Origin of the sequence: Rhodococcus koreensis (genome assembly GCF_017068375.1) — a bacterium.
Classification (GTDB): Bacteria; Actinomycetota; Actinomycetes; order Mycobacteriales; family Mycobacteriaceae; genus Rhodococcus_F; species Rhodococcus_F koreensis.
This window is the reverse complement of the sequence record NZ_CP070609.1, coordinates 6,716,939-6,830,872: the sequence shown is the minus strand read 5'-3', so window position 1 is coordinate 6,830,872 and position 113,934 is coordinate 6,716,939. Positions and strand designations below refer to the sequence as shown.

The 113,934-nt window shown below is 68.6% G+C and carries 106 protein-coding genes and 1 tRNA gene (2 of these 107 only partly in view); 53 read left to right on the top strand and 54 right to left on the bottom strand.

What is annotated here, in order from left to right:
* Nucleotides 1–181: the 3' portion of a DUF2786 domain-containing protein gene (locus JWS14_RS30995; protein ID WP_072941123.1), read on the top strand. Its footprint begins 1,055 nt before the window's first position; only the last 181 of its 1,236 coding nucleotides appear in the window; its start codon lies beyond the left edge, outside the window; the stop codon is at nt 179–181.
* A 14-nt stretch (nt 182–195) separates the two neighbouring features.
* Here JWS14_RS30995 and rsmI read toward each other — a convergent pair whose 3' ends face one another.
* Nucleotides 196–1,026 (bottom strand): 16S rRNA (cytidine(1402)-2'-O)-methyltransferase, encoded by an 831-nt coding sequence (gene rsmI, locus JWS14_RS30990; protein WP_072941126.1) that lies wholly within the window; start codon nt 1,024–1,026, stop codon nt 196–198.
* A gap of 74 nt (nt 1,027–1,100) precedes the next feature.
* Between rsmI and JWS14_RS30985 the strand changes: the two genes are divergently transcribed.
* Nucleotides 1,101–2,609, top strand: coding sequence for a dolichyl-phosphate-mannose--protein mannosyltransferase (locus JWS14_RS30985; protein WP_095861432.1), 1,509 nt, complete (start codon nt 1,101–1,103; stop codon nt 2,607–2,609).
* Nucleotides 2,610–2,671: 62 nt separating this feature from the next.
* Here the strand turns inward: JWS14_RS30985 and JWS14_RS30980 are convergent, their stop codons facing one another.
* The 4 genes from JWS14_RS30980 to JWS14_RS30965 all read right to left on the bottom strand — a co-directional run bounded on the left by JWS14_RS30980 (nt 2,672) and on the right by JWS14_RS30965 (nt 5,991).
* On the bottom strand, nt 2,672–4,303 hold the full coding sequence (locus JWS14_RS30980) for a BCCT family transporter (protein ID WP_373560134.1): 1,632 nt from the start codon (nt 4,301–4,303) through the stop codon (nt 2,672–2,674).
* A gap of 90 nt (nt 4,304–4,393) precedes the next feature.
* On the bottom strand, nt 4,394–4,825 hold the full coding sequence (locus JWS14_RS30975; protein WP_095861216.1) for a DoxX family protein: 432 nt from the start codon (nt 4,823–4,825) through the stop codon (nt 4,394–4,396).
* 49 nt (nt 4,826–4,874) lie between these two features.
* Entirely contained in the window at nt 4,875–5,249 is a 375-nt protein-coding gene (locus JWS14_RS30970) for a GntR family transcriptional regulator (protein ID WP_005238723.1), read from the bottom strand.
* A gap of 58 nt (nt 5,250–5,307) precedes the next feature.
* The gene (locus JWS14_RS30965) at nt 5,308–5,991 is read right to left on the bottom strand and encodes an NAD(P)H-binding protein (RefSeq protein WP_095861217.1); all 684 of its coding nucleotides are present in this window, start codon (nt 5,989–5,991) and stop codon (nt 5,308–5,310) included.
* 97 nt (nt 5,992–6,088) lie between these two features.
* Between JWS14_RS30965 and arsC the strand changes: the two genes are divergently transcribed.
* Nucleotides 6,089–6,436 (top strand): arsenate reductase (glutaredoxin), encoded by a 348-nt coding sequence (gene arsC / locus JWS14_RS30960; protein WP_476748561.1) that lies wholly within the window; start codon nt 6,089–6,091, stop codon nt 6,434–6,436.
* Nucleotides 6,437–6,504: 68 nt separating this feature from the next.
* Here the strand turns inward: arsC and arcA are convergent, their stop codons facing one another.
* Nucleotides 6,505–7,722, bottom strand: coding sequence for an arginine deiminase (gene arcA / locus JWS14_RS30955; protein WP_095861218.1), 1,218 nt, complete (start codon nt 7,720–7,722; stop codon nt 6,505–6,507).
* Nucleotides 7,723–7,830: 108 nt separating this feature from the next.
* Here arcA and JWS14_RS30950 point away from each other — a divergent pair, with 108 nt between their 5' ends.
* A complete protein-coding gene (locus JWS14_RS30950) occupies nt 7,831–8,361 on the top strand; it encodes a nitrobindin family protein (RefSeq protein WP_072941137.1) in 531 nt (176 codons plus the stop codon).
* A gap of 42 nt (nt 8,362–8,403) precedes the next feature.
* The gene (soxR, locus tag JWS14_RS30945; RefSeq protein ID WP_072941138.1) at nt 8,404–8,883 is read left to right on the top strand and encodes a redox-sensitive transcriptional activator SoxR; all 480 of its coding nucleotides are present in this window, start codon (nt 8,404–8,406) and stop codon (nt 8,881–8,883) included.
* 3 nt (nt 8,884–8,886) lie between these two features.
* Here the strand turns inward: soxR and JWS14_RS30940 are convergent, their stop codons facing one another.
* Entirely contained in the window at nt 8,887–9,381 is a 495-nt protein-coding gene (locus JWS14_RS30940; protein WP_072941141.1) for a DUF2505 domain-containing protein, read from the bottom strand.
* Here JWS14_RS30940 and JWS14_RS30935 point away from each other — a divergent pair.
* The 4 genes from JWS14_RS30935 to JWS14_RS30920 are packed head-to-tail and all read left to right on the top strand — an operon-like array spanning nt 9,380 to nt 14,743.
* A complete protein-coding gene (locus tag JWS14_RS30935) occupies nt 9,380–9,541 on the top strand; it encodes a hypothetical protein (RefSeq protein WP_206015044.1) in 162 nt (53 codons plus the stop codon). The two genes, JWS14_RS30940 and JWS14_RS30935, sit on opposite strands and share 2 nt — an antisense overlap.
* Nucleotides 9,542–9,572: 31 nt before the next feature.
* Nucleotides 9,573–11,027 carry a wax ester/triacylglycerol synthase domain-containing protein gene (locus JWS14_RS30930; RefSeq protein ID WP_095861219.1) on the top strand — a complete coding sequence of 485 codons (1,455 nt, stop codon included), beginning with the start codon at nt 9,573–9,575 and terminating at the stop codon, nt 11,025–11,027.
* A 13-nt stretch (nt 11,028–11,040) separates the two neighbouring features.
* Nucleotides 11,041–13,299 carry a glycerol-3-phosphate 1-O-acyltransferase gene (locus JWS14_RS30925; RefSeq protein ID WP_095861220.1) on the top strand — a complete coding sequence of 753 codons (2,259 nt, stop codon included), beginning with the start codon at nt 11,041–11,043 and terminating at the stop codon, nt 13,297–13,299.
* 4 nt (nt 13,300–13,303) lie between these two features.
* Nucleotides 13,304–14,743, top strand: coding sequence for an HAD-IB family hydrolase (locus JWS14_RS30920; RefSeq protein WP_072941150.1), 1,440 nt, complete (start codon nt 13,304–13,306; stop codon nt 14,741–14,743).
* 7 nt (nt 14,744–14,750) lie between these two features.
* Here the strand turns inward: JWS14_RS30920 and JWS14_RS30915 are convergent, their stop codons facing one another.
* Nucleotides 14,751–15,050 (bottom strand): hypothetical protein, encoded by a 300-nt coding sequence (locus JWS14_RS30915; RefSeq protein ID WP_095861221.1) that lies wholly within the window; start codon nt 15,048–15,050, stop codon nt 14,751–14,753.
* A gap of 221 nt (nt 15,051–15,271) precedes the next feature.
* Between JWS14_RS30915 and JWS14_RS30910 the strand changes: the two genes are divergently transcribed.
* Together JWS14_RS30910 and JWS14_RS30905 are read left to right on the top strand one after the other, a co-directional pair.
* The gene (locus JWS14_RS30910) at nt 15,272–15,901 is read left to right on the top strand and encodes a hypothetical protein (protein ID WP_072941153.1); all 630 of its coding nucleotides are present in this window, start codon (nt 15,272–15,274) and stop codon (nt 15,899–15,901) included.
* A 50-nt stretch (nt 15,902–15,951) separates the two neighbouring features.
* The gene (locus JWS14_RS30905) at nt 15,952–17,967 is read left to right on the top strand and encodes an ABC transporter ATP-binding protein (RefSeq protein ID WP_095861222.1); all 2,016 of its coding nucleotides are present in this window, start codon (nt 15,952–15,954) and stop codon (nt 17,965–17,967) included.
* Nucleotides 17,968–17,970: 3 nt separating this feature from the next.
* Here JWS14_RS30905 and JWS14_RS30900 read toward each other — a convergent pair whose 3' ends face one another.
* Nucleotides 17,971–18,810 (bottom strand): SDR family oxidoreductase, encoded by an 840-nt coding sequence (locus JWS14_RS30900; RefSeq protein WP_072941158.1) that lies wholly within the window; start codon nt 18,808–18,810, stop codon nt 17,971–17,973.
* Between the two features lie 140 nt (nt 18,811–18,950).
* Nucleotides 18,951–19,094 (bottom strand): hypothetical protein, encoded by a 144-nt coding sequence (locus JWS14_RS30895; protein WP_005561362.1) that lies wholly within the window; start codon nt 19,092–19,094, stop codon nt 18,951–18,953.
* Between the two features lie 643 nt (nt 19,095–19,737).
* Between JWS14_RS30895 and JWS14_RS30890 the strand changes: the two genes are divergently transcribed.
* Together JWS14_RS30890 and JWS14_RS30885 are read left to right on the top strand one after the other, a co-directional pair.
* On the top strand, nt 19,738–20,154 hold the full coding sequence (locus JWS14_RS30890; RefSeq protein ID WP_005238699.1) for a helix-turn-helix domain-containing protein: 417 nt from the start codon (nt 19,738–19,740) through the stop codon (nt 20,152–20,154).
* A 132-nt stretch (nt 20,155–20,286) separates the two neighbouring features.
* On the top strand, nt 20,287–21,705 hold the full coding sequence (locus JWS14_RS30885) for a glucose-6-phosphate dehydrogenase (protein WP_072941161.1): 1,419 nt from the start codon (nt 20,287–20,289) through the stop codon (nt 21,703–21,705).
* Between the two features lie 22 nt (nt 21,706–21,727).
* Here the strand turns inward: JWS14_RS30885 and JWS14_RS30880 are convergent, their stop codons facing one another.
* The 8 genes from JWS14_RS30880 to JWS14_RS30845 form a co-directional block, all read right to left on the bottom strand.
* Nucleotides 21,728–22,741, bottom strand: a complete 1,014-nt coding sequence (locus JWS14_RS30880; RefSeq protein WP_095861223.1) for a hypothetical protein — start codon at nt 22,739–22,741, stop codon at nt 21,728–21,730.
* Nucleotides 22,741–23,241 (bottom strand): ImmA/IrrE family metallo-endopeptidase, encoded by a 501-nt coding sequence (locus JWS14_RS30875; RefSeq protein ID WP_095861224.1) that lies wholly within the window; start codon nt 23,239–23,241, stop codon nt 22,741–22,743. Before JWS14_RS30875 ends, JWS14_RS30880 begins: the two co-directional genes overlap by 1 nt.
* A 2-nt stretch (nt 23,242–23,243) precedes the next feature.
* Entirely contained in the window at nt 23,244–23,828 is a 585-nt protein-coding gene (locus JWS14_RS50270; RefSeq protein WP_241031520.1) for a hypothetical protein, read from the bottom strand.
* Between the two features lie 856 nt (nt 23,829–24,684).
* Nucleotides 24,685–24,760, bottom strand: a tRNA-Ala gene (locus tag JWS14_RS30865).
* 97 nt (nt 24,761–24,857) lie between these two features.
* A complete protein-coding gene (gene sepX, locus JWS14_RS30860) occupies nt 24,858–25,598 on the bottom strand; it encodes a divisome protein SepX/GlpR (RefSeq protein WP_095861226.1) in 741 nt (246 codons plus the stop codon).
* A gap of 321 nt (nt 25,599–25,919) precedes the next feature.
* Nucleotides 25,920–26,555 carry a GNAT family N-acetyltransferase gene (locus JWS14_RS30855; protein ID WP_015889441.1) on the bottom strand — a complete coding sequence of 212 codons (636 nt, stop codon included), beginning with the start codon at nt 26,553–26,555 and terminating at the stop codon, nt 25,920–25,922.
* A gap of 45 nt (nt 26,556–26,600) precedes the next feature.
* On the bottom strand, nt 26,601–27,860 hold the full coding sequence (gene glp, locus JWS14_RS30850; protein ID WP_095861227.1) for a molybdotransferase-like divisome protein Glp: 1,260 nt from the start codon (nt 27,858–27,860) through the stop codon (nt 26,601–26,603).
* A 19-nt stretch (nt 27,861–27,879) separates the two neighbouring features.
* Entirely contained in the window at nt 27,880–28,800 is a 921-nt protein-coding gene (locus JWS14_RS30845; protein ID WP_072941172.1) for a UTP--glucose-1-phosphate uridylyltransferase, read from the bottom strand.
* 105 nt (nt 28,801–28,905) lie between these two features.
* Here JWS14_RS30845 and JWS14_RS30840 point away from each other — a divergent pair, with 105 nt between their 5' ends.
* From JWS14_RS30840 to mscL, 4 genes are all read left to right on the top strand, one after another.
* On the top strand, nt 28,906–29,505 hold the full coding sequence (locus JWS14_RS30840; protein ID WP_072941174.1) for a 5-formyltetrahydrofolate cyclo-ligase: 600 nt from the start codon (nt 28,906–28,908) through the stop codon (nt 29,503–29,505).
* Nucleotides 29,506–29,585: 80 nt separating this feature from the next.
* A complete protein-coding gene (locus tag JWS14_RS30835; RefSeq protein ID WP_072941177.1) occupies nt 29,586–29,894 on the top strand; it encodes an FmdB family zinc ribbon protein in 309 nt (102 codons plus the stop codon).
* 97 nt (nt 29,895–29,991) lie between these two features.
* Nucleotides 29,992–30,705: an SAF domain-containing protein gene (locus JWS14_RS30830; protein WP_095861228.1), complete on the top strand. Its 714-nt coding sequence runs from the start codon at nt 29,992–29,994 to the stop codon at nt 30,703–30,705.
* Nucleotides 30,706–30,788: 83 nt separating this feature from the next.
* Nucleotides 30,789–31,256, top strand: coding sequence for a large conductance mechanosensitive channel protein MscL (gene mscL / locus JWS14_RS30825; protein ID WP_072941183.1), 468 nt, complete (start codon nt 30,789–30,791; stop codon nt 31,254–31,256).
* A gap of 68 nt (nt 31,257–31,324) precedes the next feature.
* Here mscL and JWS14_RS30820 read toward each other — a convergent pair whose 3' ends face one another.
* The 11 genes from JWS14_RS30820 to mrf all read right to left on the bottom strand — a co-directional run bounded on the left by JWS14_RS30820 (nt 31,325) and on the right by mrf (nt 41,763).
* Nucleotides 31,325–32,008, bottom strand: coding sequence for an MspA family porin (locus JWS14_RS30820; RefSeq protein WP_095861229.1), 684 nt, complete (start codon nt 32,006–32,008; stop codon nt 31,325–31,327).
* 72 nt (nt 32,009–32,080) lie between these two features.
* Complete coding sequence (locus JWS14_RS30815; protein WP_095861230.1) at nt 32,081–32,764, bottom strand: MspA family porin; 684 nt, start codon at nt 32,762–32,764, stop codon at nt 32,081–32,083.
* Nucleotides 32,765–33,010: 246 nt separating this feature from the next.
* Nucleotides 33,011–33,694 carry an MspA family porin gene (locus JWS14_RS30810; protein ID WP_095861231.1) on the bottom strand — a complete coding sequence of 228 codons (684 nt, stop codon included), beginning with the start codon at nt 33,692–33,694 and terminating at the stop codon, nt 33,011–33,013.
* 72 nt (nt 33,695–33,766) lie between these two features.
* Complete coding sequence (locus JWS14_RS30805) at nt 33,767–34,450, bottom strand: MspA family porin (protein WP_095861230.1); 684 nt, start codon at nt 34,448–34,450, stop codon at nt 33,767–33,769.
* 663 nt (nt 34,451–35,113) lie between these two features.
* Nucleotides 35,114–35,674 carry a MogA/MoaB family molybdenum cofactor biosynthesis protein gene (locus JWS14_RS30800; RefSeq protein ID WP_072937287.1) on the bottom strand — a complete coding sequence of 187 codons (561 nt, stop codon included), beginning with the start codon at nt 35,672–35,674 and terminating at the stop codon, nt 35,114–35,116.
* The gene (locus tag JWS14_RS30795; RefSeq protein WP_095861232.1) at nt 35,674–37,167 is read right to left on the bottom strand and encodes a S1C family serine protease; all 1,494 of its coding nucleotides are present in this window, start codon (nt 37,165–37,167) and stop codon (nt 35,674–35,676) included. Before JWS14_RS30795 ends, JWS14_RS30800 begins: the two co-directional genes overlap by 1 nt.
* A gap of 129 nt (nt 37,168–37,296) precedes the next feature.
* Entirely contained in the window at nt 37,297–38,775 is a 1,479-nt protein-coding gene (locus JWS14_RS30790) for a sensor histidine kinase (protein ID WP_095861233.1), read from the bottom strand.
* Nucleotides 38,775–39,461 carry a response regulator transcription factor gene (locus JWS14_RS30785; RefSeq protein ID WP_095861234.1) on the bottom strand — a complete coding sequence of 229 codons (687 nt, stop codon included), beginning with the start codon at nt 39,459–39,461 and terminating at the stop codon, nt 38,775–38,777. The genes JWS14_RS30790 and JWS14_RS30785 overlap by 1 nt, the downstream gene beginning before the upstream one ends.
* Before the next feature lie 68 nt (nt 39,462–39,529).
* Entirely contained in the window at nt 39,530–40,138 is a 609-nt protein-coding gene (locus JWS14_RS30780) for a trimeric intracellular cation channel family protein (protein WP_072937291.1), read from the bottom strand.
* A 108-nt stretch (nt 40,139–40,246) separates the two neighbouring features.
* The gene (locus tag JWS14_RS30775; protein WP_095861235.1) at nt 40,247–40,501 is read right to left on the bottom strand and encodes a type B 50S ribosomal protein L31; all 255 of its coding nucleotides are present in this window, start codon (nt 40,499–40,501) and stop codon (nt 40,247–40,249) included.
* Nucleotides 40,498–41,763, bottom strand: a complete 1,266-nt coding sequence (mrf, locus tag JWS14_RS30770) for a ribosome hibernation factor-recruiting GTPase MRF (RefSeq protein WP_095861236.1) — start codon at nt 41,761–41,763, stop codon at nt 40,498–40,500. The genes JWS14_RS30775 and mrf overlap by 4 nt, the downstream gene beginning before the upstream one ends.
* A gap of 97 nt (nt 41,764–41,860) precedes the next feature.
* Between mrf and rpmB the strand changes: the two genes are divergently transcribed.
* The 4 genes from rpmB to rpsR are packed head-to-tail and all read left to right on the top strand — an operon-like array spanning nt 41,861 to nt 42,846.
* Nucleotides 41,861–42,097, top strand: coding sequence for a 50S ribosomal protein L28 (rpmB, locus tag JWS14_RS30765; RefSeq protein WP_072937293.1), 237 nt, complete (start codon nt 41,861–41,863; stop codon nt 42,095–42,097).
* On the top strand, nt 42,097–42,264 hold the full coding sequence (rpmG, locus tag JWS14_RS30760; RefSeq protein WP_005238642.1) for a 50S ribosomal protein L33: 168 nt from the start codon (nt 42,097–42,099) through the stop codon (nt 42,262–42,264). The genes rpmB and rpmG overlap by 1 nt, the downstream gene beginning before the upstream one ends.
* Before the next feature lie 12 nt (nt 42,265–42,276).
* Nucleotides 42,277–42,582 carry a 30S ribosomal protein S14 gene (rpsN, locus tag JWS14_RS30755; RefSeq protein ID WP_005259913.1) on the top strand — a complete coding sequence of 102 codons (306 nt, stop codon included), beginning with the start codon at nt 42,277–42,279 and terminating at the stop codon, nt 42,580–42,582.
* Nucleotides 42,583–42,591: 9 nt separating this feature from the next.
* Nucleotides 42,592–42,846: a 30S ribosomal protein S18 gene (rpsR, locus tag JWS14_RS30750; protein ID WP_005238639.1), complete on the top strand. Its 255-nt coding sequence runs from the start codon at nt 42,592–42,594 to the stop codon at nt 42,844–42,846.
* Between the two features lie 60 nt (nt 42,847–42,906).
* Here the strand turns inward: rpsR and JWS14_RS30745 are convergent, their stop codons facing one another.
* The 3 genes from JWS14_RS30745 to JWS14_RS30735 form a co-directional block, all read right to left on the bottom strand.
* On the bottom strand, nt 42,907–43,500 hold the full coding sequence (locus tag JWS14_RS30745) for a DUF305 domain-containing protein (RefSeq protein ID WP_095861435.1): 594 nt from the start codon (nt 43,498–43,500) through the stop codon (nt 42,907–42,909).
* Between the two features lie 71 nt (nt 43,501–43,571).
* The gene (locus tag JWS14_RS30740) at nt 43,572–43,961 is read right to left on the bottom strand and encodes a DUF6153 family protein (protein ID WP_241031519.1); all 390 of its coding nucleotides are present in this window, start codon (nt 43,959–43,961) and stop codon (nt 43,572–43,574) included.
* Nucleotides 43,962–44,095: 134 nt separating this feature from the next.
* The gene (locus tag JWS14_RS30735) at nt 44,096–45,148 is read right to left on the bottom strand and encodes a serine hydrolase domain-containing protein (RefSeq protein ID WP_072937297.1); all 1,053 of its coding nucleotides are present in this window, start codon (nt 45,146–45,148) and stop codon (nt 44,096–44,098) included.
* Between the two features lie 141 nt (nt 45,149–45,289).
* Between JWS14_RS30735 and JWS14_RS30730 the strand changes: the two genes are divergently transcribed.
* The 5 genes from JWS14_RS30730 (at nt 45,290) to JWS14_RS30710 (ending at nt 52,610) form a co-directional block, all read left to right on the top strand.
* On the top strand, nt 45,290–46,219 hold the full coding sequence (locus JWS14_RS30730) for an AEC family transporter (RefSeq protein WP_072937418.1): 930 nt from the start codon (nt 45,290–45,292) through the stop codon (nt 46,217–46,219).
* A 14-nt stretch (nt 46,220–46,233) separates the two neighbouring features.
* On the top strand, nt 46,234–46,698 hold the full coding sequence (locus tag JWS14_RS30725) for a hypothetical protein (RefSeq protein ID WP_072937298.1): 465 nt from the start codon (nt 46,234–46,236) through the stop codon (nt 46,696–46,698).
* A 1-nt stretch (nt 46,699) separates the two neighbouring features.
* Nucleotides 46,700–47,863, top strand: coding sequence for an MFS transporter (locus JWS14_RS30720; protein WP_072937299.1), 1,164 nt, complete (start codon nt 46,700–46,702; stop codon nt 47,861–47,863).
* Between the two features lie 149 nt (nt 47,864–48,012).
* A complete protein-coding gene (locus JWS14_RS30715) occupies nt 48,013–51,195 on the top strand; it encodes an NAD-glutamate dehydrogenase domain-containing protein (RefSeq protein ID WP_095861238.1) in 3,183 nt (1,060 codons plus the stop codon).
* A 53-nt stretch (nt 51,196–51,248) separates the two neighbouring features.
* Entirely contained in the window at nt 51,249–52,610 is a 1,362-nt protein-coding gene (locus JWS14_RS30710) for a flavin monoamine oxidase family protein (RefSeq protein ID WP_095861239.1), read from the top strand.
* Nucleotides 52,611–52,634: 24 nt separating this feature from the next.
* On the opposite strand, the gene JWS14_RS30705 is transcribed toward JWS14_RS30710, so the two are convergent.
* Nucleotides 52,635–54,161 carry a PucR family transcriptional regulator gene (locus JWS14_RS30705; protein ID WP_095861240.1) on the bottom strand — a complete coding sequence of 509 codons (1,527 nt, stop codon included), beginning with the start codon at nt 54,159–54,161 and terminating at the stop codon, nt 52,635–52,637.
* A 289-nt stretch (nt 54,162–54,450) separates the two neighbouring features.
* Here JWS14_RS30705 and JWS14_RS30700 point away from each other — a divergent pair, with 289 nt between their 5' ends.
* On the top strand, nt 54,451–55,689 hold the full coding sequence (locus JWS14_RS30700) for an MFS transporter (protein ID WP_095861241.1): 1,239 nt from the start codon (nt 54,451–54,453) through the stop codon (nt 55,687–55,689).
* Between the two features lie 17 nt (nt 55,690–55,706).
* A complete protein-coding gene (locus JWS14_RS30695; RefSeq protein ID WP_095861242.1) occupies nt 55,707–57,353 on the top strand; it encodes an amidohydrolase in 1,647 nt (548 codons plus the stop codon).
* Nucleotides 57,354–57,362: 9 nt separating this feature from the next.
* Here the strand turns inward: JWS14_RS30695 and JWS14_RS30690 are convergent, their stop codons facing one another.
* A complete protein-coding gene (locus JWS14_RS30690) occupies nt 57,363–57,986 on the bottom strand; it encodes a TetR/AcrR family transcriptional regulator (protein ID WP_174705441.1) in 624 nt (207 codons plus the stop codon).
* 103 nt (nt 57,987–58,089) lie between these two features.
* Here JWS14_RS30690 and JWS14_RS30685 point away from each other — a divergent pair, with 103 nt between their 5' ends.
* The 8 genes from JWS14_RS30685 to JWS14_RS30650 all read left to right on the top strand — a co-directional run bounded on the left by JWS14_RS30685 (nt 58,090) and on the right by JWS14_RS30650 (nt 70,250).
* A complete protein-coding gene (locus tag JWS14_RS30685; RefSeq protein ID WP_072937305.1) occupies nt 58,090–59,520 on the top strand; it encodes an APC family permease in 1,431 nt (476 codons plus the stop codon).
* Entirely contained in the window at nt 59,520–61,193 is a 1,674-nt protein-coding gene (locus JWS14_RS30680; protein WP_095861243.1) for an amidohydrolase, read from the top strand. Before JWS14_RS30685 ends, JWS14_RS30680 begins: the two co-directional genes overlap by 1 nt.
* Before the next feature lie 186 nt (nt 61,194–61,379).
* Entirely contained in the window at nt 61,380–62,810 is a 1,431-nt protein-coding gene (locus JWS14_RS30675; RefSeq protein WP_095861244.1) for a gamma-aminobutyraldehyde dehydrogenase, read from the top strand.
* A gap of 51 nt (nt 62,811–62,861) precedes the next feature.
* Nucleotides 62,862–64,202, top strand: coding sequence for a 4-aminobutyrate--2-oxoglutarate transaminase (gabT, locus tag JWS14_RS30670; protein WP_095861245.1), 1,341 nt, complete (start codon nt 62,862–62,864; stop codon nt 64,200–64,202).
* An 81-nt stretch (nt 64,203–64,283) separates the two neighbouring features.
* Nucleotides 64,284–66,242, top strand: a complete 1,959-nt coding sequence (locus JWS14_RS30665; protein WP_095861246.1) for a primary-amine oxidase — start codon at nt 64,284–64,286, stop codon at nt 66,240–66,242.
* Nucleotides 66,235–67,689: an NAD-dependent succinate-semialdehyde dehydrogenase gene (locus JWS14_RS30660; protein ID WP_095861247.1), complete on the top strand. Its 1,455-nt coding sequence runs from the start codon at nt 66,235–66,237 to the stop codon at nt 67,687–67,689. Before JWS14_RS30665 ends, JWS14_RS30660 begins: the two co-directional genes overlap by 8 nt.
* Nucleotides 67,690–67,723: 34 nt before the next feature.
* On the top strand, nt 67,724–68,614 hold the full coding sequence (locus tag JWS14_RS30655) for a universal stress protein (RefSeq protein WP_072937310.1): 891 nt from the start codon (nt 67,724–67,726) through the stop codon (nt 68,612–68,614).
* Nucleotides 68,615–68,669: 55 nt separating this feature from the next.
* Complete coding sequence (locus JWS14_RS30650; protein ID WP_072937311.1) at nt 68,670–70,250, top strand: APC family permease; 1,581 nt, start codon at nt 68,670–68,672, stop codon at nt 70,248–70,250.
* On the opposite strand, the gene JWS14_RS30645 is transcribed toward JWS14_RS30650, so the two are convergent.
* The gene (locus JWS14_RS30645) at nt 70,210–70,821 is read right to left on the bottom strand and encodes a TetR/AcrR family transcriptional regulator (protein ID WP_072937312.1); all 612 of its coding nucleotides are present in this window, start codon (nt 70,819–70,821) and stop codon (nt 70,210–70,212) included. The two genes, JWS14_RS30650 and JWS14_RS30645, sit on opposite strands and share 41 nt — an antisense overlap.
* A 162-nt stretch (nt 70,822–70,983) precedes the next feature.
* Here JWS14_RS30645 and JWS14_RS30640 point away from each other — a divergent pair, with 162 nt between their 5' ends.
* Together JWS14_RS30640 and JWS14_RS30635 are read left to right on the top strand one after the other, a co-directional pair.
* A complete protein-coding gene (locus JWS14_RS30640; protein WP_095861248.1) occupies nt 70,984–71,964 on the top strand; it encodes a nitrilase-related carbon-nitrogen hydrolase in 981 nt (326 codons plus the stop codon).
* The gene (locus JWS14_RS30635; protein ID WP_072937314.1) at nt 71,964–72,986 is read left to right on the top strand and encodes an agmatine deiminase family protein; all 1,023 of its coding nucleotides are present in this window, start codon (nt 71,964–71,966) and stop codon (nt 72,984–72,986) included. Before JWS14_RS30640 ends, JWS14_RS30635 begins: the two co-directional genes overlap by 1 nt.
* 50 nt (nt 72,987–73,036) lie before the next feature.
* Here the strand turns inward: JWS14_RS30635 and JWS14_RS30630 are convergent, their stop codons facing one another.
* The 3 genes from JWS14_RS30630 to JWS14_RS30620 form a co-directional block, all read right to left on the bottom strand.
* Complete coding sequence (locus JWS14_RS30630) at nt 73,037–75,010, bottom strand: vWA domain-containing protein (protein ID WP_095861249.1); 1,974 nt, start codon at nt 75,008–75,010, stop codon at nt 73,037–73,039.
* On the bottom strand, nt 75,010–76,395 hold the full coding sequence (locus tag JWS14_RS30625; protein ID WP_015889399.1) for an ATP-binding protein: 1,386 nt from the start codon (nt 76,393–76,395) through the stop codon (nt 75,010–75,012). Before JWS14_RS30625 ends, JWS14_RS30630 begins: the two co-directional genes overlap by 1 nt.
* Nucleotides 76,396–76,468: 73 nt before the next feature.
* Nucleotides 76,469–76,780 carry a hypothetical protein gene (locus JWS14_RS30620; protein ID WP_095861250.1) on the bottom strand — a complete coding sequence of 104 codons (312 nt, stop codon included), beginning with the start codon at nt 76,778–76,780 and terminating at the stop codon, nt 76,469–76,471.
* A 165-nt stretch (nt 76,781–76,945) separates the two neighbouring features.
* On the opposite strand from JWS14_RS30620, the gene JWS14_RS30615 reads away from it, so the two are divergent.
* Together JWS14_RS30615 and JWS14_RS30610 are read left to right on the top strand one after the other, a co-directional pair.
* Nucleotides 76,946–77,518 carry a DUF4126 domain-containing protein gene (locus JWS14_RS30615; protein WP_072937317.1) on the top strand — a complete coding sequence of 191 codons (573 nt, stop codon included), beginning with the start codon at nt 76,946–76,948 and terminating at the stop codon, nt 77,516–77,518.
* 17 nt (nt 77,519–77,535) lie between these two features.
* Entirely contained in the window at nt 77,536–78,501 is a 966-nt protein-coding gene (locus tag JWS14_RS30610) for an alpha/beta hydrolase family protein (RefSeq protein WP_072937318.1), read from the top strand.
* Here the strand turns inward: JWS14_RS30610 and JWS14_RS30605 are convergent, their stop codons facing one another.
* Nucleotides 78,502–79,596 (bottom strand): N-acetylmuramoyl-L-alanine amidase, encoded by a 1,095-nt coding sequence (locus tag JWS14_RS30605; protein ID WP_095861251.1) that lies wholly within the window; start codon nt 79,594–79,596, stop codon nt 78,502–78,504. It lies immediately after the preceding gene.
* A gap of 546 nt (nt 79,597–80,142) precedes the next feature.
* Between JWS14_RS30605 and JWS14_RS30600 the strand changes: the two genes are divergently transcribed.
* Nucleotides 80,143–80,376 carry a hypothetical protein gene (locus tag JWS14_RS30600; protein ID WP_072937320.1) on the top strand — a complete coding sequence of 78 codons (234 nt, stop codon included), beginning with the start codon at nt 80,143–80,145 and terminating at the stop codon, nt 80,374–80,376.
* A gap of 55 nt (nt 80,377–80,431) precedes the next feature.
* On the opposite strand, the gene purH is transcribed toward JWS14_RS30600, so the two are convergent.
* The 5 genes from purH to JWS14_RS30575 form a co-directional block, all read right to left on the bottom strand.
* The gene (gene purH, locus JWS14_RS30595) at nt 80,432–81,988 is read right to left on the bottom strand and encodes a bifunctional phosphoribosylaminoimidazolecarboxamide formyltransferase/IMP cyclohydrolase (RefSeq protein WP_072937321.1); all 1,557 of its coding nucleotides are present in this window, start codon (nt 81,986–81,988) and stop codon (nt 80,432–80,434) included.
* On the bottom strand, nt 81,981–82,661 hold the full coding sequence (gene purN, locus JWS14_RS30590) for a phosphoribosylglycinamide formyltransferase (protein WP_083395586.1): 681 nt from the start codon (nt 82,659–82,661) through the stop codon (nt 81,981–81,983). The genes purH and purN overlap by 8 nt, the downstream gene beginning before the upstream one ends.
* 55 nt (nt 82,662–82,716) lie before the next feature.
* On the bottom strand, nt 82,717–84,255 hold the full coding sequence (locus tag JWS14_RS30585; protein WP_072937322.1) for a cell division protein PerM: 1,539 nt from the start codon (nt 84,253–84,255) through the stop codon (nt 82,717–82,719).
* A gap of 111 nt (nt 84,256–84,366) precedes the next feature.
* The gene (locus tag JWS14_RS30580; protein ID WP_072937323.1) at nt 84,367–85,428 is read right to left on the bottom strand and encodes a DUF5336 domain-containing protein; all 1,062 of its coding nucleotides are present in this window, start codon (nt 85,426–85,428) and stop codon (nt 84,367–84,369) included.
* A 51-nt stretch (nt 85,429–85,479) separates the two neighbouring features.
* On the bottom strand, nt 85,480–87,285 hold the full coding sequence (locus JWS14_RS30575) for a zinc ribbon domain-containing protein (RefSeq protein WP_095861252.1): 1,806 nt from the start codon (nt 87,283–87,285) through the stop codon (nt 85,480–85,482).
* Nucleotides 87,286–87,921: 636 nt separating this feature from the next.
* Here JWS14_RS30575 and JWS14_RS30570 point away from each other — a divergent pair.
* Nucleotides 87,922–88,548: an IMPACT family protein gene (locus JWS14_RS30570; RefSeq protein WP_072937325.1), complete on the top strand. Its 627-nt coding sequence runs from the start codon at nt 87,922–87,924 to the stop codon at nt 88,546–88,548.
* Between the two features lie 60 nt (nt 88,549–88,608).
* On the opposite strand, the gene sucD is transcribed toward JWS14_RS30570, so the two are convergent.
* The 3 genes from sucD to JWS14_RS30555 form a co-directional block, all read right to left on the bottom strand.
* A complete protein-coding gene (sucD, locus tag JWS14_RS30565; RefSeq protein ID WP_005238543.1) occupies nt 88,609–89,511 on the bottom strand; it encodes a succinate--CoA ligase subunit alpha in 903 nt (300 codons plus the stop codon).
* Between the two features lie 15 nt (nt 89,512–89,526).
* On the bottom strand, nt 89,527–90,696 hold the full coding sequence (gene sucC, locus JWS14_RS30560; protein ID WP_072937326.1) for an ADP-forming succinate--CoA ligase subunit beta: 1,170 nt from the start codon (nt 90,694–90,696) through the stop codon (nt 89,527–89,529).
* A gap of 169 nt (nt 90,697–90,865) precedes the next feature.
* Nucleotides 90,866–92,815, bottom strand: a complete 1,950-nt coding sequence (locus JWS14_RS30555; protein ID WP_095861253.1) for a hypothetical protein — start codon at nt 92,813–92,815, stop codon at nt 90,866–90,868.
* A gap of 231 nt (nt 92,816–93,046) precedes the next feature.
* On the opposite strand from JWS14_RS30555, the gene JWS14_RS30550 reads away from it, so the two are divergent.
* Nucleotides 93,047–94,108, top strand: coding sequence for a M23 family metallopeptidase (locus JWS14_RS30550; RefSeq protein WP_072937328.1), 1,062 nt, complete (start codon nt 93,047–93,049; stop codon nt 94,106–94,108).
* A 75-nt stretch (nt 94,109–94,183) separates the two neighbouring features.
* On the opposite strand, the gene pcrA is transcribed toward JWS14_RS30550, so the two are convergent.
* Nucleotides 94,184–96,667 carry a DNA helicase PcrA gene (pcrA, locus tag JWS14_RS30545; protein ID WP_095861254.1) on the bottom strand — a complete coding sequence of 828 codons (2,484 nt, stop codon included), beginning with the start codon at nt 96,665–96,667 and terminating at the stop codon, nt 94,184–94,186.
* A gap of 273 nt (nt 96,668–96,940) precedes the next feature.
* Between pcrA and JWS14_RS30540 the strand changes: the two genes are divergently transcribed.
* Nucleotides 96,941–97,237 carry a chorismate mutase gene (locus JWS14_RS30540; protein ID WP_005238528.1) on the top strand — a complete coding sequence of 99 codons (297 nt, stop codon included), beginning with the start codon at nt 96,941–96,943 and terminating at the stop codon, nt 97,235–97,237.
* Between the two features lie 30 nt (nt 97,238–97,267).
* Here the strand turns inward: JWS14_RS30540 and JWS14_RS30535 are convergent, their stop codons facing one another.
* A complete protein-coding gene (locus JWS14_RS30535) occupies nt 97,268–98,722 on the bottom strand; it encodes an NAD-dependent succinate-semialdehyde dehydrogenase (protein WP_179377546.1) in 1,455 nt (484 codons plus the stop codon).
* Between the two features lie 69 nt (nt 98,723–98,791).
* On the opposite strand from JWS14_RS30535, the gene pgi reads away from it, so the two are divergent.
* A complete protein-coding gene (pgi, locus tag JWS14_RS30530) occupies nt 98,792–100,444 on the top strand; it encodes a glucose-6-phosphate isomerase (RefSeq protein ID WP_095861256.1) in 1,653 nt (550 codons plus the stop codon).
* Between the two features lies 1 nt (nt 100,445).
* Here pgi and JWS14_RS30525 read toward each other — a convergent pair whose 3' ends face one another.
* Nucleotides 100,446–101,225, bottom strand: coding sequence for an FAD:protein FMN transferase (locus JWS14_RS30525; RefSeq protein ID WP_072937332.1), 780 nt, complete (start codon nt 101,223–101,225; stop codon nt 100,446–100,448).
* 104 nt (nt 101,226–101,329) lie between these two features.
* Here JWS14_RS30525 and JWS14_RS30520 point away from each other — a divergent pair, with 104 nt between their 5' ends.
* Nucleotides 101,330–102,589 (top strand): hypothetical protein, encoded by a 1,260-nt coding sequence (locus tag JWS14_RS30520; protein ID WP_095861257.1) that lies wholly within the window; start codon nt 101,330–101,332, stop codon nt 102,587–102,589.
* A gap of 3 nt (nt 102,590–102,592) precedes the next feature.
* Here the strand turns inward: JWS14_RS30520 and JWS14_RS30515 are convergent, their stop codons facing one another.
* Nucleotides 102,593–103,957, bottom strand: coding sequence for an NAD(P)/FAD-dependent oxidoreductase (locus JWS14_RS30515; protein ID WP_072937333.1), 1,365 nt, complete (start codon nt 103,955–103,957; stop codon nt 102,593–102,595).
* A 9-nt stretch (nt 103,958–103,966) separates the two neighbouring features.
* Nucleotides 103,967–104,719 (bottom strand): SDR family oxidoreductase, encoded by a 753-nt coding sequence (locus JWS14_RS30510; RefSeq protein ID WP_072937334.1) that lies wholly within the window; start codon nt 104,717–104,719, stop codon nt 103,967–103,969.
* Between the two features lie 88 nt (nt 104,720–104,807).
* Between JWS14_RS30510 and JWS14_RS30505 the strand changes: the two genes are divergently transcribed.
* The 4 genes from JWS14_RS30505 (at nt 104,808) to JWS14_RS30490 (ending at nt 110,266) form a co-directional block, all read left to right on the top strand.
* Complete coding sequence (locus JWS14_RS30505) at nt 104,808–106,241, top strand: dihydrolipoyl dehydrogenase family protein (protein ID WP_072937335.1); 1,434 nt, start codon at nt 104,808–104,810, stop codon at nt 106,239–106,241.
* Between the two features lie 63 nt (nt 106,242–106,304).
* Nucleotides 106,305–107,834 (top strand): carboxylesterase/lipase family protein, encoded by a 1,530-nt coding sequence (locus JWS14_RS30500; protein ID WP_095861258.1) that lies wholly within the window; start codon nt 106,305–106,307, stop codon nt 107,832–107,834.
* The gene (locus JWS14_RS30495) at nt 107,795–109,294 is read left to right on the top strand and encodes a carboxylesterase/lipase family protein (RefSeq protein ID WP_241031517.1); all 1,500 of its coding nucleotides are present in this window, start codon (nt 107,795–107,797) and stop codon (nt 109,292–109,294) included. The genes JWS14_RS30500 and JWS14_RS30495 overlap by 40 nt, the downstream gene beginning before the upstream one ends.
* A 78-nt stretch (nt 109,295–109,372) precedes the next feature.
* Nucleotides 109,373–110,266 carry an SDR family oxidoreductase gene (locus tag JWS14_RS30490; RefSeq protein ID WP_072937338.1) on the top strand — a complete coding sequence of 298 codons (894 nt, stop codon included), beginning with the start codon at nt 109,373–109,375 and terminating at the stop codon, nt 110,264–110,266.
* A gap of 6 nt (nt 110,267–110,272) precedes the next feature.
* Here the strand turns inward: JWS14_RS30490 and JWS14_RS30485 are convergent, their stop codons facing one another.
* Nucleotides 110,273–110,650 carry a VOC family protein gene (locus JWS14_RS30485; protein WP_072937339.1) on the bottom strand — a complete coding sequence of 126 codons (378 nt, stop codon included), beginning with the start codon at nt 110,648–110,650 and terminating at the stop codon, nt 110,273–110,275.
* Between the two features lie 145 nt (nt 110,651–110,795).
* On the opposite strand from JWS14_RS30485, the gene JWS14_RS30480 reads away from it, so the two are divergent.
* Complete coding sequence (locus JWS14_RS30480; protein ID WP_072937340.1) at nt 110,796–111,893, top strand: CaiB/BaiF CoA transferase family protein; 1,098 nt, start codon at nt 110,796–110,798, stop codon at nt 111,891–111,893.
* 51 nt (nt 111,894–111,944) lie between these two features.
* On the opposite strand, the gene yczR is transcribed toward JWS14_RS30480, so the two are convergent.
* The gene (gene yczR, locus JWS14_RS30475) at nt 111,945–113,429 is read right to left on the bottom strand and encodes a MocR-like transcription factor YczR (protein ID WP_095861260.1); all 1,485 of its coding nucleotides are present in this window, start codon (nt 113,427–113,429) and stop codon (nt 111,945–111,947) included.
* A 62-nt stretch (nt 113,430–113,491) separates the two neighbouring features.
* Between yczR and JWS14_RS30470 the strand changes: the two genes are divergently transcribed.
* Both JWS14_RS30470 and JWS14_RS30465 read left to right on the top strand, forming a co-directional pair.
* Nucleotides 113,492–113,704, top strand: coding sequence for a hypothetical protein (locus tag JWS14_RS30470; RefSeq protein WP_241031516.1), 213 nt, complete (start codon nt 113,492–113,494; stop codon nt 113,702–113,704).
* 64 nt (nt 113,705–113,768) lie between these two features.
* Nucleotides 113,769–113,934, top strand: partial view of a methylated-DNA--[protein]-cysteine S-methyltransferase gene (locus JWS14_RS30465; RefSeq protein WP_095861261.1) — the beginning only. It continues 371 nt past the right edge of the window; only the first 166 of its 537 coding nucleotides appear in the window; its start codon is at nt 113,769–113,771; the stop codon falls past the right edge of the window.

Here is a 113,934-nt window from a genome sequence, read left to right as displayed (position 1 = left end):
CGCCGATCTGCTGCCGATCCTGGCCACCAAGTCGGAGGCCGTGGACGCCGAGTTCGACCGCCTGTTTCCGCGGACCAAGAAGGCGCGCGGCCGGGCCGTCGACGCCAACGGCTGGTACGCCGGACAGGCGGCCGCCGACGACGCGTCGCTGGCGCCCGGGGAGCGTGCCCTCCGGCGGTAGCGCCCGCCTGCCGCCTAGTCCTTCCGGGACGCCAGCACCGTTTCGTAGAGTTCCCGCTTCGACACGCCGGTGGTGGCGACGAGCGCGCACGCGTCCTTGAGCCGGGTGCCGTCGGCGACCAGTCGCTCCACCTCGTCGACGAGGTCGGCGGGGTCGGACGCGACGAGGGTGGCACCCTCCACCACGACTGTGATCTCGCCGCGGACGCCCTCGGCGGCCCACTCGGCGAGTTCGGCGAGGGTGCCGCGGCGCACCTCCTCGTAGGTCTTGGTCAGCTCCCGGCAGACGGCGGCGCGGCGGGTGCCGCCGAGCACGTCGGCGGCGTCCGCGAGGCAGTCGGCGAGCCTGTGCGGCGCCTCGAAGAACACGCAGGCGCGTTGCTCGGTGACCAGGGCCTGCAACCACGTCTTGCGCTGACCCTGCTTGCGGGGCGGGAAGCCGTCGAAGCAGAACCGTTCGACGGGCAGCCCGGACAGCGCGAGTGCCGTCGTCACCGCCGACGGTCCGGGCAGGCACGTCACCGCCAGATCCTCGGCCACGCACGCCGACACCAGCCGGTACCCGGGATCGCTGACGGAGGGCATGCCGGCATCGGTGACGAGGAGAACGGTCTTGCCGGACGCGACGTCGGCGACGAGGGCGGGCAGCCGGGCCGTCTCGACCTGGTCGTAGAAGCTGACGACCTTGCCGGTGATTGTCACCTCGAGCGCGGAGGCGAGGGCTTTGGTGCGGCGGGTGTCCTCGGCGGCGACGACATCTGCCGTCCCGAGCGCCGTACGCAGCCTCGGCGAGGCGTCACCCACGTCCCCCATCGGTGTTGCGGCGAGCACTAGGCGACCAGTCATGACCCACAGCCTACGATTGCGGCGTGACGATGCTGACGGACGAGCGACCGACGCCCTCCGCACGACAGCCGTCCATGGTCGGACCGGCGCCGCTCGTGCCGCCCCCCGACTTCGGTCCCGTCGACCGTGCCCGCGGCTGGGTGGTGACGCTGTTCGTCACGGCGATCGCGGCGATCACCCGGTTCACGATGCTCGGGTACCCGACCGACGCGGGCACTCCCGTGTTCGACGAGAAGCACTACGCGCCGCAGGGCTGGCAGGTGCTCACCGGCGGCTGGCTCGAGGACAACCCCGGCTACGGGCTGGTGGTGCATCCGCCGATCGGGAAACAGCTGATCGCGATGGGCGAGGCGATCTTCGGCTACAACGGCTGGGGCTGGCGGTTCGCCTCCGCCGTGGCGGGCACGATCATGGTTCTGCTGGTGATCCGGATCGTCCGCCGGCTCACGCGGTCCACTCTGATCGGCGGTCTCGCCGGGATACTGCTGGTCGCGGACGGGGTGACGTTCGTCTCGTCCCGGCTCGGCATGCTCGACATCTTCCTTGCCCTGTTCGGGGTGGCGGCGCTCGGCTGCCTGATCGTGGACCGCGACCAGGTCCGCGAGCGGATGGCCCGGGTGTACGCCGAGGGCCGGATCGGCGACAGCGAGTGGGGTCCGCGGCTCGGTGTGCGCTGGTGGCGGTTCGGCGCCGGGATCATGCTGGGTCTGGCGTGCGGCACCAAGTGGTCGGGCGTCTACTTCATCGTGTTCTTCGGGCTGCTCAGCATCGCCTTCGATGTGGCGGCCCGGCGCGCCTACGGGGTGCGCCGCCCGTGGTTCGGGGCCGGCGTCCGCGACATCGGCCCCGCGCTGTACGCGCTCGTCGTCGTCCCGCTGTTCGTGTATCTGGCCAGTTACTGGGCGTGGTTCGCCAGCGAGACCGGTGTGGACCGGCATGCCGTGGGCAACGAGATCGGGACGGGCGGCACCTGGTCGTTCGTGCCGGCAGCGCTGCGGTCGCTGTGGTACTACAGCGGCAACGTCCTCCAGTTCCACGCGGGCCTCACCAATTCGGCGGGCAATCATCACCCGTGGGAGTCGAAGCCGTGGACGTGGCCGATGGGTCTGCGCCCGATGCTGTACTACTTCGCCGAGGGCGATCACGTCACCGGTTGCGGGGCGTCGAGTTGCGTCAAGGCGGTCATGCTCATCGGGACGCCCGCCATGTGGTGGCTGGCACTGCCGATGCTCGCGTGGGCCCTGTGGCAGTCCGTGGTGCGGAAGGACTGGCGGTACGCCACCGTCCTCACCGGCTACGGGGCCGCGTTCCTGCCGTGGCTGACCACCCTGGACCGCCAGATGTACTACTTCTACGCGGTGGCGCTGGCGCCGTTCATGGTGATGGGAATCGCGCTGGTGCTGGGCGACGTCCTCGGCAGCGCGCGGGCGTCGTTCGAGCGCCGCACCACCGGCCTGCTCGCCGTCTGCCTCTATGTGGGGCTCGTGGTCGCCAACTTCATCTGGTTGTGGCCGATCCTCACGGCCGTCCCGATCACCCCGGAGACGTGGCAGCACCAACTATGGCTGCCCAGCTGGCGCTGACACCGTGAACGAGTCGAGCCGCCCGGGTCCCGTGGGACCCGGGCGGCTCGCAGACTGTTTCTCTAGCGGGACGAGATCCGGTCGCGACGACGCTTCGCCGCCACTCTCCGCATCTCCCTCCGCATTTCCCGGCCGTCGACGATCATCTGGTCACGGGACAGATCCTTGTACAGCGAGAAGCACAACCCGATCATCACGATGACGAACGGCGCCGCAGCGATGATCGTCATCGTCTGCAGTCCGTCGAGTGCGGTGTCGCCACCGGTCCACAGGATGAGCGCGGCCACACCACCGGTGAGCACACCCCAGAAGACGACCACCCATCGCTGCGGTTCCAGCGACCCGCGCTGCGACAGGGTGCCCATCACCATCGAGGCGGCGTCGGCGCCGGAGACGAAGAAGATCGCCACGAGGATCATCACCAGGATGGTGGTGATGCCGGTGAGCGGCAGGTGGTTGAGCATGCCGAACAGCTGACCCTCCTGGGTGTCCTGCCCGGCGAGGTCGATTCCGTCACGCTGCTCGCTGATTCCCGCACCGCCGAAGATCGCGAACCACACGAGGCTCACGGCGCTCGGCACCACGATCACGCCGACCACGAACTGCCGGATGGTGCGGCCTCGGCTGATGCGGGCCAGGAACATGCCCACGAAGGGGGTCCAGGAGATCCACCATGCCCAGTAGAAGATGGTCCACGACGACAACCATTCGCCGGTCGCCGGATCGGAGGACGCGCCGGTGCGGGCCGACATCTGCGCGAGCTGCGCGGCGTAGGCGCCGATCGTGGTGGGCAGCAGGTTGAGGATCAGGACCGTCGGTCCGACGACGAACACGAACAGCGCCAGGATGATGGCGAGCACCATGTTGGTGTTGGAGAGCCACTGGATTCCCTTGGCGACACCCGACACCGCCGAGGCCACGAACGCGAGGGTCAGCAGGGCGACGATGGCGACCAGCAGGAACGTGCTGACCTGCGACATCCACCCGACGACCTGGAAGCCGGACCCGATCTGCAGTGCGCCGAGACCCAGCGAGGCGGCGGTCCCGAACAGCGTCGCGAAGATCGCGAGGACGTCGATGAACTTGCCGATCGGCCCCTCGGCGCGGCGGCCGAGCAGCGGGATGAATGCGGAGCTGAACAGCTGCTTGCGACCCTTGCGGTACGAGCCGTACGCGATCGACAGTCCGACCACCGCGTACATCGCCCAGGGGTGCAGGCTCCAGTGGAACATGGTGGTGGCCATCGCAGTTCCGATGCCACCGCTGGAACCCGGAGGGGGTGTCACGTAGTGCGCGAGCGGTTCGGCGACACCGAAGAACATCAGTCCGATGCCCATTCCGGCGCTGAACATCATCGCGATCCAGCTGACGGTCCGGAACTCGGGCTTCTCGCCGTCCTTGCCGAGCGGAATCTGCCCGAACTTGCTGAACGCGAGCCACAGTGAGAAGAGGACGAACCCGGACGCCGACAGGACGAACAACCAGCCCATGTCGGTGACCAGCCAGTCGAGCGCCTTACCGGTCGTGGTGTCGAGATTGTCGGGGGCCACGAGCCCCCAGACGACGATTGCCGAGACCGCGGCGGCGGCGGCCGAGAACACGACGTGATCGGTGCGAACACCGACCCGTTTGAGCCCTCCGCCGACGGCCGCGTCAGCGGTGTCGGAACCTTGATCAGGCAGATCAGTATTCATTGCCATGAACAACTACGTTGGTCATTTTCGATGGTAAAAGCAAGCTAGCCCACCGCTTCACACCGAATCGAGACCCGCCGAACGGTATCGTTACGCTGCGGTTTTGCCCCATCCCGAGCCTCTTCCGAGGAGCCCGTCGATGCTGAGGCGTCCGGCACCGATCACAGCGAGTAACAGTGACCCGACGCCGAGTGCGACGACGAGTTCGTACCCGCCGTTCGCGACGAAGACGCCCTTGTCCGCGTGCACCAGAATCAGCGCCCCGAGCATGTCGAGGAACAGCAGGATTCCGGCGATCGGTGTGGCGATGCCCACGATGAGAGCAAATCCACCCGCGAGTTCGACAGTGGCGGCCGCAACAGCCGAGATGTCGGGCCGCGGGACGCCCATGTCGGCGAACGACGCCTGGGTGGCCGTCACTCCGTAGTCGAAGAACTTCTGCCAGCCGTGCGCGACGAAGATCACGCCGAGCCCGATCCGGGCGATCAACAGTGCGAGGTCACGGAAGAGTGCGGAGGCCATACCGAGCGTCTACCTTTCTGTGGTCACACTTCTGGATGTGACGCCGTCCTCATTCGGCGCCGCGGAGAGCGGACTGCACGAAGCCGAGTATCTCCTCGTCGGACACCCCCAGCTTCCGCAGTTCCTGCACATACCCTGTTGCGGCCTTCTCGGCTCCGGCGCGAATGGGGTCACCGCCGCTCGCGATGAATGTGCCCTGCTTGCCTCGGGTTTCGATGACACCCTGCTCGCCGAGTTCCCGGTACGCCTTGGCGACCGTGTTCGGTGCGAGGCCGACCTCGACGGCGAGCGCACGGACCGTGGGAATCTTCGTTCCCGCAATCAGTTGCCCGCTGCGGACCTGCTCGATGATCTGCAATCGCAACTGGTCGAACGGGGCGGTCGACGAATCGGGGTCGATGTCGATGTCCACGGCCGGCGCCACCTCCGTTGTTCCACGCGTTGTATCAGACCGTAGTTGCGCGGTTGCGGCGCCGCAATGGTTACAGCGCGGCGACGGCGTCCTCGATCGACGTCGGACCGGACGTCAGCATCAGCGTCTTCTTCGCCGTGTTCGGGTGGTCCAGGAGCGCCGCGACCACCGCAGCGACGTCGGCGCGCGTGACGGTGCCCCGTTCGAGGGGAGGCGCGGTGAGCGTGACGTGACCTGTCGGGTCGTCGTCGAGCAGACCGCCCGGACGGAGAATCGTCCAGTCCAGGTGGGTGCGGGCGCGCAGATCTTCCTCGGCTGCCGTCTTCGCGACCAGGTAGGCGGCGAACACGTCGTCGGTGCCTTCGGGGATCGGCTCACCCGCCCCGAACGAACCGACCTGAACGAATCGCCGCGTCCCCGCCTTTTCGGCGGCGTCGGCGAGCAGCACCGCGGCCCCGCGGTCGACGGTGTCCTTGCGGGCGATTCCGCTGCCCGGACCGGCACCGGCCGCGAACACCGCGGCGTCCGCACCGGCGAGGGTCTTCGCGACGTCGTCCGCGGTCGCCGTCTCCAGATCGATCACCACCGGTTCGGCGCCGAGTGCCGCGACCTCGTGCTCGTGGTCGGGGTTGCGGATCAGCGCGACCGCACGGTCACCGCGGGCGGTGAGGATCTTGATGAGGTGACGGGCGATCTTCCCGTGTCCACCCGCGATGACGATGCGCTGCGGAGCCGCGTCCCGGTACTCGGCCATGATCGATCTCCCTCTTTCGTCGACTGGTTACGAGTTACTACCCATGGTTCAGCGCTCGGTGCGGGCGCATTTGTTCCCCGGGTGCAGAATGTCGGATATGGCGAACACCGCGACCATCTACCACAACCAGCGCTGCAGCACGTCCCGCACGGTCCTCGGACTGATCCGGGACGCGGGCATCGAGCCGACCGTCGTGAAGTACCTCGAGACCCCGCCCTCGCGGGACGGATTGCGCAAACTTCTCGACGACGCCGGCCTGAAACCGAGCGAGGCGATCCGCAAGAAGGAGGCCGTCTTCAAGGAACTCGGGCTCGCCGACGCGTCCGAGGACGAACTGCTGGAAGCGATGGTGGACAACCCCATCCTCATCGAGCGACCGATCGTCGTGACGGACAGGGGCACCGTCCTCGCCCGCCCGGCCGCGAAGGTCAGCGACATCCTCTAGGCCCTCCGGGCCCGTGCGTGGTTGACGAGTCCCTGCACTCCCTAACCACGCACGGGCGGCGGAGCCGCCTACAGCGGGTCGCGGGCGACCGGGCAGGACATGCAGCGGGGGCCGCCGCGGCCCGAACCGAGTTCGGAACCGGCGATCCGCAGTACCTCGATGCCCGACGCCTCGAGCCGGGCGTTGGTCTCGACGTTCCGTTCGTAGGCGACGACGACGCCGGGGGCGAGTGCGAGCGTGTTGTTTCCGTCGTCCCACTGTTCGCGTTCGGCGGTGACGTTGTCGAGTCCGGTGTCGATGACGCGCAGTTTGCCGATGCCCATGGCCTCGGCGGCGGCGCTCAGGAACGGGTCGGCGCCGCGGATCGACACGCCGTTGTCCTCGCGGTGAATGGTGAACGCCGACAGTGTGTCCTGGATGATCGGGTACATCACGACGGCGTCGTGGTCGACCATCGTGCACACGGTGTCGAGGTGCATCGACGCCCGGGCCTGCGCGATGGGCACCACCAGCACGGTGTGCGCCAGTTCGTCCTCGAAGACGCTGCGCGCCAACGCCTCGGCTCCGGCCGGTGTGGTGCGCTCCCCCACTCCGACGGCGACGACGCCGGGTGCCAGGAGCAGGACATCGCCGCCTTCGACGGGCGCCGTGTGGGATTCGTAGGCGCGCCGCGCGCCCCGGAAACGCGGGTGGTGGGCGTAGATGATGTCGGTGAGGGACGTTTCGCGGACGCGGGCGGGCAGTGCCAGCGAGGTGATCGCGACGCGCGGTCCGATCCAGAACGACGAGTCGCGGGTGAACAGCAGGTTGGGCAGCGGGTCGATGACGAAGTCGCCGCCGTGGTGCATGCGACGGACCAGCGACGCCGTGTTCGCGGCGACGGGCAGTTCGTCGAACGTCATGCCTGCGGTGAGGATGGTCGAGAGTTCGGGCGCCGGGACGCCGCGGAGGTGCGCGGCGAGTTCCTGCGCCAGGGTGTGGCCCAGCTTCCGGGGGTCGACGGCCGCGCCGATGCCGTGGATGCGGGCGGCTCCACTGGCGCCGAGTGTCTCGCTGAGCAGGTCGGACAGCAGCAGGACCTCGACGCCGCGGCTGCGCAGGAGGTCCGCGAACGCGTCGTGCTCCTCCTGTGCGCGGTCGACCCAGGGCAGTCCGTCGAACAGCAGTTGGTCGTTGTTGCGGGGTGTCAGCCGCTTCAGTTCGTCCCCGGGCCGGTGCAGGAGGACGGCACGCAGCTGCCCGACTTCGGAGTTGGCCCCCAGCGGTGCAGAACCCGACGCGTTCATGTCTAGACGGTAATGCCGGCGGGCCCGGCAGGCACGCTCAAACGCTCCCGCCGCCGACCGTGTCCCTCGGCCCCGCAGGCGAGTACCGTGAAGCGGCGGAGGTATCTCATGGACGAGAACTCGACTCTCTCGCCGGCGCACACGGATGCGACGGCGAGTTCGTCTGCGACCACACCACCGGTTCCGTCCGTACCGCCCGCCCTGGCGCCGTTCGCCGGTCTGTGGCGCGGCGAGGGCGAGGGTGCGTACCCGACGATCGACGACTTTGCGTACACCGAGGAGATCGAATTCGCTCCCAGCGGTAAACCGTTCCTGGCGTACCGGTCTCGGACGTGGGAGGCGGGCACCGGGCGGCCGTTGCACTCGGAGTCCGGGTATCTGCGGCTCGTCGCCGAGGACGAGGCGGAACTGCTCGTCGCCCAGCCGACCGGATTCACCGAGATCCACCGCGGTCAGATCCGGGAGGGGATCATCGAGTTGTCGATGGTGGCGCTGAGCGCGTCCCCGGACGCCAAACCGGTGCACAGCATCCGGCGGCAGTTGTCGGTGCGCGGCGGCGACCTCACATACGACCTGTGGATGGCGCACGACCTGACTCCGCTCACACACCATCTCCACGGTCATCTCCGCCGCGACTGACCTCGAGTATTGTTCAGGTAACCCGGTGAAAGGTTGCCTGTCGTGGAGATGCCCGAGTGGAGAGCGAAGGAACTGACGCCGGGACAGCTGTCGGAGCGCAGTGGCGTCGCGGTGTCGGCGTTGCATTTCTACGAGCGCGAGGGGCTGATCACCAGCAGGCGGACGTCCGGCAATCAGCGTCGCTATCGCCGGGACACGCTGCGGCGGGTCGCGTTCATCCGCATCGCCCAGCGGGTCGGGATTCCGCTGGCCGAGATCCGGGACGCCCTCGCGACCCTCCCCGAGGGCCGCACCCCGAACCGGAAGGACTGGGAGAAGCTGTCGACGCGGTGGCACGCCGATCTGGATCAGCGGATCGAGCAGCTGATCCGTCTCCGCGACAACCTGACCGGCTGCATCGGCTGCGGGTGCCTGTCGCTCGGGAGTTGCGCGATCGTCAACAGCCACGACCGGCTGGGCACTGCGGGGCCGGGTGCCCGCACGCTGGACGTCGAATTGGACGGCCCCGCGCCGGGGGCGTGAGCGTCAGCTGTCGCCGAGCCACTTCTCGATCGCGTCGCGGTCCTGCCCGACCATGTCGCCGACCAGCTTCCTGACGAGGGATTCGATCTGTCCTCCGACGAGCGGGATCTTGACCTGCACCGATCCGGAGACGTCGAGGACGGTGACGTCGCCCGACGCGCGGAGCACCGACGTGCAGTCGATCTTCACGGGGATCCCGGTGGAGCTGCCGCTGATCCGGCCGTCGGCGTGGTCGCCGTCGAGTGCGCCCCATTCGTCGGCCCGCTCGACCTTCAGTTCACCGGAGACGACCTTGCGCACCAGCCCGGGGAGGGAGGACGCGCCGATGGTGTCGCGCATCGTCGCCGTCAGCGTGCCGGGGCCGCGGCTGTCGTCGAGGGTGAGCTTCTCCGGCGCCTCCTCGAACCGGTGCTGCCAGAACGCCCGGTCCGTCACCGTCGCGTGCACGCGGTCGATCGGGTACGCGATCTGTTCGGAGTAGTCGAAGCTTTTCGCCATGACGGCAGCCTACGACAACTCCGTGAGCGGCGAAGGAGTCCAGGGACTCGTCAACCGCGCACGGGCGCGGAGCGCCTCGGGCGGAAAGTCCGCCGCGCAATCCGCCGGAACCAGGGACGCGATCTGCGGGGCGGGTCCACACTGGAAAAGCAGCAGCTGAGGGCAACTCGAGCAACCGAATGAGGGTGGGCATGGCCGACGGCGAACCTCTGATACCACCGAGTGCCGTCGACGTGGACTTCTCCGACGTCGCCTGGGGAGCGGACCGCACGATGTCCGACTTCGAGACCGGGATGTGGCGGATGGAGGAGGTGCAGCCGAAGCTGCGCTCACCGATCGTCGCGGTCGACGTCCTCGACAAACCGCCGGACTGGGAGCGGCTCGTGCGTGCCCACGAATGGGCGTCGCACATGGTGCCGCGCATCCGGATGCGGGTGGTGGAGCCGACGCTGCGGCTGGGCAACCCGATGTGGTCGGTCGACCCCGAGTTCGATCTCGACTATCACCTGTCGCGGGTGCGGCTGCCGGAGCCCGCGACGTTCGACCATGCGCTGCGGATGTGCAGGCACATGGCGACGGAGCCGTTCGACCGCGCCCGGCCGCCGTGGAGCGCGATGCTCATCGAGGGGCTCGACGACGGCCGCGCCGTCTACGTCGTGAAGACGCACCACAGCATCACGGACGGTCTCGGCGGCATCCAGTTGATGACGCTGCTGCACAGCAGGCGTCCCGAACCGTCGCCGGACAAACCGGATCGGCCTGCGCCGTTGCCGGAGCAGATGTCGGGCGGCGGCGCCCTGCTCGAGCAGGCACTCGGCAACGTGCGCAGCGCCCCCAGCCGTCTCGGCGGCCTGATCCGCGGCGCGGTGCGGACGGCGATGACGATCGTCGGCGACCCGGTGGGCAGTGTCACGGAGGTCGCCGGTTACGCGAACTCGATCCGCCGGGTGGTGACTCCTCCCCCGACCACGGGTTCGGACCTGCTGCGCGACCGGGGGCTCGGACGCTGGTTCGGTGTGCTCGAGGTGAGTGTCGACGAACTGCGCTCCGCCGCCCACGTCGCGGGCGGGTCGTTGAACGACGCGTATGTGGCGGCACTGCTGGGCGGTTTCCGCCGCTATCACGAATCGTTCGGCCACGACCTCGAGACGATTCCGGTGGGGATGCCGGTGAGTATGCGTTCGGCGTCGGACCCGACCGGGGGCAACCGGTTCGCGGCGGCCCGGTTCGCCGGACCGGTCGGTGAACGCGACCCGATCGCACGGATCAAGAAGGTACGCACGATCATTCTCGGGTTGCGCCAGGAACCGGCACTCGGTCTGCTCGATTCCGCCGCCCCGATCCTGGTCCGGATCCCGACGGTGGTCCTGGCCAACTGGTACCTCTCGCAGTCGACGGGCCTCGACCTGCAGGCCAGCAACGTCGCGGGCGTGCCCGTGCCCGTGTATCTGGCGGGCGCCCGGATCGAGCGGATGTTCCCGTTCGGCCCCGCTCCCGGCTGCGCGGTCATGGCAACTCTGGTCTCCCACGTCGGCACGTGTTGCATCGGTGTCAATCTCGACACCGCCGCCGTGACCGAACCGGCGCGGTTCATGTCGTGCCTGCAGGAGAGTCTCGACGAGATCGTCGAACTCGGCCGCGGGTGAAAGGAAAGGCGCGATGGACGAGCAGACGACACGGCCACGGGTCTATCTCATCGAGACGATGAGCGAGATGGAGGACGACGTTCTCCGCACGTGGCTGGAGCGGCAGGCGAACGACTCCGGCCAGCCACCACCGACCGTCCGCGTCACCGATCAGGCCCTCGCCGATCTGGCACGGCGGAAGGACGATCCGCTGCTCACCCCACTCCGGGTGGTGTGGCTGCCGAAGGAGACGCATCCGGACGGCGCGCAGCGATTGCGGGAGACGCTGTCGCTGCGCGATCCGCTGCACCCCGGTCAGAACATGCAGCGCCGGGTGATGCGCGACGACCCGGCGCGGTGCCAGGTTCTGGAGGGCGACCCGGCCCCGCTCAGCGACCTCGAACGCCGGCTCGCCGAGAACGGGGGTGGATCCCTTCCGGATTTCATCCGCCGCCAGGCGGCGCTGACCCTCGAGCGGGCCGAGCGCACGGTGCTGGGCACGCAATACAAGGTGTCGAGGTTCGTCGTCGACGAGATCACCGACGCCAGCCGGTACCACGACGGCACCCACGAACTGTCGGCCCAATTGAATCTCCCCGTCGCCGAGGTGGATCGCCGGGCTCGCGGCGCGCTGGACGAGATGGTCGCCGCCCAGAGCCGGCGGGCCATCGCACTGTGGGATCAGTTGGGCCGCTACTTCTCCCGCGCGTATCGCCTCGACGTCGACACCACCCGGCTCGACGACCTGCGGGAGCTGAACAAGGAACATTCCCTGGTGTTCCTGCCCAGCCACCGCTCGTACCTGGACCCACTGGTGCTGCGGCCGGCGCTGCTCGCGAACGACCTTCCGCTCAACCACGTGATGGGCGGGCTGAACATCAACTTCTGGCCGATCGGACCGATCGGCAAGCGCAGCGGCACCGTGTTCATCCGCCGGAAGATCGAGGGCGACGAGATCTACAAGTGGACGCTCCGCGAGTACATGCGTTACCTGCTCACGAAACGGTTCAACCTCGAGTGGTACATCGAGGGCGGGCGAAGCCGCACGGGGAAGCTGCGGCCGCCGCGGTTCGGCCTGCTCAACTACCTCGCGAAAGCGTTCCGGGACAGCGGGATGTCCGACGTGTATCTGGTCCCGGTGTCGCTGACCTACGACCAGCTGTACGAGGTCGGGGCGATGGCGGCGGAGGCGCACGGCCAGGCGAAGAGCAAGGAGAGTCTGCGCTGGCTCTTCGGATACGTTCGGGCGCAGGGTCAACGGCACGGTGTCGCGCACGTCAACGTCGGCAGGCCGATGTCGCTGGCCGACTACCTCGGCCAGGAGGACGATCTGCGGCTGGCGGTGCAGAAGACGGCGTTCGAGGTATGCCACCGCATCAACGAGGTCACCCCTGTCACGGCGTCATCGCTCGTCATGCTCGCGTTCCTCGGCATCGAGGACCGGGCGCTCACCGTCGCCGAGGTCGGCGGCATCCTCGGGCCGCTCGTCGACTACATCACGGCGCGCTCGCTGCCGACCGCGGGCGACGTGGATCTGACGGATCCGCAGGTGATCCGCAAGGCCGTGCGCACCCATCTCGACTCCGGGGTCCTGAAAAGTTTCGACCAGGGCAGCGAGCGGGTGTTCTACCTCGGGCGCGATCAGCATCTCGTGGCAGCGTTCTACCGCAACAACACCATTCACTTTTTGGTGATGCGGGCGATCGCGGAGATGGTACTGCGCGCCGCGGTCGATCAGCAGTTCACCGACCCGCTCGAGGACGGATGGAATGCGGCGCTCCGCATCCGCGACCTCCTCAAGTTCGAATTCTTCTTCAGCGAGAAGGACAGCTTCCGGAAGGAACTGCGGGCCGAACTGGACCTGATCGACCCGGCGTGGGAGTCGAATCTGGGCGACCCTCAACATGCGGCGAACCTGTTGTCCGGGATGCGCATTCACCTGGCGCATCGGGTTCTGCAGCCGTTCCTGGAGGCGTACGCGGTGGTCGCGAGTCAGCTGCTGCGCACTCCCGTGGACCGGAAGTTCGACGAGAAGGCATTCATGACGGCGTGCCTCGCGCTCGCCGAGCAGCGACGGCTCCGGCAGCAGATCGGGAGCAGCGAGTCCATTTCGGCCGAACTCTTCACGACCGCGCTCAAGCTGGCGCGGAACCGGGGACTGGTCGAACCGAACGCCGAGAACATGGCGGCCCGGCGGGTCGAATTCGAGGCCGAACTCCAGACCTTGATCGACCAGGTGCTCCGCATCCGGGCCATCGCGCACGAGAATCTGGACCAGATGGGTGGTAGGTGAGTAGATGAGCGATCTCCGCAGTCTCCACGACGACATCGCGGCCGCCGTTCCGGGTCCGGCCACCCTCGCGGCGTTCGACCTGGACGGCACGTTGATCAGCGGGTACTCCGCAAGTGTCGTCTACCGGGACCGCCTGCGGCGCTTCGATATCAGCGTCGCCGAGCTTCTCCGCACCACGAACGCCGCGGTGGAGACCCGATTCCGAGGCGCCGATGTCGGCAACCTGATGCGCATCGGCGTGCAGAGCCTGGCCGGGCGCATGGAGGACGAGATGCAGGAGTGGGGGCAGCGGCTGTTCCGGCAGGAGATCGCGAGGATGATCTTCTCGGAGGTCCGCGGCCTGCTCGCCGCGCACCGGCACGCCGGCCACCGGGTGGTGATGGCCACGTCCGCCACCCCGTATCAGGCGCTGTCGGTGGCCGCCGACCTCGACATCGAACCCGAGGACGTGCTGTGCACCCGGCCCGCGATCCTGGACGGGATGCTCACCGGAAAGCTCGACTCGGCGCCGCTGTGGGGGCCGGCCAAGGCCGAGGCACTGCGCGAGTACGCCGACAAGCACGGCGCCGATCTGGGTGACAGCTTCGCGTACTCCAACGGCGCGGAGGATGTTCCGATGCTGAAGTCGGTGGGACATCCCGTGGCGCTGAATCCCGACCGCAAACTGGCGGCCACCGCGCGGCAGAACGGTTGGCCGTCGGTGAATCTGCGACCTCCCGAGAGCGGTGCCGACCCGATGTCCATCGCCCGCACCACCACCGCGATCGGCGCGCTGATGGGCGCCGCGGCGTTCGGCGTCTCCGCGGGCCTGCTCACCCAGAACCGGCAGACCGGAGCCAACCTGGTCGGCAGCTTCGGACCGGATCTCGCCCTCACGATCTGCGGCATCAACGTTCGTATCAAGGGCAAGGAGAACGCGTGGTCGGCCAGGCCCGCGGTCTTCATGTTCAACCACCAGAGTTCGCTCGACCTGCTGGTGATCGGCAGCGTCATCCGGCGCGACGTCACCGGCGTCGCGAAGAAGGAGGCCGCGCGCGACCCCCGGTTCATTCCCGTGGGTGCCCTCCTCGACGTCGCCTACATCGACCGGTCGGACAGCACCAAGGCGCGGGCGGCGCTCCGCCCGGCCGTGGACAAACTGCAGTCCGGCATCTCGATCGCGATCGCCCCCGAGGGCACCCGCTCACCGTCCCCGCGTCTCGGCAAGTTCAAGAAGGGCGGATTCCATCTGGCGATGCAGGCAGGAGTGCCGATCGTGCCGATCGTCATCCACAACGCCGGCGAACGGATGTGGCGGAACTCGCTCGTCGCGCACCCCGGCACCGTCGACGTCGACGTCCTCGCGCCCGTGTCGACCGACGGCTGGGACCTCGCGGATCTCGACCGGCACGTCGACGAGGTGCGCACGCTGTTCGAGGACTGCCTGCACGGCGGGCACCGCTGAAGAAGTTCTACGTTCCGGCCCTCACACTGCCGGTGAAGAAGAACGGCGCCGTGGTGCCGAAGCAGAACACGGTCACGTTGGATCCCTTCGCGAAACCACCGACTGCCCCTACACCGGCCTTGAGTCCGAAATTCGAATCCAGCGCGAAGCAGTTCCAGCTTTCCTTGTCCGGCACGTTGACGACGATCCCGCCACTGACGCTTCCTGTACTGAGTGTCGGTGATGCCGTCGCCGGGCCTGCTCCGACGAGCATCACCGGAGCGATGACGGCTGAAGCGATTGCCGTGCGGAGTGCGATCTTGTTCATTGTGCTCACCTTCGTTTGACGAGTCCCGACTCTTCGGCGAACGGTGATGCTCGCGACTGCGGGTGCAGCCACGAGTGCGGTCGTCGATCGCCGCTTACTACGCATATCGCTCCGACACCCTCGAAAAGTTTCACAATCCGCGTAGTCGACTACGCGCGACGGGTCTCGGGCCGTACGGGAGAGTCGACGTACACCGGTGGAGCGTCGATGGGAGTGAAACCATGAGCGAGACCAAGAGCGCCGAACCTCTCGACCGAATGGCTGTGCGGCGCCACCAATTTCGGCTCAGCATGCTGGTCGCCGCGATGGCCGTCGCCGGGACCCTGATCGGTTCCGTGTCCGGAGGGGCGTTCACACTGCTGAACACGTCGAATCAGGTGGAGGCGACGGTGAACCAGTCCTCGAACGAATTCCTGCGAACACAGCGGCAGCAGATCTACACGGAGTTCCTCACCGCGGCCAACGAGGTGTGCACCACCGCAGGTTCCGTGTCGGTGGCATTCGACCACTTCGAGGGCCCCGACCTCTCGGGCGTGATGCTCGAAATCCTCGGGCCGCTACCGCGGCAAAATATCGTGCTCGGCTCGAAGTTCGCGGCGGTGGAGTTGATCGGATCCGGGGCGGTAGTGGAATCGGCACGGCGAATGGTGGTCGAGTATCTGGCCGGCGCCGAGACGATCGGCTGGCTGAGCAACGACTTCGCGGCAGATGATGTCGTGTCAGCGGACGCCCTGTCCACCCGCCAGCAACAGTTCGCCGACCACTTTCAGTCCGGCAAGAGCGCCCAGGAAGACTTCCTCACCGCGGTGCGAGGCGAACTCGGCATCCCCGAGCGCGGTGACCGGCCGTAACCGGACCGAATCGGCTCGCCAGGACTCCGCTCGGTGGGCACGATGGGGAGATGTCCGCGACCGGTTCCGCATCCACCCAGCAGGCGCCCGAGCCTTCGCTGCTCCCCCGCATTTGGGCGCTCCTGCGCCCCTACCGCGGGTGGCTGGTGCTCGTCGCGGCCGCGATCGTCGTCTCCTCGCTGCTCGGCATCGTGAATCCGTTCCTCACGAAGGCCGTATTCGACCGCGCTCTGTTTCCCACCGACGGCAGCGGCGTGCACCTGACGCTGCTGCTGTGGCTGGTGGTGGCCATGATCGTGGTGACGCTGGCGGGTTCGGTGATCGGCGTCGGACAGAGTTACCTCACCACCAAAGTCGGCAACCTGTCGATGGCGGATCTCCGGGAACGCCTGTTCGCCCATCTCGAAAAGATGGAGCTGGCCTTCTTCACCTCCACCAAGACCGGCTCGATCCAATCGCGTCTGGCCAACGACGTCGGAGGCGTGCGGTCGGTCCTCACGTCCACGGCGTCGAGCATCCTCTCGAACGTCGTCACCGTCACGGCGTCGCTCGTCGCGATGCTGCTGCTGTCGTGGCAGCTGACGCTGCTCGCGGTCGCGTTGCTGCCCGGTTTCGTCTATCTGCAGCGGCGGGTCGGCGCCCGGCGGCGGGTTCTGGCGCGCAAGACGCAGGAGTCGTTGTCGGACATGACCGCGATCACCGAGGAAGCACTGAGCGTGTCGGGTGTGCTGCTGACGAAGGTGTTCAACCAGGCCGACACCGAACTGGACCGGTATCGGACCGAGAACGCCCGGCAGACGGAACTTCAGGTGCGCCAAGCCATGACGGGGCAGGGCTTCTTCGCCGTCGTGAGCTCGTTCATGGCGATCACGCCCGCTCTGGTGTACCTGCTGGCCGGGTATCTCGTCAGCGGCGGTTCCGCGGCCCTCTCCGCGGGCACGCTCGTCGCGTTCTCGACGCTGCAGGCCAGATTGCTGCAACCGCTGGTTTCGCTGATGCGGGTCACCCTCGACGTCCAGACGTCGATGGCGTTGTTCCGCCGCATCTTCGAGTACCTCGACCTGCAACCCGCGATCGTGAACCGGCCGGACGCCGTCGAACTGCCCGCGGACTCACCCGGGCGGGTGGAACTGGACGACGTGTACTTCGCGTATCCCGCGCCCGTCCGCCTGGCCACCGCGGATCCCGACCCGGTGGCTCTGCGCAGCCTGGGCCGCGGCGGTGGGGGCGGCATGCGCGGCGTCGCGACCGTCGCGCCGCGACTCCCGGCCTCGGCGGCACCCGAAGCCGCACCGGCGGAACGTCGCAGCAGGCGCTGGGCGGTCGCGGGCACGTCGCTGGAGATCGAACCCGGTCAACTCGCGGCATTCGTCGGACCGTCCGGCGCAGGCAAGACCACGCTCTGTTACCTCGTGCCGCGCCTCTACGAGGTGGACAGCGGCGCCGTCCGGGTCGACGGCCACGACGTGCGCGACCTGACCATGAGTTCACTCGCCGACGCGGTCGGAATGGTGACCCAGGACCCGTATCTGTTCCACGCCTCGATCGCCGACAACCTTCGGTACGCCAAGCCGGACGCGACGGATTCCGAATTGCAGGCGGCTGCCGCGGCCGCCAACATCCACGACCGCATCCTCGGATTCGACGACGGCTACGACACCCTGGTCGGCGAAAGAGGATTCCGCCTGTCCGGCGGCGAGAAGCAACGCCTGGCCATCGCCAGGGTGCTGCTGAAGAATCCCCGCGTACTGATCCTCGACGAGGCGACGTCCGCGCTCGACACGGTCTCCGAGCGACTCGTCCAGCGTGCCCTCGGCGAGGTGATGCGCGGACGCACCACGCTCGCGATCGCCCACCGGCTGTCCACAATTCAGCACGCCGACGTGATCTTCGTGATCGATGAGGGAACACTCGTCGAACGCGGCACGCACACCGAACTCCTTGCGCGACACGGGTTGTACGCGCGCCTCCACGCCGAGCAGTTCGGGGCCGGGCAGGTCGAGTGCCGGTGCACCGACGGCGTCCGGTTCACCGACGGCACCGTACTCCGGGCCGGCGAGGCCTAGCCGTTACAGGAACTTGCTGAACTGGTCGTTCGCCCGTTGCATCACGAAGTCGTACGGCGGCGAGAACTTGCGGGCCCACCAGTAGCCGAACCGGATGTCCGGCGACGTGTACACCAGGTACCGGTCCTTCTTGATGCCGGCGATGATGCAGGACGCCACCTTTTCGGGCGTGACAGCGCGCTTCTCGAAGCGGTGGATCGCCTTCTGGATGCGCGGATCGTCGCGGTCGACGCCTGCGATCTCGACGGTGCCCACCAGCGGCGTCTTGACCGCGCCGGGAACCACGAGGCTCACGCCGATCCCGTGCCGTTTGAGGTCGAACCGCAGGACCTCGGACACTCCGCGGAGACCGAATTTGCTTGCGCTGTAAGCCGCATGCCACGGGAGCGCCAGGAGTCCGGCGGCGGAAGAGACGTTGACCAGGTGACCGCCGCGTCCCGCCCGCACCATCGGGGGCACGAAACTCTCGATGATGTGGATCGGGCCCATCAGATTGACGTCCACCATGGACTTCCAGTGACGGTGTTCGAGATTCTCGACCGTCCCCCACGCAGAGATGCCTGCGACATTCATCACGACGTCGAGGCTGCCGAACTGTTCGTGGACATCGGCGGCGAATGCGGCAACCACGTCGTAATCGGACACGTCGAGCGCACGCGAGAAACTGACGGTGCCCCCACCGCTGCCGACTTGCTCGACCGTCTGCGCCAGGCCGACCTCGTTGATGTCGGTGAGGAACAGTTCGGCGCCCTCGGCCGCGGCCGCCAGGGCTGTTGCCTGCCCGATTCCGCTACCTGCACCCGTGATCAGGCACTTCTTGCCGTCCAGCGTCTTGATCGCCATAGCCGTGTGCGCCCCCGTCGTCACCGATCCGTGTCGGCTGGAAGTCTACGCACGCAATCTGATTGCGCGCACGCAACTGCGGCGGCACATTTGCCCGGAAATGACGCGAACCGGCCCTCGCCGGGCCGGTTCGTGACGGTTCACAACCGCTGGGTCATTTCTTCCTGATAAGTACGAATCGTCCTCTCGATCCCGTTGGCATCGTCGTCGTTTCCTCGGTGCCGGGCGTCGTCGGCGCGCTCGCGCAGAACTCGAATCGCCTTCCGAAGCTCGGCGTCACTCATTCTGTGTTCCATATCACAATCATCCCTGACGGCTTCGGTTTTGACCAGACTCGGAGGTCCGCCGCCGCTACAGAACCCCACCTGAGCTGGACAATCGTCCAGCTCGCCGAGGCGGACGGGCACCCGACCCGCAGCGGCCGTGGAACGAAACGGCGGCGCGCGGCCCGCCGCCCGTGCAGAAGGCTCTGCTTCACAGTAGTGTTCACCAAGCCCCGCGGGCCGCGAGCGACCTCTCGACGTTGCGATGCGCAACGCAACACATTGGCCCTGAACAGGGACGATAGCCACGTCGACCTCGCGGTGCACACCCCTGCGACGTTGCCAGCAAACTCTCAGTGATTGAAACGGCAACCATGCGGCCACACCCTCGGCCGCGGATTCCGATGCGAGCACATCGTCGACCGCACCGGCGCCCCCCTTGAACTTTCAACGGTAGACCGTGCGTGACGAGCACAGAGGGCGCCCGAAAGGCCGAGGATTCCCGAGCGGGCGGCGCCCGGTGATTGAAACATATATGAGATAAGCCATGCTCGAGCGAACGGCGTTTTGCCTCTATGTCCGTGAGTTATCAATCGGTTATCATCGTGGTACGGTGTCGTTCACACGACTGACGCGCGCACGAGAGAGGACCCGGCGGCTCACAATGGCAGATTTTGCTGCGCGGTTGAACAAGCTTTTCGACACGGTCCACCCTCCGGGACGTAAACCGCATACCAACGCTGAGGTCGCTGCGGCGCTGATCGCAGACGGACATCAGATCTCGAAGCCCTACATCTCTCAGCTCCGATCGGGACAGCGCACCAATCCCTCCGACGAGACGGTCGCGGCATTCGCCCGCTTTTTCAAGGTGAAGCCCGACTACTTCTTCAACGACATCTACGCCGCGAAGATCGACCACGATCTCGAGCTTCTCTCGCAACTCCAGGGATACGGACTCCGCAAGCTCTCCAGCCGCGCGTTCGACCTTTCCGAAGAGTCGCAGAATCTGCTCACCACGATGGCCGAGAAACTCCGCGCCAGCGAGGGATTGCCGGAGGTTCCGCCGGACGCGTCCCGCTGATCACGAGAGTCATTGGACGGCAACGAGTTCGACGGAGATTGTTCCGGAGATCCGCGTAGGACTCGCAACGCCGGCCTTACGACACCACCGGATTGTCCTGCCCGGCGTGTCTTCGTGGCGCATGATGGAGCAATGGTTGACAGACCGCAGCTCGGTCCCACGATCTTCGTCCTCTTCGGTGCCACCGGAGACCTGTCCAAACGCATGGTCCTCCCCGCGTTCTTCCAGCTCGCCCTGTCCGGACTCCTGAACTCCGAGTGGATGCTGATCGGCACCGGGCGGGGCAACGTCTCCGACGATCAGTTCCGCGACCACGTGCGCGACGTCGTGAACCAGTTCGGAGTGCCGCACGACGACGCCGACTGGGAACCGTTCTCCCGGCGGCTGAGATTCGCCGGCGGCGGCTTCACCCCCGACAACCCGGGAACGCTCCCCGCGGCCGTGCAGCAGGCGCGGCAGGACCTCGGCGCGGCAGATGCGCAGTTGGTCCACTACCTGGCGCTGCCACCGAGCACATTCGCCGAGACCACCCGTGCGCTCGGCGCCCACGATCTGGCCCGCGGCGCACGCGTCGTGTACGAGAAGCCGTTCGGGACTTCCCAGGAGGCGTTCACCGAACTCGACGAAGCCGTGCACCACGTCCTCGACGAGAAGCAGATCTATCGGATCGACCACTTCCTCGGCAAGGAGAGCACCCAGAACCTGCACATCCTGCGCTTCGCCAACGGGATGATCGAGGGCGTCTGGAACCGGGAACACGTCGAGCAGATTCAGATCGACGTGCCCGAGACACTCGACATCGACGACCGCGCCCGGTTCTACGACGCCACCGGCGCCGTCCTGGACATGCTCGTGACGCACCTGTTCCAGGTCGCCGCCGAGATCGCGATGGAACCGCCGGAGACGTTGGGCGCCGACGATCTCCAATCCGCACGGGAATCCGTGATCGGGGCGTTCCGTCCCCTCGATACCGCCGACGTGGTGCTCGGCCAGTACGAGGGGTACCGCGACGTCGACGGTGTCGCGGACGATTCGACGACGGAGACGTTCGTCGCCGCCCGGTTGTGGGTCGATACGGACCGCTGGCACGGGGTGCCGTTCCTCCTCCGCACCGGAAAGATGCTGGGCGTCAGCAAGCAACGGGTGAGCCTGGTCTTCCGCAGTCCCCAGGGCCCGCTCACCGACATTCCGCCGGACGGCGCAGTCCTCACCTTCGATCTGAAGGGCGACGGCGAGATCGACATCTCGATGGTCGTCAAGGAACCCGGGCCCGACGACAGCCTGTCGGTGGGCCACCTGGGGCTGCCCCTCGATACGGTGCCGCTCGGCCACGCCCTGGCACCCTATTCGCGGCTCATCCTCGACGTCCTGCACGGCGACCGGTCGCTGTTCACGCGCCCCGACGGCCTGGCCCACGTCTGGACCGTCGCCGACGCGCTTCTGCGGGACCCTCCCCCAGCCAAGCCGTATCCCGCCGGATCCATGGGCCCGCCCGAGGCCGAGGACCTCGCCGCACCCTGCGGATGGCTCGTCACCGGATCGCCGGACTGACCGGTATCACCGGTCGCTCCGGCTAGTCCGCAGCCGAGTCGGCGGTATCCGCCTGCGCGGGAGCCGGGGCCGACGTGCCGAACTCGGTGTACGCGTCCGCGAGTTCGAGCACCCATCGGCGCGGCGACATACCCTGGGGCAGCGCGATCCATTCGGTGTCGAGGACGTCCGAGGCGACCGGGTCGTCGATCCAGCGCGCGAGAATCCTGGCGCGCTCGGCCGTCGATTCCGGAAGGTCCTGTTCGTCCGTGTCGAGCATGCCCGCACCCGCCTGCAGGTACAGCGCGTCCATGACGTGGGCGACCGCGTCGGAGGCGCGGAGAACGGCCGTGCTGCCCTTGCCGTCGCCCTCCACCACTTCGGGGAACCTGGTGACGAGCACCGAATGCAGAGTGTCCATGCGGCGCAGGTCCTGCCGTGCGCGCAGCCAGGTTTCGACGAGCACCCACACGGTGCCGACCGACACGATCACGGCCGCGACGGTGTACGCCGGCGAGGAGCCGACGGTCCACGTCTGCCCGGACACCTCGCGCACCAGTCCCACGCCGGCCGCCGCCAGGACCGTCGCGGATCCGACGACGATCAGCGAGATTCCCCGGCCGAGCGGGGTCCACGCGACGTGCCGGACCCCGGTCACGACCACCGCGGTCAGCGCGATCACGATGAACACCAGCGCGGGGACGGGATATCCACCGGCAAGCCCGATTCCGACCACGACGGCGACCGTGTAGACGACGACGGCCACGGCGCGCAACGCCGCACGCGGGAGTATCGGCCACACGGAGACCGCGCCGACCGCGCTCGCGGCGGCGAACAGCGTCCATGCCAGTTCGAGGACGATCTGCGACAGCCCGGGCGCCGGGGCCACGGTGTCGAGGCGACCTGCGACGTCCGGGACGGCCAGCGTCGACGCGATTGCCGCACTGGACACGGCCACCACCATCGCCACCCGCAAAGGCGTCGGCTGACGCGCGGCGACTCGGCCGATCCGGGCACCCGCCGCCGTCCAGACGACCAGCGCAACCAGCCAGCCCATCAGCCGATCGCCTCGTCGTACCGGAGCACGGACACGGGAGTACCGCGCCCCTGCATCGTCTTCAAACGGATGAGCAGCATCGACGCGAACGTCTCGGCCTCCCACTCGGCCACCTCGTCGGACGGCTGTTCGTCTCCCCGCCGCCGCGACCGCTGGCTGAGCATGTAGGCGATCAGATCGTCGCCGGCTTCGAGGGTCGCGGCCACGATCTCCGCTCCTTCGTGTCGAAACACGATGTGACCCAACTCGTGCGCGAGCGTGCGGTCGAGGTCCGGCAGACCCGGCGCCAGCACGATCACGTCCCGGTCCGGGTACGCGCGCCGCTGGCCGCAGACCCCGGGTGCCATCGGCTTCGTGAAATCGAGTTCGATGGCACGCTGCCGTTCGCGGGCCACCGCGTCCACCACGTGCCGAAGCGTCACTGCCTCGGCTCGGGCCGCGGCGTCACACACCGCGTCCACGGCCGCCGCCACCCGACGATGAGATCTGTTCGCCCCCACGACTACACCCCTCCATTCGAAGCGGGCGGGAAGAATTCCGCCCGCGCGGCCGCGATGCGCGCCTGTTGTGCGCGAGCGCCCTTGAAGGTCAGCGCACCCGCTCCGCCTGCGCAGCACAGCAGCACGCCGACCCCACCGAGAACGGTGATCGCAGGCAACGGCTCACTGTGGACCACCGGCACCATTCCCGGCGGCGCGGCATCCGGATCGCCGTCGTCGGGCGCCTGTGCGCCGGGCGACTGTGCGTCGCTGCCCGGGGTTTCCCCGGCGGGCCGGTCCTGGGGCGCGGAATCCGTGGAACCGCTCACACCCGGGCCTGCCGCGGCGGCGCCGGGACCGGACCCGGAACCTCCTGCCGGTGCTCCCCCGGACGCCGGTGGCGCACCGGCAGGACTCCCGGGGGCCGGGGCGGCCGCAGCGTCGGAACCCGCGTCGCCGGATCCCACGTCTCCGGAATCGTCGCCTCCGGACGCGTCCGGGCGCACGACCTTCGGTTCCGCGACGGGTGGCAACACGATGGGGTTGGGCGGAACGACGACGACACGTGACGTCGAGGGAGTCGACGTCCCGGTGGGCTCAGCGGACACGGTGGGTTCCGTGGTCCCGGACGGCTCCGTGGTCCCGGACGGTTCCTGGGTCCCGGACGGCTCCGCCGTCTTGGTCGGCTCGGCCGTGTGACTGGGTTCCCGTGTCTCGCTGGGCTCTCCGCCACCGCATCCGCGCCGGCTCTCGCACGGTGGGTCGGGATCTCTGGGCTTGCCACCGCCGGGAGACCCGGCGGAACCGCCTTCGCAGCGGCCGCCGTCGCATTCGTGGTACTGAGGGCCGGCGACGGCGTCGGACGGGAACGCCGAAACAGTGATCCAGGCGAGCCCGGACAAGAAGGCCACAGCCAGCCCGACCACGGCCAGCCTTCGAAAGACACGACGCGCGCTCACCATGCACCCCCCTCGTATTCACGACACCACGTTCACGGCGACGTCGCCGCTGTCATGGTAACGAGCGAATCGAGCGGAGGTGCTGGTGGTGCCGGTGTCGGGGAACCGGCACCACCAGCGATGCCCGAGCCAGGTGGGACTCGAGCAGCTTCGGAGAACCCCTACGGGCTCGGCGTTACCGCCTGGCGGTGCGGATCGGTCGGGGCCGTCGCGATGTCGATTGGCCGGCCGGAGTTCACAGAACGTTCACCAGCAACATCGTCGCGGTGATGGTCGCGACCACCGTCGCCGGCTCCAGGAACTTCGAGATCTTGCGCATTGCCTGCATGTATTTCCACCCCGTGCGATCGACCCCTTGATGACCTACGGACAGTACACAGCATTCAGTTACCTTTTGGCAAATTGTGGTTCGGAGAGTCGCGGTCCCGCACACCGGACGACGGCACTCACCTGGGCCGGAACGCAGAAGAGGCACTCTCTCCGGACGGAGTGAGTGCCTCTTCTGTGGTGGAGCTGAGGGGAATCGAACCCCTGACCTCTTCGATGCGAACGAAGCGCGCTACCAACTGCGCCACAGCCCCGCGCGGATCCTGCGATCCGCTCGGCAAACTCTAGCAGGCAACCCGCGGAAGGAGCGAATCGCCTGCACCGACGTGGCTTTCGGCCCGGATCGGAGGGCTACTCACCGGCGGCCCGGCGCATGGTCGCCTGCTGCATCGGCTCGTCGTCGAAGTGCTCGAGATGATCGAATTCGGGGTCCTCGTCGTCCACCTCGAGGACGACGGCCCCCGGACGCCGCAACCGGGCGGGGATGAGCCGGAGTTCGTCGTCGCTCCGGGATTCGACGCCCAGCCGCGAGCGATTGAGACGCGCGGTTCGGCGACGGCGGATCTCCTGCTCGATCTGGACCTGCCGGCGCAGGTACGCCATGTAGGCGACGAGACCGGCCACGCCCGCCGCGAACGCCCACCACATCAGCGGCGAGATGATCAGCCCGAGCGCCGCCGACATGATCGTCGCGAACACCAGCCCGAGAAGCGATCGCTGCCTGAACCCGTAGCGGGCCTCGCGCGCGATCGCGTCGGCCTCGGGATCGAAGCCGCCACGCCCGCGGCGCACCGGCACGTACTCACCGACCGGTGCCCGCTCACCGTCGAAATCGTCTTCCTCTGCGTGAGTGTCCACAAGGTCCTCCGCGTCGTAGCCGTAGTGGTCCGGTTCCGGTTGCCAGTACGGGTCGCTGCGGTGCCCTGCCGCGGGTCCACGCTGCACGGGACGTTCGTCGCCGCGGTGCAGCACGCGCGTCGCGAGTGCTGCGTCACTGGTTTGCCGAATCCGGGGGCGGTTGTTCACCAGCATCGGGACCAGGACGAAGAGCCACACGACGACGAGCCCGATCCAGAGAAACGAGTTCGGCATTCGGCGACCTCCTCCCAATCGTCTACCAGCATGGATACCGCTGTTGACCCATCCAGGCTAACCGCATGAACACGCACATCTTCGCAGACGCGCCGATCCCACCATACTCAGGTGTCACATGCGTAACGCGAAAATGTGGTGCTCGACATGCGCCGAGCGGGCGAAGGAAACGATCGGGCAAAGACTCGCCGAAAGCGGAGTCCCGGCCGGGGAGCTTTTGATACCGTGAAGTAACTGCCGCATAGCTGGACGTTTGTCCATGTCCGATTCGGCGGGCAAACAAGGGTGGATTTGCCGGTCACGCGCTGACGGCGTCGGCGGTCACGCCCAGGTGGCTTTGCCACTCCGCACGAGCGAGTCCGCGACAGTGCCGGGCACGTCCTCGACGGTCATGCCGACCAGAATGTGGTCACGCCACTGCCCGTCGACGTCCAGATAGCGCGCGAGCAGACCTTCCTCGCGGAAGCCGACGTTGCGGAGCACCGCCTGGCTCGCCAGGTTCTCCGGGCGCACGGTGGCCTCCACGCGGTGCAGACCCACGGGGCCGAAGGCATGATCGAGCCCCAGTGCGAGCGCGCCCGTGGCCACGCCGAGCCCGTTGACGTCGCTGGCCACCCAATAACCGATCCACGCGGAGCGCAGAGCACCCCGCACCACGTTGCCGATCGTGATCTGGCCGCAGAAATTGCCGTCGAGTTCGATGGCCATCGGCAGCATCCGGCCCTTCCGCGCCTCCGAACGCAGACTGCTGCACAGCCCCGGCCATCCCGAAATATGATGGCGCGCTTCCCAGGGCGCCTCCCCCGTCGGCTCCCATGGTTCGAGGTGCGCGCGGTCGCGGGTGCGCAGACGGCTCCACGCGGCCGCATCACGCAACCTGATGGCGCGCACTGTGACGACGCCACCCTTCACCCGCAGAGGCCCGAGATGCGGCGGCCAACCCGGATGCTGCGTCATCCCGTCTCACACCGATGCTGTGTCATGCCGTCTCACACCGTGTCATCAGCCACGCTGCGCCAGGAACGCCACGTCCACCTGGTCACCCGTCCGCACCTCGGTGATCTCGGGTTCGATGAGGACGAGGCAGTTGGCCTCGGCCAGGGTGGCGAGCAAGTGTGAGGACGCGCCCGGCGCCCCGCCGAGAGCTTGGACGAGGTACTCCCCCGTGGCCTCGTCGCGCATGAGCTGACCGCGGAGAAAGCCCTTGCGGTTCTCGATGGACGTGATGGGCGCGACGGTGCGGGCGGTGACGATGCGGCGCATCGGCTGCCTGCGACCCAGTGCAATGCGGATCAGCGGGCGCACCATCACCTCGAACACCACCAGGGCGCTCACCGGATTGGACGGGAGCAGGAACGTCGGAACCTCGTCCCGGCCGAGCTGGCCGAAACCCTGGACCGATCCCGGGTGCATCGCGACCCGGTCGACCTCGAGGTTGCCGAGATCGGCGAGTGCGTCCCGCACGTCCTCGGACGCGCCACCGCCGACCGCACCCGCGATGACGACGATCTCGGACCGGATCAGCTGACCCTCGACCACCTCGCGCAGACGACGCGCGTCGGCGTTCGCGATACCGACCCGGTTCACGTCGGCGCCTGCGTCGCGGGCGGCGGCGGCCAGCGCGTAGGAGTTGACGTCGTAGACCTGACCGGGCCCCGGGGTCCGGTCGACGTCGACGAGTTCGCCACCGACCGAGATGACGGACAGCCGGGGCCGGGGATGCACGAGCACCTTGTCGCGTCCCACCGCGGCCAGCAACCCCACCTGGGCGGCGCCGATGATGGTGCCTGCCCGGACGGCGACGTCGCCGGGCTGCACGTCGTCGCCGGCGCGGCGCACGTAGTCGCCGGAGCGGACCGGTTTGTAGATCTTGACGCGGGCGCGGCCGCCGTCGGTGCGGTCGAGCGGGAGGACGGCGTCGGCGAGCGTCGGGAGCGGGGCGCCCGTGTCGACCTTGACCGCCTGACGGGGCTGCAGCCGGATCGGCTGCCGCGAACCCGCCGTGACCTCCCCGACCACGGGAAGGGACAGTTCCACGGGAGCACCGTCGTCGTCCCGGATGTCGGTTCCGGCAGCCTGAACGTCGACGCTACGGACGGCGTAACCGTCGATCGCGGCCTGGTCGAACCCGGGAAGCGGCCGCTCGGTGACCACTTCTTCGGCACACAGCAGCCCCTGGGCTTCGGAGATCGCCACACGGACCGGCCGCGGCGCCACCGCGGCCGCGGTCACGATCGTCTGTTGCTCCTCGACCGACCGCAAGTTCTTGCCTCCCGAGCTTCTAGGATTCCGTCCGCTTCAATCGGTCGATCAACCATTCGCGCAACGACGGGCCGTACTCTTCCATGTCCAACGCAAAGTCAACCGCAGCGCGGAGGTAGCCGCCGGGATTTCCGAGATCGTGTCTCGTGCCCCGGTGCACGACGACGTGAACGGGGTGGCCTTCCTTGATGAGGAGGGCGATGGCGTCGGTGAGCTGGAGCTCGCCACCGGCGCCGGGTTCGATTCGCCGCAGCGCGTCGAAGATCGCGCGGTCGAGGAGGTAGCGACCTGCGGCCGCGAACGTGGACGGGGCGTCCTCGATGGCCGGCTTCTCGACCATGCCGGTGACCTTGAGGACGTCGGGGTTGACGGCGTCGGGCACCGTCTCGACCTCGAAGACGCCGTACGCGCTCACCTGGTCCTTGGGGACGTCGATGGCGCAGAGCACGGTGCCGCCGCGCTTGCGGCGGACCCGGGACATCGTCTCGAGCACGCCGCGCGGCATCACGAGGTCGTCCGGGAGAAGCACCGCGATGGCGTCCTCGTCGTCGTCGAGGACCGACTCCGCGCAGCCGACCGCGTGGCCGAGGCCGAGGGGCTGGTCCTGGACGACGGACTCCACCTCGAGCAAGCCGGGAGCCTTGCGCACCTTTTCGAGCAGGTGGTACTTGCCGCTGGCCTTTAGCTTGCTCTCGAGGACGAGGTCCTCGACGAAGTGGGCGACCACCCCGTCCTTACCGGGCGACGTGACGATCACGAGCCGGCCGGCACCCGAATCGGCGGCTTCTCCGGCCACGAGTTCGATACCCGGGGTATCCACGACCGGGAGCAGCTCTTTCGGCACGGTCTTGGTCGCGGGAAGGAATCGCGTCCCCATTCCCGCTGCGGGCACGACAGCCGTGCGAAAGGCGCTGGCGGTGTGCGGGGCGGCGTCTGTCATGCCCACACCTTAACTGTGCGGACCTACCAGTCAGTCACCAAGATCCTGTCAGCTACCTCCCGGAACCCGCCGGAGACGCTGCCGGGCCGGCTCTAAGGTTGGGGCATGCACGCACGAACGAAGGACGAGTGGCGGCGCCTGGTGCTCACCGGGCGGCGTGCGCTGACCCCGGAACGCCGCACCGCCGAGGACCAGGCAATTGTCGCGCTCGTCACACGTGAAGTCACCGGCGGATCGACCGTCTGCGCCTACGTCCCCACCGCGCTCGAGCCCGGGTCACTGGACTTTCTCGAAGCCCTCAGGCGGGTCGCCGGGCGCGTCCTCGTGCCGGTCACCCGCGGTCCCGGCCCGCTCCACTGGTCCGAGTTCACGGGCGCGGACGGTCTCGCCGCCGCGAGTTACGGCCTGCGCGAACCCACCGGACCGGTGCAGGAACCCAGCGAGATCCGTTCGGCCGACACCATTTTCGTTCCCGCCCTGGCCGTCGATCGACGGGGCGTGCGACTCGGCCGCGGCGCGGGCTTCTACGACCGGACCCTCGGGCTCGCCGCCCCCGGCGCGCGGCTGATCACGGTGGTCCGCGACGAGGAACTGGTGTCCGAACTGCCGGAGGATCCTCACGACGTACGTATGGGATGGGCTCTCACCCCCGGCTCGGGCCTCGTCGCGCTCGGTGGACAAGGGGGAACGTGCGCTCCGGAATAGTTCCCTGATTAGCGTTGTTGGCACTGTCGACTGTAGAGTGCTAAAACCTGCGGTTTGACTACACAGTGCGGAGGAACCCAGTGCCCACTTATTCATATGCGTGCACGGAATGCGACAACCGTTTCGACATCGTCCAGTCGTTCAGCGATAACTCCCTGACCGTCTGCCCCGCATGCTCGGGCAAGCTTCGCAAGCTGTTCAACTCCGTCGGCATCGTCTTCAAGGGCAGCGGTTTCTACCGCACCGACAGCCGTGGCACGTCCGGAGCGGCCAGCGAGCCGGCCAAGACCGATTCCGCTCCCGCTGCCAAGTCGGACAGTTCGTCGAAGGCCTCGTCCAGCTCGTCGAGCACCGCGACCGCCGCACCGGCCAAGGCTGCTGCCAGCTAGTTCTCGCGCGTCCGCGGGTTATCCACAACTTCTCGTCCATCCACAGGCGGGCCCGTTCGGCGTACCTACGGGCCTGCCGGTCTCCTAGCGTCGAACCATGTCGTTCGACCCTGCCCAGACCGGCCACAACCGGTCGAACCGCGCACACCGAAGCCTGAGCCCGTCGTGGGCCGACCGGCTGTCGGATCTCGCTCATCCAGGTTGGGCCCGCACCCTCGCCGCCAGGCGCGTCCTTGCCGCCGCACTCGTCTGCCTCGCGCTGGCCCTTCTCGCCCGCGGGGACCCCGGCTCCGCCCGCTCCGCGGTCGTGGTGGCGGCACGGGATCTGCCACCCGGTGTCGTCCTCACGGACGCCGACGTGGAACTGGTCGAGTTCGAGGCCGGGAGCCTGCCCGACGGAGCCGTCACCGCCGTTGCCGATGTCGACGGACGCACCCTCGCCGGACCGACCCGCGCCGGTGAAGCCCTCACCGACGTCCGGGTACTGGGACCGCGTCTGGCCGCTGCCGCAGCCGGGATCGACGACGCGCGGATCGTTCCCGTCCGGCTCGCCGACCCGGCCGTCACGGAACTCCTGCGTGAGGGTGATCGCGTCGACGTGCTCACGGTCGATCCCGGCACACCATCGGATCCGGACCGGCGGTCCGGCGCCACCGTCCTGGCGTCCCGCGCCGTCGTCGTGCTGGTGACACCGTCCGAGAACGGGCGTGACCAGCGCGAACGAGTGGTGATGCTGGCGCTTCCGGCCTCCGACGCCACCACGGTGGCCGCGGCATCCCTCACGAACGCGATCACCGTGACCTTTCAGTGACCCGCCACGCGGCGCCGCGCTGATCTAGGCTTTTCCGGGAGACAGTGCTGGATGACTTGCCACCCACTCGAGGAGACGTCGACATGCTCAAGGGATTCAAGGACTTCCTGCTCCGGGGAAACGTCCTCGACCTCGCCGTCGCGGTCGTAGTCGGAGCCGCGTTCACCGCCATCGTCACATCGTTCACCAACAACGTGATCAATCCGTTGATCGCCGTTGCGGGCGGCGCCAACGACCTGGGCTGGGGCTATCAGATCCTCGCCGACAACCCGGCCACCTTCATCAACATCGGTGCCGTCATCACGGCCGTGATCAACTTCGTGATCATCGCCGCGGTCGTGTACTTCATTCTCATTGTCCCGGCCAACGCCGCGAAGAAGCGTTTCATCACCGAACCCGCAGACAAGAAGGCAAGCGAGGCCGACCTGCTGATCCAGATCCGCGACATCCTCGAAGCGAGCCTCCAAACCGACGGGGCGGCAACGAGTTCCGACGGAGCGCACGCCATGCCCGCGGAGAAGGCTGCGAAGCTCGAGCAGACCCGCGAATAGCGTTTCGACGACTCCGGGCCCGTGCAGCAGGTGCTTGCACGGGCCCGGAGTCATGGGTGGAACGAATATCAGCCGATGCTGAAGGGCTGTCCCCACAGCGTGACGGTGCTGCTCACGTTGTCCGTCTCCACGGACACGTTCACGTACGACCGCGCCTGCGCGTAGCCGGCGCAGCCGCTCACGCCGAGGGTCGATTCGGCCCAGGTGACCGAGCCGTCGGTACCCTCGAAGCTGTTGTATGCCGAGTGCGACTCTCCGCCGTAGGCGTCGGCCGCCTCGAGGTCGAGGATGTCGACGCTGACCGCCTCACCGGGGCCGAGGGTTACGGCACCACTGCCGCTGGGCGTAACGGGAATGGACGTGGCGGCCCCGGTCACGAGGTCCGCGAGGTTCCCCGAGTCGACGCCCGCGCCGGCTTCTGCACCGAAGTCGACCTGGCACGCAAGCACGTAGCCGGGCTGGATGTCCGCACCGGTCGCTCCGGCGCCTTCCAGGTGAACTGCGGCCTTGCCGTTGACCCAGACGTTGCGGTGCAACGGCGTCGAACCCATCGACGGCGAAATGTTCGCACTCTCGTCCGTCAGGTTCACCGTCACCACGGTGCCGTCAGCCAACGTCTGCGTGATCGAACCACCGGGCAGCGGAATGAACGTATCGGCATTCGCCGCACCGACGGAGAAGAAGCCCATGGTCGCGGCAGCAGCGGCACCGACTGCCGCCAGACGCACACCGTTCTTACGGTTGATGATCATTGTTCCCTCTCAGGGATAGAAACCTCGCACACGCGAGAAAGTGGGTGGGAAGAACTGCGAAAGAGACCGAAATCAGCCGATGCTGAACGGCGCACCGTACAGAACGGTCTTCGAGTAGTCGTTACCCACGATCTCCACGACCGAGTACGACCGAGCCTGCGCGAATCCACCGCACTTCTGAACCTGCAGCTCCGCATCCTGGTACTGCAGCGCGTACACGCCGTCCTTCTTGATGTCCTTCGCCGCGATCGGCACGTACTTGACCTCACCCGAGTTCAACGGAACCGACAGCCCGAGGCTCGGCGTCAACGAAGACAGATCCGCAGAGAACGACGGGCTCGCCGACAGACCGGTGATGTCCACCTGGCAACCCACGATGTACCCGGTCGACACCCGCGAAACACCATGCGTCGTCGACGCATTCGTACCGTTGTAGGTACCCGCATTGTTCGTCGTGGCATTCGCGTCCGGAACCTCGGTGACCTCCTTGATGCCCTTGACATCAGCAGTCACAGTTCCCGACACCCACGCCACACGACCGGCGCCATTGGCAGCCAACGACGGCGACGACAGAGCGCTCTCCGCGGTACGCGTCACCGTCACATTCGGGCCGGCCTTCGAACCATCGGGCAGCGGGATGAAAGTATCCGCGCTCGCCGCACCAGTAGACATCAAACCGAGTGCAACAGCCGCAGCAGCACCCAGGCCTGCAATACGGGCGCCACGGCGCAGGCCGGACTTGCGGTTCTCGCTCATTCGTTCCCCTCATCAGGCGTAGCTGCTCCGACCTTCGGAGAAAGCCCAACCACCTAGTGACGGTCCAAAGTTAGAGCATTCGAGTCCGAAACGTAATATCCAGAAGGGCGCATTTACGTAAGCGTTACCGTACATAAAGGAGCGTTATTTGCGTGTAATAGCGCATCTTGAACGCCAAAAATCGGGGCGCGGGTATTCCCGCGCCCCGATTCCGGGGTATTTCCTACTTGTTTATGGAGAAGGCAATCAGCCGATGCTGAAAGGCTGTCCCCACAGGGTGACGTTGCTGCTCACGTTGTCGGTGCTGACCGCGACCTTGACGTAGCTGCGCGCCTGGGCGTAGCCGGCGCAGCCGCTCACGCCGAGGGTCGAGTCGGCCCAGGTGACCGAACCGGTCTTACCCGTGAACTTGTTGCCGCCGGAGTGCGACTCTCCGCCGTAGGCGTCCTTCTTCTCGAGGTCGAGAATGGTGACGTTCTTGGCCTGGCCGGGGCCCAGGGTGATGGCACCGTTGCTCTTGCCGGCCAACGGGCCGGACACAAGGTTGCCGCTCTCGTCATCGATGGTCATCTTGCTGCTGGCGCCGGCGTCACCCTTGGCGCCGAAGTCGACCTGGCAGGCGAGGATGTAACCGGGGGTGATGGTGGCACCCTTGGCGCCGGCACCGTCCAGCGTGACTGCGGCCTTGCCGTTGACCCAGACGTTGCGGTGCAACGGCGTCGAACCCATCGACGGCGAAATGTTCGCACTCTCGTCCGTCAGGTTCACCGTCACCACGGTGCCGTCAGCCAACGTCTGCGTGATCGAACCACCGGGCAGCGGAATGAACGTATCGGCATTCGCCGCACCGACGGAGAAGAAGCCCATGGTCGCGGCAGCAGCGGCACCGACTGCCGCCAGACGCACACCGTTCTTACGGTTGATGATCATTGTTCCCTCTCAGGGATAGAAACCTCGCACACGCGAGAAAGTGGGTGGGAAGAACTGCGAAAGAGACCGAAATCAGCCGATGCTGAACGGCGCACCGTACAGAACGGTCTTCGAGTAGTCGTTACCCACGATCTCCACGACCGAGTACGACCGAGCCTGCGCGAATCCACCGCACTTCTGAACCTGCAGCTCCGCATCCTGGTACTGCAGCGCGTACACGCCGTCCTTCTTGATGTCCTTCGCCGCGATCGGCACGTACTTGACCTCACCCGAGTTCAACGGAACCGACAGCCCGAGGCTCGGCGTCAACGAAGACAGATCCGCAGAGAACGACGGGCTCGCCGACAGACCGGTGATGTCCACCTGGCAACCCACGATGTACCCGGTCGACACCCGCGAAACACCATGCGTCGTCGACGCATTCGTACCGTTGTAGGTACCCGCATTGTTCGTCGTGGCATTCGCGTCCGGAACCTCGGTGACCTCCTTGATGCCCTTGACATCAGCAGTCACAGTTCCCGACACCCACGCCACACGACCGGCGCCATTGGCAGCCAACGACGGCGACGACAGAGCGCTCTCCGCGGTACGCGTCACCGTCACATTCGGGCCGGCCTTCGAACCATCGGGCAGCGGGATGAAAGTATCCGCGCTCGCCGCACCAGTAGACATCAAACCGAGTGCAACAGCCGCAGCAGCACCCAGGCCTGCAATACGGGCGCCACGGCGCAGGCCGGACTTGCGGTTCTCGCTCATTCGTTCCCCTCATCAGGATTCGTGCAGGTTCCCAGCCCCGACGATCGAAGCTGAGGAGTGGTCCATTTCGGGCCCAGCGCAGTATTCGGAGCAAAGGTGTCCGCAGCGTTAACTACAGAAGTCCAGTTGCCCGAATTTCGACGCTAGAGACACACCTCACAAGGAGGCCGTCCGGGCGACGACGTGGCACCACGCCCCGCCCTCCATCTTCGTACTGACTCGTCAGGGACATTAACCTGCGCTAAGAACCTGAGCAACGTGATCAGCTCGTGACGCAATTGTGATGTGCCTCACAAAGTTGAAAACGAAACGTTACCTACGGGTAGCCCCGCTTTGGAATCGCGTGAATGAAAGCGGTCGTACCAGTGACTTTCCGAGCGCGAGTTTTTCCGTTACTGCAGACAACACTTAGATTCATCCAGATTTCAATCACGCATTCACCCATGGTGGGGAGGAACCTGACGCCGAAGCCACTCCTCGGACTCGTGGCGTCTGTCCACATACTGAGACGCCTCGTCGGGTTCGCGTTCGTCCGCGGTGGTGTCGGGGAAGACGTCCCCGAAGATGCGCTCGAGCCGGGCCCTGTCGATCGGGGCCCGGCTCGGAACTGCCTGCTCGTCGGGCTCGCTGTGCGAACCCGGCTCGTCGGAACGAGAAATCGTCTCAGCCTTCCAGACCGGACAATTCGGAAATCACGTGTGTCGCGAGCGGCGTCAGGGTGGCCATGCCGTCCCGGACCGCGGCGCGGGAGGACGCGAGGTTGACCACGAGTGTGCTGCCGGACACACCGGCGAGCCCGCGGGAGAGGCCGGCATCCAGTGAACCGGCGGCGAGACCCGAAGACCGGAGGGCCTCCGAAATTCCCGGAATCTCGCGGTCGAGGACCTCGGCGGTGACGTCGGGGGCGACGTCGCGCGGCGACACCCCGGTGCCGCCCACGGAGACGACGAGGTCGACGCCGCCGATGACGGCGGTGTTGAGCGCGTTGCGGATCTCCACCTCGTCGGCCGCCACCGCGACGATGGCGTCGACGATGAAGCCGGCCTCGTTCAGCAGTTCCGTCACGAGAGGCCCGATGGAGTCCTTGCCGTCACCGTGAGCGGTGCGGTCGTCGACGATTACCACCAGCGCGCGGCCGGCCAGCGAGGCTTCGATGTCCATGGTCCCTACCGTAGTGGCCCCGTTCAGAACGGACTCGACCTGCCCGAGAATCCCGGTGTTCATCAGCGGCCGCCCTGTTCGGCGGTTCCGAGCGTGACGTCGACGGTCTTGGAATTCGATCCGTTCCCGTCGGTGTAAGTGATGGACACGTTGTCTCCCGGTGCGTGTGAACGGATGGCGGCGATGAGCGCGTCGCCGCTGGTGATGACCCGGTCGTCGACCTTGGTGATCACCGACCCCTTCGGAATTCCCGCCTTCTCCGCCGGACTGCCCGACGTGACCTCGACGACGGTGGCACCGTTGGCGGCGTCCTGCGACGGGACCTGGATCCCGATGACGGCCTGGGTGGCCGTGCCCGTCTTGACCAACTCGTCCGCGATGCGCCGGGCCTGGTCGACCGGGATCGCGAAGCCGAGACCGATGGAGCCGCTCTGCTCGCCCCCGCCGGAACCGCCGATGCTCGCGATGGCGGTGTTGATGCCGATCAGCTGACCGTCCATGTTGACGAGGGCGCCGCCGGAGTTGCCCGGGTTGATCGCCGCATCCGTCTGCAGGGCGTCGATGACGGTGTTCTGGTTGCCGGACTCACCGCTGGTGGATACCGGGCGGTTGAGCGCCGAGATGATGCCCTCGGTGACGGTGCCGGCGAGACCGAGAGGCGAACCGATCGCGACGACCTGCTGTCCGACCTGCACGTTGCCCGAAGTGCCCAGCTCGATCGGCGTGAGGTCCGTCTTGCCGTCCACCTTGATGACCGCGAGGTCGGATACCGGGTCGGCGCCGACCAGCTTGGCGTCGGTCCTACTGCCGTCCGAGAAGGCGACCGTCAGCTTGCCGCCCTTGGCGGCCGCGCCCGCGACGTGATTGTTGGTGAGGATCATGCCGTCGGACGAGATGACGATGCCGGATCCCTCGCCACCCGAACCGCCTGCCGTCGCCACCTCGATCTGCACGACGCTCGGGACCACCTTGTTCGCGACCGCCTGCACCGACCCCGCCGGTGCATTCGCGGCCGGGGTCGCGGTGTTGTTCTTGGGGGCGTCGAGGGAGTTGGTCACCGCGGCGCCGCCGCCGTTTCGATCCGTTGCCAGGGAGCCCACGACGCCGCCGATGCCGCCGCTCACGAGAGCGAGCGCCACAGCGCCCACCACGATCGCCGTGCGCGCGGGACGCTTGGTCACCGTCGCCGTCGATCCCGCCCCTGCCTGGCCGGGCCCCTGCAGGCCGGGGAACGGCCCCTGAGGCGCCCCGGGCTGCCCGGCCGCGTGCTGGGCACCCGGATGCCCCGGAGCGCCGTGCTGGGGCTGCCCGAACTGCTGGGTGGGCTGGTGCGGCGCACCGTACGGGTTGCCCTGGGGGTACCCGGCGCCGTAGGCCTGCTGACCCGCCGGACCGCCCGCCGGGTTGTGCGGAGTGGTCGGGAACTGCTCGGTCGGGTGGTACCCCGGCGTCGGCGGCTGCGGCTGCGGGTGGGCCGGCTGGTCGGGGCGCCCGCCCCGGTCGCCACCGGCGTTCTCGCGGCTGTCGCCGTCGTGGCTGTTTCGATCCTCGGTCATCGCATCACTTCCATCTCCCGCGACCACCCGCAGGGGCAGTCGCACCGTCTCTGTCTACGAGAGTGCCCGGTGGGACTGAGAAGGTCCTGAGACCGGCCTTTGAGTTAGCCGAGACCTCGAGCTTCGAGCCTATTCCGCTTCGGGTTCACCCGGAAGGACGATGCGGATGAGCGCACCGCCCCGTTCGGAGACGTCCACCGCGATCGTGCCGCCGTGCTTGACCACCACCTGCCGGACGATCGCCAGCCCCAGCCCGGAGCCGGGCATCGAGCGCGACGCCGTGGACCGGTAGAAGCGGTCGAACACCAGCTCCCGATCCTCCTCCGGAATACCCGGGCCCGCGTCGTCGACCGTCAGCTCGAGAAGTCCGTCGCCTGCCGGTCGCATCGCCACCCGTACCTGCTCACCGGTGGGACTCCACTTCGCCGCGTTGTCGAGCACGTTGAGCACCGCCCGCGACAATCCCGCGTGGTCGCCGTAGACGAACCAGGGAACGGTGACGGCGGTGAAGTCGATCTCGTTACGCCGGCGGCGTGCCCGCTCGAGGCTCCGCTCCACCACTTCGCTGAGATCGACTCTCTCGAAGATGGTTTCCGGTGCGTCCTCACGGGCGAGGTCGACGAGGTCGCCCACCAGCTGCGAGAGTTCCTCGATCTGCGCCACCACGTCGGTGCGCAGTTCGGCCATGTCCTCGTCCGGAATATGCGGCGCGCCAGGACGACTCGACGCGATCAGCAACTCCATGTTGGTGCGCAACGAGGTGAGCGGCGTCCGCAGTTCGTGTCCGGCGTCGGCGACGAGCCGGCTCTGCCGCTCCCGCGATTCCGCGAGCGCCCTCAGCATCGTGTTGAAACTCTCGGTGAGCCGGGCGAGTTCGTCGTTGCCCGTCACCGGCATCGGCGTCAGATCGTCGGTCCGGGCCACCCGTTCCGTGGCGGCGGTGAGCCGGGCGATCGGACGCAGACCGGTGCGCCCCACCGTCGTTCCGGCGGCGGCCGCGAGGACCACCCCGCACCCGCCGACGATGAACAGGACCCAGGCCAGCCGGTCGAGCACCGCCCCCGTCGGCGCCAGCCGCTGGGCGATCACCAGCGTGCTGCCGTCCTGGGTGCGCTCGGCCAGCACCCGCTGGTTGTCCGCGGTGCGCAGGGACGTTTCCTGCTCGCCGCGCGCCACCGACAACTCCGGCTCGCCGATCGGCACATTGGAACCCGGTGGCGTGTACGTGTCGAGGTCCGGAAAGACCAGCGCCACACTGATGTCCGTCGTGTACAGCGTCGCGCCCGCGATGTAGCGCGGATCGAACGTCACGAGGTTGCTGTCGATCAGCGCCGACGCGCGGTTGCGCAACTGGTTGTCGACATCGGCGTACAGGGCCCGCGACACCACTGCGTACGCTGCGATCGCCATCACCGCCACCGCGATGGCCACCACGGACGCGGCGAGCAGCGTCACCCGCCACCGCAACGAGACCGACCGCGTCAACGGCATCGGAGGCCGCATCTCGGGCGGTAACGGGATCGGTCCTGTGGGGTGCCGCGAAATAGGGTGCGTGTCGTGCTTCGCCGACCCCGACTTGGGGGCAGTTCTGTGGAACGGAACAGCCATCACGGAGGAGTCTCCCGCAGCACGTAGCCGACCCCGCGGACGGTGTGCAGCAGGCGGGCTTCTCCGTCCGCCTCCGTCTTGCGGCGCAGATACCCGACGTAGACCTCGAGCGCGTTGCCGGACGTCGGGAAGTCGTAACCCCACACCTCCTCGAGGATGCGGCCACGGGTCAGCACCCGGCGTGGGTTTGCCATCAGCATCTCGAGGAGCGAGAACTCGGTGCGGGTGAGGCTGATGGACCGCTCGCCACGCGTCACCTCGCGGGTGACCGGATCGAGCGTGAGGTCCTCGAACGTCATCTTCTCCGAATCGATGCCCGGCTCCGGCGCGGCGCGGCGCAGCAGCGCACGCAACCGGGCCAGCAACTCCTCGAGGGCGAACGGTTTCGGCAGGTAGTCGTCGGCTCCGGCGTCCAGGCCCGACACCCGCTCCGACACGGAGTCGCGCGCGGTCAAGACGAGAATCGGCAGGTCGTCGCCGGTGCTCCGCAACCGGCGGCACACCTCGAGACCGTCCAGACGCGGCATCATCACATCGAGCACGAGCGCGTCGGGGCGCGCGTTCGCGACCTTCTCGAGAGCATCGATACCGTCGACGGCCAGTTCCACCGAGTACCCGTTGAAGCTGAGAGACCGCCGTAAGGACTCCCTCACGGCGCGATCGTCGTCGACCACCAGAATGCGCATACCCGACAGTTTGGCCCGATCAACTGAGATATGTCTGAGAAGGGGACCTCGACACGAGATGGCGCCCGTCACTCGAGGACGCGCGGACCCGGCAGCCCCCAGTTCCGCCACAACGCCACCAACCGCAGCGCGGATGCGAACACCGTCCCCACCACCAGCGCCACATCGGTACCCGAACCCCACTCGCTGACCGCGACGACCAGCGCCGAACCGAGCAGCGCCGGCACCGCGTAGAAGTCCCGCTGCAGCAGCAACGGGACCTCGTTCACCAGCACGTCGCGCAGGATGCCGCCGCCGATCGCCGCGGTGCCGCCGATGAGGCACGACGCCAGCGGACTCGCCCCGTGGTCGAGGGCGATCACCGCGCCCGTGCTCGCGAACAGCCCCATCCCCAGGGCGTCCAGCACCAGGATCTCCCGGCGGAGCCGCCCGACAGTCGAATGCAGGAAGAACACCAGCAACGACATCACGAACGACGTGCCGAGGTTCGGCCAGCTACCCAGCGACGTCGGCGGATGGATGCCCAGCAGGACGTCGCGGACGATGCCGCCACCGAGAGCGGTGAACACACCGACCACGCAGACACCGAAGATGTCGAGGCGCTTCGTCACCCCCACCAGGGCGCCCGACGCCGCGAACACCGCGATGCCCACCAGTTCCAGGATGTACAGCAGCACCCGCCAAGGTTCGCATGTGGCGTGTCACTTCCCGGCCGGGTCCACCAATCCCAGCTTCACGGCCTTCGACCCGTGAGTACTTGTTAACCGCGGGCGGTTAACAAGTACTCACGGGCGCTTGCGCACTCCGTACCGGCGCTCGAACTTCTCGACGCGGCCCGCGGTGTCCATCACGCGCTGCGCACCGGTCCAGAACGGGTGCGATTCGCTGGTCACGTCCACGACCACCAGTGGATGGGAATTACCGTCCTCCCACACGGCGGTGCGGTCGCTGGTCAGCGTCGACCGCGTGAGGAACGTGGTTCCGGTGCTCGCGTCCTGGAACACCACGGGGTGGTAGTCGGGATGGATTCCTGGTTTCATTCGTGTCCCTCTCTCGATTCGGGTTCTGCATAGGGTGATTCGCTGCTCTCGCAGGGATCTTCGTGGAACTGCCCGAACGGGTCGGGCCACGACTGCCATCCGGCTTCGTCCGCGAGTTCGTCGTCGGTGACGAGCGCCCACTGCAGGGTGCGGTCGATCTCGGTGGGGTCGGCGGCATGCACCAGCACCACCATCGACGTGTGCCGGTCGCCGAAGCGTTCGTCCCAGCACAGCGCTGCCATCGCACGACGCGCGACCCCGACCTGTTCCTGTTCCTCCGGGGTCATGGCGGCCAGCCAGCGGTCGGCGCTCGCCACCCGCAGTCCCCCACCGGCCGACTCGAGCCACAGCGCCTCGTCCGGCTGCGTCGCGACCCACACGCGTCCGCGCGAGGTGACGACGCCGTCGAGGAGCACGTCGACGGCCTCGTGCAGCCGCTCCGGATGGAACGGCCGGGTAGCGGTGAACTCGACGAGCATCACGCCGCAGTCGTGGGACAGCGGCGGCTGTCCGCGCAGCAGCGGTGAGTGGGCGTGGGACGGCTCACCGCGTCGCGCGCCGGCCGGGATGTCGAGGAGCAGTCGCTCGACGTCGAGGGTGTCCCCGCCCCAGCTGATCGGTGCGCCCGGTGCGAGCCGGGCCAGGACGGCGTGGAGCCGCGCCTGCTGCCAGCCGTCGCCGGCGCTGCCCGCCACCACGAGGGCGTCGGCGAAGTCCACCTGCCCGACCGCGACCTGCGCCACGGTGCGGTCGTCGTCCAGCGCGTCGTCGCCGGTTGCATCGGCCAGCCACGATCCCGCGTCGAGGCAGGTGACGACGCCGTCGACGCGCACGTCCCGCGACGCCGGACCGTCGATCTGCCCGACCACACCGGACACCGACACGTGCTCGACCGCCCAGCAGACGGCCTCGGGTTCGAGCCTGCGGTCGAGGTGCAGCACGATGCGCTGCACCGAACTGCGGGTGTGCAGGCGGCGGATCAGCGGCAGGAGGTCCTGACGCAGCGTGCAGGAGATGCAGCCGTGTGCCAGTTCGAGGATGTGGAGGCGCTCGCGCGGCGCCCCTGACTCCAGCGTGGTGACGGTGCGGCGCACGACGCCTTCGTGCAGGAGGTCGAGGTCGTGATGCACGACGACGGTGCCGTCGCGGAGCAGCGAGCGCGCCGCGTCCTCGGTGGGGCCGTTCCAGCCGGATACCAGGATCAGTGGCGTCCGGCCGTCGAGTATCTCGTTCACGAGCACCCTTTCGATAACGATTGTCATTACGTTGACGGAACGCTACATTGGAAACCCGCCGTTGTCGAAAATGATTGTCATCACCCTCTCGTCGAGTTGTCGCGAGAGGCAGAGAGGAACGCCCATGTCGGCGCACTGCCAGGTGACCGGACGCCAGCCAGGATTCGGCAAGTCCGTGTCGCACTCCCACAAGCGCACCAACCGGCGCTGGGATCCGAACATCCAGAAGAAGACGTATCTCCTACCCAGCGAGGGCAGGCGGATCACCCTCACGCTCTCCGCGAAGGGCATCAAGACCATCGACCGGGACGGCATCGACGCCGTCGTCGCCCGGATCCGGGCCCGCGGGGAGAAGATCTGATGGCCGCCCGCAACGAGATCCGCCCGATCGTGAAACTGAAGTCGACGGCGGGCACCGGATACACGTACGTGACCCGCAAGAACCGCCGCAACGACCCGGACCGTCTGGTGATGAAGAAGTACGACCCGGTCGTGCGGAAGCACGTCGATTTCCGAGAAGAGAAGTAGAAGACACCGCCCATGGCAAAGAAGTCGAAGATCGCGAAGAACGAGCAGCGCAAGATCGTCGTGGCGCGCTGGGCCGAGCGCCGCGCGGAGCTGAAGGAGACCATCCGCCGCCCGTCGAGCAGCGAAGACGAGCGCGCGGAGGCCCGGGCGGCACTGCAGCGTCTGCCCCGCGACGCGAGTCCGGTACGATTGCGCAATCGAGACGCTGCGGATGGACGTCCGCGCGGCCACCTGAGGAAGTTCGGGCTCTCTCGCGTGCGTGTTCGCGAGATGGCGCACCGCGGGGAGCTGCCAGGCGTCCACAAGTCGAGCTGGTAAAGGAAGAAGATGGCAGTCAAGAGAGCACCGTCGAAGAAGCCGCGTCCCGTCGAGGGCCGCAAGCCCAAGAAGAACCCGTTGTTCGCGGCCAAGATCGAGTACGTCGATTACAAGGACATCAACCTTCTGCGCACGTTCATCTCGGACCGCGGCAAGATCCGTAGCCGCCGCGTCACGGGCCTGACCCCGCAGCAGCAGCGTCAGGTTGCCGTCGCCGTGAAGAACGCTCGCGAGATGGCTCTGCTGCCCTTCACGAGCCGGTAACTCGCAAGGCACCGAAAAGGCCGCGTAATCCTCGGATTACGCGGCCTTTCGTCATTTCGGTCAGCCGAGCGCGGCCTGCATGTCGGTGATCTCCTTCTGCTGCGCGGTCACGATGTCGGCGGCCATCTGCTTCGCCTCCGGGTTCTCACCGTCGGCGAGTTCGGCATTCGCCATCTCGATCGCGCCCTTGTGGTGCTCGATCATCATGACCAGCCATTGCCGGTCGAATTCGGTGCCCGACAGTGCCGTCAGGGCACCCATCCGATCGGCCGACATCACGCCGTCGCCGTGGTCCGTGCTGCTGTGGTCCATGCCGGACATGTCGGACGCCGGAACCGGTTGTCCCCACTGCTGGAGCCAGTCGGTCATCCGGTCCATCTCCGGTTGCTGCGCCGCCTCGATCGCGGCGGCGAGAGTGACCACATCGGTGTTCTCGGTGCGGCCGACGACCAGGTCGGCCATCTCCACCGCCTGCGCGTGGTGCGGGTACATCCCGTTCAGGAACGCGATGTCGGCGTCGTTGAACCGTGCCTGCGAGTGGGCCACCGACGTCGTGGTCGTCGTCGAGGTGCCGGCCGAGTCGGTGCCGCACCCGGTCAGGACCAGAGCGGCGGCCGCCGCGGCGGAGATCAGGGCTGTGGTGGTGGTACGCATGAGGAACTCCTCGGGATCAATTCGGAAGTTTGACAGTCGGATCCGCCGGGGCACACGCCCCGGGCCCCCTGTCACACCCGCAGAATCGAGAGTTCCGCCAACGACAACACCGTCCACGGCGGTGGGCCACGACCCGACTGCACACGGTCGGCGCTCACCCGCGACCGTCGCGCCGCGGGATCCGCGGAGTGCCTCCACAGCAGCATCGCCGACGTCAGCGCGGCGATCACTACGATCACACCGGCACACTGGTGGCCGGTGAGATGGACTTGCCCGCAACCGTCCCCGCCGCATCCGTGGGGGTCCTCGTCGTGAGTCGCGGTGGCCGAGGGTTGTTCATGCACCGCGGCGATCGCGGTCGGCGCGATCAGGCTGTGCATGAGGAGCACCCCGGCGGCGACGGCGATCAGCAGCGCGGCACGCGCCACGACTGTGCGCCTCCGCCCGGTTGCCGTCTCCACAGCCCCACTGTAACCGGACATACCCGGCGGGGGTACCCAGGTGAGTGGCGATGCGTGCCCGAGGACACTGTGCCACTCACGTGCCCGGCGTCCCTCAGGTGAGCGGCAAAGTGTGCCCCGGCACGCTTTCGCACTCACATGGGGGTGTGCGCGAGGATCTCCAGGCCCTGCTGCTCGAGTCCGCCGATCGTGTCGGTGAGGATGACGAGCCCGCGGTCGTTCGCCCGGTCGAGCACGACGGTGCACTGGAAGCCGCCCGTCGCGCCGCCGTGCAGGGTGTAGTCCCGGCCTTCGAACGGGACGATCGACCACGTCAGCGCCCGGTAGCTGTCGCCGACCCACCGCGGGTCCATGGCCGTGCCGCCCGGGACCGTTCCGTCGAGCAGAGCCCGGACGTACGTCGACATGTCGTTCGCCGTGGACCGCAATCCACCGGCCGGCGCGTACGCGTCCAGCGGCCACGGGTCCTGCGACCGGTGCAGGACGTCGAATCCGCGAGTGACGTTCGCGGGCAGGTCGGCGGCGGTGAGCGGCATCCACGACTGCGACAGTCCGAGCGGGACGAGCATGCGATCGCGGAGCAGCGACGGGTAGTCGGTGTGCGCGGCCGCGGCCAGCGCCTGGCCGAGCAGCGCGAAGCCGACGGTCGAGTAGGAGTAGCTGCCGCGGGTCGTGAGCGGCGCCGACCGCAGTTGCTGCAGCAAGGTGTCCCGGTCGTAGGTGAACGGATTGGACGCGACAACCCAGTGCCCCACGGCGACCACGGTGTCGGTGCTCATCGGGAACTGCGCCAGCCCGGACGTGTGGGACGCCAACTCGAGTAGTGTCACGTCGCCGACCGGCGAGCCCTGTAGCGGCAGCACGTCCGCGACCTTCGTGTCCTCCCGCACCTCACCCCGGGCGACGGCGTCGACGAACAGTGCCGCGGTGAACGTCTTGGTGACGGAACCGATCTCGTAGTCGGTGTCCTCGGTGGCCCCGAAGTTCGCGAATCGGGTGCCGGAGGCATCGATGTACGCGACGCTCGCGTTCTCGCGGTAGCTGCGTCCGAGGACCTGCCCGGCGAGCGCGATCAGAGCCGGATCCCCGCTCGACGGCGGGGCCAGCGCCGACGCCACGGGAGCGGCGCCCCAGGCGAGGGTCCACGCACAGAACAGCGCGCAGAGAACGGTCGTACGACGCAGCATTTCGACTCCTCGGGCGCGACGGAACGCGCACACAGACGATGCCCCCGACCGGAGGCTATTGTCACCCACCCGAACGCCTGGCACTAGACTTCGGAAGGTTTGCCGACAGGAGGCTTACCTGTCGAGGAGGTGCCCCGCAGCGTGTCGGGAGTGGTTGCGGGATTCACCGTCATATTCGTGATCATCGCGATCGGCTACATTCTCGGCCGACGCGGGACGCTGGGTGCGGAGGGCGAATCCGTCCTGGGCAGGCTGGTGTTCTTCGTCGCCACACCGGCGCTGCTGTTCGATTCGCTCGCATCGTCCGACCTCTCCGTGATCTTCTCGCCCACTCTGGCCGTCGCGGCTGCCACTGCATTGACGGTCGGCGCACTGTACATGGTCGTCGCGAAGCTGTGGCTACACAGGTCCCTTCCGGAACTAACGATCGGCGCGCTGTCGTCGTCGTATGTGAACTCCGCGAATCTGGGCATTCCCATCGCGGTCTTCGTCCTCGGCGACGCCTCGTTCGTGGCGCCGCTGCTGCTGTTCCAGATCATCGCGTACTCCCCCATCGCGCTCACCATCCTCGACGTCACCACGCTCCGGCGGGGCGCGTCGCGACTCGATACGATCACCGCGCCGTTCAAGAACCCGATCGTCGTCGCGGGCGCGGCGGGACTGTTGATCGCCCTACTCGGCTGGACACCGCCGGAAGCCCTGATGCAGCCGTTCCGGCTCATCGGTGGCGCGTCCGTACCGGGTGCGCTGCTCGCGTTCGGCATCTCGCTGTACGGGGTGCGGGTGCTGGAGAAGGGGACGAGTCCGCGTCGCGACGTCGCACTGGCGTCGGTACTCAAGATCGTCGTGCAACCGGTGCTGGCCTATGTGATGGCGCGCTATCTGCTCGGGCTGGGCGGCCACGAACTGTTCGCCATCGTGGTGGTGGCAACGCTGCCGACGGCGCAGAACGTCTTCGTCTACGCCAGCCGGTACGGGGTGGGAACGGTGATGGCCCGGGACACCGCATTCGTCACGACTCTGGCGGCGATTCCGGGGATTGCGCTGGTCTCCGGCCTGCTCGCGGGATGAGGTTACCGTGGCTTATGCGCGTAATCGCCCTCGCAGTGCTGGCCTGCCTCGCCGTCGCCGGATGCGGGTCCGGTTCGAGCACCGACGAACCGACGATTCCCCCGGAGATCGCGTCCGCAGTGGATCCCAGCCCGACCAATCCGTCGTCGGGGATGCCCATTCCCTCCGAAGTGCCCGGGGAGGACTTCGGCACCGTCTTCGAACCGCGTCCCGACATCGTCCGGGCGAATCCGACCCCGTTCGAGTCGTGGTCCCGCGCGGACGGAAACAAGGTGGCGATCCACTTCGTCACCGGAACCCCGGAGTGTTACGGCGCCGACGCGACGGTCACCGAGACCGACACCACCGTCACGATCTCGCTGCGCACCGGCACGCTCCCGGAGGCGGCCGACAAGATGTGCATCCTCGTCGCCGTGTTCGGCACCCTCGAGGTCCAGTTGCAGGGGCCGCTCGGAAATCGTCAGGTGATCAACGGTTGACCTGGTGAAGCACTGGTTCCTCAACGTCTGCATCGCCACTGCTCTCCTCCAGGCCGTCTATCACGCTGTCCGCGTTCTCGTCTCCTACCGCGTCCTCGCTCTCGGCGGCGACGCCGTGACGATCGGTGTCGTCACCGCGCTGTTCTCGCTGGCGCCGCTGCTCGTGGCCGTCCGGATCGGACGCGCCGTGGACCGCCGGCATGCGGCCGCGGTTCTGCGGACGGGTGTGCTGCTGACTTCCCTCGGCGTCCTGGTGATCGCCGTCAGCGGCGACCTGATCGTCCTCGGACTCGGGAACGTGATCCTCGGTTTCGGGCAGATCCTCGTGACCGTCGCCGGGCAGGGCTTCATCACGCTCCTCTCCCCGCCGGGTGAACTGGACCGCGGTTTCGCCGGATTGACGCTGGGCGTGTCGATCGGCCAGGCCGTCGGGGTACCGCTGGTCGGCGTGATCGCGGCCGGAAGCTCGGACGGCGGCGTCGTCGAGACCACCCTGGCGTTGACGGTGATGGGTGTGGTGGCGCTGGCCGCGGTCCCGTTCGCCTGGCCGATTCGCGAACGCCCGCAGCCGGCGGGACCACCGACGCCCGGCGACCGTCAGTCCGTGTTCAGCATGATCTCGACGACGGGGATGCGACCGGCCGTGTTCAGCAGCCTGATCGTGCTGGCGTCGGTCGACGTCGTCGTCGCGTACCTCCCCGTCCTCGGGCACGAGTTCGGTTTCAGCGTTCTCCTGGTGACGTTGCTGCTGACCGCGCGCACCGCGGCGTCGATCGTGTCGCGCGCCTTCCTGCCGTGGCTGCTCACTTGGGTGCCGCGGTCGAAACTGCTGGTCTCCGCGACGCTGTGCTCGGCGCTGCCCACCGCCCTGCTGCCGTTCGTCCCCCACCCCGCTGTGATGGCGCTGCTGCTCGTCGTCGCCGGATTCTTCTGGGGCATCGGCCAACCCCTGACCATGACGTGGGTGGCCGGGCTCGTCACCGCCGCCAACCGGGCCGCCGCGTTGTCGCTGCGACTGACCGGCAACCGACTCGGGCAGGTGCTGATTCCGCTGGCCGCGGGCGCCGCGGCAGGCGTCGCGGGGACGTCGTCGATCTTCGTGATCACCGGCGGTCTCCTCGGCACCGCGGCGGTGTCGACGTGGCGAGCTGTGAGTACTTCTTAACCGCCGGCGGTTAACAAGTACTCACGGGTGCCGAAACGTCGCGTCCACCGACACACGACGCTCCACTTCGTCGGATGTGGCGTGCGTCTCTCATCGACACACTGGTTCCCAGTCACGCGTTTGTCAGATCAGGGGTCAGGAGCCACACGATGAGCTATACCGGTGTCATTCCGAGCACGACCGACACACCCCGTCCACGCCCGGACGAGGCCGCCGTGTCGAGCGCGGTCCTGGCGTCCGGAGGTACCACCCCGCGGCTGCGTTTCGTCGACTCCGCGGACGCACAGCCCGAGCCGGCCGCCGTCATGGTGTGGCCGCAGGGCACCCCGCTGCTCGCGGAACTGGTCGCGTTGTTCGCCGACCTCGGGTTGCAGGTGGCGTCCCACGAACAGCTGCCCGAAGGCGAGCCCGGCGGCCCGCTGGTCCACCGTTTCGACTTCAGCACCGGCGACTTCGCCTGGGATGCCGCAACTCCCGGACTGCTCTCCGACGCGTTCGAGGCCGCGGCCGCCGGACATCTGGAGGTCGACGGTTTCACCCGCCTCGTCGCCGCCGCGAACCTGACGTGGACGGATGCCGTCCTGGTCCGGGCGGCGTGCCGGTACCTCCGGCAGGTGGGACTGGGGCTGTCGGAACCCAACATCGTCGCGATCCTGTTGCGGCACAGCGATTTCGTGCGCGGATTCCGCAACCTGTTCACCGCCCGCTTCGATCCCGCCCTCGCCGGCTCCGATCGTGAGAGCGCCGCGACGGACGCCGAGCGGGTGCTGCTCGCCGCGATCGACCGGACCGCGACGATGGACGAGGACCGGCTGCTCCGCGGACTGCTGTCGTTCACCTCGGCGGTGTTGCGCACCAACTGGTTCCGCCACGACCGCACGATCAGCGCCGCCCCCGCGGCCTTCAAGATCGACCCGTCGCTGTTGTCACTGTCCGCGGTCGTGACGCCGTACCGTGAGATCTTCGTGCACTCGCCGATCGTCGAGGGCAGCCACGTCCGCAGCGGCCCGGTGTCCCGCGGCGGCCTGCGCTGGTCGGACCGCAAGGACGACTTCCGCACCGAGGTCCTGGGTCTGATGAAGACGCAGCACGTGAAGAACTCGCTGATCGTCCCGATGGGCGCGAAGGGCGCGTTCGTGGTGCGCACCGAGACGACCCCGGACGCGGTCCGCGCGGCGTACACGAGTTTCATCGACGGACTGCTCGACGTCACCGACGACATCGTCGACGGCGAGGTCGTGCATCCCCGCGACACGGTGATCTACGACGAGTCCGACCCGTATCTGGTGGTGGCGGCCGACAAGGGCACGGCCCGGTTCTCGGATCTGGCCAACAGCATCGCGACGCGACGCGGGTTCTGGCTGGGTGACGCGTTCGCGTCCGGCGGGTCCGCCGGCTACGACCACAAGGCGATGGGCATCACGGCGCGCGGCGGATGGGTGTCGGTGCGCAGGCATTTCGCGGAGATGGGCAAGAACGTCGACACGGACGCGTTCACCGTGGTTGGCATCGGCGACATGTCCGGGGACGTGTTCGGCAACGGCATGCTGCTCAGCCGTGCCATCCGGTTGGTCGGCGCGTTCGACCACCGGCACATCTTCCTCGATCCCGAACCCGATTCGGAGGCGTCCTACCGCGAGCGCGAGCGCCTCGCAGCGGTGCCCGGCAGCAGCTGGGACGATTACGACCGCAGCCTCGTCTCGGCGGGTGGCGGTGTGTGGCCGCGGACGGCGAAGAAGATCCCGCTGTCGCCGCAGGTGCGTGAACGTCTCGGCGTGACCGCGACCGAACTCCCCCCGCACGAGGTGGTGAAGGCCCTGCTCACCGCGGACGTAGACCTGTTGTGGAACGGCGGAATCGGCACGTACGTGAAGGCGTCTGCCGAAGTCCACGCGGACGCCGCCGACCCGGCCAACGACGCCGTCCGGGTGGAGGCAAGCGACGTGCGCGCCGCGGTGATCGGCGAGGGCGGCAATCTCGGTCTCACCCAGCGCGCCCGCATCGAGTACGCGCTGAACGGCGGCCGGATCAACGCCGACTTCATCGACAACGCCACCGGCGTCGCGACGTCGGATCGGGAGGTGAACCTGAAGGTCGCGTTGGACGCCGCCGTCGCGGCGGGTGAGCTCCCCGCGGCGGAACGGAACACGCTGCTCGCCCGGGTTCAGGACGAGATCGGCGAATCGGTGCTCGCCGACGCCGCCGCCCAGACCCTCGCCATCAGCCTCGCCGAGGTCCACGCCCCGTTCCTGCTCGGACGCCACGAGCGGCTGATCGAGAACCTCGAGCGGGACGCCGGGATCAGCCGGGCGGCGGAGGTCCTGCCGTCGGCGGCGGAACTGTCGGCGCGCCACCGCGCGGGCCAGGGACTGGTGCGGCCGGAGATCGCCGTTCTGCTCGCGCAGTCGAAGAACCTCGTCGTCACCGAACTGCTCGCCTCCCCCGTGCTCGACTTCGCGGTGTTCGACGGTGTGCTCGCCGACTACTTCCCGGCCCCCATCCGCGAACGCGTCCCCCGTCAGATCAGCGGTCACCGGCTCGCCAGGGAGATCGTGGCAGTCATCGTGGCGGGCGACATGATCGACCGTGTCGGACCGGGCCTGATCCACCGACTGGAGGAGCGGCTCGGCGTCGGCACCCCCGAGATCACCGTCGCGTACGCGGTGGTGCGGCAGGTGTTCGACATCGATCGGCTGTGGAACGAGGTCCTCACGCTGCCCGGCGCATCGCACCGGACCCGGCTGAACCTGCACTTCGGCATCCAGGACCTGATCGAGCGCACCACGTCGTGGCTGCTGCGGCACCGCACCACGGGCACGGATGCGCAGGAGTTGATCGAGCGTTTCGCGAAGCCGGTCCAGGAACTCGCGGCCGCGCTGCCCCACCTCACCGGCGCACCGGCCCAGGACCTGGGCACGCTGCGGATCCTGGCGCAGGCCTTCGCCCTGGAGACCACCGCGCAGTCGCTGGACGTGCCGATCACCCAGGTGGCCGAGGCGTACCGCGAGTTCGGCCGCGTGGTGGGCCTCGACTGGCTGTCGGAACGGTTCTCCGTCGGCGAGACCGGGACCACCTACTGGGAGGCGATGGCGGGAGCCGTCCTCGTCGACAACCTCCAGGAGCACTGGCACGGCCTGATCGGGCTCGTCCTGCGCGGCGCCTCGCCCGCGACGACCGCCGCCGACGCCGTCACCCACTGGCTCACCGAACACACCACCGCCGCGGACCGCCTGGCACAGATGCTCGGCGAACTGCGCAGCCTCGACCGCGTGGACAACTCGAGCATCTGCGTCATCGACGCCGAACTGTCGCTCGCGCTGACCCGCTGCTGAACCCGAACCACCTTTCACGAACCGATCAGCACTTCAACCAAAGGAGCTCGAAAGTGCCTACTCTCCAACGTGATGTCGCCATCGTCGGCGCAGGCCCGTCCGGCCTGGCCGCAGCGACGGCGCTGCGTAAGGCGGGGTTGTCCGTCGCCGTCCTGGAGGCGCGCGACCGCGTCGGAGGCCGCACCTGGACCGACACCATCGACGGCGCGATGCTGGAGATCGGCGGTCAGTGGGTCTCCCCCGACCAGACGGCGCTGATCTCGCTGCTCGACGAACTCGGCCTGGAGACGTTCGACCGGTACCGCGAGGGCGAATCCGTCTACATCTCGGCCGCGGGCGACCGCACCCGCTACACCGGTGAGTCGTTCCCCGTCGACGAGACCACCCGCAAGGAGATGGACCGCCTGGTCCAGATCCTCGACGATCTCGCCGCGCAGATCGGGGCCGAGGAGCCGTGGGCGCATCCGCTGGCCCGTGAACTGGACACGATCTCGTTCAAGCACTGGCTGATCGAGCAGTCCGACGACGCCGAGGCTCGCGACAACATCGGCCTGTTCATCGCCGGCGGCATGCTGACCAAGCCCGCGCACTCGTTCTCCGCGCTGCAGGCGGTGCTGATGGCCGCGTCCGCCGGATCGTTCTCGCACCTGGTGGACGAGGACTTCATCCTCGACAAGCGGGTCATCGGCGGCATGCAGCAGGTGTCGATCCGGATGGCGGCCGCCCTCGGCGACGACGTCGTCCTGAACGCCCCCGTGCGTACCGTCCGGTGGAGCGAGGACGGCGCAGTCGTGCTGGCGGACGGGGACATTCGCGTGGAAGCGTCCCGCGTGATCCTCGCCGTCCCGCCGAACCTGTACTCCCGCATCTCGTACGACCCGCCGCTGCCGCGCCGCCAGCACCAGATGCACCAGCACCAGTCGCTGGGACTCGTCATCAAGGTGCACGCCGTGTACGAGACCCCGTTCTGGCGTGCGGACGGCCTGTCCGGCACCGGATTCGGCGCCTCCGAGGTCGTGCAGGAGGTGTACGACAACACCAACCACGAGGACACCCGCGGCACCCTTGTCGCGTTCGTGTCGGACGAGAAGGCCGACGCGATGTTCGCACTGAGCGAGGAAGAGCGCCGCGCCACCATCCTCGGCTCCCTCGCCCGCTACCTCGGGCCGAAGGCCGCCGAGCCGGTGGTGTACTACGAGTCCGACTGGGGCTCCGAGGAATGGACCCGGGGCGCGTACGCCGCGAGCTTCGACCTCGGTGGCCTGCACCGGTACGGCAAGGACACGCGGACGCCGGTCGGACCGTTCCACTTCTCCTGCTCGGACATCGCCGCCGAGGGCTACCAGCACGTGGACGGCGCCGTCCGGATGGGTCAGCGCACCGCCGCGGACATCGTCGCCCGCCTCGGAAAGTAGTCCCGTCCGGTCATCGCCCGGCAGTCACGACTGCCGGGCGATGATCGCGAGCAGCAGTTCGGCGCGCACGCGCGCCACGTCCAGCCGACAGTCGATCAGCGATTCGATCCGCGCCATGCGGCTGCGCAGGGTGTGCCGGTGCACGCCCATCACCGCCGCCGCCGACTCCCAGTGCCCGTTCGCCTCGAGGAACGCCCGCAGCGACCCCAGCAATTCGGTGCCGTTGCTGCGGTCGTAGTCGTCGATCGGCGAGATCATCGTGTCCGCCAGCGAGTTCAGCACCTCCCGCGTCGAACTGAACGCGAGCAGCGCGCTGCCGGTCAGCGCCGCGAATTCCAACGGATCCGCCCCCGCCTCGGCGGCCGACGCGGCGAGTTGGGACTGTTCGATGGCCGCCACGAGACCGGCGATCTCCCGCCGCCCGCTCAGCCCGGCCCGGATCGCCTTCCGCTCCGGGGCGGACAGACTGCGCAGCATCGCCCGCGCGAAGTCGACGTCGTCGGTTCCCCGCAGCAGGACGGTGACCCGCGCATCGTGCCTGCGTGAGAACAGTTGCCGTCCGGCCTTGTTCATGGCCACCGCGACCGCCGACTCGGCCCGTTCCGCGAGCGCGGGCGTCTCGGCCACGACCGTGAGTCCGCGGACCATGCCGTCCGCGTCCGCGGCGTGCCGGATCTGCGACCACGCGGGCGCGAGGTCGCGGTCCTCGGTGAGCAGCAGGCCGAGGGCGTGCGAATTGAGCCGGTTCTGTGCCGTCCTGAGTCGCACCGGCTTCTCGAAATCCAACGCGAGCAACGAGTTCGCGTGACCGAGCAGGATCTGGTCCACGTGACTGAGCGCGATGGGACTGATCACGGCGAGGTGGCCGTGCGGGGTGCTACCGACGCTGATCTGCTGCACCGTGATCGACGCGCCCGAGCGCGCGAGCGACACGCTGCTCGACGCCCCGCCGGTGCCCGCCTCCAGCACGTCCCGCAGTTCCCCGAGCACGTCCTCCGCGGGCTGCGCCGGATGCGCCTCCAGCACCCGGCCGGACAGGTCGAGGAGCAGGACGGTGGACGACGTGGCGACGGCGAGTTCGCGGACGGTGGCGCCGGTGCCGCCCTGGATGACGGCGCGGGTCATCCGCGGTTGCGCCCGGGACGCGCGCAGCACCGCCTCGTACTCCTGCTCTGCCAGACGGTTCATGACCCTCTTGACCACCGCCGCGAACGGCGTGGGCAGCGGTATCTTGAGCAGCGGCAGTCCGATCTCGTCGGCGACGACCACCAGGTCCTCGGGCACCTCGGGATGGGAGAGTCCGGTGCCGAACCCGACCGCCGCCACGCCGGCCTCGCCGAGTCCGCGCAGGTACCGCGCCCGGTCGGCGGCCGTCAGCGGAAGCCGGATACCGGTGGTGAGGAGCAATTCGCCGCCGGAGAGCCAGCGGACGGGGTCCTGCAATTCGGTGGCGTGGGCGAACGTGATCTCGTTGCCGAGACCGGCGGCGCCACCCTTCAGTTCGAGAGCCAGGTCCGGCTGGGACAACATCCAGCGAACGGGAACGGTCATGTCGGCTCCTGCGCAGTGTGCGGTCGGGTCCGTGTCACCCTGACCGGTCGGAATGGGGATAGCGCTGGACAAGTTGGCCAGCTGAGCACGGACGACTACTCCATTGTGTCAGACGCCGACCTCGAACAACGCCGAAACGCAACATTAACGAATCAAGTTCGTTTGCCCCCTTGCGCGCGGGACGCACCCTCCGCATACTTAACGAATCCCATTCGCTAAGTGACCCACGTCTCACGCGGGCCGCCACCCGAGACCCGGAGTTGTCGTTGACCCACCCCAGGAATCCCACGTGACCGCCGCCGTCCGCGTCCCCCTGACCCTCGGCCGCGGTATCGCCACCTTCAGCGTCTTCGTCGTCGGCTACATCACGGCCAATCTCATCCCGCTCATGATCATCGCGATGGTCGACGACCTCGGCGTCACCCAGACCGTCGCCGGCGCCGTCCTCACCGGTTCACTGCTGGCCACCGCGCTCGTCTGCCTCGCGACCACCCGATGGGCGGCCGGCCGCTCACGCCACCTGCTCGGCCGCGTCAGCCTCGTCGTGATGGCCACCGGTTTCGGCGTCGCCGCCCTCGTCCACTCCGCGCCCATCGCGTGCGCCGCCATCATCGTCGGCGGGATCGGCGCCGGCGGCGCGGTCGCGGTCGGCGGGGCCGCCCTGGCCGCGCTGAACAATCCGAACCGGGTGTCCGGGATCAACGGTCTCGTCAACCGCACCGCGGTCACCGGGGTTCTCGCGCTCATCCCGATCCTCGGCCTGCACATGACCAATGCGTTCGGGATCGTCGCGGTGCTGGCGCTGGCGACGGTGTTCACGATCGCCTGGCTGCCGTCCGCCCCCGCCGTCGACGAGGGCGAGCCGAGCGCGGCGCACACCCGAACCCCGTTGCCCGAGGGCGTCACCGAGAAGAAGCTGGCCGTCGCCGGCTTCTCCCTCCTCGTGCTCTTCGCGATCTGGGCGATCGGCGAGGACTCGCTGTGGGCGGTGTCCGGCATCATGGGCGCCGAACACGCCTCCCTGACCGAACAGCAGATGGGTCTGGCGCTCAGCCTGTCCACCGCGGGCGGCATCGCCGCCGCCCTCGTCCTCACCGCGCTCGGTTCGCGCCTCGGCCGCACCGTCCCCACCGCCGTCCTCCTCGGACTCGGCGCCGCCCTGAAACTGGGCTCGTGCCTGGCCACCGATTCGACGACGTATCTGGTGCTTATCATCGCCTGGAACACGGTGTACGCCGCGGCCTTCATCTACGTGGTGGCCATCGCCGCCGCGCTGGACTCGTCCGGCCGCTGGTCCGCCCCGCTCCTGGGCACATATCTGGTGGGGTCGGCGTTCGCCCCGCTCTTCGGCACGCTCGTGACCGGCGCCGTCGGGTACGTCGCGTTCGGCTTCGTCCTGGCGGGCATCAGCCTCGCCCTGCTCGTGCCGATCGTCTGGATCGCCCGCCTGTCGACGCGCACCGAGCAGGCCTCCGCGTTACCCGGACAGGATCCCGCTGCCCGGTACACCACCTCGGTCGTCGTCTGACGGAAAGAGAGAACATCATGAACACGGACACGACCCACTACCGCGGCGGCCGGATCTTCACCGCCGCCGAACCGGCCTGGGCCGAGTCGATGATCGTCCGGGGCGACCGCCTCACGTACGTCGGCGACACCGCGACCGCCGACACGCTGTCCGGCGACGCCCGCGTCGTCGACCTCGGCGGGGCATTCGTCCTGCCCGGCTTCATCGACGCCCACACCCACCTGCTGATGATGGGACAGGCCCTGCAGAAGGTGGACCTGCAGAGCGCCGCCGACCTGACCGACATCCAGGACCGCATCCGCCGGTTCGCCGCCGAGAACCCGGACGCACCCCGGCTCCTCGGCCGCAGCTGGCTGTTCTCCGCACTCGACGGGCACCCGCCGACGCGTCAGATGATCGACGCCGCCGAAGCCGACCGACCCGTCTACCTCGATTCCAACGACGTGCACTCGGCGTGGGTGAACACCGCCGCGCTGCGCGAACTCGGCATCGACGCGGACACCCCGGACCCGATCGGCGGCCGGATCGAGCGCGATCCCGTCACCGGCGAGGCCACCGGCATGCTGTTCGAGACGGCGGTGACCCAGATCGTGTGGCCCGCCCTCGCGAAGGTGATCAGCAACGACGAACGGGACACCGCGCTCGCGGCCGCCTTCGAGCAGTATCTCGCCGACGGCGTCACCGGCGCGGTCGACATGGCGCTCGGCGCGGACGAGGTCGCCGCGCTCGAACGCGCACTGGCCGCAGGCGGCGGCACGCTGCCGCTGCGGGTGGCCGGGCACTGGCTGATCGAACGAACCGATTCGGAAGAGGACAACGTCCGCCAGGTGCACGAGGCGGCGGAGTACCAGCAGCGCCTGCAGGGCCCCTGGCTGCGGATGGCCGGGATCAAGGTCATCATCGACGGTGTCATCGACAGCTGCACCGCCGCCATGACAGAGCCGTACTCGGACGGCACGAACGCCGAACCGATCTGGGACCTCGCCGCGCTGGCACCGGTCGTCGCTGCGGCCGACGCCGCCGGACTCCAGGTGGCGATGCACGCCATCGGTGACGAGGCGTCGGAGATCGCGCTCGACGCGCTCGAACACGCCGTCGCCACCAACGGAATTCGCCCGCGACGGCACCGGATGGAGCACCTGGAGACGATCACGGAGGACAACGTGCAGCGGCTCGCCCGGCTCGGCGTCGTCGCCTCGATGCAGCCGGTGCACGCCGACCCGGCGATCCAGGAGAACTGGCGGTCGATGCTGGGCGACCATCGGGTCGAGCGGGCGTTCCCGTGGCCCGAGATGACGGCGGCGGGCGCTGTCCTCGCGCTGGGCTCCGACGCCCCCACCGCACCGCATCCCCCGCTGCCCAACATGTACATCGCGACGACGCGCAAGTCCGCGATCGATCCGGCGCTCGCGCCCAACCTGCCCGAGTACGCACTGCCGATGGCGGACGCGCTCGCGCACGCCACCCGCGACGCCGCCTACTCGTGCCGCTGGGACGACCTCACCGGTCAACTCGTCGCGGGCAAGGCCGCCGACTTCGTGGTCCTCGACGGGGATCCGTTCACCGCCGGCGCCGATTCCCTCCTCACCGCGCGGGTGCAGCTCACCGTGGTGGCCGGCTCGGTGCGCCACGAGGCGGAGGTGGCAGGCAGCCACCCGAGGTAGCCGACCCGCTCAGTCCCGTTCGGCTGCGGCGTCTTCCGTGACGCCGCAGCCGATCTGCTCACAGAACCCCAGCATCGCCGTGCGCGCGGCATCGACGGTGATGAGACTGTTTCCGCCGACGATGTGCAGACCGTACGCGTCTTCGAGGGCCACCAGATTCATTGCCGCCTGGTCGATGTCGCCGCGCACGGCGAACTCCCCCGACGCGTGCCCGTCGCCGAGGATCGCGCGGTACGTCGCGAGTTGCCGCAGATACATCTTCCGGACCAGTTCGTCGTGCAGCGCCGAAGTGCCCGACATGAAGTCGAATTCGTAGAGCAGCCGCATCAGGGTGTCGTCGGGCCCGCTCGGCAGCCCCGCGTCGACGGCCGTCCTCAGCTTGGCGGCGTACGACGCCTGGGCGGCCACCGCCTCGTCGCGCTGATCGCAGTAGCGTTCGGTGCCCGCCCGGTGCGCCTCGACGAGAAGCGCATCCAGGTCGTCGAAATAGTAGAGCAGCGCACCGCGCGTCAGGCCCGCCCGCTTCGCCACGTCGGTCAGGGACAGGGACCGCAGTCCGTGCACGGATCCGGCCTGCAGCGTGGCCTCGATGAGTTCGGAACGCCGCTGCTTCTGAGTGTTCGGTCGCGCCATGCCGTTGACAGTAGCCGACGTGATCTGTGACACTCGGCCCAGTTGTTTGACGGATGTGTCAAAAAACTATTCGACCCCCTCACCCTCCCCGAACGGACAGCTCATGGACCAGACCGCCCGGCCGCCCACCGCCACTCCCCCCGCCGCCGCGGGCGCCTACGAGGCCTCGCTCTCGCGGAGCATCGGCGTCGGCGGGAACATCCTGATCACCCTGTCGTCGATCTCACCGGCGTCGAGCGTCTTCATCCTCGGCGGCTCGGCCCTCGCCCTGTTCGGCACCGGCGTCTTCTGGGCGTTCCTCATCGCCGGCGTCGTCAGCATCCTCATCGCCTTCTGCTACGCCGAACTCGCCTCCGCGTATCCCGTCGCAGGCGGCGACTATTCGCTGGTGTCGCGGGCACTCGGACCGGCCTTCGGCGTCGCCACGTTCTTCATCAGCCTCATCTCCCTGCCGCTGATCATCGCGGTCTTCGCCCTCGGCGTCGCCGACTATCTGGGCGTCGCGATCCACGGACTGTCGCCGCAGCAGACCGCCCTGGTCGTGGTCGTGATCACCACCGTGACCGCGTGTTTCGACATCCGGACGAACGCGTGGCTCACCGGGGTCTTCCTGGGTGTCGAGATGGCGGCGCTGGTCCTGCTCACCGTCCTGGGTTTCGTCCACATGGAACGGCCGCTGTCGAGCCTGCTCAGCCCGGAGGTCCTCGACCCGGCCACCGGCCAGCTCGCACCGCTGGCGATCTCCGGACTGATGCTGGCCGTCACCCAGGGCATCTTCGCGTACAACGGGTACGGCGGCGCCGTGTACTTCGCCGAGGAGACCAAGAATGCCGCCCGCTCGATCGCGAAGGCCGTGATCTGGAGCGCCGTCATCACCGTCGCCACCGAACTCGTCCCGCTGATCGCCATCATGGTCGGCGCCCGCTCGCAGACCGAACTCTTCGGTTCCAGCCTCCCCGTCGAGGCCTTCCTCACCGAACGCGCCGGTCACGCCGTCGCCATGGTGGTCATGCTCTCGATCGCCCTCGCCGTGATCAACGCGATCATCGCGATCACGCTGCAGGCCGGCAGGCTCCTCTACGCCGCCGCTCGCGATCGCGCCCTCCCCGGGACCGTCGCGGCGCCGCTGCAGGCCGTCAGCACCAAGGGCCGCGTCCCCGTCCTCGCCACCGTCGTGATGGGCGCCATCGCATTCGCCGCGTGCTTCGTCCCGCTGGACGTCCTGCTCACCGCCACCGGGTCGACCCTGACGTTCACCTACCTGTTCATCGCGCTGGCCGCGATCAACCACCGCCGCGGCGGGACCGCCCGACCCGGCTACCGGATGCCGTTGTGGCCGCTGGCCCCGGGAATCTGCATCGCCGCACTCGGTCTCGTCTTCGTCGTCACCCTGCTCGACCCGGAGCAGTGGCTCAGCCTCGGCATCTCCCTCGGGCTCGTCGCCGCCGGCTTCGTCTACTTCGCCCTGTACCTGCGACCGCGCAAGAACACCCACCTGCTGCTGCTCGACGCCGCCCCCGAGGAGACCTGCTGATGCTCGACCTGCTGCTGAACAACGGCGTCGTCCGCACGTTCGACGCTCCCGGCCGGGCCGAGGCCGTCGGCATCGCGGACGGCCGGATCCGATACGTCGGGACCACCGAGGACGCCCCGCCTGCCCGGCGGACCATCGACCTGCGCGGCCGGCTGGTCACCCCCGGCATCATCGACAGCCACAACCATCTGCTCCTCGGATTCGACCCCGACGCGGTGAGTCTCGAAGGCGCACACGACCTCACGGAGGTCCGGCGGCGGATCGGCGCGCACGCGGCCGCTCGCCCCGACCTCGACTGGATCTGCGCCGAGAACGCCGTCTACTCCGTGGTGACCGGGCGCAGGCCGAACGCCGGCGACCTCCGCGGCCTCACCGACCGCCCGGTCTTCATCACCACCTACGACCAGCACTCGGTGTGGCTGAACGAGGCCGCGCTGCGGAAGCTCGGGATCGACCGCGGCACGCAGATCCCCTGGGGACGGCCGGAATTCGACGGCCACGGCGCACCCACCGGCTGGGTCACGGACTTCTACACCAGCGCGATGACGCGGGCCGGTCTGGCCGGGCTGCAGCGCGACATCCCGATGTACTCCCCCGACCGCCGGTACCGGCGCATCACGTCCAGCCTGGAGATGGCGACCGCGAGCGGCATCACCACCGTCGTCGAACCGCAGGTCCCGCTGGCCGAACTCGACCTGATGTACCGGGCGCGCGCCGAGGGGCGGATGCACTCGCGGGTGATCACCGCCCTGTTCCACCCGGTCGGCGCCGACGCCGCGTTCCGCCGGGACCTGCGGGAGGCCGTCGACGGCGCGCCGGTCGACGACATGCTGCGGCTCGGGCCGGTGAAGTTGTACGCCGACGACGTGATCGAGCCGCACACCGCCGCCATGCTCGCCGACTACGCGAACCGGCCGGGACACCGCGGCGCGCCGAGCCTGCCACCGCAGGAGTTCACCGCGATGCTCACCGAACTCGACCGCCTCGGCTTCCAGACGCACACGCACGCGACCGGCGACTGGGGCATCCGCCTCGCGCTCGACTCCATCGAGCACGCCGCCCGCGTGAACCGCACCACCGACCGGCGGCACGGCATCGTCCACGTCGAGTGCCTGCATCCCGAGGACCTTCCCCGGTTCCGGGAACTCGGCGTCGTCGCGGCGATGCAGCCGCGGCACTGCTCGCCCGACCTCGTCGCGGGGACGTGGATGGAGAACGTCGGCGAGGACCGGTGGGACCGGGCGTGGCGGTTCCGTTCGCTCGCCGAGTCCGGCGCGGTGCTGGCGTTCTCCAGCGACTGGCAGGTCGGGGAGATGGATCCGCTCGTCGGCCTGTACTCCGCCCTCACCCGCTCGGGTCTGGACGGCCGCGCCGACTGGACCCCGCGTGAACGGATGGACCTGGATTCGGCGTTGCGGGCGTACACCCGCGGCGGCGCGTGGGCCTGGCACGCCGAGGACGACCTCGGCGTGATCCGTCCCGGTGCCCACGCCGACCTGGTCGTCTGGTCGGCGGACCTGTACGCGCTCGAACCCGGAGAACTGCTGGACCAGCGGGCCGATCTCACTCTGGTCGGCGGCGAGGTCGTGCACGACGCCACCGTCGCGAGCGTCCCCGCGGACGTGCCGTTCGCCGGTTCCGGCGCGGCCGGGCACACCTGCTCGCACGGATGACGTCCGGATTGGACAACTCGGCGCGGCGGGGGGCGCGTCTTTCACCATTTTGTCAGCTGCCTCTGGCTTGTGAGACAGCGCACACTTGTTTTCAGATGTTCTGCAACTCCGGGCCCCGGTCGGACCGTTCCACCGACGGCCCGCCGCGGACCACGAGTTTCGACCCCACGAGAGGAACCGGTACCGATGTCGATCGACGTACTCGAGAACTACATCAACGGTGAGTTCGTCGCCTCATCCGCGACGGAAACGCTGGACTTGATCAACCCTGTAGACGAGAGCGTCGTCGGGCGGGCGCCCGTCTCCACCAAGGCCGACGTCGACGCGGCCGTCGAGGCCGCCGAGCAGGCGTTCGTCTCGTGGGGCAAGACCACTCCGAGCGTGCGGCAGGCCGCGTTGCTGAAGCTCGCCGACGCGATCGAGGCGCACAGCGACGAACTCGTCGAGGCCGAGTGCCGCAACACCGGGCAGCCGAAGCAGGTCATCGCCGACGAAGAGATCAAGGTGGGCGCCGACCAGCTCCGCTTCTTCGCGGGCGCCGCCCGCATGCTCGAAGGCAAGGCCGCCGGCGAGTACATGGACGGCTTCACCTCCTACGTGCGCCGCGAGCCGATCGGCGTGGTCGGTCAGGTCACCCCGTGGAACTACCCGTTCATGATGGCCCTGTGGAAGATCGGTCCCGCGCTCGCGGCGGGCAACACGATCGTGCTCAAGCCGAGCGACACCACCCCGAACAGCACGCTCGTCCTGGCCCGGCTGACCAAGGGGATCCTGCCGGACGGCGTCTTCAACGTCGTCCTCGGCAACGGCGAGACCGGCGCCACCCTCGTGGAGAACCCGGCCCTCGGTCTGGTGTCGATCACCGGATCCGTGCGGGCGGGCATCGCCGTCGCCGTCTCCGCCGCACGCCAGCTCAAGCGCGCCCACCTCGAGCTCGGCGGCAAGGCCCCCGCGATCGTCTTCGGCGACGTCGACATCGAGAAGACCGCGAGCGGCATCGCCGAGGCCGCCTTCTTCAACGGCGGCCAGGACTGCACCGCCGCCACCCGCGTCCTCGTCCACGAGTCCATCCACGACCAGCTCGTCGACGCCCTCGTCCGCAAGGCCGAGACCCTCAAGCCCGGCCTGCCGGACGACCCGGACACGTTCTACGGCCCGCTCAACAACGTCAACCACTTCGACGCGGTCAGTTCCAAGATCGCCGCGCTCCCCACCTCCGCCAAGATCGTCACCGGCGGAAAGCGTTCGGGAGAGCAGGGATTCTTCTTCGAACCCACCGTGATCACCGGCGTCGACCAGCGCGACGACATCGTGCAGGAGGAGACGTTCGGTCCCATCCTCACCGTGCAGAGCTTCTCCGACGAGAAGGAGGCCGTCACCCTCGCCAACGACGTCCGGTACGGCCTGGCGTCGAGCGTGTGGACCAACGACCACGGCGTCACGCAACGGCTCTCGGCCGCACTCGATTTCGGTGCCGTCTGGATCAACTGCCACATCCCGCTGGTCGCCGAGATGCCGCACGGCGGCTTCAAGTACTCCGGATACGGCAAGGACCTCTCCGGCTACGGCGTCGAGGACTACACCCGCATCAAGCACGTCATGAGTTCCAACGACTGACGTCGCTCCCACCCATCCCATCCACGTCACGACCCTGAGGACTGCACCATCATGAACGACATCCAGTACCGGCTGCCGCAGAAGCGCGCCCTGGTCACCGAGCTCCCCGGCCCGAAGTCGGCGGCCCTCACCGCACGTCGCCGCGCCACCGTGGCCGCGGGCGTCGGCTCCAGCGTCCCCGTGTACGCGGCGGATGCCGACGGTGGTGTGGTCGTCGACGTCGACGGCAACTCGCTGATCGACCTCGGCTCGGGCATCGCCGTCACCAGCGTGGGCGCGTCCGATCCGGCCGTCGCCGAGGCGGTCCGCGAGCAGGTCGGGCACTTCACCCACACCTGTTTCATGGTCACCCCGTACGAGGGCTACGTCCGCGTGGCGGAGGAACTCGCCGACCTCACCCCCGGCGACCACGAGAAGCGCACCGTCCTGTTCAACTCGGGCGCCGAGGCGGTGGAGAACGCCATCAAGGTTGCCCGCCTCGCCACCGGCCGCGACGCCGTCGTCGCATTCGACCACGCCTACCACGGTCGCACGAACCTGACGATGGCCCTCACCGCCAAGTCGATGCCCTACAAGGCCCACTTCGGCCCGTTCGCGCCCGAGGTGTACCGGCTCCCGATGTCCTACCCGTACCGGGACCAGGACGGACTGACCGGCGAGCAGGCCGCTCAGCGCGCCATCAGCCAGATGGAGAAGCAGATCGGCGCCGATTCGCTCGCGGCGATCATCATCGAGCCGATCCAGGGCGAGGGCGGATTCATCGTTCCCGCCGAGGGATTCCTCCCCACCCTGGTGAACTGGGCCCGCGCCAACGGCGTCGTGTTCATCGCCGACGAGGTACAGACCGGATTCTCCCGCACCGGCGCCTGGTTCGCGTGCGAGCACGAGGAGATCGTCCCGGACATCATCACGATGGCCAAGGGCATGGCCGGCGGCATGCCGCTGTCCGCGATCACGGGCCGCGCCGAACTCCTCGACAAGGTGCACCCCGGCGGACTGGGTGGCACGTACGGCGGCAACCCCGTCGCGTGTGCCGCCGCGCTCGCCGCGATCGACAGCATGCGGAAGTTCGACCTGCCCGCTCGCGCACAGCACATCGGCGACCTGGCCCTGCCGCGGCTGCAGGCCCTCGCCGCCGACGTCGGGGTCATCGGTGAGGTGCGTGGACGCGGCGCGATGCTCGCGATGGAGTTCGTCAAGCCCGGCACGACCGAGCCGGATGCGGAACTGACGAAGGCGATTGCCGCCCGTGCGCTCGAACAAGGTGTCATTCTGCTGACATGCGGTACGTACGGAAACGTCATCCGGCTGCTTCCGCCGCTGGTGATCGGCGACGACCTGCTCGACGACGCCCTGACCGTGATCGAGCAGATCGTGCGCTCGCTCGTCTGACCCGTGCGCCTTTTCGGTAGCCACCACGACCGAAAAGGCGCACGAGCACGAACCGCCCACCCATCGACCAGAGGAGACATCATGACCCGGACGACCACCGGCACGTTCCATCCTCTGGACCCGTTGGGGGCGGACGAATTCGCGAAGGCCGCGGCCGTCCTCGCCCGGGAACACGGGGTCGGGGACGGCTGGCGGTTCGCGTCGATCGAACTCGCCGAGCCGGACAAGGCGGCGGTGTCGGCGTTCGACGCGTCGGGCACCGTCCCGGACCGCCGGGCGATCGTCGTGTGCTTCGACCGCGGCAGCGGAGACACCTACAAGGCGCTCGTCTCGCTGACCGGAGACAACGTGGTCTCCTGGCAGCACATCCCGGACGTCCAGGCGAATTTCACGGTCGACGAATGGGAAGAGGCGGACGCCTTCCTCCGCGGGCACCCCGACGTGATCGCGGCGCTCGCGAAGCGCGGGGTCACGGACATGAGCCTGGTGTTCATGGACGTGTGGACGTACGGCGACGTGGTGACCCCGGAGAAGTACAAGGGCCGCCGGCTCGGCTGGTCGGACACCTGGGTGCGGGCGTCCGAGGGCACCAACCCGTATGCGGGGCCGGTCAACGGTTTCCACTGTGTGATCGACGTCAACAAGATGGAACTGCTCGAGATCGAGGACACGTTCAGCGTCGAACGCCCCGAGGTCATGGGCGAGTACGTGCCCCGGCACATTCCGGAACGGATCCGGAACGCGAGCACGCGCCCGCCGTTGAAGCCGTTGGACATCGTCCAGCCGGAGGGACCGTCGTTCACACTCGAGGGCAACAAACTCGAATGGCAGAACTGGTCGCTGCGGGTGGGGTTCAACTACCGCGAGGGCATGACCCTGCACGCGGTGACCTACAACGACAACGGCCGGGTGCGTTCGATCGCGAACCGGATGTCGTTCGCGGAGATGGCGGTGCCGTACCGCGACACCAGCACCGATCACTACCGCCGCACCGCCTTCGACATCGGCGAGTGGGGCATCGGGTTCATGACCACCTCACTCACCCTGGGCTGCGACTGCCTCGGCGAGATCCGGTACCTCGACGCCGTCCTCCACGACAGCCACGGTGTGCCGTTCACGATCGAGAACGCGATCTGTATCCACGAGGAGGACAACGCCGTCCTCTGGAAGCACGTCGACCACGACGGCTCCGAGGTGCGCCGCATGCGGCGGCTGACGGTGTCGACGCACGTGACGGTCGCGAATTACGAATACCTCGTCTACTGGCGGTTCTACCAGGACGGCAACATCGAGTGCGAGGTCCGTGCCACCGGGATCATGGTGGTCAGCCACTTCCCCGAAGGCGGTGAGCACCCGAGCGGCACCCTGGTCGACACCCGCACGTACGCGCCGTTCCACCAGCACTTCCTGGTCGCGCGGCTCGATCTCGACATCGACGGCACCGAGAACACGGTGTACGCGACCGAGACCGAGATCGTGCCGATGGGCCCGGACAATCCCCTCGGGCTCGCGCTACGCCAGAAGAACACCCCGCTGCGCACCGAACACGAGGGCAGGCAGGACTTCGACTGGCAGAGCCAGCGCGCGTGGAAAGTCGTCAACGACAACACGACCACCGGACTCGGCACCGCCCCCGCCTACAAACTCGTTCCCGGCGGCGCGATCCCGTCGATGTTCGACCCGGCGTCACCGATCTTCCAGCGCACCGGCGCGATCGGCCACACCGTCTGGGTGACGCCCAACTCCCCCGACGAACGCTGGCCCGCCGGCGAATTCGTGAACCAGAGCAAGGTCGATCACGGACTTCCCGCCTGGACCGCGGCCGACCGCCCGATCGAGAACACCGACGTGGTGCTCTGGTACACGTTCGGGATCCACCACATTCCGCGGCCGGAGGACTGGCCGATCATGCCTGCGGACACCGTGTCCTTCTGGCTGAAGCCGGCCGGATTCTTCGACCGCAACCCCGCCCTCGACGTCGCCCCCACCCCGGAGGCGTGCGATCACCACCATCCCCACCACGAGGACTCCGATGACTGATTTCGAACGGCTCCGCGCCACCCTGCCCACCGGTCTGTGGATCGACGGCGCCCAGACCGACCCGATCGACGGCGGCACCTTCCCGGTGTACGACCCGGCAACGGGAACCCTCATCGCCGACGTCGCGGATGCGGGTGGCAAGGACGCGATGCGCGCACTGGACTCCGCCGCGGCGGTCCAGGAGGAATGGGCGGCCACCGCACCCCGGCAGCGGTCGATCATCCTGCGGTCGGCGTGGGAGAAGGTCATCGAGCGCACCGACGACCTCGCGCTGCTCATGACGATGGAGATGGGCAAGGCCCTGCCGGAGAGCCGCGGCGAGGTGAACTACGGCGCCGAGTTCCTGCGCTGGTTCAGTGAGGAAGCCGTCCGCATCCAGGGCCGCTACACCACGTCGCCGTCGGGCAGCGGACGGATCATGGTCACCAAGGTGCCCGTCGGACCCACCCTGGCCGTCACGCCGTGGAACTTCCCGCTCGCGATGGGCACCCGCAAGATCGGCCCCGCGCTCGCCGCAGGCTGCACGATCATCGTCAAGCCCGCCGAGGACACCCCGCTCACCATGCTGCTGCTCGCCGAGATCTTCGCCGAGGCAGGCCTGCCGGCCGGTGTGCTGTCGGTGCTGCCCGCGTCGAACGCCGCCGCCGTCACCGAACCGCTGCTCGCCGACCCGCGGCTGCGGAAGGTGACGTTCACCGGATCCACCCGCGTCGGCAAGATCCTCATCGAGCAGTCCGCCCAGCAGGTTCTGCGCACGTCGATGGAACTCGGCGGCAACGCGCCGTTCGTGGTGTTCGACGACGCCGACATCGACGCCGCGGTCGAGGGCGCGATGGCCGCGAAGATGCGCAACGGCGGCGAGGCGTGCACCGCCGCCAACCGCCTGATCGTCGCGAACTCGGTGCGCGAGGAATTCACCACCAAGCTCACCGACCGGATCGCCGCGCTCACCGTCGGACCGGGCAGCGAGGACGGCACCAACGTCGGCCCCCTCGTCAACGAGAAGCAGCGCCGCAACGTGGCGTCCCTCGTCGACGACGCCGTCGCCGCGGGCGCCCGGGTCCGCACCGGCGGCAAGTCCGTCGCCGGTCCCGGCTACTTCTTCCAGCCCACCGTCCTCGACGAGGTACCCGCGAACGCGCGCATCGTCCGCGAGGAGATCTTCGGACCCGTCGCCGCGATCACCGGATTCGACACCGAGGCCGAGGGCGTCGCCGCCGCCAACGACACCGAATACGGTCTCGCCGCATACATCTACACGCAGAACGTCGACCGCGCGTTCCGCGTCGCCGACAAGCTCGAGAGCGGCATGGTCGGCGTCAACCGCGGAGTGATCTCCGACGTCGCCGCGCCGTTCGGCGGAGTCAAGCAGTCCGGACTCGGCAGCGAAGGCGGCACCGAAGGCATCGAGGAGTACCTCGAGACCAAGTACGTCGGCTTCGCGTAACCCACCCGCCCCGAGACAGATCGGAACCGTCACCATGCGATTGGTCGTTGGATATCTCGCCACTCCCAGCGGGGAGGACGGTCTGGCCCTCGGGGCGCAGCTCGCCCGAAGTCTCGGCGCACAGCTCGACATCTGCATGGTTCTCCCGCCGGACCGCACGGTCCCGGCGAGAGTTCCGGCAGAGACCGGCTTCGACGACATCCTCGCCTCCCGCGCACAGCGCTGGCTGAACGAGGCGAAGTCGTCGGTGCCGAGCGACATCGACGTGGACGTCCACCTGAGCTTCCACGAATCGTTCGCACAGGGCATCCTCGACGAGGTCACCCGCCTCGACGCGCACGCGATCGTCGTCGGCGCCGCGGGTGACGGCCTGCTCGGCAGGCACTCGGTCGGTTCCGTGTCGACGGAATTGCTGCACTCCGCGCACGTGCCGCTCTGCCTCGCGCCCCGCGGCCATCGGCATTCCTCCGCGAAGAAGATCCGAGAGGTCACGTGCGCACTCGGGACGCGCGTCGGTGCGGACGTGCTGCTGCGAACCGCCGTGCGGACCAGCAAGCGGATGGAGACCCCGCTGCGTCTGGTGTCCCTCGTCGAACTGGACCCGCACCACCACCTTCGCGATCATCGGGACACCTCCGAGAGCGTCCGCGAGCGCGCGGTCGCCCATGCACAGTCCACCCTGGACGAGGCGAAGTCCGCACTACCCGAAGACTTCCCCGTCTCCGTGATGATCGCCGACGGATCCTCCGTGGAATCGGCGGTCCGCAAACTCGACTGGCAGGACGGCGACCTCGTCATGGTCGGCTCCAGCCGCCTCGCCCAACCTCGTCGACTGTTCCTGGGATCCACCGCGGCCAAGATGCTCCGCGTCCTGCCGGTGCCCATGGTCGTCGTCCCCAAGCAGGAGTTCCCCAACAGTGAGTAAACCGTCCGCGACACCCGCCCCGGATCCACGATCGCACCCGACCGGAGGTTCAGACATGACGAACAGCGAAGGCGCACCGGCGTCGGCCGGCGTTGCCGTGAGCACCAAAGGGCTGGCCACCGGTGCGGTCGGGACCTTTGCAGGGGCGGTCCTCGGGATCTCCTCCGTGGCACCGGGTTACACGCTGACGGCCAGCATCGGACTGATCGTCGCGGCGGTCGGGCTGAAGATGCCCGCCATCTTCATCGCCGGCTTCATTCCCATGTTCCTCACGGCGTACGCCTACCGTGAGCTCAACTCCGAATCACCCGACTGCGGTGCGTCGTTCACGTGGTCGACGAAGGCGTTCGGTCCGTACGTCGGCTGGATGTGCGGCTGGGGCATGGTGATCGCCACGATCATCGTGCTCTCGAACCTCGCGGCGATCGCGGTCCAGTTCTTCTATCTGTTCATCGCGAAACTGTTCGACGCACCGAGCATCGCGGACCTGCCCGGCAACAAGTTCGTGAATGTGGGCACCACCCTGCTCTTCATCGCACTCGCCACGTGGATCGCCAGTCGCGGCATCACCACCAGCGAGAAGCTGCAGTTCGCGCTGGTCGGCTTCCAGATGGTCCTGCTCATCGCGTTCGCGGTGGTGGCACTGGTCCACGTCGGTAACGGGGACGCCCCCGCCGGGCTGTCGTTCGACCTGAGCTGGTTCAACCCGTTCACGGGACTGGCCGTCGGCGCGTTCGTGATCGGCCTGACGGGTTCGATCTTCGCGTTCTGGGGCTGGGACACGTGCCTGACGCTGGGCGAGGAGTCGAAGAACCCGAAGAAGACCCCCGGTCGCGCCGGACTGCTGTGCGTGATCACGATTCTGCTGACGTACCTGCTCGTGTCGGTCGCGGCGATGATGTACGCCGGCGTCGGCGAAGACGGCCTCGGCCTGGGCAACCCGGACAACTCCGAGAACGTCTTCGGCGCCCTCGCCGATCCGGTTCTCGGGAACTGGGGCGGCATGTTGCTGTTCCTCGCCGTGTTCGTCTCCTCGGTCGCGAGCCTGCAGACCACGTTCCTGCCCGCGGCCCGCACCATGCTCGCGATGGGCGCGTACGGCGCTTTCCCGAAGAAACTCGCCGACGTGTCCCCCCGGTTCCTGGTCCCGTCGTACGCCACGGTCGTCGCCGGCGTCATCACCGCGGTGTTCTACACGGTGGTGACGTTCCTGTCCGAACGCACGCTGCTCGACACCATCGCCGCACTGGGCATCATGATCTGCTGGTACTACGGCATCACGGCGTTCGCGTGTGTCTGGTACTTCCGGGACAGCCTGTTCACGAGTTTCCGCAACATCGTCTTCCGGTTCGCGTTCCCGCTCCTCGGCGGCCTCATGCTGCTCGCGGTGTTCGTGATCTCGATCGAGGAGAGCATGGACCCGGACAACGCGAGTGGCGCGTCGATCGGCGGCATCGGCCTGGTCTTCTTCCTCGGCTTCGGGATCCTGCTGCTCGGGGCGATCCTCATGGTGGTCATGCGGTTCCGCAGTCCCGCCTTCTTCCGCGGCGAGACCCTCAACCGCGAGACGTCCGCTCTGCGCGACGAGGGCGATCTCACGGCTCGATCGGAGCCTGCGCCACCAAGCCAGCGATAAGCGTCCGCAGCCCGAACTCGAATGCTGCATCCGCCCGTCCGGGGTTCGGCCCGGACGTGGCCAGGGCGGCTCGCATGGACTCGTTCGCCTCCGGCGCGGTCGCCCAGACCACTTCGGGTGCGGCGAGGTCCAGCGCCGACCCCAGCACGAAACTGTCGACCGTCGTGATGGCGTGCAGAATCTCCTCGGGCGTGAAGCCGCCGTCCGAGAATGCCTGCGCCAGCGCGTTGTACAGAGCGAAAGCCACACCGGACTGCACTGTGTGCGCGGTGAACAGAGGAATCAGCCGAGGATGCTCGGCGTAGTTGCGCCGATATTCTCGCGCCAGGCCGGCCACCGTCTCGCTCCACTTGCCGTCGGGGTCCGCCACCACGATGCCCGCCATCATGCGGGCACGCATCAGTTCGATGATCTCCGCCCTCCCGGACACGTGGTTGTACAGCGAGGAGGGCCGCACCTTCAGCCGTTCGGCGAGACCCGGCATCGTGAAATCACCCGTGAGGTCCACCATGCGCATGGCAGCTTCGGTGATGATCTCCGGCGACAGCAGTCGCTGTGATGGCCGTGGCATGGGTGCCCTCCTGGTCGGTGTGTGTCACCGGCGACCAGGGTGGATACCGAAGGAATCGAAATCGTGTCTCCCCGCCCCTTGATCGCCGAGCATTTACCCACCATACTTAACGAATCCAATTCGTTTTAGGCGCTCGCCGAACCGAACATCCGAGGAATCACAATGTTGACGATCACCGCCCTCACCCCTCCCGAGTCCCTGTCGAGGACGCGCGAGACCGGACGCACCCCGCTCCGCGTCGGACTCGTCCAGCACCGCTGGCACGAGAACGAGCAGGATCTGCGGGCCGAACTCGACGAGGGCATCGCCGCGGCAGCCAAGCTCGGGGCGCGCGTGGTGTTCCTCCCCGAACTCACGCTGAGCCGGTACCCCGCCTTCGTCGAAGGCGGTGACAACCCCGGCCGCCAGGCCGAGGACCTCCTCACGGGGCCGACGTTCACGTTCGCCGCCAAGGCCGCCGCCGAACACGGCGTCCTCGTCCACGCGTCCCTGTACGAGCGGAACGACTCCGAGAACGGCGTGCAGTACGAGGACGGACTCGGTTTCAACACCGCCATCCTCGTCGCCCCGTCCGGGGAACTGCTCGCGCACACCCGCAAGCTGCACATTCCCGTCACCGCCGGCTACTACGAGGACACCTACTTCCGCGGCGGCCCCGCCGACAACCCGTACCCCGTCCACACCGCCGAGGCACTGGGCGGCGTCAAGCTCGGACTCCCCACCTGCTGGGACGAATGGTTCCCCGAGGTCGCCCGCGCCTACTCGCTCGGCGGCGCCGAAATCCTGGTGTACCCCACCGCGATCGGCTCGGAACCCGACCACCCGCAGTTCGACACCCAGCCGCTGTGGCAGCAGGTGATCGTCGGCAACGGCATCGCGAACGGCACGTTCATGGTGGTGCCCAACCGCCACGGCGGCGAAGGCCTCATCACGTTCTACGGCTCGTCGTTCATCTCCGACCCCTACGGCCGCATCCTCGCTCAGGCACCGCGCGACGAATCCGCGGTGCTGGTCGCCGACCTCGACCTCCAGCAGCGCGAGGACTGGCTGGCCCTGTTCCCGTTCCTGGCCACCCGTCGCCCCGACACGTACGGCGCCCTCACCGAGCCCGTCGATCACGCCTCCCCGTTCGGGAGGGCGTGATGACCTGGCGCATGCCCGCGGAAGGCGAACTGCACGAACGCACCTGGATGGCCTACCCCAGTGCGGGCTACTCCCTGGGCGACACTCCGGAGGAGCAGCACGAGGCGCGCACCACGTGGGCCGAGGTGGCACACGCCGTCGCCCGGTTCGAACCGGTCACCGTCGTCGTCGACCCTGGTGAGGTGCCGGCGGCTAAGAAGTACCTGTCCGCCGACATCGACATCGCCCCGGCGCCGCTGAACGACGCCTGGATGCGCGACATCGGACCCACGTTCGTGCTGTCCGAGGACGGACGCCTCGGCGGCGTCGACTGGATCTTCAACGGCTGGGGCGGCCAGGACTGGGCCCAGTGGGACAAGGACTCGAAGATCGGCGCCCTGGTGGTCGAGCGGTCCGGTGCCGAACTCGTCGACTCGCCGATCGTCAACGAGGGCGGCGGCATCCAGGTCGACGGCCTCGGCACCGTGCTGGTCACCGAGACCGTGCAACTCGACCCCGGCCGCAACCCGGACCTGTCGAAGGCCGACATCGAGGCGGAACTCGCCCGCACGATCGGTGCCACCAAGGTGATCTGGCTGCCGCGCGGCCTGACCCGCGACTCCGACACCTACGGCACCCGCGGGCACGTCGACATCGTCGCCGCCATCCCGTCGCCCGGCGTCGTCCTCGTGCACGATCAGCGCAACCCCGAGCACCCCGACTTCGAGGTCAGCAAGGCCGTCATCGACGCGCTGAAGCAGACCACGGACGCCCGCGGCGAGTCGTGGGAGATCATCACCGTCCCCGCGCCGCAGGTCCTGCGCGACGAGGAGGGCTTCGTCGACTACAGCTACATCAACCATTTCGTCGTCAACGGCGGCGTCATCGCGTGCAGCTTCGACGATCCCGCGGACGAGGAAGCGGTCGCGATCCTGTCGGCCGCCTACCCGGGACGCACGGTCGTCTCCGTCGACGCCCGCCCGCTCTTCGCGCGCGGCGGCGGCATCCACTGCATCACCCAGCACCAGCCCGCCGTGCGCTGACGCACCCGTGAGTACTTGTCAACCGCCGGCGGTTGACAAGTACTCACGGGTCAGCGCCTGCGACGCATGTAGTCGCTGACGACGGCGGCACCGAGACCGTCCAGACCGGGCGCCACGACGCGTCCGCCGACCCGTTCCGCCATCCGGTCCACCACCCGCGCGAGACCGGGATCCTCACCGAGCCGGAAGAACGTGACGTGGGCGCCGAGCCGGGCGAGGGTGTCGAGTTCCCGGACCGTCAGACCAAGGGTCCGGGCGCTCGGCGGGTAGTCGAAATACGCGAAGCCGTCCGGCTCGAGGTGCGCGGTCGGCTCACCGTCGGTGACGATCAGGACCACCGGCTGCGCGTTGGGGTGCCTGCGCAGATGCCGGGCGGCCAGCAGCAGCGCGTGGTGCAGGTTGGTGCCCTGGTCCCAGGCGCCGTCCAGGCCTGCCAGCTCCGACGGCGTCAGCACCTGCGCGTGCCTGCCGAACGAGATGAGCTGCAGTTCGTCGCTGCGGAACCGGGTGCTCACCAGGTGGTTCAGCGCAAGTGCGGTGCGTTTCATCGGCACCCACCGCCCCTCCATCACCATCGAGAACGACGTGTCGACCAGCAACGCGACCGCCGCCTGCGACCGCTGCTCGGTCTCCATCACCTCCACGTCCGCGACGGACAGCCGGACCGGAACACGACCGCGTTCGACCGGATCGGACGCCGCCCGCAGCACCGCGTTGGTGATGGTGCGCGTGACGTCCCACGGCTCGGTGTCGCCGAACGCCCACTCGCGGGACGCCCCCGTCGGCTCCCCCATCGCCCCGGCGCGCCGCGTCTCCCGTTGCCCGCCACGCGAAGACAGTTGCTGCGCGACATCCCGCAGGGCCGTCTGACCGAGTTGGCGCATCGCCTTCGGCGACAGCCGCCATTGACCGTCCGCCCCGCGGTCGAAGAAACCCTGGTCCCGCAGCGCCTTCTCCAGTTCGGCGAGGGTCTGCGCATCCGCCGCCGCCTCGTCGCCCAGTTGCCGGGCCAGGGCCTCCGCGTCGATGTCGTCGAGTTGTGCGCCCGCGTACTGCTGCGACAGTTGCTCCGCGAGCGACTCGAGTTCCGCGATGTCCTGCAACGCGCCGGTGCCCTCGCCCAGGCCCATGCCGTCGTCCCCGCGAAACCGCTGCGCGCCCTGCCAGTCCTCGCCGGGACGCGCAGCCTGCAGGTGCTGGTCGAGGCGGTCCAGCTGTCCGATCAGCGACGGATCACCGAACGCCTGCTGCGCCAGCGCGTCGAGTTCGTCGCGCTGCTCCTGCGACAGCGAGTTCCGCAGCCGCTGCGCCGCCGCCGCCCGCTGCGCCAGCGAGTCGAGCAGTTCCTCGACGTTGCGCGGGTTCTCGGGGAAATACTCCCCGTGTTTGTCCATGAACTCGTCGAACTGCTCCTGGGTGTCCTCACCGCGGGAATGCTTGTCGAGCAGGTCGTTGAGATCGGCGAGCATCTCCCGGATGCGTTCGCGATCTTCCTCCGTGGCACCCTCGAGCGCCTGCTTCATCCCGGCGAACCGCTGGTCCAGCACCTCGCGGCCCAGCAGGTCGCGGATCTTCTCGTAGTCGGCACGGGCTTCCGAACTGCGCCAGTCGTAGTCGGCGAGTTCCTGCACGGCCTGCGCGGTGGACGGCGACAGTTCCTCGAGGCGCATCTCGGAGAAGCGGGCGTCGTCGTCGAGCGCGCGGGCCAGCGTCTTGCGTTCCTCGAGTACCGCGCGGTCGAGGAGTTCCCGGACCTCTTCGAGGGTGCCGTTCAGGTTGTTCCGCTTCAGCAGCTCGCGGCGGCGCCGATTGGCCTCGGCCGCAAGCTCGTCCAGCCCGCGCATGTCGCGGTTGCCGCGGCGCAGCATCTCGCGCAGCGCCTGCCGCGGCGAACTGCCCGCGAACACGTCGTCGCCGATCGCGGCGAGCGCCTCGCGCAGGTCCACCGGCGCCGCCAGCGGATCACCGCCCTCGTACGGCCCGTACCGCGCATTGTGCGGCCCGCGTTCCGCCTTGCGGGACATTACGAATACACCGTCTGCCCGTTGATGTCCGGGTTCTTGGAGATCCGCCGGGCCAGGTACAGCCCTTCGAGGGCGAACTCGGCCGCCGCGGCCCGCTCCCCGTCCGACTCCGCGCCCAGACGCTCGGCGAGCACGTCGAGGACCTCCAGCTCGGGCAGCTCGTTCAGCAGTGCCTTCGCCGTGATCCGCTCACCGGTCACCACCGGGTCGCCCTGTTCGACCGCGTCCACGAGTTCCGCCAGGTCGATGCCGCCGAGCCGGGTGCGGACCGTGTCGGCCGTCGCCCGCCGGAGCAGGTGCTCCAGGACCTCGATCTCGCGCCCCTCCTCACCGGATTCGAATTCCACCTTGCCCCGCAGGACGTCGACGACGGTCTCGAGGTCGACGGGCCGCGCGACCGGGTCGGCCTCACCGAGCACGGCGCCGCGATGCACCGCAGCTGCGCTGACGGTTTCGGCGCCCGCCACCGCGAACCGGGCGGACACACCCGACCGCTGATCGACCGACGTCGACTCGCGGAGCAGGCGGGTGAACCGGGCCAGGATCTCGAGGAGGTACTCGGGCACCTCGGCGGTGAGATGCGCTTCCTGGAGGATGACCGCGACCTCGTCGTCGAGCCGGGTCGGGTAGTGCGTCCGGATCTCGGCGCCGAACCGGTCTTTCAGCGGGGTGATGATGCGACCGCGGTTCGTGTAGTCCTCCGGGTTCGCGCTGGCCACCATCAGGACGTCCAGCGGGAGCCGGAGGGTGTACCCGCGGACCTGGATGTCGCGTTCCTCCATGACGTTGAGTAGCGACACCTGGATGCGTTCGGCGAGGTCGGGCAGTTCGTTGATGGCGACGATGCCCCGGTGCGCGCGGGGAACGAGCCCGAAGTGAATGGTTTCCGGGTCCCCGAGACTCCGGCCTTCCGCGACCTTCACCGGATCCACGTCCCCGACGAGGTCCGCCACCGACGTGTCGGGCGTCGCGAGCTTCTCCGAGTACCGCTCACTGCGGTGGCGCCACGCGACGGGGAGGCTGTCGCCCAGTTCCTGCGCCCTGCGGATCGACGCCGGAGTGATGGGCTCATAGGGATGCTCCCCGAGTTCGGAACCGGCGATCACCGGGGTCCATTCGTCGAGGAGCAGGTTGAGGGTGCGGAGGAGGCGGGTCTTGCCCTGACCTCGTTCGCCGAGCAACACCACGTCGTGACCTGCGATGAGTGCCCGTTCGAGTTGCGGTTCCACCGTCTCCTCGAAACCGACGATGCCGGGCCACGGATCACGACCGTCGCGTAGGGCCGCGAGCAGATTCTCGCGGATCTCTTCCTTGACGGTGCGTTGAACGTGGCCCGACTCGCGGAGCTCGCCGACGGTGGAAGGTCTGTGTTCCGATGACGTCACCACTCCACGCTACGAGGGTTCGGGCGAATCGGCACGCGGTTAATGCGCGGCGGCCCTCCTGAGCACTGCGCGCCTACGCGGCAACCGTGTACGAGGACGCGGCGTCCAACTTGCCCCAGGCGGCGCGGTAGTGCTCGGCCGTCACCGGATCGGCCTCCGTCAGAAGCGAGTCCAGCAGGATGTGCGGATCGGATCGCCACGCCCGGACCACGTTCGCGACCGCACGGTTGGAGAACAGACCCGACCCGGTCAGCGCAGACACCCACTCGTCGATCGCGCCCCGGTGAATCCGCTCGACGGCCTCCCGGCGGAACCCGCCGTCGACGAAGTCGAGGGAGAACATGGCGGCGACGAAATCACCGGTGGTCAACTGTACGACGTTCATGATGCGGCACCTTCCTGGAGTCGGGAGCTGTTCTCGGACGTAATCCATTGGAACAACTGGTGATGCAGACGCTAATCGCCGAATGTGTGAGTTCTGTGATGCTTCTCTGAGATCTCGGCCGCGATGCCCTCCTGCAGTCGTCACCGGGCCCCTACACTGCCGTGCATGGAGACCTGGGTTCTGCCCGGACTGCTCGGCCTCGGCCTCGCCGCCGCGTCGGGACTGCGCACGTTCCTGCCGTTGCTGATGCTCAGCGCCGCAGTGCACGTCGAGGTGCTCGGGGTGACCCTGAACGAGTCGATGCGGTGGCTCGGTTCCACCGGGGCGCTGGTGGCGCTGTCGATCGCGACGGTCGTGGAACTGACCGCCGATCTCATCCCGTTCGTCGACAACGCGCTGTCGGTGATCGGCAACGTCACCGGTCCCCTTGCCGGGGTCGTCGCGACCTGGGCGGCCTTCGCCGACGTGGACCCGTCGACGGCCGCGATCGCCGGGATCGTCATCGGCGCACCCACCGCTCTGGCGTTCAGCACCGCGCAGACCGGCACCCGCGCGGTGAGCACGGCCTCCACCGGCGGATTGGCCAATCCGGTGGTGTCGGTGATCGAGGACGTGGTCTCGTTCGGCACGTCGCTGATCGCCCTGCTGCTTCCGCTTCTCGTCATCCCGCTGCTCGCGTTCCTGCTGTGGTTCGCGTGGCGGGGAGCGCAACGGGTGCGGCGACTGCGCGCGACGTGAACTGGTAGACAGTCCCCATGCCTGACACCGAGATCACCTTCGCCAGCGGTGCCGTCACCTACTACGGCAGCCTCCGCACGTCCGTCGACGCGAACGGGTCGGCGCCCGCCGCACTGCTGCTCGCCGGCAGCGGCCCGACCGACCGCAACGGCGACAGCGCCCTGCTCCCCGGTGACATCGGAACCCTCCGCCACCTCGCCGACGTGCTCGAACAGCACGGCTTCGCGAGCCTGCGCTACGACAAGATCGGCAGCGGCGAAACCGCCCTCGGCCCCTACGAGGTGGAAGAGGTCGGCGGTCTCGGCTTCACCACCTTCGTCGACGCCGCGTCGGCGGGCCTCGACTTCCTGGCCGCCCAACCCGGGGTCGACCCGTCGCAGCTGATCGTCATCGGACACAGCGACGGCGGTCTCGTCGCCCTCGCGCTCGCCACTGCGGAAAGCGAGTCGCGGGTACGCGCCGTCGGACTGCTCGAACCGCTCAGCGTCCGGCTCCTCGACCTGCTCACCACGCAGATCCACGGACAGCTCGACGCCGTCGTCGGCGCCGGACAGCTGCCGGTGGAGCTGGCCGACGAACTGCGGCTCGCGCTCGCGGACACCGTCGAATCGCTCCGCACATCGGGCACGATCCCCGACGACCTTCCGGAACCCCTGCAGAACGCCGGGCTGGTGCACGCCAACGCCAAGGCCCTCGCGGAGGAGGACGCCCTCGACCCCCGCGCGCTGGCCGGCAGGCTGCCCGCCGGTTTCCCGGTTCTCACGAGCTGCTCCGCCAAGGACATCCAGGTGCAACTCGCGGACGTCGACGGCCTGAACGACGCCCTCGCGCACACCGCGCTGACGCCGGTGCGGATGACGAACGCCAATCACGTCCTCAAGGACGTCGGCGACCGTCCGTCCACCGGACCGGATTACGTGGAACCGCTGCCCTACTCGGCGGAGTTCACCGAACCGTTCGGCAGGTGGATCGCGTCACTGTGATCAGTTGCCCCCACCGGCCCCGGTGATCACGGCCAGCAACGTGCTCGCCAGATCGGACACGAGCCCGAGGTTCTTGTCGTTGACGAGGTCCTGCAGCCCGTCCAGCCCCTGAACCTCGAGCAGCGGCGCGAGCATCTCCATCAGCTCGGACAGCTGCGCCGAGTCCGGCGCCGTCGACTTCGGTGCCGCCTTGGGTGTGGTCGCCTTCGGGGTCGTGGTGGTGGTCGACGACGCGCTGTCCTCGCTCGCATTCGGTGCCGTCGTCGCGGCCGGAGCGGCCGCCAGCTCCTGCGCAGGCGCGGCCTCCGACCCCGTCAGCAGGTAGGTGACGATGCCCGTCGTGATGGTGATGGCGTGCTTCAACTGGCCGTCGGAGCTCTCCAGCTGCGCGGAGTCCTCCTTGTTCGAACCGTTGCCCATCTCGACGAACACCAGCGGAACCTGGGTCAGTGCAGGACCCGCCACATCGGCGCGGGTTTGGAGGCCGTCGTTCACGCCGGCGTAGTTGGCGGGAACGAAGCCGTCGGACTTGTAGGCGTCGCGCATCATCTTCGACGCCTTGAGCCCGCCACCGGACTGCGCGGCGTCCGCCTTCTCGTCGGGGATGGGCAGCGACGGGATGATCATGTGGAACCCGTGCTTGCCCGCGTCCTCACCCTGCGCCGTGGAGTCCGCGTGAATGCTCACAGCCAAATCGGCGTTCGATTCGCTTGCCGCACGGGCCCTTTCGTCGATGCACCCGCCCCAGCCGGTGTCGTCCTGACGACTCAGGACGACCTTCGCGCCGAGGCTCTCGAGGCTGCTCTTCACCAGCTGGGTGACGTTCCAGTTGATGGTGTGCTCGGGCACCCCGCCCAGCGACGTCATGCCGCTCGTCTGGCAGTCCTTGGTGTTGCCCCGGCCGTCGTTCACCTGCTGCGCGAGGTCGTGGCCCTCGCTGGAACCCTGATGTCCGGGGTCGAGGAACACCGTCATCCCGGACAGTTCGGTGCCGGTCGCCGTCGCAGCGGGTTCCGCCGACACCTGAGCAGGGATGAGCACGGACGCACCCAGGACGCAGGCGCCAAGGCCGGCCTTGATTGCAAAACGGTTCATAACGGGGATGGGCGCACCGTCGCAGTCCGGGCGCCACTCTCCTTCCACAGGTGCCACTCGAGTCACATCAGCCCCGAGTGAATCAGCTGCACCGCGCGCTCGTGCTGCTCGAGTCCGGATCGAAAGCAACCTGTAACCAAAGTGGTGGGATTCGACGGACGCGCACCGATTCGCCGAATTCCCACGCAATTGCCCGCGCATCCGGCGAATCGATGAGCGGATGTGAACAGGACGGCAACTCTGGGCCAAGAGTGGCTGCTCAACCGCGCATTCCTGCGCGGTGGCCGGATAATGGAAGTGCAAACCCTCAACCGGTGCTGTACGGTCATCTACCAACCAGCAACGACACGCAGAAAGGTACGGCCATGATGCAGCTTCACGCGCTCTTCGCGTCCGTACCCGCATGGCGTCGATGCTCCGCCGACAAGCACATCACCAAGTTCGGCGCACCCCGAGAATGTTGAGACTCAACCAAGTCATTCTCGGGCACCCAGGGCAAACCCCTCGGGTGCCTTTTCTTTTACCTTTCACTTTCAGGAGCACCACATGAAACTTCGCATCAACCAACTGTCCACCTCTCCCCCGTATCTGGACCTGCCGGACGACCTCACCGGTTACGCCGTCACCCTCGACCTGTCGCACTGCGACGCCGCCCACGAGGCCGGACTGGGCGAATTGATCAGCGAGGTCCGCAGTCGCGGTGCCGCCCGCGTGGTCATCACCGGTTCGCCGCGTGAACTCGAGGGCACCGGCCGCGCGCACGGGGCCGCAGCCGCCTGACAACGCAGAACGGGCCCCGGCGCGATGCCGAAACCCGTTCGAGAGGTGCCGAACGCTAGTGCGCGAAGTGCCGCGCACCCGTCAGGTACATGGTGATACCGGCTTCCTTGGCCGCATCGATCACCTCGTTGTCGCGGACGGAACCACCCGGCTGCACGACTGCCTTGACGCCAGCGTTCGCGAGGACCTGCAGTCCGTCGGGGAACGGGAAGAACGCGTCCGACGCGCCCACCGACCCGACCACCCGGTCACCGGCCCGCTGCACCGCGAGGTGCGCGGAGTCGACGCGGTTGACCTGGCCCATGCCGACGCCGACCGACGCACCGTCGGAGGCGAGCAGGATGGCGTTGGACTTCACCGAACGGCACGCGCGCCACGCGAATTCGAGGTCCTTCAAGGTCTGCTTGTCGGCGGCGTCGCCGACGGCCAGGGTCCAGTTGGCGGGGTCGTCGCCTTCGGCGTCGAGCACGTCGCGCTCCTGGAGGAGTGCCCCACCGGACACGGGACGCAATTCGATTCCCGTCGCGGTGGGCGCCTTCGCGAGAAGGACGCGGACGTTCTTCTTGCGCTGCAGCACGCCGAGCGCGCCATCCGCGTAGGACGGGGCGATGATCACCTCGGTGAAGATGTCGGCGACCTGCTCGGCCATCTCGACGGTGATCTCGCGGTTCGCGGCGATGACCCCGCCGTATGCGCTGACCGGGTCGCAGGCGTGTGCCTTGCGGTGCGCCTCGGCGATGTCGGCTCCGACCGCGATGCCACACGGGTTCGCGTGCTTGATGATCGCGACGGCCGGCTCACTGAAGTCGAATGCCGCACGCCACGCCGCGTCGCCGTCGGTGTAGTTGTTGTACGACATTTCCTTGCCGTGCAGCTGCTCGGCCTGGGCCAGACCGGCCGGGGCGGCGGAGTTCACGTAGAGGGCCGCGGCCTGGTGCGGGTTCTCGCCGTACCGCAGGACGGCCGAGCGGTCCCAGGTGGCGCCTGCCCACTCGGGGAACTGCGAGTCACCGCTGTCCACCAGCGTGGACGTCATCCAGCTCGCGACCGCGACGTCGTACGACGCGGTGTGCTGGAACGCCTGCGCGGCGAGGGCGGTGCGCTCGGGCAGCGTGAAACCGCCGTCGGCGATCGCGGTGAGCACGTCGTCGTAGCGGGCCGGATCCACCACGACGGCCACCGACGGGTGGTTCTTCGCGGCGGCGCGCACCATGGACGGGCCGCCGATGTCGATCTGCTCGACGCATTCGTCGGGGGTCGCACCCGAGGCGACGGTCTGGGTGAACGGGTACAGGTTCACGACCACCAGCTGGAACGCCTCGATGCCGAGCTCCTCGAGCTGCGCGAGGTGCTCGGGCTTCCGGGTGTCCGCGAGGACGCCGGCGTGCACCCGCGGGTGCAGGGTCTTGACCCGGCCCTCGAGGCACTCGGGGAAGCCCGTCAGCGCCTCCACGGGGGTGACCGGGATGCCGGCGTCGGCGATCTTCGCTGCGGTCGACCCTGTCGACACCAGCTCGACACCTGCCTTGTGCAGGCCCGTAGCCAGTTCGACCAGACCGGTCTTGTCGTAGACGCTGACGAGCGCTCGGCGTACTGCCTTGCGTTCACTCACTGGGGATCACGGCCTTTCGTCCATCGGAAACAACTCCACGGGTGGCGACAGCGGCGATGACGTCCGCCAACAACCGTCGCTCCACAGTCTTGATGCGCTCGTGCAGGGTCGACTCGTCGTCGCCGTCGAGCACCGGCACGGGCTCCTGCGCCAGGATCGGGCCGGTGTCGACCCCCGCGTCCACGAGGTGGACCGTCGATCCCGACACCTTGACGCCGTAGGCCAGCGCATCCGGGACCGCATGCGCGCCGGGGAACGCGGGCAGCAACGCGGGATGCGTGTTGATGATGCGACCGCCGAAGCGGTCCAGGAAGGCGGGGCCGAGGATCTTCATGAATCCCGCCGACACCACGAGCGACGGCTGGTGCGACGCGACGGCCTCGGTCAGCGCGACATCCCAGGCGGACCGGTCCGCGTGGTCGCGGAGTCCGACCCGGAAGTGGGTGATGCCCGCGGACTCGGCGTGCCGGATGGCGTCGCAGTCGCGGTCGACGCCGACGGCGACGATCTCGGCGGGATACCCGTCGGTGTGGGTCGCGTCGATCAACGATCTCAGGAGGGTTCCCGCACCGGAGGCGAGTACGACGATCCGCGCCGGCGCGGACGCGACCGGCGAAGTGGTCGTGGGCCCCAGGTGGTCACGCGAGGAAGTCAGCGCTCTACTCCTGAACAATCGAAAGGCCGGGTGAATCGAAAGGGGGCGGTCGCATCGTCGACCGAACAAGAGCCTAGTCGCTGGGGGTTGCGGGCCCTCGGGGCAGGTCGGCTTCCGGGGCCTCACCCGCCTTTACCGGCCCCTCGGGTGCCGCCGTCGCCGCGTCTTCCTCGACCTCGGCGTCCACCACGACCTCGGCCTCGGCGTCGGTGTCCTGCGGCGCGACGGGAGCCGCGGGCGCTTCGGCGTCTTCGACGAGTTCGGCCTCGATCACCCGGCCGGGCGCGGCTGCCGGGACCTCCCGCTCCTCGGTGATCGGGGCGGCTATCGCCGGAACCTCCTCCGCGCCGGGAAGGTGCGGTTCCTCGTCCTCCGTGTCGGCCTCGTCGTCGGCGCCCCGGCTCCGATGCCAGGCGACGACCACCGCCGTCACCGCGCCCGCAAGTCCGAGCCACGCGAACGTGAGCAGCCCGAACGCCCACCAGTTCAGCTCGACGGTTCCGAAGGCGCCGAGCCGTCCGCCGGACACGAGTCCGAGCACGGCCGTCACCACACCGACACCCGCGGCGGAGGTCAGCACGGTGAGCAGTGCCTCCTGCCCGGCGACGCGACGTCCGCAGTCGCGTCCGAGCATCACACCAATCAGCAGCGGAATCACCAGCAACGCCGGCCACGCGCCACCGGACACCCCGTCGGGAACCGCGCCGAGCAGCGGCAACGGTGGCAGCGAACCACCGACGTTGCCGAACACGCTGACCGAGACGTCCCCGATCTGCGCGGTCCCGCCCATGACGGCGGCCGCGGCACCCACCACCACGTTCGGCAGGTACAGCACGGACAGGATCGTCAGTCCGAGCGTTCCGACGACACCGTCCCCGCGTTCGAGCAGCGACCCGACCGTGGACCACTCCATCAGCAGCGAGATCGTGACCAGCACCGCGCCGGCACCGACGATCGCCGTCATCGCGCGCAGCCCCGGGCGCACCGCGTCCCGGACCCACGACGGAACCTCCGCACCGAGCGTCGGCCACATCGCGACCGTCACGCCGATCCCCGCCGCGAGCACATGCACCAACAGCACCCACCCGAACGCGGCGAGCGCGTTCGGGGAGGACAACGGGATGACCGCCGACGCGTCCGCGATGACCGCGAGGGCGATGGCTGTCACGGCCAGCGGTCCGGCCACCGCGGCGCCGATCACCTGCAGGGCGTGCCGCCGCGAGGACGCCGGATGCACCACCGCCGCGCACCCGCGGGCGACCGCCCACATCATCCCCGCCGTCGGGATCAGCGGGAGGACGCCGAGCGAGGTGCCGTCGATCGTCAACGGCACCTGGTGAATCGCCAGCCACGACGCCGCGATCGCACCGAACGTTCCCGTGAGGTCACTGTTCGCCGCCACCAGCGTGACGACGATGAGTGCGGACAGCAGGACGACCGTGACCCCCGCGGGCCGGAACGCGACCGACAGCAGCGCCCGCATCTCGTCCGCGTCGGGCACGGGACGCTGTCGCGGGGCGCGCCGCGCATCATCGCGGACGGCTCGCCTCTCGTCGTCGCGGACGGCTCGCCGTCGTGCACCCTGTGCGACACGCTGCGCACGATCAACCAAAGAACTCATCCCCTCGAGAGTGGCACTCCGACGCAGCGACAGCGGTCAGGCGCGCCGCACAGAAGTGGCCTCCGACCAGGTTCGGTCAGAGGCCACCTGCTGGATGGACCGCTACTTGTCGTCCCTGTCGGCGCGCGTGTCGAACGCCTGGGTGGGCGCGCTGTACCCCTCCGATTCAGGCTTCTCGGCCGACTCGGCCGGCTTCGCCTCGGTGGACGGCTGCTCGCCGTACTCGAGAGTGCGCTCCACGGGCGAGGACTCGGCCTGCGACCCGTACGCCGGCGCCGCGTGCTGCGCCGAACCGTAACTGGTCCCGGCCGGGTACTGCGAGCTGGGCGTTCCAGTGGGCTGCGACGGCGTCGACGGCTGCGAGTACCCCTGGTACTGCGGCTGCTGGTAGGCGGTGGTCGGGGCGTCGTACGACGCGGATCCCGCGCCCGCGCCGTAGCCCGGCTGCTGCGGCTGTCCGTAGCCCTGGGTGTATCCGGGCTGGCTCTGCGAGGGCTGGCCCTGCTGGCCGTAACCCTGCTGGCCGTAACCCTGCTGGCTCTGCTGCCCGTAGCCGGGCTGCGACTGGCTCTGCTGTCCGTAGCCCTGCGGCGCGCTCTGGCCGTAGCCCTGCGGCTGCTGTCCGTACGACTGCTGCGGGCCCTGCCCGTACCCCTGCGGGGCGCCCTGGCCGTACCCCTGCGGGGTCTGGCCGGGCTGACCGAAGCCCGCGGCTGCGGCCGGCTTGGGCGCCGGCTGCTTCAGGACGCCGATGTCGAACAGCACGGCTGCCACGGCCACGGCCGACTGGATGAATCCGAGAACGAGGATGAGGATTGCGCCCCAACCGGAATCCGCGTCGACGTTCAGGAAGACGAACAACGCAACGACCCAGCCCGCGACGGACGCCGCCGCGGCCGCACCCGCATAGGACTGCTTCGGGAGGAGGGACGCCGCCGCGAGCAGACCACCGAGGAACAGCAGTCCGAGTCCGTCCGTGTTCGCTTCGAACGAGTTCACGGACTCTCGCGCCAAGGTGGCGTACGGGGCGAACCCGAGCAGTAGGTTGAGGACACCGAGAACGGCGACACCGATCAGGAGGAAGAAGCCCAGGCCTTTCGATTCTCCCCCTGCAGTCGGTTGCGCGGGCGGACCGTAATTCGGCCCGCCGGGCGTGAACGTCATGACTTCTCCTAGTCGACAAGTGGTCTGCGTGCGCTCTTCCGACGCTAGCGTCTACGTAGATCTCATACTATCTGCCACTAGTGTGGCTGTTAGGTGAGAAGTACGTGTGTCACGGCTACCCGCATCACCGTGCGGTGGTGCGGGTTTGACCGTGTCCCACACCGACGCTTGTGGTGCAGGAACATGCTGTTTCGGAGTCACCCCCATCCGCGGTGTTGCGGTGGGCAGGCTGTGGCGGACCCGGCGATGCCGCGGCCGACGCGGTGTCGGACTGGTCTTGTCCCGGGACCTGCGGACCGGCGCGTGCTCGGCGACCCGGATCGCGGGCATCTGCCCCCGCCGCCGGGTCACCTTGTTTTTACCGAGCAGCGCGCGTTTGGCCAGGTTCACCCCGGCAATCTGGTCGCGGTTGCCGCCGACCCAGCAGCCCGGGCACCACGCGTCGTGGTAGCCGCCGGGGCGGGCGAGTGGTTCGTCGCACCCCGGACACTGTGCCGAGGATCCGCGGGCAGGCACCGTGACCACCGCGATGCCGACACCGGCGGCGGTGTGGGCGAGGGCGGCGGTCGCTTTACGGCGGGCCGACTGCGCGGCCCGGTTGTTGTTGACCCGGCCGTGCCCGCGGGGCTCGAGGGTGGTCAGGTCCTCGACCGCGATCATCTCCGCGCCCGCTGCCTCGGCGTAGTCGGTGACCTGGCGGGCGAAGTGGAATCCCAGCTCCCGGTTGATCTTGCCCCGTTTGACGCCCACCGCAGTCCGATGCTCGTTGAGGACGGCGATCTTCTCCTCCAACCGGACACGGACCTCGGAAGGGGCGGTGGCGGCCAGCCGCGTCAACCGGGCCGACTTGCGTTGCAGCAACTGACCCTCCGCCTGCAGGCGCGCCAGTTTCGTCCCGAGGCCGCGGTCATCGTAGGTGAAGCCCCGGTAGTCCGAAACCACACCGTCCGGGGTCTGCGTGGCGATCGCGGCGGCACCCAGCGTGGACGGAGACCAATCCACCCCGACCGCGACGGTGGCCGATCCCAGGTCACAGGCGGGGACGAGTTCGGTCGCGGCGCACCGCCACAACAAACCTTTCCGGTCGAGGGCCAGGGTCGGTAGATGCCAGCCGGTGACCGCCCGGCCGTTCAGGTGCCCGGGGATGGTGGCGGTCACCCGAACACTGCGCCACTGCGCCCGCCCCGCCGGGGCCGGGCAAGTCGGCAGCTTCACCGTCAACACCAGCTCGTCACCGGTGACAGCAAGCTGCGCGAGCTGCCGATCCGCAGCAGACAACCGGGCCATCGCGCTCGTCTGCGGTGGCCCCTGGACGTCGGTGATCCGCAACCGCGCCGACGGCGCCCCGTCGATGCGGCGAGAGCGTGCGACGAGCTGGCGCCGCACGCCCCGGGCGAAACCCAACGGCACCCAGTCCGCGACGGCGGAGGGTGGGGCTATCCGGCCGGTGGCCGGGTCGAACCGCTCAGACAGTGCCGTGATCGCGGTGTCCCGGTAGGCGAGGGTCCGCAGGGTCGCCATCACCTGCGCGGTCACCACCCTGCTCACCCGTGAGGGCACGTAGACCCCGTCCCGGTAGTGCGGATTCCAGCCGAGGCGGGCCGCGGCGACATGACCCTGCACGGGCAGCCTGCGATCCTGCCGGTCACGGCCGGCGGCGAGGACGTCGAACGTGACCGGCTGCCACAGCCGCGACATCAACTCGGCGCCGGCCGCCGTGACCAGGTCGAGCAACCACCTCGCTCGGGTGTTCACGTCGTCGAGACCGATCGGCTCACCGGTCGCGTCATCGACCGCCATGTAGGCGCGCGTGGTGAACGTGAACTGCCGCGGCGCAGTCGTTCCCGGCCCGATCACGCCAGCCCGCCAGGAACGAAACGCAGCCGAACGGACCACGGATCGTCCGGGTTCCGGAACGCGCCGCCATCACCTGGAAAGCTCATCGATAACACCTTTCCTCGCCGTGCGGCGCGATCGCCCCGGAGCCGGTGGCGATTCTGTGTCACCCGCAGCGCAGTGAACCGGCCGGACAACGGTGTCGGCAACGCCCTGACGTCATCCATCAACCCCCTCCACCAGCGTTGTTCACCCCATCTCTCGCGGGGCCTTGACTGTAACGCCGGCCTCCGACACGTACGGCCGAGTCCGCGCCAGCGGCAAACCGAGCCAATCGATCTCGCCACACCATCTGCGCCGCCGTGAACGACCACAAATCGCCTTGAGGCAGGTCCGCAGACGCCGATCCGAATCCTCGACGCCCCGCTATCCCGGACAGACATCAGTGCCACACGTAATGAGACCGTGTGCGCCGGGCGCCCTTGCGCACCCCGACGGCCGACCATCCACAAATTTCCGCAGCTTCACCAATTCGCGGTGAAAGACAGTGTCATAAACTGCTGGACTGTATCAGATATAGCGGCAACAACTGATAGCTACGATATATCCGTCGGTCGCGTGTGCGGGGCCGACAGCAGCGCAGGAGACAATGGTCCGGTGCCGTACACCCTCGCTCTCCGCGCCGCCGATCTCACTCTCGAGACGGAGGTGAAGCATTCACGCTTCATCGCGGCCCTGCGGCGCGTCGAGGACGCCGAGGCGGCGCAGGCTTTCGTCCAGGATCGTCGCAGCGCGTATCCCGATGCGCGACATCACTGTTCGGCGTTCATCGTCGGCAACGGGCCCAGCGACCGGGTCGAGCGCGCGAACGACGACGGCGAACCCGGTGGCACCGCGGGCATTCCGATGCTGCAGGTGCTCAAGGCCCGCGACCTCGTCGACGTCGCGGTGGTCGTGACCCGGTACTTCGGTGGAATCAAACTGGGGGCGGGCGGACTGGTGCGCGCCTACTCTGGCGCGGTGGCCGCCGCGGTCGATGCCGCACCGCTCGTGCGGAGGGAACGTCGCCACCTGCACACCCTCGCCGTCGGTCACGCCGAGGCGGGTCGGGTCGAGTCGGAGTTGCGGGGGCGGGGCGTCGTCGTGGTGGACACGGCGTACGCGGAGTCCGCGGTCCTCACCCTCGCGGCGAGGGACTCTGCGGAGCTGGCCGATCTGGTCGCTGCCGTCACGTCGGGGACGGGGACACTCGATCCGGCCGGGGAAATGTGGGTCGACGCCTGAACGACCCGTGCGCCTTTCTGGTAGCCGGAGCAACCAGAAAGGCGCACGGGCCCGGAGGGCCTAGGCCTGGACGGTCAGGCTCTGCAGGATCTCGCGAGCGAGTGCAGCGGTCTCGGACGGCGTCTTGCCGACCTTCACGCCGGCAGCCTCGAGGGCGTCCTTCTTGGCCTGCGCGGTGCCCGAGGAACCGGAGACGATGGCGCCTGCGTGGCCCATGGTCTTGCCCTCGGGGGCGGTGAAGCCCGCGACGTAGCCGACGACCGGCTTGGTGACGTTCGCCTTGATGTAGTCGGCGGCACGCTCCTCGGCGTCGCCACCGATCTCACCGATCATCACGATGACCTTGGTCTCGGGGTCCTTCTCGAACGCCTCGATGGCGTCGATGTGGGTGGTGCCGATGACCGGGTCGCCGCCGATGCCGATGGCGGTGGAGAAGCCGAAGTCACGCAGTTCGAACATCATCTGGTAGGTCAGCGTGCCCGACTTGGACACGAGGCCGATCGGGCCGGTGCCTGCGATGTTGGCCGGGGTGATGCCGACCAGCGACTCGCCGGGGGTGATGATGCCGGGGCAGTTGGGGCCGATGATGCGGGTCTTGTTGCCCTTGGAGACGTTGTACGCCCAGGCGTACGCCGAGTCCTGCACGGGGATGCCCTCGGTGATGACCACGAGCAGCGGGATCTCCGCGTCGATGGCCTCGACGATGGCGTCCTTGGCGAAGGCCGGGGGAACGAACGCGATGGAGACGTCCGCGCCGGTCTTCTCGATGGCCTCGGCGACGGTGCCGAAGACGGGCAGCTCGACGCCGCCGTCGTGGGTCACGGTGGTGCCGGCCTTGCGGGCGTTGACACCGCCGACGACCTGGGTGCCGGCCTTGAGCATCAGCGCGGTGTGCTTCGTGCCCTCGCCGCCGGTGATGCCCTGGACGATGACCTTGGAGTCCTTGGTCAGGAAGATAGCCATGTGATTTAAGTCCCTTTACTTTGCGGCGAAGGCCAGCTCGGCGGCCTTGTCGGCAGCCTCGTCCATGGTTCCGACGACCGTGACCAGCGGGTGGGCGGCCTCGGCGAGGATGCGACGACCCTCTTCGACGTTGTTGCCGTCCAGGCGGACGACCAGCGGCTTGTTGGCCTCGTCACCCAGCGTCTTCAGGGCGCCGACGATGCCGTTGGCGACCGCGTCACACGCGGTGATGCCACCGAAAACGTTCACGAACACGCTCTTGACCTGCGCGTCGTTCAGGATGACATCCAGGCCGTTCGCCATGACCTCTGCGGAGGCGCCGCCACCGATGTCGAGGAAGTTGGCGGGCTTCACGCCACCGTGCTTCTCACCTGCGTAGGCGACGACGTCCAGGGTCGACATGACCAGGCCGGCGCCGTTACCGATGATGCCGACCTCACCGTCGAGCTTGACGTAGTTGAGGTCGTTTTCCTTGGCCTTGAGCTCGAGCGGGTCGGTGGCGTCCCGGTCCTCGAACGCCTCGTGGCCGGGCTGACGGAACGCGGCGTTCTCGTCCAGCGTGACCTTGCCGTCGAGAGCGAGGATCTCGTCACCGGGCGTGCGGACGAGCGGGTTGACCTCGACGAGGAGAGCGTCTTCGTTGATGAAGACCTCCCACAGCTTCTGGATCGTCACGGCCGCTGCGTCGAGCACCTCGGCGGGCAGCTTTCCTGCCTCGGCGATGCTGCGCGCGAACGCGAGGTCGACGCCCTTGACGGCGTCCACGGGGATCTTCGCGAGTGCGTCGGGGTTCTCCTCGGCGGTGACCTCGATCTCGACGCCACCCTCGACCGAGCACATGGCCAGGTAGGTGCGGTTGGTGCGGTCGAGCAGGAAGGAGATGTAGTACTCCTCGGCGATGTCACTCGCCTCTGCGACCAGCAGCTTCTTGACGACATGACCCTTGATGTCGAGGCCCAGGATCGCCTCGGCGTTGGCCTGCGCTGCATCGACGTCGGCGGAGTACTTGACGCCACCCGCCTTGCCGCGGCCGCCGACCTTGACCTGCGCCTTGACCATCACGGGCTTGCCGATTTCTTCGGCAATCTCGCGTGCGCCGGCCACCGTGTCGGTAACACGCCCAGCCGAAGTCGGCACCTCGTGCTTGGCGAAGAGTTCCTTCGCCTGGTATTCGAAGAGATCCATCTGCTCACCGTCTCGTCTGCGTTGACACCCGCTCGAGGGGTAGGAGCGGGTCTGTTTTGGACTTTAACCAGTTGCCGGGCCCGGTCTGCGCCCGCGTGTCTGCTATGTGGTCCACATCACGCGATATCACGTACTGAGGCGGGCCTCACCGCTGCAAACGGGGCGGACCTCACCGATTTCTGCGGCGTGCAGTGAGGGCCGCGGCAGCCGCAATCAACACTATGCCCACCGTTGCCGGGACGACACCGGCCCCCATTTCGGGGTCGGTGACCCGGGCGACGGTCAGCGGCCACGACACGAGGTATACCCCCACGGCAACGGCCGAACCGAGCAACAACGCGACCGCCCTGTCGGGCCGGGCACGTGAGGCAACTATCACTGCGAGGGCGACCGCGACGCCGAGCAGCACCCGTCCCCACACGTCGAGGTTCCACGGGATCTCCGCGAACGACGCGGGCGCGTACTCGTCGCCGCGTGCGTCGGTCCCGTGGAAGAGCGGCAGTCCCAGTCCGACGAACGCGGCGACGGCACCGAGGCCGCCGACCGCGAGGACCGGGGTCGAGGTGGACGGCTCGTCGGACGTGTCGATCTCCTCGCGTTCCGCCGAGCCCGCGAACCACGTCAGCACCCCGGTGACACCCGCGGTGACGGCCGCACACCACAGCAGCACGGCACCGATTCCGGCGCCGATCCCCGGCACGTCGGTGGCGAGCACCACGGACTGCGACACGGCGGCGACGGAGTACGGGATCGTCACCCACAGCACCCCGACCGCGGGCCGGACGGCGGACGCGAACTCCGACAGCAGCAGCCAGACGCAACTGACGACGAGGACCAGGGCCGCGACGAGCACGACCCGGGTGGCGTAGACGTCGGGGCGTGCCGTGTCGCCGGGGATGTCGAGGACGGGGAGCAGCGCCCCGGCGGCGGCCAGCAGGGCTGTGATGATTCCGGTGGCCCCGGCAGCGACGTGCCATCGCGCGATCCGTGCGCGGGCCGCGGCCGCCTCGGCTCGCAGCGCCGCCTTGGCGACGCCCTTCGCGGACGGGGTGACCGCCCCCGGCTTCGCCGGGCCGCCCTGCGCCGCCGCGGACGGCGAGGCGGCCAGTGTCTTCAGGATCCTGCCGTCGCGGGCCCGGTCGACCATCGGGATGCAGGCGCCGACGAGCACCAGGACGCCGGCGCCGACGGTCCCCCACACCGCGCCGGGACCGGGCTGGATCCGTTCGCCCGCGGCGAGCCCCGCGACCAGGCGCGTCCCGACCACGCCGAGCGCGGCCAGGCCTGCCCCGACGAGGGCGCCGGACGCCACGGGGGGCGAAATCGATGCCAGCGCCGAGGCGACGACGATCAGGACGGCCGCCGCCAGGATCCCGGCGCCCGCGGACGCGGCGAGGTCCGACTCGACGACGGTCGGGACGAGGATGACGGGATCCTCGGACACGAAGGCGGGAGCGAACAGCGCGCCGACCAGGACGACGGCGGCGGCCACCGCGACGGCGGACGGCAGGAACCCGATGCGGGCGCCCGTCGCCCGCCCGACCTGTTCGGCGCTGCGGGCGTCGCCGTATCCGTCCATCAACGAAGCCCGGTGGACCGCGACCATGCCGAGCAGGCCCGCGAAGGCGATCAACGCGTGCCCGGCGAGGGCGGCGTAGGCGCCGGACCCGGCGGCCAGCTCGGCCGCCGTCTCGGGCCGGAACAATTCGAGCCGATTGGCGTCGATGGCGTCCGACCACAGCTGTGTGTCGAGGACGCCGGCGCCGACGGACACCGCGCCTGCGCCGGCCAGCAATGCCCCCGCCACCGCGGTGCGCCGGGCGAGAACCGCGGGAAGGGCCAATGCCGGTGCCGCGACGGCGAAGACGGCGGCCCACACCGCGGCAGCGCCGACCGCGGACGGCGCTGCCGCCCCGTCGACCGTGCGGACAGCCTGCAGGACGGGCGCCGACGCCACCCCGAGTCCTCCGACGAGGCCCAGCACGACCGCGAGCAGGGTGCCCCGGCGCGCGCGGACGGGATCGGGCTCGTCGACGGCGGTCAAGCCGGTGCCGCCGGACGAAGGAATGCGTTCGGGCTCGGCCCTGCGCCCGTCCGGGGATCGAGTTGATGACGCCACAGGCCGACGCTAGCGCTTACCCACCGCCTCCCCCGGGTTGTGACACGCGTGCGCACGGGCGAGATTGAACCGAGACGAAAAGCGGGTTCGACGTTTCCCCAGCTCAGTTTGTGATGCCCGTCACATGTAGCCGTTCCTCCGCGTTACAGGTTGCGCGCATCGCAACCGTTTCGTTACCGTCGCCAAGGTCTAAGTCACAGGCAGGTCACGAGCAGGAGGACGGACGGGCGTATGCACCATCGCAGCCAGTTCACGGCCAGCCGTTTTGTGAGTCACCACGATGACGAGTTGCGGGGTCACAAGGACGAAGTCGCGCCCACGTATCCCCCACAGTCGGTCGAGCATCATCCCGAGACCGATAGTTCTGAGATTTCCAGCATGTTCTTCCGCAATTCGCAGTCCACACGCTCCACCTACGACAGCGTCGACACCGGCAACGGCGTCGAGACCGTCGACACCGAGTCCGAGATCCCCGGCTTCATCCCCCGCAGCGGTTCCGAGTCCTTCGAGGGCGCACCCCCCCACTCCCGCCGCGGAGCCCACCGCATCCCGACTCCCCCCTCAGCTCTCAAAGGCCGCGCCGCAGTCCTCGCAGTCGCAGCAGGCGCCGTAGTAGCCGCAGGCCAGGCCGCAGTCACCAGCGGATCGTCCAGCTCCTCCGATCACTCCGAGGTCGCCCTCGCCAGTGACGAGTCGAGCTCCATCGGAACCACCGCGGAACCGCAGGCCGCGCAGTACTCCACGGTCTCCGACACCGCCGCCGCCGATTCGAACGCCCCGCAGGTCCTCAACATCGCGAACCCGACCGACCTGTCGCAGTTCAGCAACCTGCTCGCCAAGGGACAGCGTTTCAGCGAAGAGCGCGCCGCCCGCGAAGCCGCTGCCCGACGCCCCCTGTTCGTCCTCCCCGCCGTGGGAACCTTCACCTCCAACTTCGGAAGCCGCTGGGGCACCCTGCACGCGGGCGTCGACATCGCCGCCCCCATCGGCACCCCCATCGTGGCCGTCGCCGACGGCGAGGTCATCGACTCGGGTCCGGCTTCCGGGTTCGGCATGTGGGTCCGCCTCAAGCACGCCGACGGCACCATCACCGTGTACGGCCACATCAACACCTCCACCGTCACCGTCGGCCAGAAAGTCATGGCGGGCGACCAGATCGCGACCGTCGGCAACCGTGGCTTCTCCACCGGCCCGCACCTGCACTTCGAGGTGCACCTCGCGGGCGAGAACAAGATCGATCCCCTGCCCTGGCTGGCCTCCCGCGGCATCAGCCTCGGCCCCGAGATGGACTGACCCTCTCCGCACCACCCGAACACATGACGACTGCGGCGCATGCATTGCATGCGCCGCAGTCGTGTTTCGTCGGCTCTACAGCTTGACCATCGGGACGCCACCGATCAGCATCAGCCGCACCTTGCCCGCGCTGCCGAAATCGATGGTGACCGTCGCGGTCGGCCCGGCCCCCTTGGTCTCGAGGACCGTGCCGAGGCCGTACTTGTCGTGACTGACCCGGTCGCCGACCGCGAGGACCAGGTTGTTGTTGCGGGAGCGTGCGGCGCCGAAGCTGGGGGTGCTCGCGGACCCGCCGCCGTAACCGGAACCGCCGCCGAACCCCTGCCCGTATCCCGATCCACGCGCGCGGCCACCACCGATCGCACCACCGGAACCCATACGGGGGCCCGGGTCTTCGCGGCGCCAGTGCACGAGATCCGACGGGATCTCCTGCAGGAACCGTGACTCCGGGTTCTGGATGGGCTGACCCCACGCCGACCGCATGACGGCACGCGTCAGGTACAGCCGCTGCCGGGCACGGGTGATGCCCACGTACGCGAGCCGCCGCTCCTCCGACAGTTCCGTGGGGTCGCCGAGCGCCCGCATGTGCGGGAACTGGCCGTCTTCCCACCCGGTGACGAAGACGACGGGGAATTCGAGCCCCTTCGCGGTGTGCAAAGTCATCAGCGTGACGACGCCCTCGTCGTTGTCGGGCAGCTGATCGGAGTCCGCGACCAGGGACACCCGTTCGAGGAAGGCGGCGAGGGAACCCGGGTCGGGTTCACCGTCCCTGGCGTCGACGTCGCCGTCCTCCGTCGGTTCCACCAGTCCGGCGGCGTTCCGCGCGTCGGAGCTGAACTCCCGCGCCACGCTGACGAGTTCGTTGAGGTTGTCGAGGCGCGCCCCGTCCTGGGGGTCGCTGCTCGCCGCGAGTTCGGCGCGGTAGCCCGTCCGCTCCAGGACAGCCTCGACGACGTCGCCGATGTCGCCGAGCTGGTCGGGGACGATGTCGTCGGCCGTGGTCTCGGGTGGCATCAGCACCCGCAGTCCGTCCATCAGCTCGAGGAACGACGCGATGGCCTTCTGGGAACGGGTGTTGAGCAGCCGCACCCGGCCCTCCCCACCGTCCCGCAGCGCCTCGGCGAAACTGATGCCCCGCTGTTCGGAGTGGACGGCCACACACGCCTCCGCGCGGTCACCGATGCCGCGGCGCGGGGTGTTGAGGATCCGGCGCAGGCTGACGGTGTCGTCCTCGTTGGCGAGGACCCGGAGATACGCGACGATGTCGCGCACCTCCTTGCGCTCGTAGAACCGCACCCCGCCGACGACCTTGTACGGAACACCGAGCCGGATGAAGATCTCTTCGAGGGCGCGGGACGAGTTGTTGGTGCGGTAGAACACCGCGACGTCACCGAACTTCGCATCGCCCGAATCGACGAGCTTGTCGATCTCGGACGCCACGAACGACGCCTCGTCGTGCTCGTTGTCCGCGACGTACCCGGTGATGAGTTCGCCCTCGCCCGAATCGGTCCACAGCCGCTTCTCGCGCCGACCGGTGTTCTTCGAGATCACCGAGTTGGCCGCCGACAGGATGTTCTGGGTGGAGCGGTAGTTCTGCTCCAGCAGGATGGTGCGGGCGTCCGGGTAGTCGCGTTCGAACTCCTCGATGTTGCGGATCGTGGCGCCGCGGAAAGCGTAGATCGACTGATCCGCGTCGCCCACCACACACAGTTCGGCCGGGGTGACCCGGTGGTCCGCGTCCTCGCCGTCCGCGGTGCCGCCGACCAGTTCACGCACCAGCATGTACTGGGCGTGGTTCGTGTCCTGGTACTCGTCGACCAGCACGTGCCGGAACCGTCGTCGGTAGTACTCGGCCACCTGGGGGAACGCCTGCAGCATCGCGACCGTCTCGCCGATCAGGTCGTCGAAGTCCAGCGCGTTCGCCGAACGCAACCGCTGCTGGTAGTGCCCGTACACCTTGGCGATCAGCCGCGGCAGTTCCGCAGGCTCCTTGTCGGCGTCGGCACTCGCCTGCTCCGGGTCGATCAACTCGTTCTTGAGATTCGAGATGTGGGTGGCGAGCAACCGCGCCGAATAGCGCTTGGTGTCGATGTTCAGATCCTTGGCGATCATCGTCAGCAGTCGCCGCGAATCGTCCGCGTCGTAGATGGAGAAGTTCGAGTTGAGGCCGGGGAGCAGCGCCGCCTGGGCGCGCAGGATCCGCACGCAGCTGGAGTGGAACGTGGACACCCACATGCTGTTGGCCCTGGGGCCGACGAGGTGGGCGACGCGCTCCCGCATCTCCGCGGCGGCCTTGTTGGTGAACGTGATGGCCAGGATCTGACCGGGCATCACGCCACGCTCGGCCAGCAGATATGCGATGCGGCGGGTGAGCACAGCCGTCTTGCCCGAGCCTGCACCCGCGACGATCAACAGCGGAGAACCGGCGTGCACGACCGCTTCCCGTTGCGGTGGGTTGAGGCCCTGGAGGAGCGCGTCCGACCCTGCGCGCGCCGGTGCCGCGGCGTGCGGAGTCGACGTGGCGCTCAGGGGAGAAGCGGTGCCGGAGATAGTGTTCATCAACTATCAAACTTACCGGCGTGTACCGACAGCGTCACAGCGGCTTGGCCTGCGCGGTGCCGCCATGGCAAACTGGTACACATGTTCAGTCCGCCGTCGCGCCCCCTGTGGCGATTTTTTTACGGGTACCGGCCTCCGGTGCCCGTGAACTGAACAGCTCACGAGCCCCGAGGTCCGCACCGGATCCGGGGCTTTTTTCGTCAAATGAGCCTGGATCGGTAACGACTCGAGCCACAACAACGATCCAAGTTCTGACAAGAGGGAGACGAACCAATGAGCACTCAGACCGTCGCTTCAGCCGCAAAGGAAACCGCTGTTCCCACCAGCGAGGCCGAGATCGAGGTTCTCCGCCAGGAGATCGACAAGCTCGACGCCGAGATTCTCGCCGCGATCAAGCGCCGCGCCGAGGTCTCGCAGCTCATCGGGCGCACCCGGATGGCGTCCGGCGGTCCCCGCCTCGTCCACAGCCGTGAGATGAAGGTGCTCGAGCGGTTCAACGAGCTGGGCCAGGAAGGCCACACGCTTGCCATGCTGCTGCTGCGCCTCGGGCGCGGCCGCCTCGGTCACTGAGTTTCCCGAAGCGGCCCCCGACGGCGGTCGTCACGGTTCGAGTGCCACGTACTTGGTCTCCAGGTACTCTTCGATGCCTTCACTGCCCCCTTCGCGCCCGAAGCCTGACGCTTTGACGCCGCCGAAGGGGGCAGCGGTGTCCGAGATGACCCCGCGGTTGACGCCGACCATGCCCGATTCGATGGCGTCGGCCACCCGGAGCGCACGATCCAGATCGCGGGTGAAGATGTACGCGGCCAGGCCGAACTCCGTGTCGTTGGCCGCGGCGATCCCCTCCTCCTCGGTGTCGAACCCGGCGATCGCGGCCACCGGTCCGAACACCTCCTCCTTCAGGATCCGAGCCTGGGCGGGAATCTCGTCCAGCACCGTCGCCGGGTAGAAGTAGCCAGAGCCTTCCGGGGCGACGCCGCCGAGCCGCACCCGGGCGCCCGCGCCGACAGCGTCCTGCACCAGTTCCCCGACCTTCTCGAGCTGGTCCGCGTTGATCAGCGGGCCGAGTGTCGTGTCGGGATCGGTGCCGGGGCCGAGCTTGTACGAGGACAGCTTGTCGACGAGTTTCGCGGTGAATTCCTCCCGCACACTGTTCGCGACGTGGAAGCGATTGGCCGCGGTGCAGGCCTCGCCGCCGTTGCGCATCTTGGCGAGGAGGGCGCCCGCCACCGCCTTGTCGACGTCCGCGTCGTCGAAGACCACGAAGGGCGCGTTCCCGCCGAGTTCCATCGAGGTGCGCAGCAGCCCCTTCGCGGACTTCTCGACGAGCATCCGTCCGACCCCGGTCGAGCCCGTGAACGTGAGCTTCCGCAGTCGCGGGTCGTCGATCAGCGGACCGGTCACCTCGCCCGACTTCGACGTCGGCAGCACGGACAGCACGCCCTTCGGCAGCCCCGCGTCGGCCATGATCTCGGCGAGCAGCAGCATCGTCAGCGGCGTCTCGGAGGCGGGTTTGACGATCATCGTGCAGCCGGCGGCCAGGGCGGGTCCGATCTTGCGGGTGCCCATCGCGAGCGGGAAGTTCCACGGCGTGATCGCCAGACAGGGCCCGACGGGCTGCTTGGTCACCAGAATGCGCCCGTTCCCCGCGGGCGCCGGGGTGTAGCGACCGGCGATACGCACGGCTTCCTCGCTGAACCACCGGAAGAACTCGGCGCCGTACTTGACCTCGGCCGCGCTCTCCGGCAGCGCCTTGCCCATCTCGAGCGTCATCAGCAGCGCGAAGTCGTCGGCCCGGGCGGTGATCTTCTCGAACACCGCGCGCAGGAGTTCCCCACGCTGCCGTGCCGGGGTGGCCGCCCACTCCCGCTGCACCGCCACCGCGGCGTCGAGGGCCTTCATCGCGTCGCCCGGGCTGGCGTCCGCCACCTCGGTGAGGGCGTCGCCGGTAGCCGGGTCGAAAACGGTGAACGTGGCACCGTTCTCGGCGTCGCGCTTCTCGCCGCCGAGGAAGAGGGTCGTGGGAACGGTTCGCATGAGTTCGACAGCATCCATGACGTCCATCATGCGCCGCACCGAAGTTCGCACGGAAGTTTCGACGCGCGGGCATTAAGCTCAAATCTCGTGAGCTCAGACATCACCGGAACCGCTGCCTGGCAGAAATTGCGTGATCATCACGCTCAGATTCAGACCGTCCATCTTCGAGAGTTCTTCGAGAAGGACCCGGCACGCGGTCAGGAACTCACCGTCTCGGCCGGCGATCTGTACATCGACTACAGCAAGCACCGCATCGACCGCGACACGATCGGGTTGCTCCTCGAGTTGGCGCGCAGCGTCGACCTGGAGGCCCGCCGTGACGCGATGTTCGCGGGCGAGCACATCAACACGTCCGAGGACCGCGCCGTCCTCCACACCGCGCTGAGGCTGCCCGCCGACGCCACACTCGTCGTCGACGGCCAGGACGTCGTGGCCGACGTCCACGACGTCCTCGATCGCATGGGCGATTTCACCGATCGGGTGCGCTCCGGCGAGTGGCGCGGCGCGACGGGCGAGCGAATCAAGACCGTCGTCAACATCGGCATCGGCGGATCGGATCTGGGTCCGGTGATGGTGTACCGCGCGCTGCGGCACTACGCCGACGTCGGCATCAGTGTCCGGTTCATCTCCAACGTCGACCCCGCCGACCTGGTGCGCAGCCTGAACGGCCTCGACCCGGCCACCACCCTGTTCATCGTGGCGTCCAAGACGTTCTCGACCCTCGAGACGCTCACCAACGCCACGGCCGCCCGGCGGTGGCTGCTCGGTGGCCTGGGCCTCGGAAACGAAGCGGTCGCAAAGCATTTCGTCGCCGTATCGACACACGCAGACCGGGTGGCGGAGTTCGGCATCGACACGGACAACATGTTCGGATTCTGGGATTGGGTCGGCGGCCGGTACTCGGTCGATTCCGCCATCGGACTGTCGGTGATGGCGGCGATCGGCAAGGAACGTTTCGCGGAGTTCCTCGCCGGATTCCACGCCGTGGACGAGCACTTCCGGACGGCGCCGCTCGAGGAGAACGCGCCGGTCCTGCTCGGTTTGATCGGACTCTGGTACTCGAACTTCTTCGGCGCCGAATCCCGTGCCGTGCTGCCGTATTCCAACGACCTCGTGCGGTTCCCGGCCTATCTGCAGCAGTTGACGATGGAATCCAACGGCAAGTCGGTGCGCGCCGACGGCTCCCCCGTCCCCGCGTCCACCGGTGAGATCTTCTGGGGCGAACCCGGAACCAACGGGCAGCACGCCTTCTACCAGCTCCTGCACCAGGGCACGCGGCTCGTGCCGTCCGATTTCATCGGTTTCGGCGAGCCTACCGACGACCTGCCGACCGCGGACGGCACCGGCAGCATGCACGACCTGCTGATGAGCAACTTCTTCGCCCAGACGAAGGTCTTGGCGTTCGGCAAGACGGCCGAGGAGATCGCGGCCGAGGGCACCCCCGACGATCTGGTGCCGCACAAGGTCATGCCGGGCAACCGGCCGTCGACGACGATCCTCGCGCCGAAGCTCACGCCGTCAGTGATCGGCCAGCTGATCGCCCTGTACGAGCACCAGGTGTTCGTCGAGGGTGTCGTGTGGGGCATCGACTCGTTCGACCAGTGGGGTGTCGAACTCGGCAAGACCCAGGCCGTCGAGCTGCAGCCGGTGCTCACCGCCGCGGAAGAACCGGCCGCGCAAAGTGATTCGTCGACGGACAGCCTGGTGCGCTGGTACCGCCGTCAGCGCGGACGGGCCTGATTCACCAGCTCTCGGTGGTGTAGACCCGGCCGGAGCGGTCCACCAGCCGGGCACGCAGCTCATGCTGTTCGATCCACCGGATCGCGCCGATGCCGCGGGCAAGGGCGGCGACGCTGGCCGCGTACGCCCAGAGTGCGTCGTCGGCGATCACCGTCACCGTCTCCCATTCGGTGGTGGTGGGTGGTTCGGTGACCGGCGGCGCGACCGCCGTCGCCATCGCCGTCCCGTTCACCAGTTCGACCTCGCCGTCGCCGGGCACCGGGATCTGCCAACCGCCGGCGGGACAGTGCCCGGCCGTCGCGATGACGTCGCCGATGCGGACGGCGGCCCCGCACTCGAGCTGGCGGGCGACCAGTTCCGCCGCCCGATCCACCGTGTCGGCCTTGGCGGTGTCGGTGATGTCGAACGAGGCGCCCCACGGCGCGAACACGACATCGTCGTCGATCTGGACGTCGAGGAAACTGGGTTCCGGATGCACGGTGGGGATCAGGTCCTCGTCGGGGGATTCGGTGGCGAGCGGGTTCACCACCCCGTCGGTCATCCGGGCAGCCCACAGCGCCGAACGCAGCAGTGCGGACATCCGCCTGCTGACCTTGACCGGCGCACCCTGGGACAGGTTGACGGCGTGGATCTCGGCGTCGCCGCGGTGGATGTCGCAGACCGATTCGGCCTCGTCGATGACGGCCGCGATCAGCGCTGCGGCCTCGGGAAGGGCGGCGCCTTCGGTGACGTCGACCTCCACGACGGAACCCCACACCTTCCATTTCTCGACGCTAACCATGGTGTTCTCCGTGTGCGGTCCGTACAGCGCTGCACTTCCAGTATGCGCCGGTTGTCCAGAGGCCGACCTCCGGCGACCGACGCGACCGGTCGTACACTTCGCTGGTGAGCGCCCGATTGAGCGTCGTCGACGAGATGTTCCTGCGCACCCATCGGGGGTGGGGAACGCCGATCGTGATGCAGGGACTGTGGCGCACCGACGGCCGGGTGGACACCGCGACGCTCGATTCCCTGATCGCCGACCTCGCGCGGGGACCGCTGGGCAGGCGGGTGGTGCGCCCGCGGGTCCCCGGCGCGCGGCCCCGGTTCGAGCCGAGCGCGGACGCCTTTCCCGTCGAATACGCGGAGATCGACGCAGGGGCGGTGTTGGCGTGGGCGGACGAGCAGGCCTCGTTGCCGGTGGACCCCGAACGTGGTCCCGGCTGGCGGCTGGCCTGCGCGCGACCGGCCGGCGGGGGAACGGTGCTGTCACTGGTGTGTTCCCACGTGATCGCGGACGCGCGCGGACTGGCGGCCGCCATCGCGCGCGCCCTGCAGGGCGCGCCGCCGTCGGACGCGGTTGGTGCGGGAGGCGCTGTCGCGGACATGTGGGACGCCACCCGGCTCGCCCGCCGGGTGACCGAGGGGACGGCCCGCGCAGTCGCCGGTCTGGTGGTGAGCGGGTCCCGTCGCGCGGAACTGCGCCGTTTCCTGCACGTGAGTGGCAAAGCGTCGCCCGGCACACTTTGCCACTCACCTGTGGGGGCGGTGCTGGACGTGGACGCCGAGCGGTGGGACGCCGTCGCGGAGCAGGCGGGCGGCACCCCGAACAGCCTGTTCCTGACCGTGGTGGCCGAGTTGGCGCGGCGGGACGGCGAGACCCGGCCGCTGACGATCAGTGTGCCGATGGATTTGCGCGGCCAGGGCGACCCGATGGGGACCGCGAACTCCGTCGCCGTGGTCGAGGTGGACGTGACCCCGCAGGACACCGTCGCGGACGTGCGTGCGGCGAGCCGCGCCGCGTTCGCTGCGCCCGCGATGACCAGCCCGGCCGGTTTCCCGGAGGAGATGCTGCAACTGGTGCCCGACCGCGTGGCGCACGCCCTGACCGGCAATCCCGGCGAGCGGGACGTGCTGTGTTCCAACATCGGACCGCTGCCCGACGCGCTCGCCACGATCGACGGCCACCGGGCCACCGGCATCGCCACCCGCGCCGTGCATCCGGGTGTCGTGACCAGCCGCACCCGGCTGTCCGCCTACCTCAGCCGCTTCGGCGGCAGCTACAGCCTCGCGCTCGAGTCGCTGGACAGCCCGGACCGCACAGCGCTCCGCCAGCGGGCGGGCGAGGTCCTGGCTCGGCACGAACTCACCGCGCGGGCCTGGTGAAGGCTACGACTCGGTCCTGAGATCGGTGTACGGCTGCCGCGCCGACTCCGGATCGCCGTACGTGATCGCCCGCTCCCGTCGCGTCCGCGACGCCAGCGTGACGGCCCAGTTGAGCAGGGTGCCGAACCGGTTGCGGTACCCGGCGAGGAACGCGATGTGGATGGCACCCCAGGACACCCAGCCCAGGAACCCGGACATCCGGATCGGGCCTGCCTGGAGCAGTGCATGCCTGCGGGCGATGTAGGCGGCGCTGCCGAGGTCGCGGTATTTGAAGGGTTTGCGGTCTTGTGTTCCGCCTTCGATCGTGCGGGCGATGCACCCTCCGACGTGCCTGCCGCCCTGCATCGCCACCTCGGCCACCCCGGGGAGGTCGTTCAGCGACATCAGGTCGCCGATCACCCAGACGTTCGGATGCCGGGGCACCGTGAGGTCGGGTTCGACGGCGATGCGCCCGCCCTGAATCTGCTTCACGCCGAGCGCATTCGCGAGAGCGGCGGCGAACGGCACGGCCTCGACGCCCGCGGTCCACAGGACGGTGCGGGCTCCGTAGCGCTTCTTGGTGCGGGCGGCGTTCTTGGCCGTGGTCTCGATGCTGGTCTCGCAGACGTCGGTGACGTGCACACCGAGGTGCGTTTCGACGCCGACCTTGTCGAGCGTCCGCTGCGCCGCCGCGGACAGTTTGCGGTTGAACGACGGGAGAACGCGGTCGCCGCCGTGGAACAGCAGCACCCGGGCCTCGCAGGGGTCGATGGACTGGAATTCGTTGGCCAGGGCGTGCACGGCGAGTTCCCGGATCTGGCCCGCGAGTTCGACTCCGGTGGGTCCACCGCCCGCGACGGCGAACGTCAGCCACGGCCTGCGCTCCTCCGCGGTGGGCAGCGATTCGGCCATCTCGAAGGCGCAGATCAGTTTTCGGCGAATGGCGAGGGCGTCGTCGAGGGTCTTCATCCCCGGCGCCCACTGGATGTACTCGTCGTGCCCGTGGTACGCCTGGCGCATGCCGGCCGCGACGATCAGGTAGTCGTAGGGAAGTTCGAACGTGGAGCCGTCGAAGCGGCTGGCGGTCAGGACCCGGCGGACCGCGTCGATTCCCTGCGCCTCGCCGAGGGCGACGTGCACGTTGCGGACCCCGCGCAGCAGGTGGCGCAGCGGGCTGCTGATCTCCCCCTCGGACAGCAGGCCCGTCGCGCACTGGTACAGCAGCGGCTGGAAGACGTGGCTGGTTCCGCGGTCGAGCAGGGTGACGTCCACGTCGACGTCGCGCAGCCGGCGGGCCGCGTAGATGCCGCCGAACCCTCCCCCGATGATGACGACCCGCGGTCGCGAACGCTGCAAGCCGAGGGACGAGGATTCCTGGGCGGTCGTCATAGGTCAGTCCTACACGAACCGGGATGTCCACGCATGAGGAAGGAACCGCAACGCGACGTCGATTCCCCGCCACTTGATGCCCGGCAGCGCAGCGCGGTTCGTTTCCTTCTCGATGGCCGACACCATCGCGTCGACGCCGTCGTCGAGGGTTGCCGTCAGCGCGGAACTGTCGCCGGCCTTGCTCGACATGTCGGTGGCGATGTATCCGGGGAGCAGGGTGGTCACCACGATCGGGCTCTTCGCCAGTTCCGCGGTCAGCGCCTCGCCGAGTGCCGAGACCCCCGCCTTGCTCGCCGAGTACGCCGCCTTCGGGCCGGGCAGGCCCCGGTCGGCGCTGATCGAGGACACGAGCACCAGATGTCCGGAGTTCTGCTTGCGGAAGATGCCGAGCGCCGCCTCGCACTGCGACAGGGCGCCGACGAAGTTGGTGCGGGCGGTGGCGAGATTGGCGTCGGCCCGGCCCGTTCCGATCCTGGCTCCCTTGCCGAGACCGGCGTTGACGACGACGCGGTCGAGTCCGCCGAGTTCGTCGCGCAGTTCGCCGAACACCCGGATCACGGCGTCGTGGTCGGTGACGTCGAGTGCGCGGACGGCGACGGCGATCCCGGGATGCGATGCCCGCAATTCGTCCCGGACGGCCTCGAGTCGTTCGACGCGTCGTGCGCACAGCGCGAGGTCTCGTCCCTGGGCCGCGAACCGGCGGGCCATCTCCTCGCCGAGCCCGGAGCTCGCCCCCGTGATCAGAATCTTCTGCCGTGTCATCCCGACACAGTATCTACTCGACGGTAACAACGCGGGAGGCCCGCCGGAACGTCTGACATCGCGCACCGACCGGCTTACGGTTACAGGTATGACTGACTCCGGTAGCGGCGCGGAAGAGTTCGATGTCATCGTGATCGGCGGCGGTCCCGCCGGTGAGAACGCGGCGAGTTACGCCATCGCCGGCAGCGACCGCACCGCGGCGCTGATCGAGCACGAACTCGTCGGCGGGGAATGCTCCTACTGGGCCTGCATGCCCAGCAAGGCGCTGCTGCGCCCGGGTGAGGTCCTCGGCGCGGCCCGCAACATGCCCGGGGTGTCCGCCGGTCCGCTCGACGTGGACGCCGTGCTGGCGCGCCGCGACTCGTTCACCAACAACCACGACGACTCGTCGCAGGTGATGTGGGCCGACGCGGCAGGGATCGACGTCATCCGGGGATCGGCACGCATCACCGGGGACCGCACGGTGACGGTCGGCGATTCCCGCGAGCTGCGCGCCCGGCACGCCGTCGTGGTCGCCACCGGGACGACCGCCACGGTCCCGGACACCCCCGGCCTGCGGGCGGCGTTGCCGTGGATCTCGCGGGACGCCACCAACCTGAGGGAGGTTCCCCGCCGGGTCGCCGTGGTCGGCGGCGGCGTCGTGGCCTGTGAGAGCGCGACGTGGCTGCTGGACCTGGGTGTCGAAGAACTGACGATGGTGGTCCGCGGCCGGGCGCTGCTCCCGAAGAACGAACCGTTCGCCGGTGAGCGGGTGGCCCGCACGCTCGAGAAGAAGGGTGCGCGGATCCTGTTCGGGGCGGACCTTCGCGGCGTCGAACGGGCCGACGCCCGGGACACCGGGATCGGCCGCATCCACGGGGGCCCGGTGACCCTGGATGTCGCGGGCCAGGACCCGCTCGTCGTCGACGAGATCGTCGTCGCGACCGGGCGCACACCGGCAACGTCGTCGCTCGGCCTCGACGCGCGACTGCTGAACTCCCGCGGATACCTCACCACCGACGACCATCTGACGACGGCCGACGAGTGGTTGTACGCGGTCGGCGACGCCAACGGCCGCGCGCTGCTCACCCACATGGGCAAGTACCAGGGCCGCGTGTGCGGAGACGTGATCGCCGCCCGCGCCGAGGGCAGGCCGCTGGACGGGTCCCGATTCCGGGCCACCGCCGACCACGGGCAGATCCCCCAGGTGGTGTTCGCCGATCCGGAGGTCTCGGCCGTCGGGATTACCGCGCAGGAGGCACGCGACGCCGGCGTGGACGTCGAGACCGTGGAGGTCGACATCGCCGTCGCCGGCTCGTCTCTGTCCCGCGACGATTTCAGCGGTCACGCGAAACTCGTGGTCGATCGGGCCACCGACACCCTGGTCGGAGCGACGTTCGCGGGCACCGACGTCGCCGAGCTCGTCCACGCCGCCACCATCGCACTGGTCGGGAAGGTGCCGCTCGACACGCTGTGGCACGCGGTCCCGTCGTACCCGACCGTCAGCGAGGTGTGGCTGCGGCTGCTGGAGGCTCGGCGCTGACCCGAACGGAGCACCACGGGCGTTGACAGAGTCTCCCCAGGCGGTCTCCGTATAGTCGCCGACATGGCGTCTGACACTCTCACGACCGACACACTGGTGAGGACGACCGCAGGGGTGGTCCGTGGCCGGCGCGTCGGCGACCTGGTCGCGTGGCGCGGAATTCCCTACGCCGCTCCCCCGGTGGGTCCGCTGCGGTTGCGCGCACCCCGGCCGGTCACGCCGTGGTCCGGTGAGCTCGACGCCACCGAGTTCGGCGACGCCGCCGTGCAGCACAAGGAGTTCACCGCGCTGCGGCCGGGCAAGTATCAGCCGAGCAGCGAGAACTGCCTGACGCTCAACGTGCTGGCCACGCCCGGCACGTCCGGGGCGCGCCCGGTGATGGTGTTCATCCACGGCGGCGCGTACACGCTGGGCATGTCGGCCACCGCGCTCTACGGCGGCCAGTCGCTGGTCCGCCGCGGCGACATCGTGTACGTGTCGATCAACTACCGCCTCGGATCGCTCGGATACCTCGACTTCACCCAGTTCTCCACCCCCGAAAGATCTTTCGACTCCAACCTCGGCCTCCGCGACCAGGTGGCCGCACTCGAATGGGTCCAGCGCAACATCGCCGAATTCGGCGGCGACCCCGACAACGTCACCGTCTTCGGCGAATCCGCGGGCGCCAATGCCGTCACCACCCTGATGACCACACCCGCCGCGAAAGGCCTTTTTGCGCGGGCGATCTCGGAGAGTTCCGCGCCCGGACTCGTCGCGACGGCGGACCGGGCCGCCCGGTGGGCATCCGACTACGTGACGCTGCTCGGAGCCGAACCCGGCACTGCCGCAGAGGCGCTCGCCTCGTCACCCGTCGGCGCGCTGGGCCGTGCCGGGAACCGTCTCGGCGCGAAGGTGCTCTCGGAGACGCCGGGACTGCACCCGTTCGGACCCGTGATCGACGGCGACTTCCTGCCGAAGCCGCCGCTCGACGCGTTCGCCGCCGGTTCGGCGCACCGGGTTCCGCTGATCATCGGCACCAATGCCCGCGAGGGCACCCTGTTCCCGAAATTCCTCGACGCACTGCCGACGGACCCCGACCGGATCGGGCGGATGTTCGCACTCACCGATCCCGCCGCCGAGGCGCGCGTCACCGCGGCGTATCCGGGCTACCCGGCGCCGGACGCCGCCGTCGACCTGGGCGGCGACCTGACGTTCTGGAGGCCGTCGATCGAACTGGCCGAGGCCCACTCCGCGTACGCCCCCACGTTCAGCTACCGTTTCGATTTCGCGCCCCGTGCGATGAAGTGGCTCGGCCTGGACGCCACGCACGGGTTCGAGCTGTTCGCCGTGTTCGACATCGCCGACACTCTGATCGGCCGCGGCCTCACCCTGCCGGGCGGACGACGTGGCCTGAAGGACGTGACGGATAATGTGCAGCGACACTGGCTGCACTTCGCTTCGCGGGGAACACCGTTGGTGTCGTGGCCGCAGTACGACACCAACCGGAGGGCAACACTCGTGTTCGACACCGTCACCACCGTCCAGGACGACCCGCGCCGGGAGCGCAGGCTGGCATGGGAGGGGTATTCGGGCTACCACGGGCAGGGCCTGTGAGCGCTCTGGAAGTACACACCGATGCCGGCGCCGTCGGAGGGCGCCGGATCGACGACCTGGCAGCGTGGCGGGGTATCCCCTACGCCGCTCCCCCGGTCGGGCCGCTGCGGTTGCGGGCCCCGCACCCGGTCGAACCGTGGTCGGGGGTCCGGCGGGCGTTCCACTTCGGGTCCCCCGCACCGCAGCGCGGCGAGACCGACGAGGACTGTCTCACCCTCAACGTGCTGGCCACACCCGGCACGTCCGGGGCGCGCCCGGTGATGGTGTTCATCCACGGCGGCGCCTACTCCGGCGGAACCTCGTCCTCGTCGCTCTACGGCGGCCAGTCGCTGGTCCGCCGCGGCGACATCGTGTACGTGTCGATCAACTACCGCCTCGGATCGCTCGGATACCTCGACTTCACCCAGTTCTCCACCCCCGAAAGACCTTTCGACTCCAACCTCGGCCTCCGCGACCAGGTGGCCGCACTCGAATGGGTCCAGCGCAACATCGCCGAATTCGGCGGCGACCCCGACAACGTCACCGTCTTCGGCGAATCCGCGGGCGCCAACGCCGTCACCACCCTGATGACCACACCCGCCGCGAAAGGCCTCTTCGCGCGGGCCATCGCCGAGAGCCCACCGGTGGCCTCCGCCTACCACCCCGACCGGGCGGCGCGGTGGTCGCGCGAATTCCTCGAGATCGCCGGGGTGCCGCTGTCCGAGGCCGCGACGTGGCTCGAGACCGCCGACCCGGCCGACTTCGTCGCGGCGGGGACGACGCTGGCGCACCGGGGCGCCGACGAGGAACCCGGAACCCGCGCGTTCGCGCCCGTCGTCGACGGCTTCTTCCTTCCCACCCATCCGCTCGACAGTTTCGCGTCCGGATCCGGGCATCCCGTTCCGCTGATCATCGGCACGAACCGCCACGAGGGCAGGGTCTTTCCCCGGTTCCTGAACATCCTGCCCACCGATCCCACCCGGATCGACAAGATGTTCTCGCACGTCGACGTGGCGGTGAAGGAGCGGGCGATCGCCGCCTACCCCGGCTATCCCGGCCGGCGAGCGGCCGCGGACCTCGGAGGCGACGTGACGTTCTGGGAACCGTCCGTCCTGTGCGCGCAGGGCCACACGACCGTCGCCCCGACCTACAGCTACCGGTACGACTTCGCACCCCGGTTGCTCCGCATCCTCGGGTTGGGCGCCACCCACGCCACGGAGTTGTACGCGGTGTTCGGGCTGACCGGGACGTGGGCGCGGTTGCTCACCGCGCTCGGGGGACGCCGCGGGCTGCGGGCCGTCACCGATACCGTCCAGTCGCACTGGCTGCATTTCGCCCGGCACGGGACGCCCGCACCGGGATGGCCGCGGTACTCGCCGGAGCGCCGGGAGACGCTCGTCATCGACGACACGAGCAGGGTGGAGAACGATCCGCTCGGTGAGCGCCGGCGGGCCTGGCTGGGGTACGAGCACCGGCGCTAGCGGGACCGTCGGCTCGTTCCCCGTTGCGCCCCTGCCGGTTGCCCTACTCTCGTAGAGACCTGCATTCGGGAGGCGAGAATGACCGAGTCGAACGACCTCGCAGGCCGCACCATGGTGGTCACCGGCGCCACCTCGGGCCTCGGCCTGGAGACCTGCCGCCAACTCGCGCAGCGCGGCGCCACCGTCGTCCTGGTCGGCCGGGACCAGGACAGGATCGACGCGGCGATCGCCGACCTGTCCGAGAGCGCGGACCGCGACATACTGCACTCGGCGCTGGCCGATCTGTCCTCGCTCGGCCGGGTCCGCACGCTGTCCGGGGAACTGCTGCATCGGTTCCCGCGGATCGACGTGCTGGTGAACAACGCGGGCGTCGACGTGGGGCAGCGCCGGCTGACGGTCGACGGCATCGAAGAGACGTTCGCCGTGAACTACCTCGCGCCGTTCGTGCTGGCGACGACGCTGGCTCCGGCGATGGCGCGGGCGTCGACGGCCGACGCCGCCGGGTTCCGGCGTCCGTCGCGGATCGTCGACATCAGCTCGTCGGGACATCGCGGCGGCAGCGTCGACTTCGACGACCTCGATGGCGCGAAGGACACGTTCCACGGCCAGCGCGCGTACAACAACTCGAAACTCGCCCTGACCCTGTTCACCCGCGAGTTGGCGCGCCGGTCCGACCCCGCGAGGCTGGTCGTCAATTGCGCCGACCCCGGATTCGTCCGCGGTACCGCCCTCGGCCGGGGTCTGCCGTTCGGCCACCAGGTGGTCGGCACACTCCTGACACCGTTCATGGCCGAGGTCGCCAAGGCAGCGGAGACCGCGGTGTGGACCGCGACCGCCACGGAGAGCGGCAAGTTCACCGGCCAGTACGTCAAGGGCTGCAAGGTCGTTCAGCCCGGCAAGGACGCACGGGACGCCGGACTCGCCGCGCGGCTGTGGGCGGCTACCGAGGCACTGCTCGCCGGCCGCGGCTGACGCTCGTCAGTTCGGATCCTCGAAGAGCGACAGCACATTGCCGTGCGGATCCCGGAACCACGCGACACGGATGCCGTCCGGTGCGAGCCACGCCGCGTGCTCGTCCTGATCCATCCCCGGGTACTCGGTGAAATCGATGCCCTTGCTGCGCAGTGATTCGACGACCTTGTTCAGGTCGGGGACCTTCCACCCCAGCACCGTGTACCCGGTGTCGGCCTTCGCCTGCACCAGCGTGACCCGGAGCAGAGCCCCATTGCAGTCGAGGGCCAACGCGAACTCGTCCCGTGAGACGCGCGTCAGCCCCAGGGTCTCCACGTAGAACATCTCCGAGACGTCCAGATCGGTGCTGGCCACGAAACTCACGAGCTCACCCTGAAGACTCATGAATCAACTGTGCCCCGCGCACCCGTGGGCAGGCAAGAGCGCGGGGTCACCCACGGCGGCATCCCGTGACCCGGGGCACACGGCCCGGCGACCGCAAGTTAACGTCGATTCGACAGGTCGTCTCGCACCGGAATGAGGAACTCGCGTGTCTGCTCCAGTTTCAGAGAAGAAGGGCCCCCTCGCGGGCATTCGCGTCGTCGAATTCGCAGGCCTCGGACCGGGCCCGCACGCCGCCGCCCTCCTGGCCGATCTCGGCGCCGACGTGGTCTGCGTCCAGCGGCCCGGAGTGATCCCGCCGGACGGTCCGTACGACCAGATCCAGCGCGGTCGCCGCGTCGTCGAGGCCAACCTGAAGGACCCCGCGCAGGTCGAGAAGGTGCTCGGGCTCATCGAGCGCGCCGACGTCGTGATCGAAGGCTTCCGGCCCGGGGTCACCGAGCGCATGGGACTGGGCCCGGACGTCTGCCTGGAGCGCAACGAGCGACTCGTGTACGGACGGATGACCGGCTGGGGCCAGGAGGGCCCACTCGCCAGCAACGCGGGCCACGACATCAACTACATCTCGCTGACCGGCGTCCTGCACGCCATCGGCCGCAAGGGTGAGCGTCCGGTGCCGCCGCTGAACATGGTCGGCGACTTCGGCGGCGGTTCGATGTTCCTGATCTTCGGGATCCTGTCGGCGCTGGTGGAACGCCAGTCGTCCGGCAAGGGGCAGGTCGTGGATGCGGCGATGGTCGACGGCGCGCTGGCCCTGTCGCACATGATGTGGGCGTTCCGCGGCCGCGGCGTCTGGTCCGACGAGCGGGGCGTCAACCTGCTCGACACCGGTGCGCCGTTCTACGACACCTACGAGACGTCCGACGGCAAGTACATGGCCGTGGGCTCGATCGAGCCGCAGTTCTACGCCTTGCTGTTGCGGGGCCTCGAACTCGACCCCGCCGAACTGCCGCAGCAGATGGACGTGTCGGCGTGGCCGCAGATGAAGAAGGTCTTCGCCGAGAAGTTCCTGTCGAAGACGCGCGACGAGTGGGCTGCCATTTTCCTCGGCACCGACGCCTGCGTGTCCCCGGTGCTGACGTTCGAGGAGGCGCCGTCCAACGAGCACATCGCCGCCCGCGGGTCGCTGATCGACCTCGACGGCGTCACCCAGCACGCCCCGGCGCCCCGGTTCTCCCGCACCCCCGCCGGCGCTCCCACCCCGCCGGCCCGCGAGGGCGTCGACATCGACACCGTCTGGGCCTGACCCCCAGGTGAGTGGCAAAGCGTGCTCGAGCACGCTTTGCCACTCACGTGCTCAGACGACGAGGGACGGTTCCGCGAGCTCACGGTCGACGGCCAGCGTCTCGTACGCCGCCGCGATGCCGTCGACGCCGCGGCGCAACTCGTCGGACGTCCGCGCGTACGGGAGCCGGACGAACCGCTCGAACGCGCCCTCCACCCCGAACCGCGGTCCCGCCGCCAGCAGCACCCCGAAGTTGGGGGCCGTCGCCGCCAGTGCCGTCGAGACCGGCGCGGGCATCCGCAGCCACAGCGACATCCCTCCCGAACCGATGGTCGGGATCCAGTCCGGGAGGCGGTCGGCGAGCGCGTCGAGCATCGCGCCCCGCTGTTCCCGCAGCTCCGCACGGCGACGCGTGAGAACGAGGTCGTCGTCGGACAGCAGATGCGCCGCCGCGAGCTGGTCCATCACCGGTGTCCCCAGATCGACCGCCGCTCGCGCCCCGGCGAGCCGGGTGATCAGCGCCGGATCCGCACGAATCCAGCCGACGCGCAGCCCACCCCAGAACGACTTGGCCGCCGACCCGATCGTCACGACCTCCGACTTCGCCGCTCCCTTGCCGTACGCCGCGACCGGACCCGGTGACGGCTCGTCGAGCCACAGGTCGACCATCGTCTCGTCCACCACCAGGGTCATGCGGGTGTCGCGCGCGATCCGCGCCAGTTCGGCCCGCCCGGACGCGTCCAGGCACAGCCCGGTGGGGTTGTGGAAGTCCGGAATCAGGTACGCCATCCGGGCCGCGGTCTGCCGGGCGGCGCTGCGGATTCCGTCGAGATCCCACGCCCCCGACGCGCCACCTTCCGGCCGCACGGGAACGGGGACCGGACGCGCACCGACCCTGCGGATCGCCTCCAGCGCGTTGGGGTACGTGGGGTGATCGACCAGCACCCGCTCCCCCGGCGCCGTCAGCACGTTGAGGAGCAGCCGCAGCGCGTGCTGGGCACCGGACGTGACCATGATCTGCTCGGGCGAGGTCTCGAGTCCCCGCGCCCGGTAGCGGGCCGCGATCACGTCCCGCAACGCGCCGATGCCCACCGGCTCCATTCCGTGAGTCGGAAGGAACTGCGGAAGTGATTGCAACGCATAGGCGTAGGCCTGTTCGACCGCTTCGGCGGGAGCGGCCATCGCGGCGTAACTGAGGTCGACCACCGCACCGTCGGACCCGGGCTGGTGTGCCCGGAACATCAGCCCGTTCTGCCGCGCCCCGAGCGGCAGCGCGACCGTGCTGCGCGACCCCTGCCTGCTGATGAGATACCCCTCGTCCCGGAGCACCGAATACGACGACGTGATCGTGGTCCGGCTCAACTCCAGCACCGACGCCAGTTCGCGTTCACTCGGCAACGCGACACCCAGCGGGATGCGGCCGTCGTGCACGAGCAGGCGGATGCTCTCGGCCAGTGCCCGGTAGGCGGGTCGCGCCGCCGAGCGGCGGCCACTGTCGTCCTGCCAGTTGCCGAGGTCTCTGGCCAGGGAGCGTGCTCCGAGTACACGAGTCATCATGCAGTCCAGTATCAACCCCTTGGCTATTCAACTCCAAGCCAGTTCTCGCGAAGCTCGGATCCATGACGACACTGATCACGCTCCTGTGCATAGCCCTCCTGGCCGCGTCGGTCGCACATTTCGGCCCCAAAGAGGGAGGTAAAGGTCTATTTCGCCTGGAGCAGTTCCGGATCGGCGCACCCCTCGGCGGCATCTTTCCCGACCAGTCGAGCAGTCCAGAAGATCCGGACTGGCCTGATTCGAGACGTCAGGGCTCCGGCGGCCGCGGCCTCTGATCGAACTTCCGCCGACCGCGGTTCACGGACGGTATGTGTCGGAGGTCGGAGGCATACTGGGCGGGTGACCACAGGAATCGCCCTGTTCGACACCGCCCTCGGCACCTGCGCCATCGCGTGGCGGGCCGCGGGGATCGTGGGTGTGCAATTACCCGAAGGTTCACCCGAATCCACGCGGCAGCGTCTCGAACACTGTTTCCCGGACGCGGTGGAGCACCAGCCTCCTGCGC

Excerpts from the sequence above, each read along its gene's own strand:
- JWS14_RS30540 (WP_005238528.1), top strand. The coding sequence starts at position 96,941 with ATGAGCACTCAGACCGTCGCTTCAGCCGCAAAGGAAACCGCTGTTCCC.
- JWS14_RS30640 (WP_095861248.1), top strand. The coding sequence starts at position 70,984 with ATGTTGACGATCACCGCCCTCACCCCTCCCGAGTCCCTGTCGAGGACG.
- rpsR (WP_005238639.1), top strand. The coding sequence starts at position 42,592 with ATGGCAGTCAAGAGAGCACCGTCGAAGAAGCCGCGTCCCGTCGAGGGC.
- JWS14_RS30920 (WP_072941150.1), top strand. The coding sequence starts at position 13,304 with ATGAGCGATCTCCGCAGTCTCCACGACGACATCGCGGCCGCCGTTCCG.
- JWS14_RS30815 (WP_095861230.1), bottom strand. The coding sequence starts at position 32,764 with ATGAGCGAGAACCGCAAGTCCGGCCTGCGCCGTGGCGCCCGTATTGCA.
- JWS14_RS30975 (WP_095861216.1), bottom strand. The coding sequence starts at position 4,825 with ATGGCCTCCGCACTCTTCCGTGACCTCGCACTGTTGATCGCCCGGATC.
- JWS14_RS30580 (WP_072937323.1), bottom strand. The coding sequence starts at position 85,428 with ATGACGTTCACGCCCGGCGGGCCGAATTACGGTCCGCCCGCGCAACCG.
- JWS14_RS30830 (WP_095861228.1), top strand. The coding sequence starts at position 29,992 with ATGTCGTTCGACCCTGCCCAGACCGGCCACAACCGGTCGAACCGCGCA.
- JWS14_RS30655 (WP_072937310.1), top strand. The coding sequence starts at position 67,724 with ATGCGATTGGTCGTTGGATATCTCGCCACTCCCAGCGGGGAGGACGGT.
- JWS14_RS30495 (WP_241031517.1), top strand. The coding sequence starts at position 107,795 with ATGGGAGGGGTATTCGGGCTACCACGGGCAGGGCCTGTGAGCGCTCTG.
- JWS14_RS30895 (WP_005561362.1), bottom strand. The coding sequence starts at position 19,094 with ATGAGTGACGCCGAGCTTCGGAAGGCGATTCGAGTTCTGCGCGAGCGC.
- JWS14_RS30630 (WP_095861249.1), bottom strand. The coding sequence starts at position 75,010 with ATGTCCCGCAAGGCGGAACGCGGGCCGCACAATGCGCGGTACGGGCCG.
- JWS14_RS30715 (WP_095861238.1), top strand. The coding sequence starts at position 48,013 with ATGAGCTATACCGGTGTCATTCCGAGCACGACCGACACACCCCGTCCA.
- yczR (WP_095861260.1), bottom strand. The coding sequence starts at position 113,429 with ATGATGACTCGTGTACTCGGAGCACGCTCCCTGGCCAGAGACCTCGGC.
- JWS14_RS30910 (WP_072941153.1), top strand. The coding sequence starts at position 15,272 with ATGAGCGAGACCAAGAGCGCCGAACCTCTCGACCGAATGGCTGTGCGG.
- JWS14_RS30880 (WP_095861223.1), bottom strand. The coding sequence starts at position 22,741 with ATGGGCTGGCTGGTTGCGCTGGTCGTCTGGACGGCGGCGGGTGCCCGG.
- JWS14_RS30605 (WP_095861251.1), bottom strand. The coding sequence starts at position 79,596 with ATGAACCGTTTTGCAATCAAGGCCGGCCTTGGCGCCTGCGTCCTGGGT.
- JWS14_RS30980 (WP_373560134.1), bottom strand. The coding sequence starts at position 4,303 with ATGAATACTGATCTGCCTGATCAAGGTTCCGACACCGCTGACGCGGCC.
- JWS14_RS30800 (WP_072937287.1), bottom strand. The coding sequence starts at position 35,674 with ATGAACACCGGGATTCTCGGGCAGGTCGAGTCCGTTCTGAACGGGGCC.
- sepX (WP_095861226.1), bottom strand. The coding sequence starts at position 25,598 with ATGCCGAACTCGTTTCTCTGGATCGGGCTCGTCGTCGTGTGGCTCTTC.
- mscL (WP_072941183.1), top strand. The coding sequence starts at position 30,789 with ATGCTCAAGGGATTCAAGGACTTCCTGCTCCGGGGAAACGTCCTCGAC.
- mrf (WP_095861236.1), bottom strand. The coding sequence starts at position 41,763 with ATGACAATCGTTATCGAAAGGGTGCTCGTGAACGAGATACTCGACGGC.
- JWS14_RS30790 (WP_095861233.1), bottom strand. The coding sequence starts at position 38,775 with ATGGCTGTTCCGTTCCACAGAACTGCCCCCAAGTCGGGGTCGGCGAAG.
- rsmI (WP_072941126.1), bottom strand. The coding sequence starts at position 1,026 with ATGACTGGTCGCCTAGTGCTCGCCGCAACACCGATGGGGGACGTGGGT.
- JWS14_RS30930 (WP_095861219.1), top strand. The coding sequence starts at position 9,573 with ATGGCCGACGGCGAACCTCTGATACCACCGAGTGCCGTCGACGTGGAC.
- JWS14_RS30900 (WP_072941158.1), bottom strand. The coding sequence starts at position 18,810 with ATGGCGATCAAGACGCTGGACGGCAAGAAGTGCCTGATCACGGGTGCA.
- JWS14_RS30665 (WP_095861246.1), top strand. The coding sequence starts at position 64,284 with ATGACCCGGACGACCACCGGCACGTTCCATCCTCTGGACCCGTTGGGG.
- JWS14_RS30515 (WP_072937333.1), bottom strand. The coding sequence starts at position 103,957 with ATGACGACCGCCCAGGAATCCTCGTCCCTCGGCTTGCAGCGTTCGCGA.
- JWS14_RS30985 (WP_095861432.1), top strand. The coding sequence starts at position 1,101 with ATGGTCGGACCGGCGCCGCTCGTGCCGCCCCCCGACTTCGGTCCCGTC.
- JWS14_RS30650 (WP_072937311.1), top strand. The coding sequence starts at position 68,670 with ATGACGAACAGCGAAGGCGCACCGGCGTCGGCCGGCGTTGCCGTGAGC.
- JWS14_RS30785 (WP_095861234.1), bottom strand. The coding sequence starts at position 39,461 with ATGCGCATTCTGGTGGTCGACGACGATCGCGCCGTGAGGGAGTCCTTA.
- rpmG (WP_005238642.1), top strand. The coding sequence starts at position 42,097 with ATGGCCGCCCGCAACGAGATCCGCCCGATCGTGAAACTGAAGTCGACG.
- JWS14_RS30660 (WP_095861247.1), top strand. The coding sequence starts at position 66,235 with ATGACTGATTTCGAACGGCTCCGCGCCACCCTGCCCACCGGTCTGTGG.
- JWS14_RS30855 (WP_015889441.1), bottom strand. The coding sequence starts at position 26,555 with ATGACGCAGCATCCGGGTTGGCCGCCGCATCTCGGGCCTCTGCGGGTG.
- arcA (WP_095861218.1), bottom strand. The coding sequence starts at position 7,722 with ATGAACGCGTCGGGTTCTGCACCGCTGGGGGCCAACTCCGAAGTCGGG.
- sucC (WP_072937326.1), bottom strand. The coding sequence starts at position 90,696 with ATGGATCTCTTCGAATACCAGGCGAAGGAACTCTTCGCCAAGCACGAG.
- JWS14_RS30810 (WP_095861231.1), bottom strand. The coding sequence starts at position 33,694 with ATGATCATCAACCGTAAGAACGGTGTGCGTCTGGCGGCAGTCGGTGCC.
- JWS14_RS30490 (WP_072937338.1), top strand. The coding sequence starts at position 109,373 with ATGACCGAGTCGAACGACCTCGCAGGCCGCACCATGGTGGTCACCGGC.
- JWS14_RS30500 (WP_095861258.1), top strand. The coding sequence starts at position 106,305 with ATGGCGTCTGACACTCTCACGACCGACACACTGGTGAGGACGACCGCA.
- pcrA (WP_095861254.1), bottom strand. The coding sequence starts at position 96,667 with ATGAACACTATCTCCGGCACCGCTTCTCCCCTGAGCGCCACGTCGACT.
- JWS14_RS30635 (WP_072937314.1), top strand. The coding sequence starts at position 71,964 with ATGACCTGGCGCATGCCCGCGGAAGGCGAACTGCACGAACGCACCTGG.
- JWS14_RS30845 (WP_072941172.1), bottom strand. The coding sequence starts at position 28,800 with ATGACAGACGCCGCCCCGCACACCGCCAGCGCCTTTCGCACGGCTGTC.
- sucD (WP_005238543.1), bottom strand. The coding sequence starts at position 89,511 with ATGGCTATCTTCCTGACCAAGGACTCCAAGGTCATCGTCCAGGGCATC.
- rpsN (WP_005259913.1), top strand. The coding sequence starts at position 42,277 with ATGGCAAAGAAGTCGAAGATCGCGAAGAACGAGCAGCGCAAGATCGTC.
- JWS14_RS30485 (WP_072937339.1), bottom strand. The coding sequence starts at position 110,650 with ATGAGTCTTCAGGGTGAGCTCGTGAGTTTCGTGGCCAGCACCGATCTG.
- rpmB (WP_072937293.1), top strand. The coding sequence starts at position 41,861 with ATGTCGGCGCACTGCCAGGTGACCGGACGCCAGCCAGGATTCGGCAAG.
- JWS14_RS30505 (WP_072937335.1), top strand. The coding sequence starts at position 104,808 with ATGACTGACTCCGGTAGCGGCGCGGAAGAGTTCGATGTCATCGTGATC.
- JWS14_RS30745 (WP_095861435.1), bottom strand. The coding sequence starts at position 43,500 with ATGCGTACCACCACCACAGCCCTGATCTCCGCCGCGGCGGCCGCCGCT.
- JWS14_RS30470 (WP_241031516.1), top strand. The coding sequence starts at position 113,492 with ATGACGACACTGATCACGCTCCTGTGCATAGCCCTCCTGGCCGCGTCG.
- JWS14_RS30675 (WP_095861244.1), top strand. The coding sequence starts at position 61,380 with ATGTCGATCGACGTACTCGAGAACTACATCAACGGTGAGTTCGTCGCC.
- JWS14_RS30695 (WP_095861242.1), top strand. The coding sequence starts at position 55,707 with ATGAACACGGACACGACCCACTACCGCGGCGGCCGGATCTTCACCGCC.
- JWS14_RS30735 (WP_072937297.1), bottom strand. The coding sequence starts at position 45,148 with ATGCTGCGTCGTACGACCGTTCTCTGCGCGCTGTTCTGTGCGTGGACC.
- JWS14_RS30535 (WP_179377546.1), bottom strand. The coding sequence starts at position 98,722 with ATGGATGCTGTCGAACTCATGCGAACCGTTCCCACGACCCTCTTCCTC.
- JWS14_RS30725 (WP_072937298.1), top strand. The coding sequence starts at position 46,234 with ATGCGCGTAATCGCCCTCGCAGTGCTGGCCTGCCTCGCCGTCGCCGGA.
- JWS14_RS30685 (WP_072937305.1), top strand. The coding sequence starts at position 58,090 with ATGGACCAGACCGCCCGGCCGCCCACCGCCACTCCCCCCGCCGCCGCG.
- JWS14_RS30795 (WP_095861232.1), bottom strand. The coding sequence starts at position 37,167 with ATGACCGAGGATCGAAACAGCCACGACGGCGACAGCCGCGAGAACGCC.
- JWS14_RS30610 (WP_072937318.1), top strand. The coding sequence starts at position 77,536 with ATGCCTGACACCGAGATCACCTTCGCCAGCGGTGCCGTCACCTACTAC.
- JWS14_RS30690 (WP_174705441.1), bottom strand. The coding sequence starts at position 57,986 with ATGGCGCGACCGAACACTCAGAAGCAGCGGCGTTCCGAACTCATCGAG.
- JWS14_RS30820 (WP_095861229.1), bottom strand. The coding sequence starts at position 32,008 with ATGATCATCAACCGTAAGAACGGTGTGCGTCTGGCGGCAGTCGGTGCC.
- JWS14_RS30840 (WP_072941174.1), top strand. The coding sequence starts at position 28,906 with ATGCACGCACGAACGAAGGACGAGTGGCGGCGCCTGGTGCTCACCGGG.
- JWS14_RS30915 (WP_095861221.1), bottom strand. The coding sequence starts at position 15,050 with ATGAACAAGATCGCACTCCGCACGGCAATCGCTTCAGCCGTCATCGCT.
- JWS14_RS30950 (WP_072941137.1), top strand. The coding sequence starts at position 7,831 with ATGGACGAGAACTCGACTCTCTCGCCGGCGCACACGGATGCGACGGCG.
- JWS14_RS30775 (WP_095861235.1), bottom strand. The coding sequence starts at position 40,501 with ATGAAACCAGGAATCCATCCCGACTACCACCCCGTGGTGTTCCAGGAC.
- arsC (WP_476748561.1), top strand. The coding sequence starts at position 6,089 with ATGGCGAACACCGCGACCATCTACCACAACCAGCGCTGCAGCACGTCC.
- JWS14_RS30805 (WP_095861230.1), bottom strand. The coding sequence starts at position 34,450 with ATGAGCGAGAACCGCAAGTCCGGCCTGCGCCGTGGCGCCCGTATTGCA.
- JWS14_RS30905 (WP_095861222.1), top strand. The coding sequence starts at position 15,952 with ATGTCCGCGACCGGTTCCGCATCCACCCAGCAGGCGCCCGAGCCTTCG.
- JWS14_RS30885 (WP_072941161.1), top strand. The coding sequence starts at position 20,287 with ATGGTTGACAGACCGCAGCTCGGTCCCACGATCTTCGTCCTCTTCGGT.
- JWS14_RS30615 (WP_072937317.1), top strand. The coding sequence starts at position 76,946 with ATGGAGACCTGGGTTCTGCCCGGACTGCTCGGCCTCGGCCTCGCCGCC.
- JWS14_RS30890 (WP_005238699.1), top strand. The coding sequence starts at position 19,738 with ATGGCAGATTTTGCTGCGCGGTTGAACAAGCTTTTCGACACGGTCCAC.
- JWS14_RS30510 (WP_072937334.1), bottom strand. The coding sequence starts at position 104,719 with ATGACACGGCAGAAGATTCTGATCACGGGGGCGAGCTCCGGGCTCGGC.
- JWS14_RS30925 (WP_095861220.1), top strand. The coding sequence starts at position 11,041 with ATGGACGAGCAGACGACACGGCCACGGGTCTATCTCATCGAGACGATG.
- JWS14_RS30940 (WP_072941141.1), bottom strand. The coding sequence starts at position 9,381 with ATGGCGAAAAGCTTCGACTACTCCGAACAGATCGCGTACCCGATCGAC.
- JWS14_RS30965 (WP_095861217.1), bottom strand. The coding sequence starts at position 5,991 with ATGGCCGAGTACCGGGACGCGGCTCCGCAGCGCATCGTCATCGCGGGT.
- gabT (WP_095861245.1), top strand. The coding sequence starts at position 62,862 with ATGAACGACATCCAGTACCGGCTGCCGCAGAAGCGCGCCCTGGTCACC.
- JWS14_RS30705 (WP_095861240.1), bottom strand. The coding sequence starts at position 54,161 with ATGACCGTTCCCGTTCGCTGGATGTTGTCCCAGCCGGACCTGGCTCTC.
- JWS14_RS30935 (WP_206015044.1), top strand. The coding sequence starts at position 9,380 with ATGACGGCAGCCTACGACAACTCCGTGAGCGGCGAAGGAGTCCAGGGA.
- JWS14_RS30550 (WP_072937328.1), top strand. The coding sequence starts at position 93,047 with ATGCACCATCGCAGCCAGTTCACGGCCAGCCGTTTTGTGAGTCACCAC.
- JWS14_RS30680 (WP_095861243.1), top strand. The coding sequence starts at position 59,520 with ATGCTCGACCTGCTGCTGAACAACGGCGTCGTCCGCACGTTCGACGCT.
- JWS14_RS30645 (WP_072937312.1), bottom strand. The coding sequence starts at position 70,821 with ATGCCACGGCCATCACAGCGACTGCTGTCGCCGGAGATCATCACCGAA.
- JWS14_RS30525 (WP_072937332.1), bottom strand. The coding sequence starts at position 101,225 with ATGGTTAGCGTCGAGAAATGGAAGGTGTGGGGTTCCGTCGTGGAGGTC.
- JWS14_RS30620 (WP_095861250.1), bottom strand. The coding sequence starts at position 76,780 with ATGAACGTCGTACAGTTGACCACCGGTGATTTCGTCGCCGCCATGTTC.
- JWS14_RS30600 (WP_072937320.1), top strand. The coding sequence starts at position 80,143 with ATGAAACTTCGCATCAACCAACTGTCCACCTCTCCCCCGTATCTGGAC.